This window comes from Kitasatospora purpeofusca, from assembly GCF_000718025.1.
Lineage (GTDB): Bacteria > Actinomycetota > Actinomycetes > Streptomycetales > Streptomycetaceae > Kitasatospora > Kitasatospora purpeofusca.
The window spans coordinates 114,530-229,872 of the sequence record NZ_JODS01000002.1 but is presented as its reverse complement, the minus strand read 5'-3'; the positions used below and the strand labels follow the sequence as shown (position 1 = coordinate 229,872).

Below are 115,343 nucleotides of genomic sequence, written 5' to 3'. Positions count from 1 at the left end.
GCGGCGGCGGCGCTCCCGGCCGAGGGCGGCGACCATGCCCTGCATCCGGGCCAGCGCCCGCAGTCCGCGGCCGGGCGTCCGGAGGCGTTCGCGCAGCGGGCGCGCGACGCCGGTGTGCTCGGAGGCGTGGTTGACCTGGTCGAGGATGGCGCGGCGGATTTCGGCCGGAATGCCCATCATGTCGCAGATCACCCGGAAGGGGAGTTCGGCGGCCACCGCGTTGACGAAGTCCCGGGGACGCTCGTGCTCGACCCGGTCGACGAGTTCGGTGGCGACCCGGCGGATGTCCTCCTCCACCCGGGAGAGCAGGCGCGGGGTGAAGGCGCGGGAGACGATCCGGCGCAGCTGGGCGTGCCGGGGGTCGTCCAGGTTCACCATCGAGTCGCCGAACAGGAGGCGGACCCAGCGGGCGGGTTCGGGGGTGGTGACGCCCGGTCCGCTGAGGAAGACGCCGGGGGTGCGGCTGGCCTCGACCACGTCGGCGTACCGGACCAGGGCGTGGAAGCCCTGGTCGCGGCCGCCCCGGCCCTGGCCGGCGCCGAAGCGGGCGGGGGCGGGGAGGCGGCGCAGTTCGGCGAAGGCGGCGGCCCGGGCCGGGGCGGGCAGTCGCCAGAAGGCCGGATCCGCGAGGTCGACGCCCTCGGGCCGGTCGACGGCGGACCCCGGGCCGCTGTCCGCGGCCCCGGCCCGGGCGTCCGTCCCGGGCCGGCCGTCCGCGGCCGCTCCGGCCGTCGCGCCGCTGGTCGTGGTCGCGCCGGCATCGGATGCGGTGGTGCCCATCCCGGGCCTCCTGTCCCTGTCGGTCCCGTGTGTGCGAGGTCACATTCAGTACGTATCGGAACGAAGCTGTCAAACCGATATGACGGCATGAATAACATCTTCCGGGACCAGTCGGGCGCCGGTCGGCGCTCCGCCCCGTCCCGCACCGTCGGGATCCGGCCACCGCGCGACAACCCTCCCGCACCACCCTCCCCAGCGGCCCCGGAGGCGTCGGTGCCCGAACGGCCTGCCTCCCCGGGGCCCTCCCGAGGTGCCCGGACGTGCCGTCACAGGGGTGGAACCGGCCAATAGCGGAGGGTGCGGTACTGGTCGGCGGAGGCGGGTGCGACGATGAGTGTCATCGTGATGACCGACCGGATCCGCTCGCTGCGCGCCGTGGTCTTCGCCGCGCTCTGCGTGGCGCTGGCCGCCACGGCGCACGTCTCCATGTCCGGTTCCGGGGTTTCGGCCCCCGTCCTCGCCGGCGCGTTCGGTCTCACCCTCGGCCTCACCTGGCTGCTGGCCGGCCGGCGACGCGGGCTCACGGTGATCAGCCTCTGGATGGTGGCGGCGCAGACCGCCCTGCACCTGACCTTCGAACAGGCGGGCTCGCTGTTCTCCGGTGGCGGCGCGAGCCTTGCTCCGCCGACGGACTGGGCCTCGCTGCTGCTGTGCAATCCGGACTCCACACCCACCGGGCTGACGCCGGACGACCTGGCCGTGATGGCCGGGCTCGACCCGGACGTCCCGCCGGCCGGGGTCGAGGCCGCGACCGCCGCGCACCACGCGCACGGCGCGGCGTCGACGTCGGGTCTCCCGTCGGGGTCGGGCACGGGCCTGACCGGCCAGAACATGACCGGTCAGGGTACGGGCGGCCACGGCGCGGTCGGTCACGACATGGCCGCGCACGGCATGTCCACCGGCATGATCGCCGCCCACGTGCTCGCCGCGCTCGCGTGCGCGCTGCTGCTGTGGCGCGGCGAGACGGCGCTGGTGCGGCTGTTCGACCTGCTCGGCGCGCTGGGCACGGTACTGGCCGGGGCACTGCTGGCGCCGCTGCTGGCCCTGTTCGGCCGACCCGCCGACTACCGGCCACCGGGAGCGCCGAGACCCGTCGGCCGTCGGACCCGGCTGCCGCGGCTGGTGCTGCTCTCGCACGCCCTGGTGAGGCGTGGGCCGCCCCGCGCCGCGTTCGCCCGCTGACGCGCCCTCCGCATCCCGGACACCACCGGTGTCCCCCGCGCGGTGGGCAGGTCGCCCCGCGCCGCAGCCGCGCCGCCGGGTACCGCCGCCCGTCCCGGACGACCCCGACCGACCGCGAACCACCGCACCGCCGTGCCGTCGTACCGCACCGCCCCGCCCCGCGCCCTTCGCCGGGTACCGGGACCGGGAACGGGACCGACGGCCACCGACGGAGGCGCAGGACGCCGCCGGCCGGGCGCCCCAGGGGACGGCGCGCCGCCGGTACCGACGGACGCCGCCCGCGCGACCGGGGCCCGGGCCCGTGCGCGCCGACCGTCCCGCCGTTCCGCCGGCCGGGGCTCCGGACGCGCGGCCGCCCACCGATGCCGACGGTTCCGCCCGCAGCGGGACCGCACCCCCGTTCTCCCCTCGGGACTCCTCCATGTCTCACTTCGACGGCGCACCGGTCCGAACCGGCGCCACCGTCCTACCGCGTCCGCCCGCCGTCCCCCTGCCCGGGGCGGCCCTCCTGCTCGGCGGCGACCGCGTCCGCCGCCGGGTCGGCGACCTCGCCCTCGGGCTCCCCGGCACCCGCCGGCTCCACGCCGAGGCGGGTGAGGAGCTCCGCCGTCCACTCCGCCGACGGGTCGCCGCCGGTCCGGTCCGCGAGCAGCGGTCCGCGCAGCCGCTCCGCCCGCTCCAGCCAGTCCCGGCAGACCGCGCAGCGCGCGACGTGCTTGTCCAGTCGACGGTCCGGCACACCGGCCGGCTCACCGTCGAGGCGGGCGGACAGAGCGGTACGGAGTTGCTCGCATCTCATATGACCATCGTCCCGCACCTTCTCCCAGGTGGGACCGTCCGGGTGGGAGGCCGCCGTGGATGACGAGCAGCTGACCGCCCTCGCCCTGGCCGCCCGCGAGGGGCGGTCCGCCGACGTCGAGGCCTTCGTCCGGGCCACCCAGCGGGACGTGTGGCGGTTCGTCGCCCACCTCACCGACGTGCAGTCCGCCGACGACCTCGCCCAGGAGACCTTCCTGCGCGCCCTGCGCAGCCTGCCCGGGTTCGCCGGACGCTCCTCGGCCCGCACCTGGCTGCTGTCGATCGCCCGCCGGACCGTCATCGACCGCTACCGCACCGCCGCCGCCCGCCCGCGCTGCGCGGCGCTGCCCGACTGGCAGGAGGCCGCCGAACGGCAGGGCACCACCCCCGCCGCGGGCTTCGAGGACGGCGTGGCGCTCGACGACCTGCTGGACCGGGTGCCCGCGCAGCGGCGGGAGGCCTTCGTGCTCACCCAGGTGGTCGGGCTGAGCTACGCCGAGGCCGCCGAGGTGGCCGGCTGCCCGGTCGGCACCGTCCGCTCCCGGGTCGCCCGGGCGCGCGAGGAGCTGATCGCCCGCCTGCGGGCCGCCGAGGCCGGCGAGCCGGTCCCGGGCGCGGCCACGGAACTGGCGGCCGCCTGCTGAGGGCGGGTGCGACGAACGCCGGACGGCGGGTGGTGGATCCCGGGATCCACCACCCGCCGTCCGGCGTTCGTGCGACCGGGTCCGGAAGGCCGGCGGCGCGCCAGGAGGACGGACCTCTTCCACCGGGCAGGATCGGCCACGGTGGGCATGATCCGGCCAAGCCTTAAAAATCCCCCACCTGTTCGGAACTGGAGCCGGGGTGTCTCCGACTGCTGTACCGGACGCCGCCGCCGAGGTGGTGTCCGGACAGCACGGGGGAACGGAGGATGACCCATGGCAGCGCACCAGTCGCCCGCCACCAGTACGTCGGGTGACAGCCCGGTCCGGTCGGAGGACCGGTGGAGCCTGGTCTTCGCCGCAGGGCTGATCTCCTTCGTCGCGATGCTCGACATGAACGTGGTCAACCTCGCGCTCACCGACATCGCGGACGCCCTCGACGTGTCTCAGACCACCGCTCAGTGGGCCGTGCTCGGCTACCAGCTCCCCCTGGTGGCCCTGCTGCTGCCCGCCGGACGGTGGCTGGACCAGGTCGGCCTGCGCGCCGCCCTGCTGCTGTCGGTCTCCTGCTTCGCGCTCTGCAGCGCGCTGGCCGCCGTCGCGCCCTGGGCCAGCTGGCTGATCGCCGCCCGGCTCGCCCAAGGGGCCTTCGGTGCCGTGCTGTTCGTCCTGATGCCGGTCCTCGCGGCCACCGCCGTCCGCCCCGAGCTGCGCGGCCGCGCGATGAGCGTGCCCGCCACACTGGGCCCGCTGGGCGCCGTCCTCGGCCCGGTCGTCGGCGGCCTGCTGCTCGACCACGTCGGCTGGCGGGCGATCTTCCTGGTCAAGCTGCCGATCTGCCTGGCCGCCTGGCTGATCGCCCGCAAGGACGCCCCGCGCGGCGGCAAGCAGCTGCGGCTGCCCGACCGCGCCTCGCTCGGCGACGCCGCGCTGATCGGCTCGGCGGTCGCCGCCGTGCTGCTCGGCCTCACCCTGGCCCCGGACGCGCCGCTCTGGCTGCTGCTCACGCTGCCCTCCGTGCCGCTGGTGCTGTTCTGGCTGCGCCGCCCCGGCGGGCGCCCCGTCGCCGGGGTGCTGCGCGCCTCCGGCACCGCCGCCGTCAACGGCTCGGTACTGGCCCTCGCGGCCGGCTTCGCCGCCAACCACTACCTGCTCGCCCAGTACCTGCGCCGCGACGACGGCGAGAGCGCCACCAACACCGCGCTCACCATGCTGGCGTTCCCGCTCGGCATGGTGCTGGCCGGCCGGTTCGGCGGACGGCTCGCGGACCGCTGGGGCGCCCGCCCGACGGCGCTGACCGGCGCCGCCGTGACCGCGCTCGGCCTGCTGCTGCTCGTCCCGGTCGACACCGACTGGTCCACCCTGGACATCGCCTGGCGGCTCGCGGTGGCCGGCGTCGGCATGGGACTCAACGGCGGTCCGGTCCAGGCCCTGGTGATGAGCTCCGCCCCGCCCGACCAGCTCGCCACCGCCGGCTCGGCCGTCCAACTGGCCCGCAGCCTCGGCTTCGCGCTCGGCCCCGCGCTGGGCACCGCCGCCACGCTCTACGGCACCACCGAGGTCGCCGGCATCCGGGCCGGGCTCACCCTGGCCGGCACCGCCGCCGCCCTCGCCGTCGGACTACTGACCCTGCACCACCGCAACAACCGCACCAAGGACGCCGCCGCCGGCGGCAGCACCGGCAGCGGGAGCACCACCGGAACCGACCGGACGATCCGCAGCCGCGTGTGACCCATCGTCGCACCTCCCCCTACGCACGGCAGATCCTTACCGGAGGAACAACCGCAATGACCGACACCGTCCACGACCCGACCGCGGCGGGCGAGACTCCCGACGGGCCGCGCTGCCCGTTCGGGTACGACGAACTTCCCGATCCGGTACCGCTGTTCGGACCGGAGTACAAGAGCGACCCGTACCCGCTGTACCGGCAGATGCGGGCCGCGGGCCCCGTCCACCGGGTGACCTTCCCGAGCGGCGTCGGCGCCTGGCTGGTCACCGGCTACAAGGCGGCCCACGCGGCGCTCAACGACCCCAGGCTCGGCAAGAACCACTCACTGGGCAACGAGGACTGGCGCAAGCTCGCCTCGATCATGCCGGAGCCGCAGCACTCCCAGCTCCAGGTGCACCTGCTGCACCAGGACCCGCCGAAGCACACGACGATGCGCAAGCTCGTCCTGGACGCCTTCGCCCCGCGCCGGGTGGAGTCGCTGCGCCCGCGCATCCAGGAGCTCGCCGACGCCCTGATCGACGAACTCCCGCCGACCGCCCCGGCCGGCGGCACCGACCTGGTCGAGGGCTTCGCGGCCCACTTCCCGTTCCGGGTGCTGGCGGCCGTGATCGGCCTGCCCCAGGAACTCGCGGTGCGCTTCGACCGCGACTGGGGCAAGGTCGTGCAACCGGTCGGCCCGCAGGACCCGGGCCGACCGGCGTACGAGGGCCGACTGCACGGCCTCCAGGGCTACATCGCCGACGTGGTCGCCCACAAGCGCGCCACCTACGACCCCGCCGGGCCCGACGTGGACCTGCTCGGCCGGCTCGTCGCCGCCTGCGACGCCGGCGAGCTGAGCCCCGAGGAGCTCGCCTCCATGGTGTTCCAGCTGCTGGTCGCCGGCCAGGAGCCGGTCACCAACCAGATCACCACCATGCTGATCACCCTGCTGCGCCACCCGGACCAGCTGGACCGGCTGCGCGCGAGCCTCGACCCGGACGAGCCCGTCGCCGAGCCGGGCCTGCTCACCCGGGCGATCGAGGAACTCCTCCGCTACGACGGCGCGTTCGAGCTCACCACCTGGCGGTTCTTCGGAGCCGACAGCGACCTGCACGGCACCACCGTGCCGGCCGGGGACTCGGTGATCGTCTCGCTCGGCGCCGCCAACCGCGACGAGGAGCAGTTCCCGGACACCGACGTCCTGGACTTCGACCGCTCCCCCAACGCCCATCTGGCCTTCGGCCACGGCATCCACTTCTGCCCCGGTGCCGCTCTGGCCCGCGCCGAACTCCAGATCGCCGTCGGCACCCTGCTCACCCGGCTGCCCGGGCTGCGCCCGTCGGTCGCCGACGGCGAGGAGATCGACTCGCTCGCCTGGGTGCCCGCCGTCCTCGCCCGCGGGGTGAACCGGCTCCCGGTCGCCTACGACCGGCGGCACTGACGACCCCCCGAGGACGCAACGACGCGTCTCCCCGCACCACCGCAGCGTCCCGGCGAACACCGCCGGGGCGTGGCTCCGCCTGCCCGAAGCCCGTACACCGTTCCGTGGAGGACAACCATGCCGCCCGCCGGCACCACCGTCACCAGTGACTCCCAGGCCGACAGCAACGAGAGCACCGGCACCGCGTACACCGCCCCGGACCAGCAGACCGTGGCCCGGCTCTCCGCCGAGATCCTCGACCTGCTGCTGCCGCACCGCCGCGCGTCCGATCCGGACGCCGAGGCGATACCCGCCGACTTCCCGCTCCAGCTGGAGCAGTTGGCGGACTTCATCACCGCCGGGGACCAGATCCTGTTCACCCTGCCCGGCTTCCCCTGCAAGTCGCCCAACCTCGCCAAGGTGCTCAGCCACCTGCCCGACGAGGGCGAGCGGCTGTCGCTCACCTTCCTCAACCGGCTCGCCGAGGACATCGGCAAGATCTACGAGCCCGGTGCCAAGATCCTGATCTGCTCCGACGGCCACATCTTCGGCGACCTCATCCACGTCCCGGACGACCACATCGACCAGTACTCCGACGAGCTGTCCGCGCTGATCGAGCGCGAGGGCCTGACCAACCTCGACACCTTCGACCTGCGGGCCGTGCTCGGCGACCTGCCCTTCGACGAGAAGCGCGCCCGGGTGCACGCCAAGTACGCTCCCACCAAGGAGGAGCTGCGCGAGCAGGTGCTGACCGACGAGGAGACCGCCAAGCTCTATCGCGGCATCACCCGCTTCCTCACCGAGGACACCTTCGGCTGGACCGGCACCAAGTCCGCCCTCCAGAAGGACTGCCGCCAGCGCGCCTACGGCGTCATCCAGCGCAGCCGCGCCTGGGGCGACCTGATCGCCGAGCAGCACCCCCGCTCGTTCCGGCTCTCCATCCACCCGCAGAAGGTCGGCGTGCTGAAGTTCGGCATCCGGCTGCTGGAGCACACGGACATGTGGATGACCCCGTGGCACTCCTCGGTGCTGCACCGCCCGGACGGCGAGTGGGAGCTGATCCGCAGCGCGGAGGCGGCGAAGGTCGGCCGGCTGGTCGAGCGCAACGGCCGCCCGAGCCACTACGAGACCTCCTGACGTTCGACGGAGGCCGGGGCGGGGAGACCGGCGGGGACGGTGACTCCGGTGACTTCGGTGACCGGTACCACCGGGGGCGGGGCGATCACGCCTGCCCTCGTACCCGCGGCACCCCCCGCCCCCCTGCCCGACGGCGGCGCGACCGGACCCGGCACCCCCGGGTCCGGCGCGCCGACCGGCGCACGGTGGTCGAACGCGATCAACGGGTCCCCCGTGAGCGGGTGTTCGATCACCGCCGCCCGCACCCCGAACACCTCGGCGAGCAGCTCGGCGGTCAGCACCTCCCGCGGCTCCCCGGAGGCGACCAGCGTGCCCCGGTGCAGCACATGCAGCCGGTCGCACACCGAGGCCGCCGCGTTCAGGTCGTGCAGCGCGACCAGGGTGGTCCGGCGCTGCTCCCGCAGCAGCGCCAGCAGCTCCACCTGGTGCCGGACGTCCAGGTGGTTGGTCGGCTCGTCCAGCACCAGGACGTCCGGCTGCTGCGCCAACGCCCGCGCCAGCAGCACCCGTTGCCGCTCCCCGCCGGAGAGCTGGGCGAACCCCCGGTCCGGCGCGTGCGCCATGCCGACCCGGGTCAGCGCCTCGGCCACCAGCCGGTGGTCCTCGGCGTCGTCCTTGGCGAACGCCCGCTTGTACGGGGTCCGGCCCATCGCGACCACCTCGCGCACGGTCAACTCGAAGTCGCCGCCGCGCTCCTGGGGCAGCGCCCCGATGTGCCGGGCCGACTGCGCCGGACTCAGCTCCGACAACTCCCGCCCGGCCAGCAGCACCCGCCCGGCACTCGGCCGCAGATGCCGGTAGACGGTGCGCAGCAGACTGGACTTGCCGCTGCCGTTGGGACCGACCAGGCCGGCGATCTCGCCCTCCTTGGCGACCAGGTGGACACCGGCCACCACGGTCCGCCCGGCGAGGGAGACACTCAGGTCTTCGACGGCGATTCTCAATTCCGCTCCAGTCGTCGGTCCAGCAGGTAGAGCAGGGTGGGCGCGCCGAGCAGCGCGGTGACCACGCCGATCGGCACCTCCTGGCCGTCGAGCGCGACCCGGGCGATCAGGTCGACGACGACCAGCAGGACGGCGCCGGTGAGGGCCGACAGCGGCAGCAGCCGCCGGTGGTCGCCCCCGACCAGCAGCCGACACACGTGCGGCACCATCAGGCCGACGAAGCCGATCGCACCGGAGACGGCGACCAGCACCCCGGTGAGCACACTGGTGACGGCGAAGATCTCACGGCGCAGCCGGACCACGTCGACCCCGAGGCCGGCCGCCGTCTCGTCGCCCATCAGCATCGCGTTCAGCCCCCGGGCGCGGCCCTGGAGCAGCACCAGCCCCAGGACCACGGCGGCGGCGGGGACGGCGAGCTGTCCCCAGGTCGCGCCGCTGAGGCTGCCCATCAGCCAGAACAGCACGCCCCTGGTCTGCTGCTCGTCGCCGGTCTGGAGCACCAGATAGCTGGTCAGGCCGGTGAGGAACTGGCCGATGCCGATACCCGCCAGCACCAGGCGCAGCGGGGAGAAGCCGCCGCCGCGCCGGGCCAGCAGCCACACCAGGGAGAACGCGGCGAGCGCGCCGAGGAACGCCGCCACCGACACGGTCAGTCCGGCGATCCCGCCGACGGTCAGCGACAGGCCCATGCCGGTGCCGAGCACGATCACGCCCACGGCCCCGAGCGAGGCACCCGAGGAGATGCCGAGCAGGTACGGGTCGGCGAGCGGATTGCGGACCAGGGCCTGCACCGCCGTGCCGACCAGGCCGAGCCCGGCCCCGACCGCCGCCGCCAGCAGCGCGCGCGGGACGCGCAGCTGCCAGACGATGAGGTCGCGGGTGCCGGGCGCCGGGTGCTGCCCGGTGAGCCGCCGGCCGACCACCGACCACACCTCGCCGGGCGGGATGTCCACCGAGCCGAGCGAGACCGCGGCGGTCAGCGCGACCAGCAGCGCGGCGGTGAGCAGCGCGGCGAGCGGCCCGGGGCGCAGCGCCCGGCCCCGCCCCCGGCGCCCGGGCCCGGCGGCGGCCGGGTCGGCGTCGGTGTACGCGTCCGTGCCGGTGTCGGGGACGGCCTCCGTGGCGTCCGTGGTGGTGGCGGCGCGGGCCACGGCCTACTGCCCGTTCTTGACGAGCGTCGGGTGGACGGTCGCGGCGATCTGCCGCACGGTGTCGGCGTTGCGGATCCCGGCGATCGTGGTGACCTCGGAGCCGATCCGCAGGAAGTGCCCCTCCTGCACGGCCTTGAGCCCCTGCGTCGCCGGGAAGCCCTTGAGGAACGCCTCGGCCTCGTCGAAGGCCTTGCGGTTGGCGTCCTCGCTGCCCCGGTTGCGCACGGCGAGCTGGATCCAGTCCGGGTTCTTCGCCACCACGTCCTCCCAGGAGACGGGCCGGAAGTCGGCGTCGCAGTCGGAGAACACGTTGCGCGCGCCGGCCAGGGTGATCACCGCGTTGGCGATCTGCTTGCCGCAGACGGCCATCGGTTGCTTTGTACCGGCGTCGAAGTCGAAGAGGAAGTACCCGGGACGCTGCGCCTCCGGTACGGCCGCGGTGGCGTTCTTGACCTCATTGATCTGCTTGTCCATCGCGGCGACCAGTTCCTCGGCGCGGGCCGCCGTCCCGGTGACCGCGCCCAGCCGGCGCACGTCCTCCGCCACCCCGGTCAGATCGGTGCGCGGGCCGGCCGCGGCCTTCGGACCGCTCGCGCAGGCCGTGGAGAGCAGCAGCACGTGCTGCATGCCGACCGCCTTGAGCTCCTCCTCGGTCGGACCGGCACCCGCGGCGCCCATCATCGGCATCGGCCCGAAGGTGTCCACGTAGAGGTCCGCGCCGGAACCCAGCAGCTTCTCCTTGGGGATCAGGGTGTCACCGAGCACCGGCACCTTGGCGCCCTGCTCGGCCACGGCCGCCGGCAGACTGCCCTTCCCGGGCGGGAAGCCCGTCCCGATGACCCGGTCCCCGGCCCCGAGCTGCAGCAGCATCTCCAGGCCGGCCGCGTCGGTGGTGACGATCCGCCGCGGTGCCCGGGCGACCGTCGTCTCCTTGCCCGCGCAGTCCGCCACCTTCACCGGAAACGCGCCGGCGGCGGACGCCTGTGCGCTCCCGCCGCCGTTCGTGGTGTCGCCGCTCCCGTCACCGCCGCTGGAACAGCCCGTGGCGAACAGGGCGACGGCTGCCGCGATACCGCAGAAGACGCGAGGGCGCATCAGTAACTCTCCTGGTCAATGGTCGTGCTCGGGTTCGTCCTGTGAACCCGGACCAGGTAGTCGGCCGCTGTGCCCTGCCGGTTCCCGGAACTTTGCCCTCCCGGCCACTGGAGGGCGGTTAGGGTTGCGCGGTGAGTTTCCTTTCCACGGGTGGGGCGCCGGGGGGCGGTGCGGCGGGCCGTCCGGCGGTCGACGATCTCGGGCTGGTCGTGCCGCTGTCCGGAGCGGGTGGTGGCGTCGGGCCGGTGCGGCGGGTGGTGTCGCTGGTGCCCTCGCTCACCGAGGCCGTGGCCGCCACCGCGCCCGGACTGCTGGCCGGCGTCACCGACTGGTGCAGCCACCCGGCCGACCTGGCCGTCCACCGGATCGGCGGCACCAAGAACCCCGACCCGGCCCGGATCGCCGCCCTCGCCCCGGACCTCGTGATCGCCAACGACGAGGAGAACCGCAGGCCCGACCTGGACGCGCTGCGGGCGGCCGGACTGCCGGTCTGGGTCACCGACATCCGCACCCTCGACCAGGCGTTCCACTCCCTGGACCGGCTGCTCACCGTCGGCTGCGGTCTGCCCCGCCCCGCCTGGCTGGACGCCGCCGAGGCCGCCTGGGCCGGGGTCCGGCCGCTGCCCGGCCCCGCCCGCCGGGCGGTCGTGCCGATCTGGCGCCGCCCGTGGATGGTGCTGGGCCACGACACCTTCGCCGGCGACCTGCTGCGCCGCCTCGGCCTGACCCTCCCGCACGCCGAGGACCCGGCCCGGCCGGAACGCTACCCCGCCGTCCCGCTGCCGGAGCTGCTCGCCGGCCGCCCCGACCTGGTCGTCCTGCCCGACGAGCCCTACCGGTTCACCGCCGAGGACGGCCCGGAAGCCTTCCCGGGCATCCCGGCCGCGCTGGTGAGCGGACGCCACCTCACCTGGTACGGGCCGTCACTGGTGGAGGCCCCGACGGTCCTGGCGGAGCAGCTGCGCCGGGCCCGGCCCGCCGGGGAGGGGTAGACCGGGACGGGCGGCAACGACGACACGGCCCCGGGGGCGCGGTTCGTGGACCGTGCCTCCGGGGCCGTGGTGGTGTTGCGGGTGCTGCCGTGCGACCTGGGTCAGGCGCGGGCGGCGGTGACGGCGGCGCCCAGCGCCTCCTTGATGCGCGGGCCGAGTCGGGCGAAGCCCAGCTCCTTCATCGCCGCGCGGAGCAGCTCCTCGTCACTCCGTCCGACGCCGTCCGCGTCGATCCAGCGCACGACCGCGAGCAGCTCCTCCGCCGAGTAGGCGGTCACCGGCCGACCCGGCGTGAACTCCGGCTTCGCCGGGAACGCGGCCGCTGCGGTCTCGGTCTCGGTCTCGGTCTCGGTCTCGGTCTCGGTCTCGGCAGCAGGCTCCTCGACGACGGCCGGCGCCTCGGCAACCGGCTCGGCCTCGGCGGCGGGCTCGCTCTCGACGGCCTCGGGCTCGGTGACGACTGCCTCGACGGTCTCGGGCTCGACAGCCTCCGTCTCGGTGACGACTGCCTCGACCTCGACCTCGGCGGGTGCGGGCGCCTCGGACCTCCGCGACCTCCGCGACCTCCGCGACCTCCGCGACCTCCGCGACCTCCGCGACCTCCGCGACCTCCGCGACCTCCGCGACCTCCGCGACCGGAGCCTCGTCCACGGCCTCGACAACCGGCTCGACCGGCTCCTCGGCCACGACCTCGGTGGTGACGGTCGGCTCGGTGACGGCCCGGGCTTCGGCAACCGGCTCGACCTCGGCGGGAGCCTCCGTGACGGGCTCCTCCTCGACCTCGACCGTGGTCTCGGCGACAGCATCGACCTCGGGCTCGACCTCGGCGACCGGCTCGGGGGTCTCCTCCGCCACGATCGGCTCAGCCTCGACCTCGGCCTCGGCCTCCGGCGCGACCTCGACCGCAAGCTCGGGCTCGACAACGAGCGCGGGCTCGACAACGGCCTCGACCTCGGCCACGGGCTCCGGCTCCACCTCGGCCACGACCTCTGCCTCGACCTCGGTGGCGGCGATGGTCTCCGCCTCCGGGGCGGAGGGCTGGACCGGCGGGGCCGGGGTGGTGCCGACCAGGTCGTCGGCGGCGGGCGAAGGGGCCGGGAGGGTGACGACCAGCGGCTGCTCCTCGGCCGGGGCCTCGGCCTCCGGGCTGTCCGCCTCGGTCACGGGCTCGGCGGTGACGGCCTCGGCCTCCGGGGCGTCGGTCTCCACCTCGGCCGCGACCTCAGCCTCAGCCTCAGCCTCAGCCTCAGCCTCGGTCTCGATCTCGGTCTCGGTCTCGGCGGCCACGTCGGCGACCGCCTCGGTCTCCTCCGTACCCGTCACGTCGGCCGCTACGTCAGCCGTCACGTCGACCGCAGTGTCGGCCGCCTCCTCGGCGGCCAGCGACACCAGACCGTCCCGCTGCCCGCCCGCGAGGGCCTGGCGGGCACCGTAGGCGGCCTCGGCGGCGCGGCGGTCCGCGCGGGCGGCGGCCAGCTCGGTGAGGAGCTCGCCGAGGCCGGCGTCCTCCAGGGTGGTGCGCAGGCCGCGCACGGTGGGCAGGCGGTAGAGGGTGCCCTCGTCGGCGGCGAGGCGGTCGACCAGGTCGACGAGGTCCGGGAAGGACAGCCCGTCGAGGTCCTGGCCGGGCAGCAGGCGGGCGAGTTCGCGCACCCCGGTGTTGATGGCCTCGAAGGCCTGCGCCGTGCGGTGGGCGAGGGCGGCGTCGGACGGCGCGGTGGGCAGCGTGCCGGCGGGCGCGAGGGCGGCCCAGGCCCGGCGCTCGACCGCGGCGGAGGCGAGTGCCTCGTGCAGGTCCTGGCCGCGGGGGCGGCCGGTGGTGACGGCGAGGGCCGCGGCCTGCTTGCGCAGCGAGCGGCCGCGCAGCCAGGACAGCTTGACGCCGCGCTCGCGCCGCCAGGTCCGGTCGGCGGTGGCGGCGATCAGGGAGTCGAGGTCGGCGTCGTACGCGGCCGGGGCGAGCACGGTCGAGGTGCGGCGCAGGAGCTGGAGCATCTCGACGAGTACAGCGGTCTTGCCGACGGTGTCCGGCGCGTCGATCTTGACATCGGCGGCGAGCGCGGTGACGTCGTCCCAGACCTGCTGGAGGTCGTGTCCGCGCAGTTCGGCGAGGACGGTGGACGCGGCGCGCGCGTCCTCGGGAGTGGCGACGGTGTCCAGGGCCGCGTGCCAGGGGTGGGTGTCAGAGGTGAGGGTGAAGGCACCGAGTTCGGCGTAGCGGCCGAGTTCCTCGCGGAGGTCGGTGTCGGTGGTGGTCGCGGCGGCCGCGGTGTCCGTGGCGGCCGTGGTGTCCTTGACGTCTGCGGAGCCGGCTGCGTCGGCCGCGTCGGCGTTGCGGGAGTGAAGCACTGTCATGTGAGGTCCGGTTCTGGGCGGCTGCGGCGGGGGCGTGGGCTGGCGGCGAGGGGGCGGCGGTCCGGGTGCGCGGTGCGGCCCCGGCGGGTGGGGCTGAGGGGGCGCGCGGTAGGGCTGCCGGTCGGAGGCCAAGAATACGGGTGCCCGTTCGAGCCATGCACGCACCCACCGCTCCTCGGGGCGGTGTGGCGTGCCACAGCGCCCGGCCGGGCGCCACCGGGGAGGGCCGGTCGGGTGGTCCGCGTCAGCGGTCGTCACCCGGTCATCCCCCGTTCGGGGCACGCCCGGACCGGCCGTCCGGGTCCGTACCGACCGCATCGGCCGTGCCCGGTGCCGGTGGCGGGTGGTGTCCGGCGCGGGCGAGGGCGGCGAGGTCGACCGGCGCGAGGTACTCGGTCAACGGTGTGCGGTGCCACCAGGCGCGGGTCTGCCGCAGTTCGCGCCAATCGGTGAACCGGTAGCGGTGGAGGGTCGCCCGGACGTGGGTCGGCGGGGTGTCCGGGAACGGGTTGTGCCGGAGCAGGCGCAGGGTGTCCCGGTCGTTGACGAGCAGCCGGGCGACGAACGGCAGGAACCACGGCCGGGCGTAGCCGGTGGAGATCGCGGCGAACCACATCAGCCAGTCCAGCCGCAGGTGGTAGGGGGCGTACTGGCGCGGGAGGCGGCGGACGTCGCCGGGTTTGCCCTTGAAGCCGTACTCCTTCCACACGGTGTGCCGGGTGACCACCGGTTCGTCCGTCCCTTCGAGCACGACCTCCTGCCGGGTGCGGCTGACGCTGCCGAACGCGCCGTAGGTGTTGACCAGGTGGAGGCGGTTGAAGGAACGGTTCATGACCTGGCGGGGCGAGACCATGTTGCGGACCGGCCAGTAGCTCAGGACGAGCACGGCGGCGGTGAGCGCCAGGGCCAGGGCCTCGAACCAGACCGGGGCGGCGGGGTAGTCGCGCGGGTGGACGGGCAGGCCGAGGCGGGCCGGGTCGACGGCGGCGAGGGCGAGCGCGACGGTGAGCCAGTTGAGCCAGGCGAAGTTGCCGGAGGCGACCAGCCAGAGCTGGGTGGCGACGACGACGCAGGCGGCGAAGGTCGCCACGGGCTGCGGGAGGAGCAGGCAGACCGGGACGAGGAGTTGGGTCACGTGGTTGGCGGCCGCCTCGACGCGGTGCAGCGGACCGGGCAGGTGGTGGAAGAACCAGCTGAGCGGACCGGGCATCGGCTGGGTCTCGTGGTGGAAGCGCAGGCAGGTCAGGTCGCGCCAGCAGCTGTCGCCGCGCAGTTTGATCAGTCCGGCGCCGAACTCGACCCGGAAGACCAGCCAGCGCAGCAGCCACAGGACGGGGGCGGGCGGGGCGGTGTCGGCGTTACCGAGGAAGGTGGCCAGGAAGCCCGCTTCGAGCAGCAACGATTCCCACCCGAACGAGTACCAGGTCTGCCCGACGTTGACGATCGACAGGTAGAGGACCCACAGCACCGCCCAGCAGAGCATCGACACCCCGAGCGGGACGGCGTCGCCGAGGCCGCCGAGGAGGGCGGCGGAGAGCGCGGCGCCGGTCAGGGCTACGGCGGCGAAGAAGCGGTCGCTGTAGTGGAGGTGGAAGAGTCCGGGCGCCTGCCGGAACGGGACCCGGGCGGTGAAGCGGGGCACCGGGAGCATGCCGCGGCTGCCGATCAGGGCGCGGAACTGCCGGGCGGCGGCGAGGAAGGCGATCAGGTAGAGGGCGGCCAGCAGCCGTTGCACGAGCAGTCTGCTGAGCCAGTACTCGGGGGCGGCGAACCACTGCATGCGGCCCATGCCTACCACCGGCGGCGGCCCCGGGGACGGGTCCGGCGGGGCGGCGGCGGGCGGTTCACCCGGACAGCAGCGCGGCGGGGAGCCTCTCCTCGGGGGTGAGAGGCGCCCCGCCACGGTGGGACGGCTCGCCGCGGTGGGCGGCCGGCGCTGCGGTCCCGCCACGACGCGCGGTCGGGGCGCGTTCGGGACCTGGGAGGGACCTGGTCGGGACGTGGTCGTGCCGTGGGAGAAACGTGGTCGGGCGGTCGGACTGGGTCTGGCTGTCTGGCTGTCTGGCTGTCTGGCTGTCTGGGCCATGGTCGGGGCGCGGTGCCGCCGCGGTGGGCGGCCGGTGCTGCGCCGTACGGAACTCCGGTGGTGCGTACGCGGTCCGGGGGGTGACCCGCACGCGGTCCGGACGGGCCGGGCCGGTGGTGCTCAGCCCGGCAGGACGAGGCCGGTCTCCCCCGCGCCGAGGCCGGGGCGGCCGACCGGGGTGGTGCCGTTCTGCTGGAGGCGGTCCACCAGGAGGGCCGCGAGCGTGCCGAGTTCCTCCTCGGTGCGGGACTGCGCGGTGACGTCCATGCCGACCGTCAGCACGCCGGTGACCTGGCCGGTGCGGGCGGTGCGCAGCGGGGTGCAGGTGAAGCTGAAGATCTGCTGCCCGCGCTGGGCCTCGGGGCGCAGGGACTGGACCCGCACCTCGTTGAGGACGGTGGCGCGGCCGGTGTGGTACGCCTCGGAGACCGCCTGCTGGAGGCCGGCGGCGCCGAGCTGGGGGTAGGCCAGGCCGACGGCGCCGTACGCCGCCGGGGCGCCGAAGGTGTCGGCGTGCTGGGCGTTGGCGTAGCGGATCTCCTGGCCCGGACCGTCGGTGAGCATGATCGGGAACGGCGAGCCGTCGAAGGCCGCGAACATCTCCTGCTGCTGGGCGAGCAGGTTGTCGCGCAGGCGGATCTCGGAGAGCAGGGCCTCGGCGAGGTGCTGGATGTCGCGCAGCCGTTCGCGGCCCCACTGCCGGGGTTCGCGGTCGAGCACGCAGACGGTGCCGATGACGGTGTTGGTGTCGTCGACGAGCGGGGCGCCGAGGTAGGCGCGGACTCCCAGTTCGTCGACGACCGGGTTCCCGGCGAACCGGGGGTAGGCGAGGATGTCGTCGAGCGCGAGGGGGGAACGCTGCGCGACGACGTGGGGGCAGAAGCCGTGACTCAGCGGCATCTCCCGGGTCGGAAGGTCGAAGGCGATGCCGCGATCGGCCCACGAGGAGCCTTCTTCGGCCACCGCGTCGGTGGAGTTTGGCGGGATGTAGAGCCCCCGGAACATCTGGCGCTCGTCGTTGATGAAGTTGACCATCGCGATGGGGGCGCGGGTGATGCTGGCGGCCAGGTGGGCGAAGCGGTCGAAGGCCTCGTCCGCGGTGGGCTCGTTGAGGCCCAGGCTGCGCAGCCTGCGGGCCCTCTCGGACTCGCCGGCGGCACCCGGGAACTGGCCTTGAGTGCTCATCACATCAGTCATGGCGCACATGTAATCAGACATCCGGCGCCTTAGGCGCTCCCGGCCCCTCCCCTTCCTCGCTGCTGATGCTCAGTCAAAGCCGCATGTCGGCGGCGAGGCGGCGGGCGGCCCACCTGCGGGCGGCGAAGGGCCGTCCGACGGGCCGCCGGGCGGGGACGGGCCGGGAACCGCGGGGCAACCGTTGCGGGAAGCGGCAGACAACCGGAACGGGAACCGGCACAAGCCCCAGATCCCAAAAGCGGGACAGGTCACTTCCCCGCCCGACACCGCTTCAATCCCCGGCAGTCCGTGAACGGCCCGAATCACGCCAATCCAAGATCCACTGTAGAGCGCTTACGGCACACATATGACAATGAGCCCTGCCGAAAAACGGCGGTCCCCAAGGGCAGCGTGGGCCACCGCCGGCACATCCGCACGCACCGGCTGCAACTCAGGGGCAACCGGCCGCCACCGTCACTCCCCCACCCCTCGGCGGCCGAAGCGGATCGGCTGCACGGACGGAGGCACATCCACCGAACCACCCGAACCGAGAGGACCTGGTATGGCGATGGACTACTTCACCGACGAGCGACACGAGAGCCTCCGAGCGGAGGTACGCGAGTTCGCGGAGAAGGAAGTACGCCCGCAGGTGGCCAGAATGGAGGCCGAGCGCCAGGTCGAATTCGAGCTCTCGCGGGAGATCGCCCGCCGTGGCTGGATCGGCGTCACCATCCCGCGGGAATTCGGCGGACTGGGACTGGGACACCTGGCCAAAACCGTGATCGTCGAGGAACTGTCGCGTGTCAGCGGCGCGATGGGGGCGATCGCGCAGGCCTCGCAGCTCGGCGTCGCCAAGGTGATCCACTTCGGCAGCGACACCCAGCGCCGCCACTGGCTGCCCCGGTTCGCCAACGGGACGGCGCTGCCCACGATCGCCGTCACCGAGCCGGAGTCCGGCGGCCACGTGCTCGGCATGAGCGGCACCGCCCGGCGCGAGGGCGACGAGTACGTGCTCAACGGCCGCAAGTGGTTCGTGGGCAATTCGCACATCGGTGACGTGCACGGCGTGGTGCTCCGCACCGGCGAGGGCAGCAAGGGGCTGTCCGCGTTCCTGGTGGAGAGCGACCGCCCGGGCTTCCGTACCGGCGAGCTGGGCTCGCAGAGCGGTCTGCACGGCTTCAGCTTCGGCGAACTCGTCTTCGAGGACTGCCGGATCCCGGCCGCCAACCGGCTCGGCCTGGAGAGCCAGGGCCTGGACGTGGCCTACTCGTCCTCGACCCTCTACGGGCGGCTGAACCTGGCGGCGGTCGCGCTCGGCATCCACCGGGCGATCGTCGAGGACACCGCGCGGTTCGCCGAGGAACGCATCATGTACGGCAAGCCGCTGTCCCAACTGCCGAACATCGCGCTCAAGCTGGGCGAGATGCAGTCCCGGCTGATGACCGCCAAGCTCGCCGCGTACCACGCCTCGCACCTGCTGGACCACGGCCGGCCGTGCGACGCCGAACTGATGAACGCCAAGCTGATCAACACCGAGTACGCGCTGGACTCGGCGCGCAACGCGATGGAGATCCACGCCGCCCGCGGCCTGCACGCCGACTTCCACATCGAGCGCTACCTGCGCGACGCCACCCACGTCTACCCGCCGGCCGGCACCTCGGACGTCCAGCGGCTGCGGCTCGGCCAGGTGGCCTCGGGCACCTACGGGAAGCAGTGGTCGGCCGAACTCGGCCATCTGGCCAGCTGGGCGTGGACCGAGCTGGCCGAGCGCGAGGCCGGGGCGGAGGCGCAGGCGCAGGGCGCTTCGGCGGCCGTGCTGCGGATGCCGCTGGCGGGCTGAGCCGGGCAGGACCGGGACCTCCCCACAGGTGCCCTTGACACGTCCCTGACGGCTTTCCGGTGGCCGAACCCCGGCCGCCGGAAAGCCGTCAGGCCCGCCCCGCACCTCACCCGACCTGCCGGAACGACCCCCGGGGCGAACCCCGGACGCCCCCGCCACCGTGTCATCACCCGTTCACATATCGTCAGTTGATGTTGCCCAGATGGCACCTGAGGCTGGTAGCGTGCCTGCAGTCGGCGGCCGTGCAGCTCCCGTCCGGACGGTGACCACACGTCACCACCTCCGGCAACCCTCCGGGCTCCGCCGGCCGTGGCGCCCCGCGACCGCGGTCGGACCGCACACGGACAACCGCCGTTCGGCCCTGCTACAAGGAATCAGATGCCAGGCATATCGGCCCCCCGGACGGGCCACCGCGCCGGCCGGTCCGGCTCCCTCCGCAGCTCGCTCCTCGCCCTCGCGGTGGTCCCCTGCCTCGGCCTCGCCGCCGCCTGGGGCTACGCCGCCTACCTGCTGCGCGACGCCGGGGAGCGCACCGCCCTCTACGGCGGCACCGCGGTGGTCGCCCTCGTCCTGCTCTGGAGCCTGGTCCGCGGCCTGCGTGCCGCGCGCACCCTCCCGGGCCGGCTCGCCGACCTCCACGCCGAGACCCTGGCCCTCGCCCAGCAGGAGATCCCCCAGGTCGTCGGGCGGCTCCAGGCCGGCGAATCGGTCCCGACACCGCCCGCCTGGACCCCGTCCCGGCGGATCGGCGACGAGGTCCAGCAGACCGCCGACGGCCTCGCCGCCGTCCGGCAGGCCGCCGTCGCCGCGATCGTCCACCAGGCCCAGGGCCGCGAGGGGACGAAGAAGGTCTTCCTCAACATCGCCCGGCGCACCCAGATCCTGATCCACCGCCAGATCAGCATGCTGGACGCGCTGGAGCGCGAGCACGAGGAACCCGAGCTGCTGCGCGAACTGTTCGCGGTCGACCACCTCGCCACCCGGATGCGGCGCAACGCCGAGAACCTGGTCATCCTGGGCGGCGCCCTGCCCGCCCGGCGCTGGCGCAACGCCGTCCCCATGGTCAACGTGCTGCGCAGCGCCGTCTCCGAGACCGAGAACTACTCGCGCGTCGTCGTCCAGGGCGTGCCCCGGGCCTCGCTCAGCGGCCAGGCCGTCGCCGACGTGATCCACCTCGTCGCCGAACTGATCGAGAACGGCACCACCTTCTCCCCGCCCTACACCCAGGTGCAGGTCTCCGCGCAGGAAGTGCCCAAGGGCCTGGCGGTGGAGGTCGAGGACCGCGGTCTCGGCATGGCCGAGGACGAGTACGAGCGGCTCAACGACTACCTGGCCAACCCGCCCGAGCTGGACGTCTCCGCGCTCGGCGACGACCTGCGGCTCGGCCTGTTCGTGGTCGCGCGGCTCGCGGCGCGGCACGACATCCAGGTCACCCTGCGGCCCTCGCCGTACGGCGGGACCAGGGCCGTGGTGCTGGTGCCCGCGCTGCTGCTGGAGCAGGCCGGACAGCCGGCCGCCCTCCCCGGTCTGCCGTCCGGTGCCCGGGTCACCCGGACGCCCGTGCCCGACCTGCCGCCCGGCGGCGGGGCGGACGCGGACGCGGAGCTCGGCGAGATCGACCAGGAGCTGTCCGGCGCGCTCGCCGGGGTCCTGGGCGGGCTGCTGGGCACCCCCCGGGCGGACGCCGAGTACCCCGTGGTCGGGTCGTCCGGCGTCGGACAGGCGGGCGTCGGCCCGTCGGCGACCGGGCGGACGGTGGCCGGGCAGACGGTGGCCGGTGGGATCGAGGGCGCCGCGGTGGAGGGGGTCCCGGCTCTCGGCGCGGCTCCCGCACCGGCCCCGGCCTTCGCTCCGGCTCCGGTCCAGGCGCAGGCCCAGACTCCGGTTCAGACTCCGGTCCAGGCGCAGGCTCCGGTGCAGGCTCCCGTCGTGGACCCGGTGCGCTACGGCGACGACCCGGCCGGAGTGCTCGGCGGTACGGCGGACCGGTTCGACGGCAGCGTGGTGATCGGCGAACTGCTCGCGCGCTACCCCCAGGGCGGCGCCCGCGACGAGGACGACCCGACGGTCAACGCCGGCCTGTCGGTGGGCTCGTCGATCCCCGGTCTGCCGGGCGCCGTGGTGGTGGCCCGACCGGCCATGCCCCGGCCGTACGGCGAGCCGGGGGACGAGCCCGGCCCGGACGGGTCCTCGGCAGTGGCCGGGCCCTCGACAGGGACCGGGGCCGGGGAGTCGGCGGCAGGGGTCGGCGAGGGGCCGGCGGCGACCGCGCTCGCGGCGCTCGCAGCCGCGACGGCCGCCTCGGCGGCGGCAGCGGCGCCCACGCACCAGCGCGCCGAGGAGGTCGCGCCGGAGCACGGCCCCGACGGCGAGCTGCGCACCCCGCGCGTGCTGCCGCAGCGGGTCCGCAACGCCAGCCTCGCCGAGCAGCTGCGCGAGGCCAACGCGCCGGGCGCGGGGTTCGGCCACCCCGGCGGGTACGGACGGTCCGGCGCTCCCGCCCCCGCCGCCCAGTACGGCCGCACCGGCCCGGCGGCTCCCGACGGGGCCGACGGCGTCGGCGGGACCGGCTCCTCCGGACCGTCCGCGGACGACCTCTCGCCGCAGCGCTCGCGGGCCACCATGGCCGCCATCCAGCGCGGCACCCGCACCGCCCGTGCGACGACACCCGACGCGGACGCGCCGGCCGGGCCCTCCGCCCCGGCCGCACCTTCCGCAGCTAAGGAACAGCAGTGATGACGCAGTACACCGATACCCAGCGCGACCTCAACTGGCTGCTGGACCAGCTGGTGGCGCGGGTCCCGGAGACCCGGCACGCCATCGTCCTGTCCGAGGACGGCCTGCTGATCGGGCTCTCGCAGGACCTGGACCGGGCCGACGCCGAGCACCTGTCGGCCGTGGCCTCCGGACTGCAGAGCCTCGCCCGGGGCGCCGGCCACCGGTTCAACGGCGGGCGGGTCCGGCAGACCGTGATCGAGATGGACCAGCTGTTCCTGTTCGTCACGACCGCCGGCCAAGGCGCCCGGCTCGCCGTGCTCACCAGCGAGGCGGTCGACGCCGGGCTCATGGCCTACGAGATCAACATGCTGGTGAAGCAGGTCGGCCAGTACCTCACCGCGGCGCCGCGCAGCGACGCCGGCCAGCCGGGCGTGGGTGGCGGTGCGTGACCGTCGACGCCGACGAGGCCTGGTTCTTCGACAAGGACGCGGGCCATCTGGTCCGCCCTTACGCCATCACCAACGGGCGCACCGGACCGGTCCGTGACGGATTCGCGCTGATCACCCTGGTGGTCACCGCCGACCCGCGCACGGACACCAGCCGGTTGACGCCCGAACCGGCCGCGATCCTGGACCTCTGCCGCGAACGCCCGCTGGCGGTGGCCGAGATCGCGGCCACCATGGACCTCCCGGTGAGCGTGGTCAAGGTATTACTGGACGACCTCGCCGAGGCCCGGATGATCCTCACCCGGGCACCCGTCCAGCTCGCCGAGGCACCGGACATCGCGTTGATCCGGGCTGTGATCGAGGGTGTCCGGCGGCTCTGACCGGGTCGGGTCCGATCGGGCCGGGTCCGTTCCGTCGCCGTCCACCCTCCAGTCTCTTTCGACCTTTCGCTCTTCCGCTCAGTTCCCTTCCAGGAGACCAGACGTGACGACCCAGAGCCTGGTGCCGGGCGCGGTCAAGATCCTCGTGGCCGGCGGCTTCGGCGTCGGCAAGACCACCATGGTCGGCTCGGTCAGTGAGATCGAACCGCTCCAGACCGAGGAACGGATGACCCGGGCCAGCATCGGGGTCGACAGCCTCGACGGCGTCCAGGGCAAGTCGACGACCACCGTCGCGATGGACTTCGGCCGGATCACCGTCCGGCAGGACCTGGTGCTCTACCTGTTCGGCACCCCGGGCCAGTTCCGGTTCTGGTTCATGTGGGACGACCTGGCCCTCGGCGCGCTCGGCGCGATCGTGCTGGCCGACACCCGCCGACTGGAGTCCAGCTTCGCCGCCGTCGACTTCTTCGAGCAGCGCGGCATCCCGTTCGCCATCGGTGTCAACTGCTTCCACGGGCGCCGCGACTGCACCCCCGACGACGTCCGGCGCGCGCTCGACCTCGACCCGGGGGTGCCGGTCGTGCTCTGCGACGTCCGGGAGCGCGCTTCCAGCAAGGAACTGCTGCTCGCCCTGCTGGACCGGGTGCACGAGGACGCGCTCAGCTCACGGCGCTGAGTGCTGGGACGGCCGGCCGTCCCAGCGCCCCGGCGGCCCGGCGTCCCGCTCCCTGCTCAGGCGCCGGCCGGGGAGGCGGGAGCCGGCTCCAGGTCGTGCAGCGCGCGCACCAGCGGCGCCAGCTCGGGGACGTCGGCGGCCCCGGTGAGCGTCGCCTCCAAGGTTGCATCGTGCAACGGCCGCGCCACCCGGAGCAGTTCGCGGCCCTGCGGGGTCAGCTCGGTGTAGATGCCGCGCCGGTCGTCCGCGCACAGGTAGCGGCCGAGCAGCCCGCGCTCCTCCAGCCGGCTCACCAGCCGGGTGGTGGCACTGCTGCTCAGCGCCGCCGCGCGGGCCAGCTGCTGCATCCGCATGTGCCAGCCGTCCTGCCGCGACAGCGCCTCCAGCACCGTGTACTCGACCACGGAGAGGCGGTACTCGGCCTGCAGGGCCTTCTCCAGGGCCGAGTCGATCAGCCCGTGCAGCGCGGCCAGCGTGCGCCAGCCGCTGGCGCGGATCTCGGCGGCGTCGTCCTGGATCCCCATGGCTCGCGTCTCCCTGCTCGGGTCATGTGCTCGTACGGTCGTGCTGTGCGGCTGTGCGGCTCGCGCGGCTGTTGCTGTGCTGCGGTGCGGTGCTGCCGGGGTCCTGCCCCGGGCGGCCGGCCCCCTCCGGCAGGCCACCGGCCGTTCGAACGTTCCGCTTCGTTCAAGTATGCCATTTGGCGCGGCATATCTGCTTGTGCAAATAGTTCTGCTTATGGCCGATTACCGGGAGCCTCCTGGGTCCAGGCGGTCGCGCAGAGTGCCGAGGCCAACTCCTCCTCGTACCAGGCCGCCGCCAACCAGGCGGCCGCGAAGGCGTCGTGGTCGTCCGCGACCACTCGGCCGAAGACGTCGCGCGGCTGGTCCACCGCCGCCCCGAGCAGACCCTCCAGCAGCGCTGCGCCGGTGGCCAGCCCCGCCGACCGCAACCGGGCCCGGTCGTCGCGCGCCGCACCGGTCCCCAGTGCCAGCACCGCCCGGCCGCCGGTCACCGCCTGCTCCACCCGGCGGGACAGCAGGTGCACCGGCGTGCTCGGCGGGAGCGACCCCGCCGGCAGGGCCGTGAGCGGCGGGACGGCGTCCAGGGGCGGGAGGGCCAGGTCCGCCGTCTGGAGCCGCTCCAGGCCGAGATTGACCCGGCCCGCGCGATCGGCGGGCAGGGCGAGGGCCGGGGCCGGGGTCTCCGGGGCTCGATCCTCCGGGGCTCGGTCCCCAAGGGGCGGCGTGGACGGGGGCTCGCCGACCGCCAGCAGGCGCAGCTCGGGGCGGGCCGAGCGCTCCAGGCGGCCGATCACCCGCAGCCGCAGGCCGGGGGCGGTCGCCAGCAGCGCGAGGTTGCCCCGGTGGGCCAGCCCCGGGTGGTCGTGCGCGGCACGCAGCGCCACCACCACTCCCCCGCAGTCCGCCAGCAGGCTCGGCTCCCCGCCCGGCCCGTGCGGGACCGCCCCGAGCAGCGTCACGTCCAGGAACAGGAGTTCACCCCCGGCCGGCCGGACCTCCGGGGGCAGTGCGGCCGCGCCGAGCGCCCGCGCCACCTGCGCGGCAGGCGGCTCTGCCCAGAGCCGGGCCGCCGGCTCGGCCGTCCAGGCCGCCCCCGCCGCGCGCACCGCCCGGACCGAGGCGCCCGCCCCGAGCCGCCCGGCCGCCGACCTGGTCGCGCCCTGCACGGCCAGCCCGGCCCGGGTGAACTCGCGGTGGCTGAGCATCGCGTCGCCCAGCCGGACCGCCCGGTTGCCGGCGCCGACCGCCTGCGGCGCCGCCGCGGCGGCGTCGGTGTGCGGCATGATCTCGGCCATCGTGTGCAGGCCGCCGCCCGCGTCGACCGCCCAGGTGAGCACACCCGCGTGAGTGGCCGTCAGCACCGGCTCGGAGAACAGTCCGTACAGCCGCAGCCCGCCCGCCGCCGTGTACACCTGGCGGGCCGTCCCCCGCAGGGCGGCGACATCCGGACCGGCGGTGTCCGCCGCGGCGGCGGCGGACAGGGCCGTACTGAGGCCGAGCAGCTCGCGCAGACCGGCCACCAGGTCGGCGAGCCGGTGGTCCGGTTCGCCCGACCGGGCCGCCCGGATCCGGGTGACCACCGCCACCGCCGCGGCCGCCGGCCGGTGCAGCCCGGCCAGCCGGGCCCGGTGGGCCGCCCGCAACAGCTCCGCCTGGAGCACCGCGCCCGCACCGCCCACGCCCGCCGCGAGGGCGGCGGAGGCCACCCGGTGCAGCAGGTCGACGGCGGCGCGTTCGGCGGCGCCGAGCGTTCCGGCGGCCGGATCGTCGTCGTGCGGCGCGTCGTGCGGCGCGCCGGGGAGAGCGGCCGCCGGGGCGGTGGCCGGGGGCTCGCCCTCGGCCGGGGCCGGTTCCACCTGTTCCGCCGACGGTTCGCCGTCGGCCAGCGGGCAGACCGTGACCGCCGCCGCCCGGTGCACGCACGCCGGCGCCAGCAGGCAGCCGCAGCGCACATCGCCCGACGTGGCCACCACCCCGCCCGGCGCGTGCAGAACGAGCTCCGTCTCCTCGTCCACGGCGATCCGCCACTCCTCGCCGGTCCGTTCCACCGGCCGTTCGGCCAGTTTGGCGGCCGCACCGTCCAGGCGCTTCTGCAGCCGCGCCGACAGTCCGGCCACCACCTCGGCGACCACCTCCGGTCGCACCGCCGGCCACTGCACCCGCGAACCCGTCACGCCCTGCACCGCCTCCGTCATCGGACCTTCTCCCCCACCCAGCGGGCCAGTTCGAGCGGACTGAGCGCCGCCACCGGCATCCCGGCCGCGACCAGCCGGCTCGCGATCGCCTTCGAGTACCGGGCCGTGCCGGTGTCGTCCAGCGCGGCGCAACCCAGCAGATGGCACCCGGAGTCGACCAGCGCCCGGGTCTGCGCCAGCAGCCCGCCGACCGGACCGCCCTCCTCGAAGTCGCTGACCACCGCGATCAGCGTGCGGGACGGCACCGTCACCAGCTCCCGCGCGTACTTCAGCCCGGCGGCGATGTGGGTACCGCCGCCGATCCGGACCTCCAGGAGCAGGCCGAGCGGATCCGTCACCCGGTCGGTCAGGTCGACCACCTCGGTCGAGAAGGCGACGAAGTGCGTGCTCAGCGAGGGCACCCCGGCCAGGATCGACGCGGTCAGCGCCGCCCAGACCGTGGACGACTCCATCGAGCCGGAGACGTCCACGACCAGGATCAACCGCCAGTCGGACGCCTGCTTGGCCCGGGTCCGGAACACCGGGCGCTCCGGCACGATCACCATGCCGCCCGGCTCGGTGCCGGTACCGCTGCCGCTGCTGCTGCCGGTGCCGCTGTCGGCCGAGGGGGCGGCGGGGCGGGCGGTCGCCAGGTTGGCGCGGATGGTGCGGTGCAGGTCCAGGCCGCCGCCGGGGCGCCGGCTCGGACGCGGCACGCTGATCCCGGTGAGGGCGGGGCGCAGCCTGGTCGCCAGCTCCCGGCTCAACTCGTCGACCAGGCGCCGGACCAGCGGCCGCAGCGCGGCCAACCGGGCCTCGGGCAGACCGCCCGCGTGCTCCAGGACGGTGCGCAACAGGTCGACCGACGGCCGCACGGCCCCCGGGTCGATCGCCTCCAGGGCGTCGCCGCGCCCGTGGGCCACGGCCGCCGCCAGCACCTCCTCCCGGATGCCGGGCCCGAACAGGGCGGTCAGCTCCTCGGACCACTCGCGCACGCCCGGGTACGGCGCCTCGCGGCCGCCCCGGTTGCCGCCCGCCCCGCCCCGGCCCTCCAGACCGGGGCCGGAGCCCTCGCCGTGCCCCGTGCCGTAGAGCTCGTCCAGCGCGGACGCGAGCCGCGAGGCACGGCCGCCGGGGCGGCCGCTGCCCGGTCGGCCGAGGAGCAGCCGCCAGCGTTCGGCCGCGCCGAGGGCGTGGGAGCCGGACGGCTCGGGGACGGGCTCGGGGACGGGTGCCTCCTCGGCCGGGGCCTGGTCGGCGGGTGCCGCCTCGGTGGGAGCCGGGAGGCTCGGTGGGAGCAGCCCCCGGCGGGCGAGTGCGGAACGGGCTGCGAGGTCGGCGCGGGACCAGTCGGCGAGCAGCGCGGGCGGCACCTCCTCCGGCAGCGTGTCCAGCCGGGCTCCCAGGCGCTCCTCGACGAGCGTCAGCAGCCGGTCCCGGGCCGCCGGGCTGAGTGTGTCGAACCCACCGCGCAGGGCGGGCAGCCGGTCCAGGAAGGCGTTGTCCGGGAGGGTGGCGATCCGCTCCAGCAGTGGTTCCAGCGCCTCGGGCGCGGTGGCGAACAGGCTCTCGGCGGCCGTCAGCAGTCCGACCAGCGACCGGCCCAGGGCATGCCGGGCGTCGGGGCCGGTGGCGCCGTCGACCCAGGAGGCGGCCCGGTCGCCGAACACCGCCGGGACCTCCTGCCGGAGCAGCACCCGCACCGCACCGGCCGCACCGCGCACCAAGGGGCTCCCCCGGTCGGCGAGTTCGGCCAGCGTGTGGCGCAGCCGCAGACCGCCGGCGAGGTCGGCCCGCCGGGCCAGCTCGACCAGCGCCCTGGCGTCCTCGGCCTCGTCCGATCCGCCGAGCCCCTCCAGCTGCCGCACCGCCGCCACCGTCACCACCTCCGCGGCGGCAGCCACGGCGGCCAGGAACGAGTCCTCCGCCCCGGGGCCGGTGGCGGCCGACGGGTCGGCGGCCACACCGGGGTCGGGGATGCCGGTCACCGGGCCCGGGAGCGGGCGGTGGGTGGCGGTGAGGCGGTCCAGGAGGGCGAGGGCGTCGAGGAGTTCGGGCAGGGTGCCGCTCTCCGGGAGGACGGCCGTCAGCTGGGCGAGGCGGATGCCGGTGAGGGCCGGGAGGCCGCAGGCGTCGGCGTCGGCGAGGCCCCGGAGGACCTCGCGGGCGGTCGGGCCGTCGGCCTGCCGCTCCCGGCGCAGCCGCTCGCGCAGCGCTCCCTCGGCGGCCTGGGCCGGGGTGACGCCCTGAGTCCCGGCGACGGTGAGCATCGCGGCGACGGTCGGGGTCCAGCGGACCCGCCAGCGGGTGGTGAGGGTCTCGGTCCCGCCGGCGCCGGTGGACTCGACCGGTTCGGCGTAGGGGACGCCGCAGGCGGTGAGCCGGTGGAGCAGGAGCTCGCGGCGGCGGTCGAGGGCCGAGCGGAGCGGGTCGAGGCGCAGTTCGCGCGGGTTGGGCTCGGCGGTGTCGCCGGGGCCGGGCAGGCCCAGCTCGGTGAGGAGTCGCTCGACGGCGGGGGCGAGGCCGCTGCGCGGGGCGGCCGGGGTGGGTACGCCGGTGCGGGTGCCGACCAGGACCCGTTCCAGTGCGCGGGCCACCGCCCGGCCCCGGCCGAGCGGTTCGCCCTGGGCGAGGGCGGTCTGCACGGCCTCGACCAACTCGCCCCGGCCGGGGGCCGCCAGACCGCGCAGCCGGGCGAGGTCGCCGGCGAGGCGGACGATCTCGCGGGCGTCGGCCGGGCCGGAGGGGTGGTCCTGGCCGCGCAGGGCCTCGCAGATCCGCACGGCGGTGGTGACCAGTGCCTCGGCCAGCCGGTCCTGGTCCCCGGCGGCGTCGAGCACGGTGTGCTGCCACTCGGGGTCGCGGATGCCGGCCGGGTAGCCGGAGCGGGCGTCGAGCAGCGGGTAGGTGTAGGGGATCAGGGAGACGACGTGGCGGCCCTCCGGCACCCGGTCGGGGGCGAGGCCGGAATCGGGGCCGGGATCGGGCCCGGGTGCCCCGGCGGCGTCCACCCCGGCCGGGAGGAGCGCGGGCGCGTGGAAGGCTCCGACGACGGCGGCCACCCGGCGTCCGCCTTCGGCCGCCTCCCGGATGCACGCCCGCATCCAGGCCTCGCGCCGCAGGTCGTACGGGTCGACACCGGTGCCGTCCGAGGCGTCGCGGCGCAGCGCCCAGCCGACCAGCAGCGCGGCGCGGCGGACGGCCTCCGGGGTGGAGCCGGGGGCGGCGGTCTCGACCAGGCGGTCCCAGAGGTCCTCGTCGTCCTCGCGGCCGGTGAGGCGGTGCCGGAGGGCGTCGGCGACGCCGGGCCGGGGAGTACCAGGGCCGGTGCTGTCCCGGTCGGTGCGGCCGGCGTACCGGTCGCGGACGGCGAGGGGAAGGTCGCAGGCGACCGTCTCGACGCCGTTCCGGCGGGCCCAGCGCAGGGCGGCGAGTTCGGGCGAGAAGTCGGCGAACGGGTAGAAGGCGAGCCCGCCGCCCTCGGCCGCGTCGTCCGAGCGGTCGGCGGCGGGTGCGGCGGCGAGGGCGACCGGGGCCCGGGTGGCCTCGTCCGCGAGCAGGCCGAGCCAGGGCTGGAACTCGGTGGGCAGCTCGACCAGCAGGACATCGGGCCGGGCGGCGTCCAGCAGCGCGGGCACGACGACGCTGAGCGACGGGGCGTGGTGGCGCACCCCGATCAGGAAGGGCCCGGGCGCGTCGAGGCCGGAGGCGGCCAGTCGGGCCGCCTCGGTCGCGACCGTCCCTCGCGGGTCGTCGTGGCCGAGGTCCGCCCCGCCGGGCGGCACCGCGCTGCTCATCTGTTCACCTCTCGGTGGAAGTTCGGGGAGGGGGAAGGGTGGTGCGCGAAGGGGTGTGCGGGGCCGGGGCCGGCCCGCCGCCCTGGTGACGGCGGGCCGGCCGGACGGCCTAGTGCTCCAGGGCGGAGCGCAGCTCCCACAGGGTGCGCCAGGTGGCGGCGCCCTGTTCGGCGCGGCGGCGGACCGGGCCGTCCCAGTAGCCGAGCAGTCGGGCGGCGTCGGCCGGGTCGTCCTTGCGGACGACGCCGATCAGCTGGCCGGGGAGCCGGCCGAGCAGGTCGCCGCCGTCGGGCAGGTACGCGGCGCCGACCCCGATCGCGGTGGCCACCGAGACCGCCTCGGCGGTGCTCATCACGGTGGACGGGCGTTCGACGTCCCAGCCCTCGGTGGAGCGGCCGGTCCGCAGGTCGCGGAAGGCCGTGACCAGGGCCTCCAGCACCGCGTCGTCGACCGCGTAGGCGGCCCCGGCGCGGGCGACGGCGGCGGTGGACTGGCGGCGGACCAGCTCGACCTCGGCCGCCAGGCTGCCGATCGACCCGACCGTCTCGAAGTTGAACCGGCGCTTGAGCGCCGCGGACATCTCACTGACGCCCTTGTCCCGCAGGTTCGCGGTGGCGATCAGGGTGAAGCCGGGGGCGGCGTGCAGCTGGCCGTCCGGGGTGCCGGCCAGCTCGGGGACGGCGATCCGCCGCTCGGAGAGCAGCGAGACCAGGGCGTCCTGGACCTCCGGGAGGCAGCGGGTGACCTCCTCGACCCGGGCGACCGCGCCGGTGGTCATCGCGCTGAGCACCGGGGAGGGCACCAGCGCCTCGCGGCTGGGGCCCTTGGCGAGCAGCAGGGCGTAGTTCCAGCCGTACTTGAGCTGGTCCTCGGTGGTGCCGGCGGTGCCCTGGACGGTGAGCGCGCTGGTGCCGCAGACGGCGGCGGCGAGCAGTTCGGAGAGCATCGACTTGGCGGTGCCGGGCTCGCCGACGAGCAGCAGGCCGCGCTCGCCGGCGAGGGTGACGACGCAGCGCTCGACGAGGGCCCGCTCGCCGACGAACTTCTGCTCGATCGCCAGGCTCTTGCGGCCTGCCTTGAGCTTCTTGCCGCCGCTGCCCATCACGAAGGTGACGACGGCGCGCGGGGTGAGCCGCCAGCCGGGCGGGCGCGGGCCGGAGTCGTGCGCGGCGAGGAACTCCAGTTCGGCGGCGAACCGCTCCTCCGGCGGGACGACCTGCCGGGCCGGGGTGTCGGTGCCGGCGGTGGAGGTACTGGTGGCGGGAGTGGTGGTCATCGGCGGGCCTTCCTGCGCTTGCCGGTCCGGAGCTCTTCGAAGCCCGGGGCGTCCCCGTCGGTGACGCGCTGCCAGGCCCGGGCGAACAGCTCCGGGACGGCGAACCGCGGCAGCACGTCGTGGTGGGTGGGGAGATCGTAGAGGGCGGCCTTCCAGGTCTCGACGGGCAGACCGGGGGCCTTGGCCTCCTGCCAGCCGCCGGGGAGGAAGAGGGTGCGCCCGGCGCGGGCCCGCTTGGCCTCCATGACCAGGCCGGAGGCGAGGAGTTCGGCGCGCGCCTTCTTCAGCCGGGCCGGCTTCCAGCCCGTCCAGCGCGCGACATTGCGGTCGGTCGGGTCCGGCAGCGCGAGCAGCTGGAGGTAGAGGACGGCGGCGTCCTCGCCGAGCTCGTGGGTCTTGGCGACCTCGGCGACCAGCTCGGGCACCGTGAGCAGCGGGTGGTGGGGCCAGACCTCGGCCCCTTCGGCCGGAGCACCCGCAGCACTGGCAGCACCGGCAGCACCGGCGGCGTCGGGGAGCTCCGGCAGGACGACCAGCCGGTCCAGCTCCCCGCCCAGGAGCGCCGTGAGCACCGTCCGCTGACGGGACAGCCAGTAGCTGTCGCCCAGCCCGGCCAGCTGGTCCAGCGCCTGGTCCTGCGCGCCGTCGAGGCCGGCCGGGCGCCACCAGATCTGCTCCGCCTCGTCGTGCGTCGGCGAGAGCACCAGGGCCTCGCCGCAGCGGACCAGCCCGTCCGCGTCGGCGCCGCCCTCGGCGGGCAGGCCGAAGCGGGCGCGCAGCACGGCGGCCAGCGGCTCGCCCTTGCTGTTGCGGCGCAGGTCGTAGGCGAGCAGCAGCCCCGGGTCGGCCAGGCGGGTGTGCAGGGCCCGGACGGCGGGTGCGAGCGAGGCCCGCAGCGGGCTGTTCCAGGGCAGCCGGTAGGCGAGCCAGGCGATCGCGTCGGCGGCCTCGGACAGGGTGCTGTAGTCCGGCAGGGCCAGCGGGTCCTCGGCCTGGAGGACGGGCGTGGCCGCCTCCCCCAGGGGGAGCACCCGTTGGCGGGTGGTGCGGCTCAGCCACGGGGTGGTCGCGAAGTTGAGGATCTCCTCGACCTTCTGGATGGTGGTGCCGCTGACGGTGGACTGCTCCGCCTCGGGCAGGGTGACCAGCCGGCCGAGGCGGGCCGTCCAGTGCGCGGCGCCGGCGGCACTGTCCGGGCCGGTGCTCCAGAGTTCCTCCGGGTCGGCGGGCAGCAGGGCGGACCAGACCTCGCCGAGGGCCTCCCGTTCGCACCCGCGCAGCCAGTCCCGGGCGGCCTTGGCCTCGCCGGACTTGAGGCCGTACTCCTTGAGCGCCTCGGGGGGCAGCGGCGCGCCGTACCAGTGGATCAGCGCCTCGGTGGGGCTGAACAGCAGGGTAGAGCGGACGGCGCCGATGCCGGTGCGCGCGCCGAAGTCGGCGGCGCGATCGGGGCGGTGGGTCATCGCGCCGTGCTCGCGGAGCAGGGCGGTGAAGCGGGCCACCCACGCCGCGTCGACGCTCTCCTCGGTGCCGCGCTCCTCGGCGGTGCCGAAGTGGGCGACCGCGCCGAAGGCCCCGCTCGGGTCGTGGTCGACGGCGATCCAGTGCGCCTTGTCCTCGTGGTGGTGGCTGCAGGCGAGGACGACGACGGTGCGGTCGCCGTGCCGCCAGACCTGGCCGGCCCGCCGCTCGTGCTTGCCCTGCTTGGCGGTGGGGTCGGTCAGCGGCTCGGTGAGGACGATCTCGCGCAGGGTGGCGCCCCGGTCGGCGAGCGGACCGGCGGTGAGCTCGGTGAGCAGCAGCGCGAGCGAGTCGCGCTGCTCGGCGGAGGTGAGCGGGGCGGCCGCCGCGTAGGCGAGGGTGCCGAGGCGGCCGAGGGTCTGCAGCCAGCCCTGGTGGTCGTCGTCGCCGTGCAGCGCGATCCGGTGCGGGGTGCTCCAGCCGTCGCCCTCGGCCGCGGGGGGCTCGGCGAGGACGGCGGTGACGGCCCTGAGGTTGTTGAGGACGCGGTAGTTGGCGCTGCGGTCCCAGGAGCGGCCGAAGCCGCCGACACCGGGCAGCAGCAGGGCGACGGCCTGGCCGAGCTCGTAGTCGGTGCCGTGCTCGGGCCGGTAGGCGCACTCGACGGCACCGGAGCCGCCGACGGTTCGGCCGTCGTCCTCGGGCTGCGGCAGGTAGCGGGCGATCCGGTCGAGCAGGTCGGCGGCGGTGCGGGCGAGGCCGGTGACGCCGGCCAGCAGCAGCCTGTGGGTGATGCCGGGCAGGACGCCGGCGACGGCGTCGACCGGCAGCCGCTCCTCGGCCTTGTCGCTGCTGACGACCGGGCGGCGCACGCCCTGGACGGTGATCCAGCGCTGCCGGGCGGCGGGAACGGGCTCGGCGTCGGCCGGCCAGGCGGCGTCGACGAGCCGGGCGGCCTGCTCGTGGCTGATGCCGCGCAGCTCGGTCGAGCCCTGCTCGTCGCGCGGGCGCAGGACGTGCCAGTGGGAGAGCGGCAGAACGAGGGCGGTGCCGGCGCCGCCGAGGCCGCCGGGGCGGCCGGGTTCGAAGTCGGCGGTGAAGCCGGCCGGGTCGGCGGTGACGGTGCCCTCGGCCGGGGAGTCCGCGGCGGGCAGGGCGAGGGCCAGGTGGCGTCCGCGGCCCTCCTGGAGGACCGGCCGGCCGCCGCCGGGCAGGATGAGCCGACCGAGCGGGTACAGCGATCCGCCGCCGGTGTTGTCCGCGACGAGCGTGGTGCCGTCGGCGGTGACGGTGGTGATCCGCTTGCCGTCCTTCCGGAGCCAGCTGCCGAGGACGGTCCCGTCGGTGCCGAGCGGCGTACCCTCCAGACCGGGCTGGAGCGGCAGCAGCCAGGTGCGGCGGAGGTCGAGGACGCCCGCCGCGGCGCCGGCGGCGATCCGCGGCGGTTCGGAGGCGCGGCCCGCGGTGCCGGTGGCGGCGTCGAGCTCCTCCAGGACGGGTACGCCGGCGCGCCGCTGGGCCGTCCAGTGGCCGGTGCCGTCGCCGAGGACGCGGTCCTCGGCGGGCAGGACGGTGTCGCCGACGTGCAGCGGCCGGTGGCCGCCGGTGCGGCCGCCGCCGGGCAGCGGCAGGGTCGGCGTCTCGATGTCGCCGCCGCCGTAGTAGTGGGCGATCTGCTCGCCGCCGAGCTCGAAGATCTCGGCGGGCCGGCCGGACCAGTAGGCCCGCTGCTTGCCCTCGTGGGCCCAGGCGACCAGGAGTTCGCCGTCGACGAAGCGGAAGCGGGGGCGGTGCCAGGAGTCGAGCTTGTCGGGGATGCGCAGGGTGTGTTCGAACAGGATGCCCTGCGGGCCGGCTACCACGACCTGGTTGCCGCGGGCGAGCACCAGGTGCGGCCAGGCCTCCTCCAGCAGCAGCCCCTCGGGGAGGTTGCGGCCGCTGCCGACGCCGGGGGTGTCCGAGGCCTCGACGCCGAGCCGGACGAGCGCCTCCTCCAGGGCGGGCCAGCCGAGTTCGTCGAGGATCCCGCCGCGCAGGGTGTCGGCGAGCAGCGCGGTCACGTCGAGTGCGGCGATCCGCCGTGCGGCGGCCGGGTTCTCGTCGCGGATGCCGGTGCGGTGGGCGCTCAGCTGGTGCAGGATGCCGCTCGCGCTCTCCAGGCCGCGGGCGGCCGTCAGCTCGTCGGCGCGGGCGTCGGACCACTCGACGAAGAGCTCGCGCAGGACCGGTCGGGCGGCGAGGCGGCGGCTGTCGACGGTGTCCCAGACGGCCGGGACGGCGGCGCGCAGCGCGGGCCGGAAGCGGGGGTCGGCGGCGAGGGCGGCGAGGGTGCGGCCGTCGGTGTCGGAGGCGGCGACCCAGTCCTGGAGGACGAAGGTGTGGCCCTCGGCCGGGTCGGCGACCGGGACGCCCTCGGCGAGCAGCAGGTCGAGCAGTTCCAGCTGGGTGGCGCTGCGGCGCACGCCGGTGAAGAGGTCGACGGGTACGGCCTCGGCGCGCAGCCGGTCGAGCATCCGGTGGGCCAGCGCGACGGTCTCGGTGCTGAGGCCGATGGTGCGCCAGCCCCGGCCGAGGTGGTTGGTCCAGCGCTGGAGCCAGGCGGCGGCCGGCTCGGCGGGAAGATCCGCCGACGCCCCGGCCGCCGGGTCGGCGGGCAGGTCGGTGAGCAGGCGCTCGGCGCCGCTCTCCGCCAGCACGGCGAGCCAGCCGGCGTCCTGGCGGGTGCGGTCGTCGTTGCCCGGCGGGTCGGGCATCAGCTCCAGCAGGCGGGCGCGCACGGCGGCGTCGCCCCGGCCGAGCTCGACGACGGCCTCGTGCCAGCTCTTCCAGAAGGTGCCGGGCGCGCGGTTGACGGCGGGTGAGGCGAGGAGTTCGAGCAGCAGGGCGCGCTCGTGCTCGTCCCGCTCCAGCCCGGCGGCCTTGAGCAGGGTGCGGGCGTCCTCGGCGACCCCGGCGTAGGGGGCCATGCCGGCCGCCGATCGCTCGGTGCACAGCTGGCGGAACCGCTGCCAGGCGGTCAGCGGGTCGAGCCGGCCGCTCAGCTCCTTGACGTACTGGCGCAGCGCCTTGACGGTGAGGGCGCCGGCCAGCGCGAACTCCAGGAAGACGGCGCGCAGCCGCTCCTCGTCGACGGCCAGGTTGTGGGTGCGCTCGGCCTCGCGGGCCCGGCCGAAGAAGGTGCTCGCGTAGGTCTGGTTCTCCTGCTCGAGGAAGATCCGGCCGACCTGCTCGCAGTAGGTGGGCAGGAAGTGCGGGACGGCGCGGCCGAGCCGGCGGCCCAGCTCGTCGAAGCCGTCCTTGGCGTTGCCCGGCTTGGACTTGGCCTGGCGGGCGAGCCGCTCCATCTCCTTGACCAGGGCGAGCGCGTGGTGGCCGTTGGCCGGGTCGTGGACGAGCGCCCAGGCGGGGAAGCCCAGTGCCTCCTGGCGGACCTGGCCGACCTCGACCGGCTCCTCGGCGGGGACGAGCCCGAGGAAGTCGACGGCGAGGTCCTCGGCGGGTCCGAGCGCGCCGGGGACCAGGCGGACGATCCGGCGGCCGTCGAGCGCGGGGTGGGCGTAGGCGCGGGCGGTGAGGACGTCGGCGGCGCTGTCGGGGGTGCCGGCGCCGGGCAGGGTGCCGGGGGCGAGGATCGCCCCGGACTCCAGCAGCCGCTGGTGGCGGTCGGCTCCGCCGAGGGCACCGGTGGCGGTGCGGTCGGGCCCGGTGGTGGTGCTCATGCGGCTTCCTCCCCTTCGATCGTGCGGCCGGCGTACAGTGCGGCGGCCATCCGCATCCCCTCGGACCAGGCGACCGGTCCGACCTCGGCCAGCGGCAGGACCTTGCCGTCCGGGCCGGTCCAGCTGAGCGCGCCGGTCTCGCACTCGTCGTACTCGTAGTAGTCGCCGACCCAGACCCGGGCCTCCAGGGCCCGCCCGTCCTCGACCACGGGCAGCACGGCGTGCCCGCCGCGGACCCGGTGGCCGAGCCTGGCGCAGCGGCCGAGCAGCTCGCGCAGCGCGGCGTAGCGGCCGCCCGCGTAGGTGTCGACCTGGGTGCCGGTGACGCCCGCCGGCCGGTGCCAGACCTCCCGGTACAGCTGCTGGACCTGCTGGGAGACGCCGAGTTCGACGGCGAACTCGCGCAGTTCGTCGAGCTCGTCCAGCAGGACCGGGTGGGGTATCCGCAGCTCGCTGCCGGTGAGCCGGACGGTGTCCCCGTCGAGGTCGACCAGGCCGATGCCGCGCTCGGCGTCGGCCCCGCGCAGGAAGCCGGCCACCTCGCCGTCGGCCCCCGTGACCACGAGGTCGCGCAGGACCTCGCGCCACGCCTCGTCCGCCCAGACGGCGGTGACGACGGCGGCGGGCACCGGCAGCGAGCGCACCATCCACCGCTCGGCGGTCTCCAGGCAGCCGCGCCGGTGGGCGTCCAGCCAGTCGGTGAGCTGCCGGAGTCCGAGCACCACCGGATCGTCGTTCAGCTTCGGCGGGACGGCTTTCAGCTGACGGCCCGCCGCATTGCGGCAGACCACCTTGCCCTCCTCGTCGAAGGCGACGAAATAGCCGCCCGAACCCGTTTCAACCCACGCCACGGCCGCTCTCCTCCCAGCTGGTCGGTCAGTTGGGAGGAACGTAACGGGACACACTGACAACGCGGCGGGCAGGGAGGGGTACTGAACGGTAGGAAGTGGCGGATCCCCGGTCGAACCGCGTTCAAACCGCTCGAACGAGTGGCCGGATACGACTCTCCGTCACCCGCCGTTGACTTCCAGTCGCAGAATCCGGTCGTCGCCCGGCCGCGGCGAGCCCCGGCCGTCGGTGTTGTCGGTGACGAGGAGCAGGGTGCCGTCCCCGTCGGCCGCCACGGTGCGCAGCCGGCCGTACTCGCCCTTGAGGAAGTCCTGCGGGGCGCCGGCCGCCCGGTCGCCGTCCACCGGGACCCGCCAGAGCCGGGTGCCGCGCAGCGCGGCCACCCAAACCGCGCCGCGGGCGAAGGCGATGCCGCTCGGCGAGGCGTCGGCGGTGTGCCACTGGGCGATCGGGTCGGTGAACCCCGCCCGCCCGGCGGCGCCCTCGACGGTGGGCCAGCCGTAGTTGCCGCCGGGGGTGATGAGGTTCAGCTCGTCCCAGGTGTCCTGGCCGAACTCCGAGGCCCAGAGCCGCCCCTGCGGGTCCCAGGCCAGCCCCTGGATGTTGCGGTGGCCGAGCGACCAGACCGGCGAGCCGGGGAACGGGTTGCCGGGCGCGGGGTCGCCGTCGCGGGTCAGCCGGAGGATCTTGCCGCCGAGGGAGTCGCGGTCCTGGGCGAGCGAGCGGTCGTTGGCGTCGCCGGTACCGGCGTAGAGGAAGCCGTCCGGGCCGAACGCGATCCGCCCGCCGTTGTGCCGGGGCCCGTGCGGGATACCGCTGAACAGGAGCGTGGGGGCGCCGAGTCGGGAACCGCTGGGCCGGGAGGGGTCGAGGTCGAACCGGACGATCCGGTTGTCCGAGCCGGTGGAGAAGTACGCGTACACCTGGTGGTCGGTGGCGAAGTCCGGCGAGAGGGCGAGGCCGAGCAGGCCGCCCTCGCCGCCGGAGGTGACACCCGGGACGGTACCGGCCACCGCCTTGCCGCCGTCCTTCGCCGAGACCCGCAGGATCCGGGCGCTGTCGCGTTCGGAGACCAGCAGGTCTCCGCCGGGCAGGACGGCCAGGGCCCAAGGGGACGCGAGGCCGTCGGTGACGGTGCCCCGGACGGACACCGAGGCGGGGGCGGGAGCGGAGGAAGAGGAGGGCGCGGGAGCGTCGGTCGAGGCGGAGGCCGTCGGAGCAACGGGCGTCGGAGCAGGGGTCGTCGGAGCAGGGGGCGTCGACGCGGAGACCGCCGGCGTGGAGACCACCGGGGTGGGCACGGAGGCCGCAGCACCCGCCCCCGAGGACGACCCGCCGGCCGGCTCGGGACCGGCGGCCGAGGAACAGCCCGCCGCGGCGGCCGAGCCGAGGGCGATGGCGACGAGCAGGGCGGCGGTACGGCGGGGCATCGGTGACCCTCCCGGAGGCGGCGCGGGCGCGGCGGCGGCACGGACGTCCGGCGGACGCCCGTCCAGCAGACCACACCGGGCCCGGCGCCCGCCCGGCAACCCGCCGCGCCCCCAGGTCCGTTCGGAGGACCCCCGAGGACCGGACCGGTCAGGCCGCCGCCCGGCTCCCCGCACGCGGGACGATCACCGGCGCGCCGTCCCCGGGGGCCGCGAGCACATCGCTGTCGACGTCGTACAGCGCCCGCACCAGCGGCGCGTCCACCACCTCGCGCGGCGGACCGCAGGCGATCATCTCGCCGCCGCGCATCGCCACCACCAGGTCGGCGTAGCGGGCGGCCGCCGCGAGGTCGTGCAGCACCATGACAACGGTGCGCCCGCCCGCCGCGACCTCCCGCACCAGCTCCAGCACCTCGACCGCGTGGCCGAGGTCGAGGGCGCTGGTCGGCTCGTCGAGCAGGACCACGGGCGCGTCCTGGGCCAGCACCATGGCGAGCCAGCAGCGCTGCCGCTGCCCGCCGGAGAGCCGGTCGAGCCGGCGGTCGGCGAACTCCTCGACACCGGTGGCCCGCAGGGCCTCGGCGGTGAGCCGCTCGTCGTCGGCGGACCACTGCCGGAACAGGCCCTGGTGCGGGTGGCGGCCGTAGCGGACCAGCCCGGCCACGGTGACCGCCTCCGGCGCCTGCGGGCTCTGCGGCAGCAGCGCGACCCGGTGCGCGGCCTGCCGGGGGCGCAGCTTCCAGATGTCCTCGCCGCCGACCAGCACCCGGCCGGAGTCGGGCCGGTGCAGCCGGGCGATCGATCGCAGCAGGGTGGACTTGCCGCAGCCGTTCGGGCCGACGACGGCCACCACCTGCCCGCCGGGCACGGTGAGGTCGACGCCGCCGAGCACCGGGCGTCCGGGGCCGTAGCCGGCCTTGAGGCCCTCGACCGTCAACTCCATGGCGGATTCCTCGGTTTCGCAAAGATGGCGGGTTGGCAACGATGGCGGGACGGCACAGATGCCGGGACAGCAGAGATGCCGGGACAGCGGGGATGGGGCGCAGCGGGCAAGGGACCGCGGTGGGGAAACACCGAACGGCGGGCGCCCGGTGAGGAGGGCGCCCGCCGTCGGCGGGTCACTTGGCGGCGAGCGCCTTGCCGATGTCGCCGATCACGACGTCCGCGGCGAGCGGGCCGCCGCGGGTCGACCAGACCGAACCGTCCACGGTCACGGTGTGGTTGTTCTTCACGGCGCCGAGCTCCTGGTAGGCGGGCTTGGACTGGACGTCCTTCAGCGCGGCCTTGCCGTCGTCGGTGAGGGTGGACAGGAACAGCCAGTCGCCGTCGATCTCGTTGATCTTCTCCAGGCTCAGCGCCGGGGTGTGCGCGTTGCCGTCCTTGTCCTGGGCCTTCGGGCGGGTCAGGCCCATGTCGAGGGCGACGCCGCTGGCGAACTGCTTCTTCTCCATCCAGCTGGGACCGGTCGGGTTCCAGCGGACGATGGAGACGGCCGCGCCCTTGTTGGCGCCCAGCTCGCCGCCGGCCTTGACGGCCTTGGCGTCGTAGTCGGCGATGACCTTGTTGGCCTGCTCCAGCTTGTTGAGGGCGTTTCCGATTCCGCGGAAGGAGAGCTTCCAGTCGTCGGTCGGAGCCATCGTGACCAGGGTGGCGGGGGTGATCTCGCGCAGCTGCTTGAGGACCTGCTGGTCCTGCATGTCGCCGGCCAGGATGAGGTCGGGCTTGGCGGCGATCACCTTGTCCATGACGGGCTGGAGCAGGTTGCCGACCACCGGGATGCCCTGGACCTTGTCCTTCAGGTACGCCGGCGGCTCGTTGAGGCCCTGGCCGTTGGTGATGCCGGCCGGCTTGAGGCCGAGGGCGAGCACCGCGTCGAGGTCCTCCTGGGTGAGGGTGACGATGCGCTTGGGCTCGGCGGGGATCTCGACGGCCGTACCGGTGGCGTCCTTGACGGTCCGCTTGTCACCGGCGGCCGGGGCGGCCGGGCTGCCCGCGGCGGTCGAGGCGCCCGCGGTCGTGGCGGCGGACGGGGAGCCCTTGTCGGAGGACGCCTTGTCGGAGGAGCCCGACGAGCCGCAGCCGACGAGCAGGAGCGTGGCCGCCCCGGTGGCGGCCACCGCCTGGACCGCACGACGGCGGGCGAGGTGCAGCGGGCTCTGGGGGGTGGACATGGATGCCTCCGGGCAAGGGTGTTACGTACGGGCCGTACGGACTGACGGTGCGGAATACGACGGTGCAGCGGTGGTGCGGTGACGCGAACCGGGATGATCCGGACAGATGCCCCCCGACTCGGACGCCCGTCCGACCGCGCTGAGCATTAGGTTAGCCTTACCTTATGACATTGTCGCAAGTGGGTGCCGTCGAAGCGGCCGGCGCGGAGCCCTCCGCCCCCGCACCGCCGACGGCCGACCGGTCCCGCCGCACCGCCTGGATCACCCTCGGCGGCATCCTCGCCGCACTGCTCGCGCTGACGGCGCTCTCGCTGTCCGTCGGCGCCGGCGAGGTGGGCCCCGGCCGCGTGCTGGACTACCTGCTCGACACCGACGGCGCCCGCGCCGACAGCCGCCTCGCCCTGGTCGTCGGCGACCTGCGCCTCCCCCGCACCCTGACCGCGCTGCTGGTCGGCGCCGCACTCGGGGTGGCGGGCGCCCAACTCCAGGCCGTCACCCGCAATCCGCTCGCCGAGACCGGCCTGCTCGGCGTCAACGCCGGCGCCTCGCTCGGCGTCGTCCTCGGCATCGCCGTGCTCGGCGTCCAGACCTCCTACGGCTACCTCGCCTTCGCCTTCGGCGGCGCCGTCCTGGCCAGCGGACTCGTGCTGGCGATCGCCGGCAGCCGGGGCGGCGGCTCCCCCATGCGGCTCGTCCTCGGCGGCTCCGCCGTCGGCGCCACCTTCGGCGGCCTCACCGGCGTACTGATCGTCAACTCCCCCGAGGCGTACGACCGCTACCGGGTCTGGGTGCTCGGCTCGCTGGCCGGCGTGGAGGGCTGGACCACCCTGGGCCAGCTCGCCCCGGTGCTCGGGGTCGGCTTCGTGGTCGCCCTGCTCACCACCCGGCCGCTGTCCGCGCTCGCGCTCGGCGACGACCTCGCCCGCGGCCTCGGCCACCGCCCCGGCGCCACCCGCGCCGCCGTCGCGCTCGCCGTCACCCTGCTCACCGCCTCCGCCGTCGCCCTGGCCGGGCCGATCTCCTTCCTCGGCCTGCTCGCCGGCTTCCTGGCGCGGGCCGCGGCCGGCCCCCGGGTCGGCCGGCTCACCCTGCTCGCCGGGCTCGTCGGCGCCGCCGTGCTGACCGGGGCGGACGTGCTCGCCCGGGTGGTCGCCCGGCCCTTCGAGGCCCCCGTGTCGGTCATCGTCGCACTGGTCGGCGCGCCCACGCTGATCGCCATCGTGCGGTCCAGGAAGAACGCCGCGCTCGGACTGACCGACACCGCCCCCACCGAGTCCTCCGGCCGCAGCGGCCACCCGGAGGAGAAGCCGCCCAGGCCGGACGTGGTGATCCGGCGCGGCGCGCTGTCCGTCCTGCTCCCGCGGCGCTCGGCACTGGCCGCGCTCGGCCTCGCCGCCGCGCTGCTCGCCGCCGTGGTGGTGTCCGCGCACGCCGGTCAGAGCGAACTCGACCTCGGCTCCACCTTCCGGGCCGTCTTCGGCTACGGCGACCGCCTCGACGTCCTGCTGGTGCAGAAGTTCCGGCTCGGCCGGATCGTCGCCGGCCTGGCCGCCGGCGCCGCGCTCGGCCTGGCCGGCTGCCTCACCCAGACGCTGGCCCGCAACCGGCTCGCCACCCCCGAACTGCTCGGCGTCAACGACGGCGCCACCGCCGCCGTACTGATCTCCGTCACCGCCACCGGCGCGTTCGGCGCCTGGTGGGCCGGGCCGATCGGCGCGCTGGTCGCCGTCGCCGTGGTCACCGCCGTCTCCGGCGGCCTCGGCGCCCGCGGCTACCGGGTGCTCGTGGTCGGCCTCGCCATGTCGGCGCTCGCCTCCGCGATCATCCAGGTCGCGATGGCCCGGCGCTCGCTCAGCTCCGCCTCCTCGCTGTACGTCTGGACCTCCGGCAGCCTCAACGGCCGGGACTACGAGGTCGCCACCCCCGTGCTGATCGGCCTCGCCGTCCTGGTGCCGGTCGCACTGGTGGTGGCCCGCCGGCTGGCGGTGCTGCGCTTCGACGACAATGTGGCCTCCTCGCTCGGCGTCGACCCCGGCCGGGTCCGGCTCGCCTGCCTGCTGCTGGCGGTGGCACTCGCCGGACTCGCCGTCGGGATCTGCGGACCGGTCGGCTTCGTCGCGCTGGCCGCCCCCGTCGTGGCCGGCCGGCTGGCCGGGCCGTCCCGCGTCCCGGTGCTCGGCTCGGCCCTGGTCGGCGCGGTGCTGATCGTGCTCGCCGACACCCTCGGCCGGGTCCTGATCTCCGGCGTCGAGATCCCGGTCGGCATCGTCACCACCGTGCTCGGCGGCCCGTTCCTGCTCTGGGTGTTGCTCGGCCGCAAGGGCAACCCCGCCTGATCATCGAGGAGTTCTCACAGTGCAGAACGAACAGCCCTGCCCGGCAACAGCGAATGAGCAGCCCGGCACCGCGGCGCAGCACGGACAGCCCGGCCCCGACGACGCGTTCTGGGCCCGGGTGGCCGCCGAGGGCGCCCCGCTGGTCGACCCCGACCCCGAGGACCCGGCCTACCGGCAGGTGACCTTCGTGCTGCGCGACGAGCCGGGCGAGGCGCCGTACGACGGCGTGCTCGCGCTCGTCCACACCGTCACCGACAAGGACCGGCACGCCGGCGACCTCACCCCGCACCTGATGGAGCGCCGGGCCGGCGGCTGGTCGCGCACCTACCGGCTGCGCGCCGACCACCGGGCGTCCTACCAGCTGTACCCGGTGCGCGGGACCGTCCCCGGTACCCATCGGGCGGACTGGCTGAAGGTCCTGGACGACGCCCGTCCCGACCCGCTCGACCGGGGCCCCCGGCTGCCCGGCCGCGACGGACGCCACCCCTCCTCGGTGCTCGCCCTGCCCGAGGCGCTTCCCCAGCCGTACGCCGAACGCCGCCCGGAGGTCCCGCGCGGGCGCACCGTGCGCGCCGAGGCGGCCGGGCGGACGATCGACGTCCACCTGCCCGCCGGGCACCGCGCGGACGGCGGCCCCTACCCGGTGCTGGTCCTGCTGGACGGCGACGTGTGGGGCGGACAGCTGTCGGTCGGCGACACCCTGGACAACCTGACGGCCGAGGGGCTGATCCCGCCGACCGTCGCGCTGCTCGTCCACACCCCGCCCCGGACCCGGCCCGACGACCTCAGCTGCAACCCGGACTTCGTCGACCTGCTGGCCGACCGGGTGCTGCCCTGGGCCGGCGCCGAGTACCGGGCCACCGCCGACCCGGCCCGCACCGTGATCGCCGGCCAGAGCGCGGGCGGGCTGACCGCCGCCTTCGCCGCCTTCCACCGGCCGGCCCGGTTCGGCAACGCGCTCTCCCAGTCCGGCTCCTTCTGGTGGCCGGACCCCACCGAGCACAACGACGGCAGCGAGTGGCTGACCCGCCGGTTCGCCGCCGCCGAGCGGCGCGACGCCCGCTTCTGGGTGGAGGCCGGCCTCCAGGAGTGGCTGCTGCTCCCGCAGAACCGCAACCTGCGCGACGTGCTGCTCGACCGGGGCTACGACCTCGCCTACCGCGAGTTCAACGGCGGGCACGACTACGCCTGCTGGCGCGGTGGCCTCGCCGACGGCCTGGTCCACCTGCTGGGGCAGCGCGGCTGACACCCGAACACCCAGGGGTGGTGGGTGCGGCGGCCGCACCCACCACCCCCGCGCTCAGAGCTCGACCTCCGCTAGGGCCCCGGTCGCGACGTCGAACACGAAGCCGCGCACGGACCGGGTGTGCGGGATGAACGGGCTGGTCCGGATCCGCGCGGCCGACTGCCGGACGTCGGTCTCCAGGTCGGAGAACGCCTCCGCCGCCCACGGCGGCTTGACCCCGGTCTCCTTCCGGATGTCCTCGCGGAAGGCGTCGTCGCCGAAGGTGAGCATCCCGCAGTCGGTGTGGTGGACGAGGATGATCTCCTCGGTCCCGAGCAGTCGTTGGCTGATCGCCAGCGAACGGATGGCGTCGTCCGTGGCGACGCCGCCGGCGTTGCGGATCACGTGCGAGTCGCCCTCGTTGAGGCCGAGCGCGCCGTAGACGTTCAGCCTGGCGTCCATGCAGGCCAGCACGGCCGTGCGCCGGGCCGGCGGGAGCGGCAGCGGACCCTCGAAGGCCGCGGCGTAGTCGGAGTTGTTGCGCAGGTAGTGGTCGGTGGCGGTGTCGGTCATGGCGGACGGACGTCCCTTCGGTGCGGTCGGATCGTGGTCGTCCGGGGACGCGGGGACGCCTGGCGGTGCGCAGGGGTCGGCCGGTACGCCCGGGACGGCGCCGCGCGGGCGCGGACCGGCCTGCCCGGAGGCGGCGGACCGAACGCGGCGGCGGAGAACGACGGCCGTCCGGCGCGGCGCCGTCCGGTACGGCGGCGCGGCCCGACGGGCCGGGGATCGATCGATCGATCAGAAGGTGACCGGACAGCCGGTGGAGTGGATGCGGCCGAAGTCGATGTGACGACGGCGGACGAGCACGGTCATGCGGGCACCGTACCGCCCACCGCACCCACCCGCCGGGCGAATCCGGCATTCTCCACCGCCTCGGGTGACCGCGCGCGTTGTCCGGGACGGGCGGCCGCCCGGTGTGCCGGGGAAACCCCGGAGGGGACGCCGTCGAGGCCAGTACCGTGTCACATGTGACGCACTCGATTCTGTCCGGCGGCCGCGGGTGATCCGCGCGTTCCGGCCCGACACCGACTACCCCGCGCTGGCGGAGCTGCTCTCCGCCGACGGGGCCGGGCCGCCCGTCACCGCCGCCGAACTGCGCGGCCGGGACGCGGCGTTGCCCAACCTGGACCGGCTGGCCACCGACCGGCGGGGGCGGCTCACCGGGCACGGCCGGGTCCGGCTGGTCCAGCCCGGGCCCACCGGGGACCTGCTCGGCTACGCCACCGCCTGGCGCGCCCCCTGGACGCCGCCCGGCGACCTCGCCTCGCTCGTCGTCAGCGCCCCGGGGCGCGCCCCGGCCTGGCTGCTGCCGCTCTACGACGGGCTGGAGCGCTGGGGCCGTGAGGCCGGAGCCGGGCGGCTGCTCGGCGAACTCCCGGACGGGCACGACGGGTCGGCGACGGCGGGGCGGGACCCGACCGCCGACCTGACCGGGCTGCTGCTCGGCCGCGGCTACCGGGTGGACGCCCATGTCCGGTCGGCGAGCGCCCCGTTGGGCCCGCACCTGCCCGCCCCGCAGCCGCCGCCCGGCCTGTACCTGGACACCCTCGCCACCACCCTCGCGCCCGAGCCCGAGCAGCAGCTCCACCACCTCTACCGCGAGACGCTCCGCGACAACCCCGGATTCGCCGACGCCCTGCCGGAGTTCGACGACTGGCGGGCCGAGGTCCTGGCCGGTCCCGGCGGCCGCCCCGACTGGGTGTTCACGGCCGAGTGCACCGGGCGGATCGTCGGCGCCACCGTGGTGCACGGGACGGACGACCCGACGGCCTGCCACGTCCACTACACGGCGGTGCTGCGGGCCTGGCGCGGACGCGGGCTCGCCCGGGCGCTCAAGCTGCACGCGGCGCGGCACCTGCTCGGGCACGGGGTGCGGACCGCGCACACCGAGGTCGAGGCCGGCAACGTGCCGATGGTCGCGGTGAACGCCGCCCTCGGGTACCGGTGGGGCGCCGGGCACCGGCGGCTGGTCAAGGAGCTCTGAACCCGGGCGCGAACGGCCGGAAACGGCCGGAAACGGCCGCAGGACGGCACCCCGGGCGGGGTGCCGTCCTGCGAGTGCCACGAGGTGCTCAGTCCATCGGCGGCGGCCCCGGGGCCTCCTTCGGCAGCCGGGCCGCGACCAGGGCGCCGAGCGCGACCGCGCCCGCCGTGGCCAGCAGCGCGACCCGGTAGGGCCCGGGTTCGGCGCTGTGCGTGCCGTCCTCGGCCAGCGCGCCGATCAGGGCCGCGGCGCCGGCGATGCCGAACGCGCCGCCCAGCGTGCGGACGATGGTGAACAGACCCATCGCCCGGCCCATCGCGGGCCCCGGCACGTCCGCGAAGCCCGCGATCTGCACCGTCAGCACGGCGGTGCCCAGGATCAGGCCGACGCCGAACATCAGGGCCCGGACGGCCCAGGCGTTCTCGCCCACACCCGGCAGGGCGAGGGCGGCCAGCACCAGGGCCGCGAGCAGCAGGGCCGGCAGCGCGAGCCGGCGCGGGCCGAGCCTCGGCAGCAGCCGGTCGACCACCTGGGAGGCGGCCATCAGGCCGATCGCCTCCGGGAACACGCTCAGGCCCGCGTCCAGCGCCGAGGCGCCGAGCGCCGCCTGGTGGAGCAGCGGGAACGCGAACAGCGCGCCCATCAGCCCGGCGGCGGTCAGCAGGGCCAGCCAGCTCGCCGCGCCGAAGGTCCGGTCGGCGAGCAGCCGCAGGTCCACCAGCGGCTCCTCGGCCCGCAGCTGGTGCCGGACGGCGAGGACGAGCAGCACCGCGCCGAGGACCCCGGACAGGCCCACCGCCGGGGAGGTCCAGCCGTGCGCGGGGCCGAAGCCGAGCGCGTAGGTGAGCAGGCCCAGGCCCGGGGTGGCGAGCAGGAAGCCGGTGGTGTCGAAGCGCCCGGCCGGCGGCTCCTCCTGGTCGCGCAGGGCGAACACGCCGGTCAGCACGGCCGCCACGCCGATCGGCACATTGACCAGGAACAGCCAGTGCCAGGACAGGTGCTCGGTCAGGAAGCCGCCGAGCGGCGGGCCGAGCGCGGGCATCAGGGCGGTCGGCACGATCAGCACCTTGCCGAGGCCGGCCCGCTCGTGCGGCTCGAAGGCCCGGAACAGCAGGGTCATGCCGACCGGAGTGAGCAGGCCGCCGGCCACGCCCTGGGCGGCCCGGGCGGCGGTGAGCGCGCCGAGGCCGGGGGCGGCCGCGCACAGGGCGCTGGCCAGGGTGAACACCGCGAGCGAGCCGAGGAAGACCCGCCGGACCCCGAACCGGTCGCCGAGCCAGCCGGCCGCCGGGAGGCCGACGGCGAGGCCGACCAGGAAGGCGGTCTCCACCGCGTTGGCGGCGGAGACCGGGCGGCCGAAGTCGCCGGCGATGGTGAACAGGGCCGGGTTGACGATCGTCGAGTCCAGGCCGTTCATGCACATCGCGGCCGTGTACACGAGCACCACGGCGAGGCGCCCCGCGAACAGGGGGCGGGCCGGGGCGCCGCCCCCGGCCCCGGCGGGGGTGCCGGGACCGGGGGCGGGCTTGGCGTCCGTGTCCGTCATCGGGCCGGGCTCAGCTCGGTCCAGTGCGCGGTGATCCAGTCCAGCGCGGCGGCGCGCTCGCACGGCCCGTGGGCGACGGTCCAGCCGGCCGGGACGGCGGCGAAGTCCGGCCAGAGCGAGTGCTGGCCCTGGTCGTTGACGAGCGCGAGGAACTCGCCGTCGCCGTCGAAGGGGTTGGCGGGGGCGTCACTCATGGGGTGGGTTCTCCTGATGCTTTCGGAGCGGGTTGCGGGTTCGGACCGGGCCGTCGGTTCGGACGGCGCCGGGTTCAGCGGCCGGCGTCGAGGGCGGTGAGGTGCTCGGCGACGACGCCCGCGATGTGCGCGATCGGCTCCGGCAGCGTCATGTCCTTGTGCGAGCAGGCGACATCGGTGTTGTCGATCCGCCCGGCCACGTACGGGGTCCACAGCTCGGGCACCAGGGTGTCGTCGATGGTGTCGACGACGGCGCGGAAGAACAGCACGTCGCCGGTGAGGCGGCGGTGGTCGTACTCGCGCACCAGCTGGTTGATGTGCAGGTAGATCCGGTTCAGCGCCTCGACGGTGGCGTCGTCGAGACCGGCCAGCGGGCTGCCCTCGCGGCGCAGCACCTCGGTGACGTGGGCGAGTTCCAGCGGGCGGCCGTCGAGGTCCTCGGGGCCGAAGCCGCCCATGGTGAGCAGCGCCTCCAGGGCCTCGGCCTGGTCCGGCACCGGCAGGTCGCGGAAGCCCTCGGCCGGGTAGGCGTCGAGGACGGCCAGCAGTTCGACGACGCAGCCGAGTTCCTCCAGCCGGGCGGCCATGGCGTGGGCGATGATGCCGCCGGTGGACCAGCCGAGCAGCCGGTAGGGGCCCTCGGGCTGGACCTCGCGGAGCCGGTCGACGTAGTGCGCGGCGAGGTCCTCCATGGTGGCGGGCAGCGGCTCGCCGGCGGTGGCGGCGCCGACGCCCTGGGCCTGGAGGCCGTAGATCGGCACGTCCGCCGGGATGTTGCGGATCAGTCCGGTGTAGCACCAGCTGAGGCCGCCGGCCGGGTGGACGGCGAAGAGCGGGTTGCGGCGGCCGGGGGCGACGGGCCGCAGCGGCAGCAGGACGTCGAGCGCGTCGGCGCCGGGGGTGTCCGCGGACAGCGCGGTGTCGAGCGCGGCGACGGTCGGCGCCTGGAACAGGGTGCCGATGCCGACCTCCAGGCCGAGCACGGCCCGGATCCGCCCGGCGAGCCGGACGACCAACAGGGAGTGGCCGCCGAGGGCGAAGAAGTCGTCCTCGACGCCGACCGCCGGCACTCCCAGGACCTCGGCGAACAGTTCGCAGAGCTGCTGTTCGCGCGGGTTGCGGGGCGGGCGGCCGGCCCCGGCGGCGGGGGCGTCGGGGGCGGGCAGGGCGCGCCGGTCGAGCTTGCCGTTGGCGGTGAGCGGCAGCCGGTCGAGCAGGACGACGGCGGACGGCACCATGTGGACGGGCAGGTCGGCGGCGGTGCGGGTGCGCAGTTCCTCGCCGGTGACCGGGTCGGCGCCGGGCGCGAGGACGGCGTAGCCGACCAGCCGCTTGTCGCCGGGCACGTCCTCGCGGACGGTCACGGCGGCGTCGGCGACCGCCGGGTGAGCGGCCAGGACGGCCTCGATCTCGCCGAGTTCGATCCGGAAGCCGCGGATCTTCACCTGCTGGTCGGCCCGGCCGAAGTACTCCAGGACGCCGTCGGCGCGGCGGCGGGCGAGGTCGCCGGAGCGGTACATCCGGGTGCCGCGCTCGCCGAACAGTTCGGCGTAGGGGTCGGCGACGAAGCGCTCGGAGCTGAGGGCCGGGCGGCCGAGGTAGCCCCGGGCCAGGCCGGCGCCGGCCACGTACATCTCGCCGGTGACGCCGGGCGGGACGGGCTGCAGGTACTGGTCGAGCACGTAGATCCGCAGGTCGGGGATGTTGACGCCGATGGTGCTGCTGCTGCCGGCGGCGGCGCTCGCCCGGTCCAGGGCGATGTAGGAGACGTGCACGGTGGTCTCGGTGATGCCGTACATGTTGACCAGGGTGGGCGCGTCGTCGGCGTGCCGCTCGTACCAGTCGTCGAGGCGGCCGAGTTCGAGTGCCTCGCCGCCGAACACCACGTAGCGCAGGGCGAGTTCGGTGCCGGGCCGTTCCCGGTCGGCGGCGCTGAGCTGGTAGAAGGCGGACGGCGTCTGGTTGAGGACGGTCACCCGCTCGCGGGCGAGCAGGTCGAGGAAGGCTGCCGGGTCGCGGCTGACCAGGTGCGGGACGACGACGAGCCGGCCGCCGTGGAGCAGGGCGCCCCAGAGCTCCCAGACCGAGAAGTCGAAGGCGTAGGAGTGGAACAGCGTCCACACGTCCTCGGCGCCGAAGCCGAACCAGTGGTCGGTGGCGGAGAACAGCCGGACCACGTTGTGGTGGGTGACCGGTACGCCCTTGGGGCGGCCGGTGGAGCCGGAGGTGTAGATGACGTAGGCGGTGTCCTCGGCGGTGAGCGGCCGGGTGCGCTCGTGCTGGGCCAGCGGGACGGCCGGGTGGGTGTCCGCCTCGCCGCCGTCGACCAGGATCTGCGGCACCCGGTGCTCGGGCATCCGGGGCGCGGTCGCGGTGTCGGTGAGCAGCGCGGCGGGCGCGGCGTCGGCGAGCATGTAGGCGAGCCGGTCGGCCGGGTACTCGGGGTCGAGCGGCAGGTAGGCGGCGCCGGACTTGGCGACCGCGAGCAGGGCGGTGACCAGGTCGAGGGAGCGCGGCAGGGCGAGGGCGACGATGGTGCCGGGGCCGATGCCGCGGGCGGCCAGCAGCCGGGCCAGCCGGTCGGCGCGGGCGGCGAGTTCGGTGTAGCCGAGGGTCTCGCCGTCGCAGCTGACGGCGGTGGCCTCCGGGTCGGCGAGGGCGGCGGCCTCGAACAGCTCGGGCAGGGTGGCGCCGGGCTCCGAGCGGACGGGGGTGCCGTTCCACTCGACCAGGGCGCGGTGGTGCTCCTCGGCGCCGATCAGCGGGAGCCGGCCGATCGTGGTGTCGGGCGCGGTGGCGGCGGCGGTGAGCAGTCGGGCCAGGCGCTCGGCGAGGGCGCGCACGGTGGCCTCGTCGAAGAGGTCGGTGCGGTACTCCAGGAAGCCGGCTATGCCGCCCTCGCGCAGTTCGCCCGCGTTGAGGGTGAGGTCGAACTTGGCGGTGCCGGAGGGGATCGCGGCGACGGTGGCGGTGAGGCCGCCGCCGAGCGCGAAGGCCCGGTCGGGGACGGACTGCCAGGCCAGCATGACCTGGAACAGCGGGTGCCGGGCGAGCGAGCGGCGCGGGTTGAGCTCCTCGACCAGGCGGTCGAAGGGCAGGTCGGCGTGGTCGTGGGCGCCGAGGACGGCGGTGCGGGTGCGGCCGAGCAGTTCGCGGAAGGTCGGGTCGCCGGACGTGTCGGTGCGCAGGACGACGGAGTTGACGAAGTAGCCGACCAGGGCGGCGGTCTCGTCGGAGTCGCGGCCGGCGACGGGGGTGCCGACGGGGATGTCGGTGCCGCAGCCGTGCCGGGTGAGCAGCGCGGCCAGGCCGGCCTGGACGGCGGTGAAGACGCTGGTGCCGGTGGTGCGGGCGAGCGCGGCCAGCGCGGTGTGGGCGTCGGCGTCGAGGCGGAACGGCACGGTGGCGCCCCGGTGGGAGGCGACGGCGGGCCGGGGGCGGTCGGTGGGCAGATCGAGCTGGTCGGGCAGGCCGGCCAGGGTCTTGCGCCAGTGGTCGAGCTGGCGGACGGCGAGGGCGCTGGGCGCCTCTCCGGTGCCGAGGAGCTTCGCCTGCCAGTCCACGTGGTCGGCGAACTGCACGGTCAGCGGCGGCAGTTCGGGGGCGCGCCCGGCGAGGCGGGCGGTGTGGGCGGCGGCCAGGTCGCGGGCCAGCGGGGTGGTGGAGGCGCCGTCGCCGGCGATGTGGTGGAGCAGCAGCAGGAGGGTGTGGGTGCCGTCCTGGTGGGCGAACAGGCTGGCCCGCAGCGGCGGTTCGGTGCCGAGGTCGAAGGCGTGGCGGACGGCGTCGGTGATCTCGCCGGTGCCGGTGTGGAGTTCGACCGGGGCGGGCGGCAGGATCCGCTGGTAGGGCTCGCCGTCGGCGGACTCGCCGTAGACGGTGCGCAGGGTCTCGTGGCGGGCGACGAGGTCGCCGACGGCGAGCGCGAGGGCGTCGCGGTCCAGCGGGCCGGTGAGGGTGAGGGCGAGCGGGATGTTGTAGGTGGGGCTGGGGCCCTCCAGCCGGTAGTGGAACCAGAGGCCGCGCTGGGCCGGGGAGAGCGGCAGCCGCTCAGCGCGCTCGACCGGCACCAGGGCGGGGCGGGGTTCGGGGGCGGAGCGCTCGCGCAGCAGGGCGGCGAGGGCGGCCGGGGTGGGGTGGCGGAAGACGTCGGCGAAGCCGACGGCCACGCCGAGGGCCTCGCGCAGCCGGGCGGCGAGGCGGCCGGCCAGCAGCGAGTGGCCTCCGAGGTCGAAGAACCCGGCGTCGCGGGAGAGCGGTCCGGCCAGGTCGAGGAGGTCGGCGAACAGCCCGCAGATGATCTCCTCCTGCGGGGTGGCGGGCGCGGCGCCCGCCTCGGCCGCGTCGGACTCGGGCTCGGGCAGGGCGCGGTGGTCGAGCTTGTCGTTGCCGGTGCGCGGCAGGTCGTCGAGCACGAGCACGGCGGCGGGCACCATGTGCTCGGGCAGCCGGGCGGCGAGGCCCGAGCGCAGCGCGGCCGGGTCGAGCACGGCGCCGGCGGCGGGCACGGCGTAGCCGAGCAGCCGCTTGCCGCTGGGGCCGGTGCGGGCGATCACCACGGCCCGGTCGACGCCGGGGAGTTCGCCGAGCACGGCGGCGATCTCGCCGGGCTCGATCCGGAAGCCGCGGATCTTCACCTGGTCGTCGGCGCGGCCGAGGAACTCCAGCGTTCCCTCGGGGCGGCGGCGAACGAGGTCGCCGGTGCGGTACATCCGGCTGCCGGGCGGGCCGAAGGGGTCGGCGAGGAAGCGTTCGGCGGTGAGGTCGGGGCGGCCGAGGTAGCCGAGGGCGAGGCAGGCGCCGGCCACGTAGAGCTCGCCGGCGGCGCCGTCGGGGGCGGGGCGCAGCGAGCCGTCGAGCACGTAGGCGCGCGAGCCGCGGACGACCTTGCCGACCGGGGCGCCGTCCGGACCGGGGGTCCAGGTGTAGGCGTCGACGGTGGTCTCGGTGGGGCCGTAGAGGTTGACGGGGCGCAGGCCGTCGACGGCGGTGAGGCGGCGCCAGAGCGGCTCGGGGGTGGCCTCGCCGCCGACCGCGACCACGGCGGGGCGGTGGGCGTCCTCGGCGAGCAGGCCCTCGGCGATCAGCACGTCCAGGTAGGACGGGGTGACGTCGAGGTAGTCGATCCGCTCGGCGCGGACGTGGCCGACGAGGGCGGCCGGGTCGCGGTAGGTCCCGTCGTCGAGCAGGTGGAGCTCGTGGCCGTGGAGCATCCACAGCACCGGGTCCCAGGAGGCGTCGAAGGCGAAGGAGGCGCTGTGGGCGATCCGCAGCCGCTGGCGGCCGGTGCGGGCGAGGGCGGGGGTGATGTGGTCCTCGTCGTGGCCGGCGGCGAGGTTGGCGAGCGAGGCGTGGGTGACCACGACGCCCTTGGGGCGGCCGGTGGAGCCGGAGGTGTGCAGCAGGTAGGCGGTGTGCGCCGGGTCGGGGGCGGGCAGCGGTCCGGCGGGCAGCGCGGCGAGTTCGGCGCGGACGGCGGGGTCGTCGAGGGCGACGGCGGGGCGGTCGGCGGCGCCGGGGAGCGCGGCGAGGGCCTCGGCGGTGCCGACGGCGCACACCGGGCGGGTGTCGTCGAGGATGTCGGCGGTCCGCCGGCGGGGGTGGGTGAGGTCCAGGGAGAGGCAGGCGCCGCCGGCCTTGAGCACGGCGAACATCGCGACCAGGGTGTCGGCGCCGCGCGGCATGGCGAGGGCGACGGGGGTGCCGGCGCGGACGCCGAGGTCGGTGAGGCGGTGCGCGAGGCGGCTGCTGGCGGCGTCGAGCTCGGCGAAGGTGAGGGTGGTGCCGCCGCTGCGCAGGGCGACCGCGTCCGGGGTGCGGGCGGCCTGTCCGGCGAGCAGTTCGGGCACGGTGCGGGTGGCGGGCGGCTCGGTGCGGCCGGCGGTGGCGCGGCGCAGCGCGTCCTGGTCGAGCAGGTCGATCCGGGCGATCGGGGTGTGCGGGGCGTCGAGCAGCAGGGTGGCGAGGCCGTCGAGGTAGCGCAGCAGGCCGTCGCGGTGGGCGGCGAGGGCGTCGGCGCCGTACTGGTCGGGGTGGGCCTCCAGGCCGATCCGCAGGGCGCCGTCGGGGCCGGGCGAGACGGCGAGGGCGAGGTCGTCGACGGGGCCGGCGGCGAGGTTGCGGACGGTGCCGGGCAGGCCGGCGAGGTCGAGGTCGCGCTCGAAGGCCTTGATGTTGACCATCGGTCCGAACAGGGCGCGGCGGGTGCCGGTGAGTCCGAGGTCGCGGCGCAGGTCCTCCAGCGGGTAGCGCTGGTGGCGGCGGACGTCGCGGACCTCCAGGACGACCCGGCGCAGCAGTTCGGCGGCGGTGTCGCGGGGGTGGACGGCGAGGCGCAGCGGCAGCACGTTGGCGGTGGCGACGGGGGTGCGCAGCGCGGCGGGCCCGCGGCGGTTGGCGAGCGGCAGGCCGAGCACGACGTCCTCGGTGCCGGCGAGGCGGTGCAGGTAGCCGGCGGTGGCGGCGACGACGAGTTCGGCCCAGGTGGCGCGGGCGGCCTTGGCGGCGGCCTCCAGCCGGGGCAGGGTGCCGGCGGGGAGGGAGGTGGCCAGCCGGGGCAGTCCGGCGGGGCCGGCGGGGGTGCCCCCGGGGAGGGTGGCGGGGGCGTCGGCTCCGGCCAGGCGGTCGCGCCAGTAGGCGCGGTCGGCGGCGTGCTCGGGGCCGGCGCGGTAGGCGGCCTCCTCGGCGGCGACCTCGGCGGGGGTGGCGAAGGTGCGGTCGGTGGGGCGGGTGCCGGCGGTGAGCGAGGTGTAGAGCTCGGCGACCCGGCCGGTGAGCAGGGTGAGCGCGTAGGCGTCGACGGCGAGGTGGTGGACGCGCTGGTACCACCAGTGGCGGTCCTCGGCGAGGCGGATCAGGGCCTGGGTGAAGAGCGGGCCCTCGGTGAGGTCGACGGGGCGGGCCAGGTCGGCGCGCATCCAGGCTTCGGCGGCGGCCTCCGGGTCGGCCTCGGCGCGCAGGTCGAGGTGGTGCAGGGTCCAGGGACGGCCGGGGGTGAGCCGCTGACGGGGCGCCGGGTCGGTGTCCTCGCCGCTGTCGGGTCCGTCGGCGGCGGCGGAGTCCGGGGTGACGACGACGGCGGAGAGCGCGTCGGCCTCGTCGACGGTGCGGCGCAGGGCGCTCTCGAACAGTCCGGCGTCGAGCGGGCCGGTGATCTCGACGGCGTCGCCGGTGTTGTAGACCGGGCTGTCGGGGTCGAGCGCCTGGGCGTACCAGATCGCCGCCTGGGTGGCGAGCAGCGGTACGTCGGCTGCGGCGGGGACGGCGACGGGGTCGGACGCGGCCTGGTGGCGACGCATGGTTCTGAAAGCTCCTCGGGTCCGGCGGACGGCACGCCAATTACCTGGTTAGGTTAGCCTAAGCTATCTGCATATTGTCTGGTCAACAGCCTGCCGCTGGGCAGGCCCTGACAGCCCCGGAGGCGCCGATGTCCCCCTTGAACGCGAGCGTGCCCGCGCCCGGTCCGGCGGTCGCCGCCGGACCGGCCGACCCCACGTCGAAGGAGGCCGTGCGCGAGCGCGTCCTCGCCCACCGGGACGAGCTGCTGGCGCTCAGCCGCCGCATCCACGCCCACCCGGAGGTCGCGTTCGAGGAGCACCGGGCCGCCGAGTGGTGCGCCGAACTGCTGCGCGGGCACGGCTACTCCGTCGAACCCGGCACCGGCGGCCTGCCCACCGCGTTCAGCGCGAGCACCGGCAGCGGACCGGTCACCGTCGCGATCGTCTGCGAGTACGACGCCCTGCCCGGCCTCGGCCACGCCTGCGGCCACAACCTCATCGCCGCCGCCGGTCTCGGCGCCGCGCTCGGCCTCGCCCCCCACGCCGACCGGCTCGGACTCACCGTCCGAGTGATCGGCGCACCGGCCGAGGAGCGCGGCGCCGGAAAGGCGCTGCTGCTGGACGCCGGCGCCTTCGACGGCGTGGACGCCGCGATGATGGTCCACCCCTGCCCGGTGGAGGTCGCCGACTTCCACTCCTTCGCGCTCGGCACCCTGTCCGTCCGCTTCACCGGGCGCGCCGCCCACCCCAGCCTCAACCCGCACGAGGGCCGCAACGCCGCCGACGCCCTCACCGTCGCCCAGGTCGCGCTCGGGCTGCTGCGGCAGCAACTGCCGCCGCAGTGGCGGGTGCACGGCATCACCACGGCCGCCGGCACGGCGCCCAACCTCATCCCCGACAGCGCCACCGCCGAGTACGAGATCCGGACCTCCGCCGCCGAGGACCTCGCGGCGCTGCGCGAGCGGGTCGAGGACTGCTTCCGGGCCGGCGCGCTGGCCACCGGGTGCGAGGTCGAGCTGACCCGGCCGGAGCCGGACTACCTGGACTTCCGCAGCGACACCGGACTGCTCGCGCTGTGGCGGGCCAACGCGGCGGCGGCGGGCCGCCCGGAGCCGGTCGAGAGCGGGCCGTTCGCCTGCACCGACATGGGCAACGTCTCGCACGCCGTCCCCTCCATCCACCCGGTCCTGGACATCACCGGCGGCTCCTGCGGCCCGCACGAGGCCGCGTTCGTCGAGGCCGCCGTCTCGCCGGAGGCGGACCGGGCGATCCTGGAGGGCGCGGTCGCGCTGGCGTGGACGGCGGCCGACTTCGCGGCGGCGCCGCGGCGGTGACGCGCGGCCGAGGACGGGCGGCGGCCGACGGACTCGGAGGTCCGTCGGCCGCTGTCCGTCGGGTCCGTCAGCCGCGCTCCGGGACCAGGTGCACCGGCCCCGGCTCGGGCAGCAGCTCGCCGAGCACCGCCGGCGCCGCACGCAGCGCGGTCACCCCGGCCTCCCGGACCAGCTCCCCGACCTCGCCCGGCCGGTCCGGGTCGGCCAGCACCAGCGCCGCCCCGGTCCGCAGCGGCCACAGGAACTCCCACAGCGGCAGCCCCAGTTGCAGCACCCGGTCGCCCGGGCCCAGCCCGTACGCGGACTGCAGCTCACGCACCCGGCGGTCCACCTCGGCATGGGTGGTCCACACCCCGGCCGGACGCCCGCCCGGCCCGTACGCCCGGCACAGCGGATGCTGCGGGGTCAGCGCCCGCGGCGGGTCGGTGTCCGCCCGCCCGGCCAGCTCGGCGGGGCTCGGCCGCTCCGCGTCCGGCACCCCCTCCCCCAGCACGCACACCGGCGCCGCGTCGGCCAGCAGCCAGGACAGCCGCCCCGGGGCGTCGTCCGGGTCCAGCGCCAGGTACGCCGCACCCGACTTGGCCACCGCCAGCAGCGCCGGCACCAGGTCGGCCGGGCGGGTCAGCGCGAGGCCGACGACCGTGCCGGGGCGGGCGCCCCGGTCCGCCAGGCAGCGGGCCATCCGGTTGGCTGCGGCGTTCAACTCGCCGTAGCCCACCGGCGCCGCGCCGGCCGGCAGCAGGGCCGGGGCGTCCGGCGTCCGCGCCGCCTGGGCCTCGATCGGCCCGACCACCGTGGTGGCCGGCCACCGCTCCGTCCGCGGCGGCCTCGCCACCGCCGTGCCGGACTCCATCAGGACGCGCCCAGCAGTTCGGCCCAGGCCTCGACGGCCGGACGCTCGGCCAGCTGGAGGAACGCCACCTCGGCGCCCTCGGCCCGCCAGCGCTCGGCCAGCGCCATCAGCCGCACCGAGTCCAGGCCCCAGTCGGCCAGGTTCTCGTCCAGCGGGATGTCCGCCGGGTCCTCGCCGAGCAGGTCGGCGACCTCGGCCCGGATTCGCTCCACGGTGAAGGCCATGGCTGTCACTTCCCTTCCAGGACGGCGTCGGTACCGGTGACGACGCCGCAGCGCCCGGCCACCCAGCTGAGCGCGGCACGGTGCTCGTCCGCGCCGAAGTCGGCGACCGCGTCGGCCACCACGAAGGCCCGGATGTCCCGCATCCAGGCGTCGCAGGCGGTCGCCTGCACCCCGATGTGCGCGTACACGCCGGTGATCACCAGCTCGTCGCGGCCCTGCTCGCGCAGCAGCTCGTCCAGGTCGGTCCGGACGAAGGCGCTGTACTTCCACTTGGTGAGCAGCCGGTCGCCCTCGGCCGGGGCGACCTCGTCCACGATCGCCGCCGCCCGCGGGTCGTCCGGGATCCCCGGGCCCCAGAAGTCCTGCTGCAGACCGCGCTGTTCGGCGCTCTGCCCGCCCGGCTGCGCCGAGTAGACGACGGGCACGCCGTGCTCGGCGGCCCAGGCGCGCAGCCGGTTGATGTTGGCGAGCAGCTCGGTGACCGGGGAGGCCGAGGTGTCGAAGGCGCCCATGAAGTGGTTCTGCAGGTCGTGCACCAGCAGCACGGCGCGGGACGGGTCGACCGTCCAGTCGACCCGGTTGGCCGGCAGCTCGGCGGCGGCGGGCATCGGATAGGAGGGGATGCGGGGCAGGCCCACGGCGGTGCGTCCTTAACGTTCGGGAGACTGGGAGGTCGGGAGGCGGGGACTCGGGGGTCGGGGCTCAGGAGGAGGTGAGGGAGGCCGCGATGGCGGCGCGCAGGTCCTTCTTGCTGACCTTGCCGATGCCGGTGGCGGGAAAGGCGTCGACGAACTCGACCCGGTCCGGCACCTTGAAGTCGGCCAGCCCGCGCTGCCGCACGAAGCGCTTCAGCTCCACGGACTTCGGCGGCTGCGCGCGGTGCTCCTCGCGCAGGACGACGTAGGCGCAGGTGCGCTCGCCGAGGTACGGGTCGGGCATCGAGACCACCGCCGCGTCGTGCACGGCCGGGTGGGCCAGCAGGTGGTTCTCGATCTCCTCGGCGGCGACCTTCTCGCCGCCCCGGTTGATCTGGTCCTTGGCCCGGCCCTCGACCACCAGGTGGCCGGTGCCGGTGCGGCGGACGAGGTCACCGGTGCGGTAGAAGCCGTCCGCGGTGAAGGAGGCGGCGTTGTGCTCGGGCGCGTTCCAGTAGCCGCGGATGGTGTACGGGCCGCGGGTGAGCAGGTGGCCGGTGGTGCCGTCGGGCAGGTCGCGGTCCTCGTCGTCGACCACCCGCACCTCGTCGTCCGGGGAGATCGGCCGGCCCTGGGTGGTGACGATCACCTCCTCCGGGTCGTCCAGCCGGGTGTAGTTGACCAGTCCCTCGGCCATCCCGAACACCTGCTGGAGGGTGCAGCCCAGCACCGGGCGCACCCGCCGGGCCGCCTCCTCGCTGAACTTGGCGCCGCCGACGAGCAGCACCTCCAGGCTCTCCAGACCGGCACTGCCCCCGGCCTCGCGGATCCGCTCGGCGGAGTCCAGCCAGAGCAGGGCCAGCGGCGGCACCAGGCCGGTGATGGTCACGCCCTCGCGCTCGATCAGCGGGAACGCCGTCTCCGGGCTCGGCTGCGGGCAGAGCACCACCCGGCCGCCCGCGTACAGCGTGCCGAGCGAACCCGGCGAGCTGAGCGGGAAGTTGTGCGCGGCGGGCAGGACCACGAGGTAGACGCTGTTCTCGTCCTGGCCGCAGAGCTCGACCGAGCCGCGCAGCGAGTAGATGTAGTCGTCGTGGGTGCGCGGGATGAGCTTGGGCACCCCGGTGCTGCCCCCGGACAGCTGGAGGAAGGCGACGTCCCCGGGCTGCGGCTCCTCACCGGGCGCGCCGGCCGCATCGGCCGGGTCGACCGGGACCTCGGCCAGCGGAGTGTGCTCCCCGGCGTCCCCGCCCACCACCAGGACGTGCCGCAGCGAGGGCGTCTCAGCCTTCACCCGGCTCGCCAGTTCACGGTGGTCGAAGCCGCCCTCGACGGCCGGGACCACGTAGCCGACCGCGCCGGTGAAGGCGCAGAAGTAGGAGATCTCGGTGTAGCGGTGCGCGGGCAGCGCGAAGACCGGCAGCGCGCCGACCCGGAACAGCCCGAAGACCAGCTCGAAGAACTCGGCGGTGTTGGGGAGCTGGACCACCACCCGGTCGCCCCGGCGGATGCCCCGGGCGCGCAGTCCGGCGGCCATCCGGTCGGCCCGCAGGTCGAGTTCGGCGTACGTCCAGCGGCGGGTGGGGTCCTCGCCGCTGCCGCCGGTCGGGTCGACGATCGCGATCCGGTCGGGGTGGGCGGCCGCGCGCTCGCGCAGCATCGAGCCGAAGGTCTCGCCGCGCCAGTGGCCGTCGGCCCGGTAGCGGGCGGCGAACTCGTCCGGGTACGGGGCGAATCCGGCCAGCACCTCGGCCATCGGGTGGTGCGGATCGGTCACGGCGGAGGCTCCCGGGGCGGTCGGGCCGGTCACGGCGGAGGCTCCCGGGGCGGTCGGGTCGGTCACTGCGGAGGCTCCCGGAGTGGTCGGGCCGGTCACTGCGGCACCCCGGCGGCGTCCAGGAAGGTGCGGAACTTGGCGCTGGTCTCGGCGAGTTCGGACTCCGGCCGGGACTCGGCGACCACACCGGCACCGGCGAACACCCGCAGCGTGCGCTCGTCGGCCTCGGCGCAGCGCAGGGTGACCACCCACTCGCCGTCGCCGTCCGCGTCGCCCCAGCCGACCATGCCCGTGTACAGGCCGCGGTCGAAGGGCTCAATGCCGCGGATCGCCTCGCGGGCGAGCGGGGTCGGGCTGCCGCAGACCGCCGGGGTCGGGTGCATGGCGACGGCCAGCTCCAGGGCGGAGACGGCCGGGTCGATCAGCTCGCCGGTGATGGTGGTGGCCAGGTGCCACATCGCGGCGGTGCGCACCAGGGTGGGGCGCTCCGGCACGACCAGGTCGCGGCAGTACGGCGCGAGCGCGGCATGGATCGCGTCCACGACGAAGGCGTGCTCCTGGAGGTCCTTGGGCGACTCCAGCAGCGCGGCGGCGCGGCGGACGTCCTCGCCGAGGTCGGCGCTGCGCGGCACCGAGCCGGCCAGCGGGTTGGCGACGACGGCCGTGCCGCTGCGCGAGAGCAGCAGTTCGGGGCTGGCGCCGATGAGGGTGCGGCCGCCGCCGGCCGGAACGGCGAAGGTGTAGCCGCCGGGGTCGCGGCGGCCGAGGCGCTGGAGGATCGCGGGCAGGTCGAGCGGGCGGTCGGCGTGCAGCTCCAGGGTCCGGGAGAGCACGACCTTGCTCAGCTCGCCGTCGGCCCGGAGCAGTTCCACGGCCTCGGCGACGCCGGCGCCGTACGCCTCGGGCGCGGGCACCGGGCGGACGTCCCAGTCGATCCGGTCGGCGGCCGGGGCGGGCAGCGCGATCAGCGGGTCGTCGCGCAGCGCGCCGCAGGTGCGGAGCGTCGCGGGGACGGCGAGCTCGGCCCGGCTGTCGTGGTCGAACGCCACCGCGCCCACCACCAGCGGGCGTTCGACGCCGTCCCGGCGGGCCCGGGCGAGGGTCTCGGCGACCCGGTCGACCAGCGGGCGCCCGTCCTGGGGCACCCGGGCGTGCACGCCCTCGGCGAGCAGCGTGCGGGTCGGGGAGGCGAAGAACGCCTCGTCGGCCGCGGCCCGATACCGGCCCAGCAGCCCGCTGGCCGCGCCGATGACGGTGTGGTCCGTCCCGGCGGGGGCGTGGTGCACCGTGGTCACCTGGAATCTCCCAGTCTGCGAGTGGTCGCCGGACGCTGCTCGTCGCGGCGGTCGGCGGTGGTCTGGTCCGGGGCCCGCCCCGGTGGGGGCGCGGTCCCGGTGGGGCGCCGGGCCCCGGTGCTGCTCGCCCCGGGGGCCCGGCCCCGCTGTGGGTGTCGGGGGCCGCGACGGACCGGGGCGGGGCCGTCGCGGAGTCGTGCTGGAGGGCGGGCCGGGTCCGGCCCGGGGCCCGCGCCGGGGCGTCAGGCCCGCAGGGTGGCGCCGCCGTCGACGTAGAGGTCGTGCATGGTGATGTGGCGGGCCCGGTCGGAGACCAGGAACGTCACCGCCTCGGCGATGTCGGCGGGTCGGGCGATCCGGCCGAGCGGGATGCCGACCCGGTAGCTGGTCGGGTCGCCGTCGATGACGCGCCGTTCGGCGGCCGCCGCGTCGTCCTGCCAGAGGCCGCGCTGCATCTCGGTGTCGGTGGAGCCGGGCGAGACGATGTTGCAGCGCACCCCGGAGCGGCCGAGTTCCAGACCCAGGCACCGGGTGTACATGGTGGCGGCCGCCTTGGAGGCCGCGTAGGCGGCCATCCCGGTGCGCGGGACGCCGGCCGCGTTGGAGCCGACGGTGACGATGGCGCCGCCGCCGCGCTCGGCCATCCGTCGGCCGAGCGCCCGGGTGGTGTGGAAGACTCCGGTGGTGTTGACCGCGAAGCTGTCCGCCCAGTCCTGGTCGGTGAGCTCCACCGCGGGGGCGACACGCAGGATTCCCGCGACGTTCACCAGGATGCCGATCGGGCCGAGTTGGCCTTCCATCAGCTCGACGGTGGATTCGACCGCCGCCGCGTCGGAGACGTCCAGCAGGTAGGGGTGGACGGGTCCGCCGGAGGCCGCACCACCGGGGGCGGTCCCGGCCGGACGGACCGACAGCTCGTCGGCGAGCTCGGCGAGCGGACCGGGATTGCGGTCGACCGCCGCGACGACGGCACCGGCGGCCACCAGCGCGCGCGTCACCGCCGCGCCTATCCCCTGTCCGGCGCCGGTGACCATCGCGACGGCGCCCGCGAGTTCGGACTGCTGCACTGAAAATCCCCTCCGACCAGCAACATTAGGCAAGCCTAACCTAACACAATTGTTCGGACTCTCCGAGGGGTCCCGCCGGTACGGACCGACCCTGCGGGGTCGTCAAGTGCGTTCGGCCGGAAGCGGGAAGCGCATCCGTCGACCGGGAGCCGGCCGGCGAGCGAATGTAGACGCAACGTTGCGTCCGGTGTAGCGTCGGGGCATTGAATCGAGACGCAACGTTGCGTCCATGTTCAGCTCCGAGGCGCGGGCCCCGACCGAAGGCCCCGACGCGCCCTCCTCCCACACCGTCACCCCCGAGGAGCACCCATGCCCTCCGCCCCGCCCCGGCGACCCGGCGGCCCGATCGCCCCGGCCGCCGTCGCCCTCGCGTTCTGGGTCACCATGGCCGGAACCACCGTCCCGACCCCGCTCTACCCGCTCTACCAGCACGCCTTCGGCTTCTCGACCTTCACCGTCACGGTGGTCTTCGCCGTCTACGCGCTCGGCGTCGTCGCCGGTCTGCTGACCCTCGGCCGGCTCTCCGACCGGATCGGCCGACGCCCCGTCGTGCTGGCCGCCCTGCTGCTGGCCGCGGCGGCCGCCACCCTGTTCGAACTCGCCGACTCGCTGCCCTGGCTGCTCGCCGCCCGGGTCCTCTCCGGCCTCGGCGCCGCCCTCGTCACCGGCGCCGCCACGGCCGCCCTGCTCGACCTCGCCCCGCCGGAGCGCCGGCTGCGCGCCCAGACCGTCGCGCTCGCCGCCAACATGGGCGGGCTGGCCAGCGGCACCCTGCTCGCCGGCGCCCTCGCCGAATGGGCCGACGCACCGCTGCGCCTGCCCTGGACGGTGACGCTCGTCCTCACCGGCGCCGCCCTGCTCGGACTGCTCGCCGTCCCCGAGACGGTGCCCGCCGAGGTTCGCCGCGCGGGCCGGACCGGCGGCTCCGCCCTTGGGGCCCGCGCCCGGTTCCGGATACCGCACGTCCCACCCGGCATCCGACCCGCGTTCCTGCGCGCCGCCCTCACCGGCGGCGCCGGATTCGCCGTCACCGGCGTGCTGACCGCCGTCAGCGGACTCTTCCTGGCCACCGTGCTCGGCCTGCACAACCACGCGCTCACCGGACTCGTGGTCGCCCTGGCCTTCCTCTCCACCGCCGTCGGACAGTTGCTCGTCCGCGTCCTGCCACCGGCCCGCGCCCTGCCGCTGGCCTGCGCCGGACTCGTCCTGGCCGCCGCGCTGGTGGCCGGCGCCCTGCTCGGCGGGACGCTGCCGCCGCTGCTGCTCGGCGCCTGCGTCAACGGCCTCGCCACCGGCACCGCGATCGGCACCGGACTCGGCACCGTCAACGGCGGCGTGGAGCCGCGCCGGCGCGGCGAGGCGGTGTCGGCGTTCTTCGCCGTGCTGTTCACGATGCTCTCGGTGCCGGTGATCGGGGTCGGCGTGCTCGTCCGGGCGACCGGGCTGCGCACCGCCGGGGTCACCTTCAGCGCGGCGGTCGCCGTACTGGCCCTCGCCGTCGCCGCCGGGCTGGTCCGCCGACCCCGGCACGGGGCATCGCCGGTGCCGGGGCCGGTGGCGGTGGCGGTGGCGGTGGCGACAGCGACGGCTGAACCGGCACCGGCCGCCCCGGCCGGGCAGGCGTGAGAGGATGGCCGCCACCGTCGTCAACAGCCAGCAGCCGCCCCCGGACAAGGACCACACCGCCATCGCCGCCCAGCCCCGCCCCGCCACCGGAAGCCGGTCCGGCGCGAGCCGCGCCACCGGTGACCGTGCCGTCGGCGGTCGTGCCGCCGGCGCCGCGCGCGCGGCCCGGGCGAGCGGGAGCGCGACGAAGAGCGACGCGGTCAAGGGCGAGGGGGCGACCACCGGCGGAAGCGGCCGGCGCAGCGAGGCCGCGCGGCTGGCGGTCCTGAACGCCACCGACGACCTCCTGGTCGAGGTGGGCTTCGAGGGCCTGACCATCGAGGGCATCGCGGCCGCCGCCGGGGTCGCCAAGCAGACCATCTACCGCTGGTGGAAGTCGAAGGTGGACATCCTCTTCGACAACCTCGTCCTGGACGCCGCCACCGGTCTCGCCTGGCCCGCAGAGTCCCCCGCCGACCCGGCCGACCTGCGCGCCTACATCCACCGGTTCGCGGACTTCCTCGGCGCCGCACCGGCCGGCAAGGTGCTGCAGGCGCTCCTGGGGCATGCCCAACTGGACGCCCGTACCGCCGAGTTGCTGCACGACGGCTTTCTGGACGCGCTGCGCGCCCGGGACGTCGAGCACACCCGCGCCTGCCTCGGGCGCACCGCCGACGGGAACGCCTCCGACGAGGCCGCCGTACTGCTGGACGCCCTGCTCGCCCCGCTCTACCACCGCGCCCTGGTGCTGCGCCGCCCGCTCGACCCCGCGTTCGTCGACGCGCTGCTCGACCAGCACCTGCCGGGCTGAGCCCCGCCCCTTCCCGCTCCACCCCTTCTTCCCGCTTCTCCCTTCCGCGCCGCACCGCGCCACCCGTGTCGATCTCCCCGGGCCCGCGCCGGCGCCACCCTCTTCCCTGGAGTCTCCGTGTTCCGTCGCCCCCGGCCGACCCACGACGTACGGGTCACCGCCGTCACCCCGCTCACCCCCGCCCTGCTCCGGCTCACCCTGGCCGGACCGACCCTGGACACCCTCGCTGTCGAACACGCCACCCAGTGGGTGAAGTTGGCAACCCCCGACGGGCACTCCCGGGCCTACACGATCCGGCACCACCGCCCCGCCGAGCGCGAGACGGACATCGACGTCGTGCTGCACGGCAACGGCCCGCTGTCCCGCTGGGCCGCGACCGCGCGCCCGGGCGACCCGGCCCGGATCGCCGGCCCGCGCGGCCGCCGGCCGTCCTTCGAGGGCGCCGGGCACGTCCTGCTCGCCGCCGACGAGAGCGCCCTTCCCGCCGCGCTCACCGTCCTGGAGGAGCTCCCGCCGACCGTACCGGTGACGCTCTTCGCCGAGGTCGGCGATGCCGCCGGGGCCACCCTGCCGCTGCCCGCCCGGGCCGGTCTGACCACCCACTGGCTGGTCCGCCCCCAGGGCCGTGCCAAGGGCCGGACCCTCACGGACACCCTGCTCGCGACCGACGTCCCGCCCGGCACCACGGCCTGGCTGGCCGGGGAGTCGCAGGCCGTGGCGACCGTCCGCCGCCATTTGCTCACCGACTGGGCGCTGCCCCGCGAACGCGTCCACGGCAAGGGCTACTGGAAGCTCGGCGAGGCGAACCACAAGGACTGACCGACCCCCAGTTCACATCCTGGCAGGTCTACTTGCTGCTCAGACTCGTTCCGCCGGCCGAGAGGCGGTGCGGGCCCAGGAAGTAGGACAGGGCCGCCAGCGAGGCGCCGTCCGCCACCTCGCCCGAGGTCAGCAGTCCGACCACCTGGCGCTCGGTCAGCCACTCCACCCGGCTCGCCTCGGACCGGTCGACCGGCCCGCCGGTCGGCGTCGCCCCGGTGGCGTGGAAGGCGTGGAAGTGCATGGTCGAGATCCCGGACATCGCGTCGAACTCCGTCAACGGCTCGACCGACCCCGGCCGCCAGCCGGTCTCCTCCTCGACCTCGCGCGCGGCCGCCGCAGCGGGCTTCTCGCCGGGTTCGACCCAGCCCGCGGGCAGTTCCCAGGCCCAGCGACCGGTGATGAACCGGTGGCGGTGGAGCATGAGGAAGCGGCCCTCGGCGTCGGTCACCACGGCGACGGCGCACTCCTTGGGCATCCGCAGCACATGGTGGTCGACCCGGCCGACGCCGGGGATGTCGACATCGTCCAGCCAGAGTTCCACCCACGGCGAGCCGTACACCTGGCGCCGCCCGTGCACCGTCCACTCGGTCACTGCCGCTCCCTCACTGCCGCGCTCCCACCACTGCTCCGTCGACGCTCAGCGCGAGGCGGTCGGGGCGGGCGCGGCACTCCGCGCGGCCGGGGCAGCGGGCGCGGACGTGCGCGCGGACGGGGAGGACGGCGAGCCGGACGCGGGCCCGGCGGCGGCCCCCGGGACGGGGGCGAGGCCGGTGCAGCCCCGGAGCCCGTCCCGCCGCTTGAGCGCGGCGGTCGCGGCGGCGCCGGTCTGCGGCACCGGCACGCCCTTGTCGTCGATGGTCGCCGGCGCGAACGCCTCGCCGAGCACCTTGCCGTTCGGGCCCAGGGTCAGGGTGGTGACGCCGGTCTCGTTGGAGTTGGCGTAGTTGGAGGTGCCGTACCAGAGGAAGTTGCCGAAGCCGTACCCGATGTAGGTGGAGCCGAGCATGCCCGAGCCGACCATGGTGTGCGCGTGCGTGCCGACCACGGCGGTGGCTCCCGCGGTCGCGAGCTTCTTGGCGATGGCGGTCTGGGCGGGGGTCGGACAGGCCTTGCCCTCGTCCCCCCAGTGCAGGTAGACCAGCACCACCGGTGCCTGCTTCTTCGCCTCCTCGACCGCCTTGACGACCGCGGCCTGGTCCAGCGCCGAGGCGATGCCGGGCTTGGTCGCCCCGGCGCGCCACTTCTGGTTGGTGAGGTCCTCGACCTGGCTGGCGGCGACCACCGCCACCTTCACCCCACGCACGGTGGTGACGTACGGGGCGTACGCCTCCTGGGAGTTGCGGCCGAAACCGACGATCGGGAGCGGCGAGGCGGCCTTGGCCGCGAGGGTGTCCGCGAGACCGTCGGCGCCGAAGTCGACGGCGTGGTTGTTGGCGAGCGAGACGACGTCGACGCCGGAGTCCTTGAGCGCCGTGAGCGCCTTCGGGGAGGTGCGGAAGGTGTAGGTCTTGGCCTCGGGCGCGCCGCGATCGGTGATCGCGGTCTCCAGGTTCAGGACGGAGAGGTCGGCGGCGGCGAGGCTCTTGGAGATCGGTCCGAGCGCCGTCTCGGGCGGCTGCACGGAGAGCCGCTCCTCGGTGCGGCCCTCGAAGTGGACGTCCCCGGCGAACGCCACCGTGATGCTGCCGTCCGGGCGGGGCGCCGCACTGTCGGAGGCGGCCTGGTCCCCGGCGGCGCCGGAACCGGCGGCGTCCGGCGAGGCCTTCGCGGCAGCGGCGGCGTCGGCGGCAGCCTTGGCGGAGCGGGAGGCCTTGACGGCGGCCGGGTCGGGGTCGTCCGGTCCGCAGGCGGCCACGGGTATCAGCCCCAGCAGCAGTGCGACGGCGGCCGCGGCACGGCGCATGTCTGTTCCCCCAAGGGTCGATCCGGAAGCGGTCAGCCTACGCCACTCCCCCGCGCCGCCTCCGCGCCACCGCCACAATCCGCGCCGGGCCGCCGGGTGGCGCGCGGAGTGGCAGCGTGGAGGTAGGGAGGCACGGCGGAAGCCGGGCGGAGGCCGCCAGGACGGAGGTGCGACGCGGGCTCGGCGGAGGCAGCGGGCGAGGCTCGGGGACCGGACGGCAGGTGGTGGGTCATGACTGACAACGGGACGGGCAGTGGGGCTGGGAACGGGAGCGCGGACACCGGGCGGCGGATCGTGGTCGGGATCGACGGTTCGGCGCCGTCCAGGGCCGCGCTGCGCTGGGCGGTCGGGCAGGCGGCGCTGACCGGGGCGACGGTGCACGCGGTGGCCGCGTGGGAGCCGCCCTCGCTGCACGGGTGGCTGGTGCCGCTGCCGGACGACGACTTCGAGCGGACGGCCATGCGCACCCTGACCGCCGAGGTGGACGAGGTGGTCGGCCGGGACCGGCCGGTGCCGGTGACGGAGACCCTGCTGCTCGGGCATCCGGCCGAGGTACTGCTGGAGCTGGCGGAGGGCGCGGAGCTGCTGGTGCTGGGCAGTCGCGGGCGCGGGACCTTCGCCCGGACACTGCTGGGGTCGGTGAGCACCCGGTGCGCGGCGCACGGGTCGTGCCCGGTGGTGATCGTCCGCGCGGACGGGACCACCGCCGCGCCGTCCCCGCGCCTCGCCGCCGGTGCCGGCGAGGAGCAGCCCGCCGTCCGCACCACCAAGGACTGGCAGCTGAGCCTGCACCTGGTGGAGGAGCGGGACACCACCCGGGTGCACGCCGTGCTGGACGCCGACGGCGCGGTGCTGCACAGCGACGCGTACGCCCGCCGCAATCCGCTCGACGATCCGGCGCCCGCGGTGGGCGACGAGTTCGCGGTCGGCCGGGCGCTGATCGACCTCGGCCACCAGTTGCTCCGGGCGGGCACCCGGCACGCCACCGGGTCCGCCGAGGAGTGACATGCTGGCTGCCGGGGGACGACGGTCCACGAACGCCCCTGACGGCCGACGGCCGAAGATCGACGACTGACGACTGACGACTGACAGACCTCGGATGACGGACAACAGATGACAGATTCTGTCGGCCCACCCCCGGGCGACGATCGGGCCCCCGCCGCCGCCCCGGACCTCACCCCGGAGCGCGCCCCCGCATTCACCCCCGACTTCACCCCCGCCGAGCGCGCCCGGGGCCGGGCGCTGCGCCGCGCCCAGCTGCCCTGGGCGCTCGGCGCGCGGGCCACCGGCCTGGCGCTGACCCTCGCCCTCGGCCTGACGCCGGCCGGCGCCGGGCTGGTGTCCACCGTCGGCGGCTGGTTCGGCGGCTCCCGGACGGCGGAGGTGCTCGCCGGGACGGCCGCCCTGGTGCTGGTCGGCCGGGCGGCGCAGCTGCCGTTCGGGGCGGGCTCGCGGTCGGTCCGCGCCCGGTTCGGCCTGGTCACCCAGGGCTGGGCCGGCTGGGCGGTGGACGCGCTGCGCGGACTCGCCCTCACCCTGGCGCTCGCCCTGCCGGTGGTCCTCGGTCTGTACGCGCTCACCGGCCGCTCGCCGGAGCGCTGGTGGCTCCTGGCGGCGGGCGCGGCCGCGCTGCTGACGGCCGCGCTCTCCTTCCTCTACCCGCTGCTCGTCGAGCCGGTGTTCAACCGCTTCACGCCGATGGCCCCGGGCCCGCAGCGCGAGGCGCTGCTCGGCCTGGCCGCGCGGGACGGCGTCCGGGTGCGGGACGTCCTGGTCGCGGACGCCTCGCGCCGGACCACGGCGCTGAACGCGTACGTCTCGGGGCTGGGGGCGACGCGGCGGATCGTCGCCTACGACACGCTGCTGACCACCGCCGATCCGCGCGAGGTGGAGCTGGTGGTGGCGCACGAGCTGGGGCACGTCAAGCACCGGGACGTCCTGACCGGGACGGTGCTGGGCGCGGTCGGCGCGGCCGTCGTGGTGGTGCTGCTGGGCCTGGCGTCCGGCTGGGACGTGCTGCTGTCGGCGGCCGGCGCGGCGGACGCGGCCGATCCCCGGTCGCTGCCGCTGCTGGCGGCGGGCGCGGCGCTGCTGGGCGCGCTGTCCGGCCCGGTGCAGTGCGCGGTGAGCCGCCGGGTGGAGGCCAGGGCGGACCGGCACGCGCTCGAGCTCACGGGGGACGCGGAGCAGTTCGTGGCGATGCAGCGCAGACTCGCGGTGACCAATGTGTCCGACGTCGACCCGCCGCGGGTGCTTGAGCTACTGTTCGCGACTCATCCGAGCGCCACCCGCCGGATCGCGGCGGCGCGCGCCTGGCAGGCGGGCCGGGCCGGTGCGGCAGGCCGTCCGCCGGGGGCTTCGGACGCGACCGAAGCTGTTGTATAGTGCAACTAATTTCCGCACCGCGGATTTCCCGAACCCCCGGAGGACAGTCCCCGTGCCCGACCGCGAGACGTCGATCGCGACCATCCAGCGCGAACTGACCGCCTTCGCCCGCCGCGCCCGGCACAAGGCCTCCCAGCTGCACCCCGACCTCTCCCTGGTCACCTACAGCATCCTGGACCTCATCACCGAGCGCGGCGGCTGCCGGGCCGCCGATGTCGCCGCGCACTTCATGCTCGACAAGTCCACGGTGAGCCGCCAGGTCACCGCACTGGAGAAGCTCGGGCTGCTGCGCCGCGAGACCGACCCGGAGGACCAGCGCGGCCAGATCCTGCTGGCCACCGAGGCCGGACTCACCCTGCTGCGCGAGGCCAACGAGCAGCGGCGGCTCTCCTTCTCGGCCCGGTTCACCAACTGGTCGGACGAGGACGTCGCCCGGTTCGCCGACTACCTGGCCCGTTACGGCTCCGAGGACTGACCCGGCCCGACCGCGCCGCCCGGCCGCCCCGTCCGACCGCACCTCCCGGCCGCACCGCCGCGCACCCCCGGCACCCGCTCGGGGTGCGGTGGACCACCCGGACGGTGTACAGAGGAGAGGTGCCACTCCGGCAGCCTCCCGACGACCGGCGTTCCCACGAGCGCCGCCGGTCCTGGCCGCCCGACCGCCGGGCGCTGACGGCCGTACCGCTCGCCCTGATCGTGGTGATCACGGTGGTGGACGTGCTCGCCCCGCCGGACATCCACCTCGGCCCGCTACTGATCGTCGCCCCCGCGCTCACCGCGTCGCTGGCCGGTGCGCGTGCCACCACCGTGGTGGCCCTGCTCTCGCTCGCCGCGCTCACCGTCATCGGCATCCTGCGCGACGGCCTCACCACGGGCAACCACGAGACCCAGCTCGGCGCCCTGCTCGCCGTGTCGGCGCTGATCGTCGCCCTGCGGGTGCTGCGCGACCGGCACGAACGCGAGCTGGCACAGGTCCGCTCCGTCTCCGAGGCCGCCCAGCGGGTCCTGCTGCGCCCGCTGCCCGACCGGACCGGGCCGCTGCACCTCGCCTCCTTCTACCTGGCCGCCGAGGCCGAGGCCCAGGTCGGCGGCGACCTCTACGCGGCGGCCCGCACCGCCACCGGCACCCGGCTGCTGGTCGGCGACGTCCGGGGCAAGGGGCTGGCCTCGCTCGGCGACGCGGCGCTGCTGCTGGGCGCCTTCCGGGCGGCCGCGCACCTGTACCCGGACCTGCCCGGCCTGGTCGGCCACCTGGACGGCAGCATCGCCTGGGACCTCGCCCAGCTCGCCGAGCAGCAGCGCGCGCAGCGCGAGGACGGCCTCGGCGACCGGCCGCGCCTGCGCGCGTTCCGCCGCGCCGGACCGGCCGGCACCGGGGCTCCGCCGGGCACCGGGCCGCCGGACGGCGGACCGGCCGACACCCCGACGGACGACAGCGGCGAGTCCTTCATCACCGCCGTGGTCCTGGACGTCCCGGACGACGGCGCGGTGGTCCGCCTGGTCGACTGCGGCCACCCCCCGCCGCTGCTCCTGCACGGCGACCGGGTCACCGCGCTGGAGCCCCGCCGCACCTCGCCGCCGCTGGGCCTCGGCGAACTGGTCGCGGCGCCGTACGTGGTGGAGGACTTCCCGTTCCTGCCCGGCGACCGGCTGCTGATCTACACCGACGGCGTGATCGAGGCCCGCGACGCCGAGCGGCGGTTCTACCCGCTGTCCGAGCGGGTCGCCGCACGGACCGCCGCCCACCCCTCCGAATCCCCGGCCGCCCTGCTGCTGCACCTGCGCCGCGACCTGCTGGCCCACGCCGGCGGACGTCTCGACGACGACGCGGCGATGGTCGTCGTCGAGCGCCTCGGGCGCTCGCCGGGCCCGGAACCGGCCCGGTGAGTGCCCACCCCGGCCGGTTCCTCGGCGTCCTCGGCGTCCTCAGCCTCCTCGGCGTCCTCAGCCGACGGTGAGAACGATCTTGCCCCGGACATGGCCGCGCTCGCTCTCGCGCTGCGCCTCGGCCACCTCCGCCAGCGGGAGCACCCGGTGCAGCGGGAGGTTCAGGCCGCCCTCGGCGGCGAGCGCGAGCGCACCCTCCAGCGCCGGGCGGAGGTAGTCGGTCGGCTCGTCGCCGGCGGTGAAGCGGACCCCGTGCGACGCGGCGCTCCAGTCGGCGATGGTCAGCACGTGCTCCGCGCCGCCCGCCAGCTCGATCGACAGCGGCAGCACACCCGCGCCGACCAGGTCCAGCACCCGGTCAACGCCCTCGGGCGCGGCGGCGCGGACCCGCTCGGCCAGCCCCTCCCCGTAGACGACCGGCACGGCGCCCAGCTCGCGCAGGTACGGGTGGTTGGCCTCGCTCGCGGTGCCGATCACCCGGATCCCGCGGGACCGGGCGAACTGCAGCACCAGCGTGCCGACACCGCCGGCCGCCCCGTGCACCAGCAGCGTCCGGCCGGGCTCGATGCCCAGCAGGTCGAGCGAACGCCAGGCGGTCTCGGCGGCCACCGGGAGCGCCGCCGCCACCGTCCAGTCCACCCCGGCCGGCTTGCGGACCAGCTGGTCCGCCGCCGCCAGCGCGTACTCCGCGTACCCGCCGCCGCGGACCTGGCCGAACACCTCGTCGCCGGGCTGCCACTCGGTGACGTCCGCGCCGACGGCCTCCACGACGCCCGCGATCTCGTAGCCGAGCACGGCCGGGAGGGTGACCGGGAAGACCTCGGTGAGCGCGCCGGAGCGGACCTTGTGGTCGAGCGGGTTGACGCCGGCCGCACGCACGGCCACCCGGACCTGGCCCGGGCCCGGCGCGGGCACCTCGACCTCGATCGGCCGCAGGACGTCCGCGGCGCCGTACTCGGTGATGCCGACGGCCTTCGTCGCGAGGGCAGTGGTGTCGGGGGTGCTGCTCATGGAGGATCTCCACCGTTCTTCCGGATCTGGGGGGACGCCGGGGCCGGGAGCCGCCGCCGTCCTGGTGACGGGCTCCAGCCTGGTACGGCGGGCCCGGTCGACCGGCCGGCTGTTCGGACAGTTCCACCTGGCCGTTCGGACGGGCGGGTGCGGGCGCTCGCGGACTAGGCTGGACCGCATGGTCGAACACAGCGGTGCGAACGACGACGGGGCGGCGTCCGGGAGCGGGCACGGGGCCGCGTGGTCCTGGGACGACGCCGAGGGAGTGCTGGCCCTCGCCGCCGAGCTGCTGCGCGAACCCCGGGTGACGATCCTGCCCAAGCTCTCCGAGGTGCTCGCCGGACTCGTCCCGCACCTCGCGGTGGCGCAGCTCAGCGGCGTCTGCACCTACTCGCCCGCCAACGCCGTCGGTCCCGAGGAGCTGTCCGCCCGGATCACCGGCAGCGAGCTGGGCCAACTCGCCCAGGAGGTCACGCCCGGCCGCCCCTGGCAGGGCGAGGCCGTGCTCGGCGGGCGCCCGCGCCCGGCGGTCGCGGTGGCCTCGGCCCCGCCCGGGAGCAACGGCGCCCTGCTGGTGCTGGTCCGCGCGGCCGCGACCGGACCGGGCGTCCCGCGCGGACGGACCGGTGGGCGGGCCGACGGCCGCGCGAAGGGGCCGCGGGAGCCGCTGGAACTGCTGGAGCTGCTGCCCGAGCGCTCGCTCGGCCTGCTCCAGCTGCTGTGGGAGCTGCTGACCACCCACTCCCACCACCGCGCCGTCGACGCCGCGCCCGCGCAGGCCGCCGCCTCCCGCGCCTCGGCCAGTGCCCGGGCCCGGGCGATCGCCGAACTCAGCGGCGCCCACGCCTCCGCGCTGTCCGCGATCCTCGGGCCGCTGCGCTCCGCCGGACTGGACGACGCCACCGCCCGGCGCAACGCCACCGAGCTGGCCGTGACCGCGCTGCTCGACCTGCGCAGCGCCGGCGAGCTCGACCGCGAGCTGAGCGAGGAGCCGGCCGCCACCGCCTTCGCCCGACTCGCCGACGTGGTGCGGCCGTTGCTGCGGCACAGCCCGGTCCGGCTGGACCTGCTGGCGCCGACCGAGGGGGACCGCTCGGTGCCCACCGACACCGCGCACACCGCCCGCACCGCCGTCCGCTCCGCCGTGCTCGCGATGCTGGAGCAGGACGGCCTGACCCGGCTGCACGTGAGCTGGCAGTTCGTGGCGGACGGTCTGCGGGCCGTGGTCCGGGACGACGGCCCGGGCCTGCTGACCGCCGACGCGCTGGCCGTCCACCGCACGGCCGACCGGATCGCCGCGCTGGCGGGCCGGTTGACGGTCGAGGCGGTCCCGGGCTGGGGCACCGCGGTGACGGTCGACCTGCCGCTGCATGCCCCGGCCGGGCCGATCGGCGCGGCCCGGCCGCTGGAGGGCCTGCAGCCACGGGAGTTGGAGGTCCTGGACCAGCTGGCCCTGGGCCGCCGCAACCGGGAGATCGCCGCCGCCCTGCACATCAGCGAGTCGACGGTGAAGTTCCATGTGGCGAACATCCTGGCCAAGTTGGAGGTGGGCTCCCGGGGCGAGGCCGCCGCCCTCGCCCACCGGGCCGGCCTGCCGGCCACCCCGGCCGCGTGCACGCCGACCACCCTGCACGCCGCCTCCTGAGCCGCCCCCGCCCCCCGCCCGGCCCCCGACCGGGCCCGGGAGCGTCCGGGGAACTCCGCCGCGCGGTACGGTCGGGCGCGTACCGCAGCCGTCGACACAGGAGCCGCGATGGGACCGGACCATGTCTCCGAGGGGTTCTGGGAGGTCCTGGAATCGACCCGACCGCGCCTGTCCGCCCTGGAGGCGTGGCTCGGGTCCCAGCCGCGGGAGGCACTGGAGGCGTTCGCGCTCGCCTACGAGTCCGCGGCGGAGTCGCTGGCCGACTTCTCCGAAGGCGTGAGCGTGGACGGGGAGGTCTGGTCCGAGGACAGCACCGAGGACCTGTGCCTGTGGGTGGTCGGGCAGGGCCGCGGGCTGTGGAGCTCGGTGGTCGTGGGTGACCTGCCACTGGAGGAGGCCGCCCGGATGTACCTGGGGCGTGCTCCGCTGCTTCCGGACGTCGTGACGCCCTGGGACGGGGAGGTCTCGGACCCCGGGCACCGGGGCTACCAGTCTCCCGGGGCCATCGTGCACGGCGTCTACCGGACGCGGTTCGCCGAGGACCTCCATGAACGGCTCGGGGGCAGGTGATCGGGGGCAGGTGATCGGGGGCAGGTGATCGGGGACATCTGAGGGGATTGCCCGGGCCGGGCGCCCCGGCCGGGCGGAACCCTCAGTAGTAGCGGCGCAGTTCGGGCCAGAGCGCGGACCACGGCCGGTGCGGTCCCGGGCAGACCAGGACCGGTGCGTGCTGCTCCTCGTTGCGCACACCGTGGCCGTTGTCGACCCGGGCGACCTGGCGGCAGTCGGTGAAGTACCGCTCCACGTCCGGGAATCCCTCCGGGTGGACGAGCAGGACCGGACCGTCCCGGGTGTCCGGCGGCGGCCCCCAGTCGGCGAGGCTCATGTGGCCCGAGTACGGCGCCGGGAGGCCGAACGCCGGGCCGTAGTGGGCGAGCGCGCCCGCCTCTCCGTAGTTGACGGCGAACACCACGGCCCGGTCGCGGAGTTCGGGCGGGACGGTGCGCCAGCCCGCGGCGGCGGCCGCGGCGAGTTCGGGCCAACCGATCTGTTCGCCCTGCTCCTGGTAGATCCAGCCGACGGCCGGGGTCAGCCGGGCCGGGAGGAGGGGCAGGGTGATGACCAGGTTCACCGCCGCGCCCAGGGCCAGCGCGCCCGCGAACGACCGGATCCGGCGCGGTCCGGCCGCCGTCAGCCGCCGGGCGACCGGTTCGCAGCCGGCCGCCGTCAGCACCAGCAGCGCGGGCAGCGCGTAGTACGGCTTGCCGCCGCTCGCCAGCACCAGCAGGCACAGCAGCGGGTGGACGACCGCGAAGGGCTTCGCCCAGGCGAGTTCGGCGTCCCGGCGCAGCCGCCGGAATCCGGCCAGCCAGACGGGCACCAGGACGGGCGACAGGTAGAGGAACTGCATCGGCACGAGGAGCAGCCGGTTCTCCGCGCCGTCCTGCCCGCTGATGCCGCCGGCGACGGTCAGTTCGGGCCAGCCGTGCGCGGCCTGCCACCACAGGTTCGGCAGCGCGACCGCCGCGGCGACGGCCAGGCCCGCCACCGGCCACCACCCGCGCAGCACCCCGCGCGGCCCGACCAGCAGCACGGCGGGCACGAGCGCGGCGGCCAGCAGCAGGACGAGGTCCTTGTTCAGCAGCGCAACCCCGGTGGCCGCGCCGACGGCGAGCCACCAGCGGCCGTCCCCGGTGCGCAGCAGCCGCAGGGCGAGCAGGCAGACCAGGAGCCAGGCGCACAGGTCGAAGGTGGCGGTGTTGAGCAGGTGCCCGACCGCGAGCACGAACGCCGAGCAGGCCGCGGCACCGGCGGCGAGCAGCTGCGCGGCCCGTCCGCCGCCCAACTCCCGTGCCAGCAGGGCCACCAGGACGACGGTGGCAGCGCAGAGCAGGGCCGGCAGGACCCGCAGGCCGATCGGCCCGTCGCCCGGTCCGCCGCCGAACAGCGCCGTGGACACCCGCCCGAGCAGCGGGGTGAGCGGCGGTTGGTCGACATATCCCCAGGCGGGGTGGCGACCGGCGTTCAGGAAGTACAACTCGTCGCGGTGGAAGCCGTACCGGCCCGCCACCGCGATCTGCAGCGTGGCGACCCCGGCCGCGACGGCGGCGACCGGCCCCCGGGCGAACGGCTTCGGCGCGAACAACCCCCGTGTGTTCACGAGGGGAGTGTGACAGTCCCGCGGCGGCGCGGGAAGTCGTCGCGGCCGACTTCCGGTACCGGTCCGGCACCGCTCCGGCACCGGGGGCGCCGGGGTCGGCTCAGGACTCCTTCGGGCGGGTGCGGGCGCGCAGGTGGAGGCGTTCGCCCTGCTTGCCGAAGAGGCTCAGGACCTCCACGTCGCCCGTCCCGGTGGAGCCGAACCAGTGCGGGTTCTGGCAGTCGAACTCGGCCGCCTCGCCGGGTGCGAGGACGACGTCGTGCTCGCCGAGCAGCAGCCGGAGGCGGCCGGAGAGCACGTAGAGCCACTCGTGGCCGGTGTGGGTGGCGAGGGTGGGGGTGTGGTGGGCGGCCGGGATCAGGATCTTGAACGCGCGGGGCTCGGTGCGGTGGCGGGAGAGCGGCACGAAGGTCCGCCCGTCGGCCCGGCCCGGGTGCTGGTGCACCCTCGGGTCCTGGACGCGCGGGGCGGCGACGATCTCGTCCAGCGGGACGGCGAGCGCGGCGGCGATGGGCAGCAGGAGTTCGAGGCTCGGTTTGCGCTGCTCGGACTCCAGCCGGGAGAGCGTGCTCTTGGAGATGCCGGTGGCCTGGCTCAGGTCGGCCAGGGACAGGTCCTTGCGCTCGCGCAGCCGGCGCAGCCGGGGGCCGATCTGGCGCAGGGTGGCCGCGATGGCCGGGGCCGAGGCGGCGGCGGCGCCGGCGGGGTCGTCGGCGGCGGAGGCGTGGTCGGGGGCGGGGTCGGAGGCGTGGTCGGGGGCGTGGTCGGGGGCGGCGGCGGATTCCTGGTCCATACGGACGATCGAACCAGGGCGTCCCGGTTCCGGCAACGCGGTGTCCCGCCGGGGCGGGCGGCCCGGTGCTCCCGGGTGCCCACCCCGGCGGGACGCCGGGCGCGCGTCGTCAGCCGACGAGCAGCTGGCTGCGCAGGTCGCGCAGGTCCCGCTTGTCCAGGCCCAGGCCGGACTTGAGGTAGGCGTCGAAGGAGCCGAACTTCCGCTGCACCTCGTCGAACCCGGCGGCCAGGTACTCGGACCGGACGTCCAGCAGCGGCTTGTAGATCGCCTGGTAGGCCGGCGGCAGCTGGGCGAGGGTGGCCGCGATCTCGGCGGCGCGGTAGGTGTTGCTGGCGAGGTAGTCGGCCTCGACGGTCCCGCGCGGCACGCCGAGCGCGGTGAGCAGGGCGGCGGAGGCCCAACCGGTGCGGTCCTTGCCGGCGGTGCAGTGGAAGAGCACGTTCTCGTCGTTCCGCTCGACCAGGGCGTTGAGCACCGAGTGGTAGGCGGTGCGGGCGCTGTCGGCGGAGATCATGGTGCGCTCGGCGTCGACCATGGCCTGGACGGCGGCCTGCGGGCTGGTGACGTTGAACGCGCCGGTGTCGGCGACGCCCAGCACATTGGCGTTCACGGCGGTGGCACCGGCCGGGATGCGGTCGGGGGCGGTCTTCTGCTCCCCGGGGGTGCGCAGGTCGAAGACGGTGCGGACGCCGAGGCGGCGGAGCTTGGCGAGGTCCTGGTCCGTCAGCTTGGAGAGGTCGCCGGAGCGGTAGACGACGCCCATCCGCACCCACTGGCCGTCGGCGGTGCGGTAGCCGCCCGCGTCACGGAAGTTCGGCGCGGAGGCGAGGTGCAGCGAGCGGTCGGCGACGACCAGCGGCGCGCCCCGGTCCGGGACCAGCTCGAAGAACCAGCGGTCGGCGGCGGCCAGGCCCGTGACCGTGACCGTGGCGGAGCCCGCGCCCTTGGCGACGGCCCTGCGGTGGCGGATGTCGTCCGCGTCGGTGCCGGCGTAGACGGTGACGTTGCGGGCGCCCGGGGCGGCCCACGTCAGGGTGAAGCTGCCGTCGGCCTGCTGGGTGACGGTGGCCACGGTGAAGGGGATCGCGTGCCGGGCGACGGCCGGGGCAGAGGCCGAGGTGTCGGCGGAGGCGGAACCGGCGGCCGGGGCGGCGACGGCCAGCGCCGGGGTGCCGAGGACGAGGGCACCGGTCAGCGCCACGGCCGCGGTCAGCCGGGTGTGGGAGATGGTCATGGCCCGGCACGCTAGGCAGCGCGGAGTGTCACCCCGTGGCCGCCGGATGGCGTGATGGCAACAACTTGTTGAACGTCCTGGTGAACAGCCCTGCGAGCCTCGCACGAGCCCGGTCGCCGCGGCCGGCCGCCGCGCTGTGATCGAGGTCACCGCGCGACCGGCGGCACCGATCGCCGACCGGCTGTCACATCCGGCGGCACTGCGTCGTCTCCCTCGCGACAACGACGGTCGGGGCCCGGGGGTCCGGACGGTCGGACGCGAACGAGCACGGAGGACGGGGACATGGCACGGCGGATCACCATCATCGGCGGCGGCTTCGGCGGTCTGACGGCGGCAGTCTCGGCGGCGGAGGCCGGCGTCGAGGTGACCTTGCACGAGGCGCACCGGACACTGGGCGGCCGGGCCCGCACCGCCCCGGCGCCGTACCGGACCAACGAAGGCCCGCACGCCTTCTACCGGCGCGGCCCGCACTGGGCCTGGCTGCGGCGGCGCGGGCTGGTCGGACCGCTCGCGAGGGTCCCGCTGACCGCGCTGCCGCGGATGCGGTACCTGCTCGACGGCCGGCTGCGGGCGCTGCCGCCGCTCGCGGTCTCCCGGCTCGCGGCCCGCCGGGACGCGCCCGTCGGCCGGACCTTCCTGGGCTGGGCGACCGAGGTGGCGGGCGAGCGGACCGCGCGGGCGGCCGCCAACTTCGCGGCCGTCGCGACCTTCCACCACGCGCCCGGCCTGCTGTCGGCGGCGTTCACCCAGGAGCGGCTGCACCGGGCCGCGAGCCTGCCGCCGGAGGCCGTCTACCCGGTGGGCGGCTGGCAGTCGGTGATCGACCGGACGGCGGCCCGGGCGCAGGAGCTGGGCGTGCGGATCGAGACGGGTTCGCGACTGGAGGCGCTGCCGACCACCGGCGACCCGGTGATCGTCGCGACCTCCCTGGAGTCGGCGCGCCGGCTGCTCGGCGACCCGGACCTGCGGGGCGAGAGCGGCCGGACGCTGCTGCTCGACGTGGCGCTGCGGTCGCGGCGCGGCGACGCCTTCTTCGTCTCGGACCTCGACGGCACCGGCTGGGTGGAGCGGTTCACCACCCAGGACGCCGGCCTGGCGCCGACCGGCGAACAGCTGGTCCAGGCTCAGCTGCTGCTCGCCCCGGACGAGTCGAGGGAGTCCGGCCTGGCCCGGGCCGAGCACCTGCTGGACCTGGGCTTCAAGGGCTGGTCCGACCGCGTGCGGTGGCGCCGCACCGCCGTGGCCACCGGCCGCACCGGCGCCGTGGACCGCCCCGGGACCACCTGGCGCGACCGTCCCGCCGTCGACCGGGGCGACGGCGTCCACCTGGTCGGCGACCAGGTCGCCGCACCGGGCGTGCTGAGCGAGGTCTCCTTCAGCAGCGCCCTCGAAGCCGTCTCCCTCGCCCTCGGCCACCACCCCGCCCGGCAGTTCACCCACTGAGGCACCTCCCCGCACCGGAGGTCGGACCCGCCGACTTCCGGTGCGGGACCCCCGGAGCCCGCCCCGCTACCCCGCGGCCGTGCCGGTGCGCAGCACGGCCTGGTCGCCGTGCGGGCCGAAGAGGTGGAGGATCTCGACCGCCTCGGTGCCCGCGGGGCCGAACCAGTGGGGTTCGGCGGTGTCGAACTCGGCGGCGTCGCCCGGGTGGAGGGTGAGGTCGCGGTCGCCGACGAGGAGGCGGAGCTCGCCCGCGAGGACGTAGAGCCACTCGTAGCCGACGTGGCTGACGAGCCGGGGTTCGCGCGGGGCCAGGACCTGCTTGAAGACCTGCACCCGGCCCGGGTACTGGGTGAGCGGGACGAGGACGCTGCCGGGGTCCCGGTGGCGGGGCCGGAGGTGGAGGCGGGGGTCGCCGGTCGCGGGGGCGGCGATCAGGTGGTCCAGGGCGACGCGGTGGGCGCGGGCGAGCGGAATGAGCAGGTCGAGGGTGGGGCGGCGGTGGCCGGACTCCAGCCGGGAGAGGGTGCTCACCGAGATCCCGGTGATCGCGGCCAGCGCGTCCAGGGTGAGGCCCCGGCCGAGCCGCAGCGCGCGCAGCCGGGGCCCGATGGCGGCAACGATCCCCTGGACGTCGTCGGTCGCGACGGGCGTGGTGTCCGCCTCGACCGGGCGGTCGGGCCCGGCGGGGCGGTCCGGCTCGACGGGGTCGGCGTGGTCGCTGGATCCGGCGGAATCGGCGGAATCGGCGGAATCGGCGGAATCGGCGGAATCGGAGGGGGCGGCGTCCATGGGGCGATTCTGCCCCGTCCGCCGTTTTGCGGTTTCTGCAAGGACCCTGGGCCGCCGCCCGCCGCCGGTCCGAACATGGCGGTCACCAGCACGACCCGTACCCGTGTTCCGACCGGAAGGCGCCCCATGACCACCTCCCCCGAAACCGCGACCGCGACCACCGCGGCCGCCGCGGCCCCCGCCCCTCCCCCGCTGAGCGCGCGCCGGCGGTGGACCGTGCTCGCGGTCTGCGCGCTGAGCCTGTTCCTGGTCGGCCTGGACACCACGATCGTCAACGTCGGCCTGCCCGCGATCGGGCACGGGCTGGGCGTCGGCACCCGCGACCTGGAATGGATCGTGGACGCCTACACCGTGGTCCTGGCCAGCCTGCTGATCTCGGCCGGGGCGCTCGCGGACCGGTTCGGACGCCGCCGGGTCTTCCAGTGCGGGCTGGTCGTCTTCGGCCTCGCCTCGCTGGTGTGCGCGCTCGCGCCCTCGGCCGGCGCGCTGGTCGCGGCGCGCGCCCTCCAGGGGGTGGGCGCGTCGATGCTCAGCCCGGTGGCGCTGGCGATCGTGGTGAACGCGATGCCCGACCCCCGGGAGCGGGCCCGGGCGATCGGGGTCTGGGCGTCGGTGTTCGGACTGAGCATGGCGGCCGGGCCGGTCACCGGCGGCGCGCTGGTCGCGGCCCTCGGCTGGCGCTCGGTGTTCTGGGTGAACGTGCCGGTGGTGCTGGTGGCCGTGCTGCTGAGCGCCCGCTTCGTGCCGGAGTCCCGCGCGCCCCGGGCCCGCCGCCCGGACCTGCCCGGCCAGCTCCTGCTGACCCTCGCGGTGTGCGCGACGGTGGCCGTGCTGATCGAGGGTCCGCGGATCGGGTGGGGCTCGCCCTGGGCGCTCGCCGGGTACGCGGCGGCCGCGGCGGCGACCGCCGGGTTCGTGCTCGCCGAACGCGGCCGGGAGGAACCGCTGATGGACCTCGCGCTGTTCCGGCGGCCGGCGTTCAGTACGGCCGCGCTGGGCGCGGTGGCGGTGTTCGTCGCACTGACGGTGACCCTGCTGCTCACCACCTTCCAGCTCCAGCACGCCCGGGGGTGGACGCCGCTGGCCGCCGGGCTGGCCTCGCTGCCGATGGCGCTGGGCGCCACCGTGTGCGCGCCGCTGTCCGGCCTGCTGGTGGGCCGGGGCGGGCCGCGGCGGCCGCTGCTGCTCGCGGCCTGGTCCACCACGGCCGGCGGGGCGCTGCTGCTGGTCCGGGCGTTCCTGGTCGACGACGCCCCGCACGGCGCGGGCGGCCTGTCCGGCGCGGCGGACCTGCCCGGCCTGCTGCTCGCCCTGCTGCTGCTCGGTGTCGGCTTCGGCTTCGCCAACGCGCCGATCACCAACACCGCCGTGGGCGGGCTCCCGGCGGACCGCGCGGGGGTGGCCGGGGCCATCACCTCCACGGCCCGCCAGCTCGGTTCGGCGGTGGGCATCGCGATCGCCGGCGGACTGGTCGCGGGTGCGGCCCCGGACGGCCTCACCGCCGCCTCCCGGACCGGCTGGGTGGTGGTCACGGCCTGCGGCCTGTTCCTGCTCGTGGTCGCCCGCGCCGCCCGCCGCCGCTGAGCACCGCAGCAGGGAACCGCGGCGGCGAACGGGTGCCCGGGGCGGGCGCGGAAAACCCTTCGCGCCCCGTCCGGGGCCCGTGTTACGGTCGATCGTCGAGCCCGGCCCACCGGCCGTTCGAGCTCGCGCGAAGTCCGCTACGGAGACAGGGAAGGTGAATTGTGGTCGCGGTGACAGCCGCTGCGCACGTGCTGCGCGGCACCCGGACTGTTCTCACCTCCCGGGTCCCGGTCTGACGCCCTTCGCTCTCCGGGGCCCCTTCTCCAAGGGACTCCCATGTCTTCTTCCGCTTCCTCGCCCGCTTCCTCCTGGCACACCCGGGTCGAGCAGCCCCGCGACCTCCCGGCCGTCCACGAGCTGACGGTCGCCGCCTTCGGGCGGCCGTCCGAGGCCGATCTCGTCGAGGCCCTGCGCGCCGACGAGGCGTGGATCGACGGTCTGTCGATCGTCGCCGCCGCCGGGGCCGGGGCCGACCCGGTCGGCCATGTGCTGCTCACCCGCGCCTTCATCGGCGACACCCCGGCACTCGCGATGGCTCCGGTCTCCGTGCACCCCGACCACCAGCGCTCCGGCGCCGGCTCCGCCCTCGTGCGCGCCGGACTCGACGCCGCCCGCGCCCGGGGCGAGCGGTTCGTGATCCTGCTCGGGCACCCGTCGTACTACCCGAGGTTCGGCTTCGGCCGGGCCTCGGAGCACGGCATCACGCTCACCGTCGACGCGCCGGACGAGGCGTGGATGGCCCTGAGCCTGGACCCGGCCCGCCACCCGCTGCCGTCCGGCACGGCACGCTGGGCCGCCGCCTTCGGCATCGCGTAGCACCTTCCCGACGGGCCCGGGGGCAACCCCGGGTCCGCTACGCCGGCGGCACCACCGTCAACGGGGTGCCGCCGGTCAGCTCCAGCAGTTCCCCGTACGTCATCGGCACCACGGTGTGCGGGTGCCCGGCGGCCGCCCACAGCAGGGCGTGGCCCGCGAGGGCGGTGTCCACCACCGTACGCAGCGGCGCGGGGTGGCCGACCGGGGCGACTCCCCCGATGGCCTGGCCGGTGGCCTCCCGGACCTGCGCGGCGCTCGCCCGGGTGATCGGGCCGGTGCCCAGTTCACGGGCGAGATGGCCGGTGTCGACGCGGTGGGCGCCGCTGGTCATCACGAGCAGCGGCGCGCCGTCGCACATGAACACCAGGCTGTTGGCGATGGCGCCGACCTCGCAGCCCAGGGCCGTGGCGGCCTCGGCGGCGGTGCGGGCGGAGTCCGGCAGGACGCGGACCTCGCCGGGCAGTCCGGCCCCGGCGAGTGCGTCGGCCACCGCCCGGCTGCGGGCGGGCAGGCTGTCGTCGGTCATGGCACCATCCTGCCCCACCCCTCCGGACGCCGAGCGGCGAGGCCGCGGATCCGGACGCGATCCCCCGGACGCGAACCCCCGGACGTGATCCCCCGGACGTGATCCCCTGGACGCGAACCCCTGCCGCGAGCCCCGGACATGATCCCCGGGGCGCGAACCCCGGACGTGAACCTCCGCCGGGGGCCCTCCCGTTCTTCCTCCGACGGCCGCTCCCCCGCAACGGGGCGGGCGGAGCCGGCGGACACCGTCCGACCAGCTCCGGAAGGGTGTCGGAACACCACCGGGAGACCCGGTGCGGGCATGAACCGCGTGCTACCGCGATGTTAAGGACTTGTGTGTGCACTGTCCGAAGATCGAACGGGCTTTCACTCCTAACACACCGTATGACTAGTATCGCTTCGTCATAAAGCCCGTGCCCCGGACGGTCCGACCCTCGCAGGCAGACCGGCCAGTCCCAAGGAGTCAGCTCTGCGCGCGCGTGCGAATCGGCGGCCCCCGACGCCGAAGGCCCCCCGCAGGCGTCGACCGCGCCTGTCGCTGCGGACGGCACTGCTCGTCCTGGCCCTCGTCCCCAGCATCGCCCTGGCCGCCCTCTGGGCGGTCACCAGCGGCGTGACCTTCTTCGACTTCCAGCGTCTGGCCGCCCAGGGCCTGCTGGCACAGAAGGCGGGACAGCCGTCCAACATCGTCTACTACAACCTCCAGGAGGAGCGCCGGCTCAGCGCCGAGGCGCTCTCCCGGCCCGGCAGCGTCGCCGACCAGCTGAAGCGCCAGCGCCAGCTGACCGACGAGGCCGTGGAGAAGTTCCAGACCCTGTCCGGCGAGACCGCCGACAGCGCGCCCGCCGAGGTGCGCACGGCCGTCGCCGAGGCCCGGCGCGCGATGGAGAAGCTGGGCGACCAGCGGGCCCTCGTCGACAAGGGCACCGCCGACCAGCAGGGCGTCTACGCGTACTACACCGACCTGATCGCGGTCGACCTGCGGCTGTTCACCGCGCTCAGCCATGTCGACACCGGTGAGGTCACCTGGATCTCCAAGACCCTGGTCAACTCCTTCTGGGCCAAGGAGATGCTGGCCCGCGAGGACGCGATCCTGGCCCGGGGCTGGCCGTCCGGCAAGCTCAGCGCCTCCGACTACCAGCTCGTGCAGCAGTCGATCGGCGCCCAGGAGCACCTGTTCACCGTCCAGGTCGTGCCCTATGTGCCGGCCGACGAGCGGGCCGCCTGGTCCGAGCTGATGAGCGGTCCGGCCTGGCAGGCCAAGGCCGCCGTCGAGCAGGCGCTCACCCGCCCGGCCGTCGCCGACGCCACCGGCACCGTCCGGCTCCCGCAGCTCCAGGACCAGTGGCGGCAGGCCGTCGACCAGGTCAACCCGCAGCTGGTGAAGGTCATCGAGACCCGTACCGAGGGCGTGGTCGAGGTCGGCAAGGGCTCGATCCTCTCGCTGCTCACCCGGGTCGCGCTGACCTCCGTGATCGGTCTGCTCGCGGTGATCGTCGTGGTCCTCGCCAGCTGGCGGCTGACCCGCTCGCTGCGCCGCCGGATCAACGACCTGCACGCCCAGGCCCAGGACATGGAGCACACCCTGCCCGAGGTGGTGGAGCGGCTGTCGCGCGGCGAGCAGGTGGACGTCGAGGCGGAGAGCCGGGCGATCACCGCCGGGGCGCACGCCCGCGGCGGCGACGAGCTGGCGCAGCTCGGCCAGGCCATGAACCTCGCCCGCACCTCCGCGCTGGGGGCCGCCGTCCGGCAGGCCGAGCAGCACCGGGGCTTCGAGCGGCTGCTCCAGCGGATCGCCCGCCGCACCCAGCTGCTGATCGGTCAGCAGCTGCGCAAGCTGGACGCCCTGGAGCGGCGGCACGAGGACCCGGAGGTGCTGGAGGGCCTGTTCGACCTCGACCACCTGACCGCCCGCCTGCGCCGCTACGAGGAGAACCTGGTCATCATGGCCGGCGGCCAGCCGCAGCGGAAGTGGCGCAAGCCGGTGCCGCTGCTGGACGTGCTGCGCGCCGCGCAGGGCGAGGTCCAGGAGTACCGCCGGATCGTGCTGGACGTCGAGGGCCACCCGTGGCTCTCCGAGCGCGCGGTCGGCCCGATCGCGCACGTGGTCGCCGAGCTGATGGAGAACGCGGCGAGCTTCTCCAAGCCGCCGACGCCGGTCGACGTCCGGGCGGCCGTGGTCGGCCGCGGGCTCGCGATCGAGATCGAGGACCGCGGCCTGGGCATGGAACCCGAGCAGTACGACACGGCCAACGCCCTGATGGCCGCCGCGCTCGCGGACGAGCCGCCCCGGACGGACATGCTGGCGCGCGGCGACGACATCCGCCTCGGCTTCCACGTGGTGGCCCGGCTGGCGTCGGCGATCGGCCTGCAGATCGAGTTCCGCCCGTCGGCGTTCGGCGGGACCAGGGTGGTCGTGCTCGTCCCCGGCGAGCTGATCCTCGACGGCGACTCCGGCCTGCCGGACCACGCGGCGGTCAAGCCGATCCCGCTCGCCCGGCGGCAGCGGCCGGCGGACCGGGCCCAGGCGGCCGTGCCGCTCGCCTCGGTGACCGAGATGCCTTCCCCGGCGTCCCCGGCCCCGGCCACGACGGAGACCGTGCCGGCGGCGGACACCACGACCTCCTCGGCGGTCGTCGCGGTGGACGAGGAGGAGGAGCGCGCGGCCCACGCGGACGCCGCCCCGCACCCCGACCGGCCCGGCGGCGACTGGTTCTCCCCCGGCAGCGCCCCCGTCGTCACCCCCGGCGCGGCCTCCGGTGCCCAGGCGCCCTCCCAGGCCCAGGCGTTCGGGTACGTCGAGTACGTGCCCCCGTCGGACGACGAACTCCTCGGCGCCCCGGTCCGGATCGACTTCGGGAAGCCGGACGACTTCGGGACCCAGGACGGCTTCCCGGAGCACGGCGCCTTCCCCGGGCAGGACGCCTTCGGCGCCCGCGACCTCTTCGGCGGGCCCGACTCGGACGCCTACGGCGGACCCGACGCCTTCGACGGCCGCGACGGCGCCTTCCCCGGCATCGGGGCGGACGGCTACCTGCACCCGTCGGCCGAGCACGGCCAGCCGGTCGAGCACGGTTCGCCGGCCCCCGCCGACGGCGGCCACGGCTACGACGGGCAGCCCTACGACGCCTCCCCCCGCTCCGCCGGGGACGCCCCTCCCGCCTACCCGGACATCGCCTACGCGACGGTGATGCCCGCCGAGGCGCCGTACGCCGACGAGCAGTACCGGCCCGCCGACCACTACCGGCTGGCGGAGCGGCGGCAGCACGACGGGCAGCCGGCGCACCCGCTCCCCGGGTCCGCCGTCGCACCGGCCGACCCCCCGGCCGACGCCCCGGGCGCCCCGACCGGCGGTCTCCAGCCGCCGCTGCCCCAGCGGGTGCGCCAGGCCAGCCTGGCCGCCGAGCTGCGCGTCCCGCCGCCGCCCCGCACCCCGTACCCCGGGGCCGGGACGGGCACCGGCTTCGGACCCGGCTTCGGCAACGCGACCGGCGGGGCACCCTGGTCCGGCCCCGCCGAGGGCCCGTTCCAGCGCCCGCCGCGCCGCTCCGGTGCCACCGTCGGCGCCTTCCAGCGCCAGTCCCGGGCCGCCCGCGGCCTCGGCGCCGCGGAGGACCTGCCGCCCGCCGACGGCCCCGCGGTCGGCGCCCTGCCGCCGGGGCGCGGCACCACTCCCCCGTCCGGCCCGGCCTCCCCCACGGCCCCCGGAACCCCGACTCCCGCGCCGGGTCCCTCCCCCTGGGCCCTCCCGGCCGCGGACCCCCGAACCACGAGGACGGAAGAGCAGTCATGAACCGCACCATCGCCACCCACCAGGACCTCGACTGGCTGCTGGACGGACTCGTCGAGACGGTCCCCGGGACGAGAAGCGCCGTGCTGCTGTCCGACGACGGCCTGGTGGTCAGCCACTCCCGCACCATCGAGCGGTCCGACGCCGAGCGGCTGGCCGCCGTGGCCACCGGCCAGCAGAGCCTCGCCCGCGGCATCGGCCAGCTCTTCGACGGCGGCCCGGTCCACCAGGTGATCGTCGAGCTGGCCGAGGTCTGGCTGTTCGTCATCGCCGCCGCGCAGGGCACCCACCTGGCCGTGGTCGCCGACCAGGAGGTGGACGCCGAGGTGATGTCGGTGGCCATGCACCAGCTCGTCCAGCAGGTCGGCCAGAAGCTCACCACGCCGGTCCGCAGCGAGTTCGACGCCTTCGCCGCCAGGAACCGGGGGTGAGTCCCCGTTGAGGCCGCACTGGAGCGAGCTGCCCGAAGAGGACGAGGACGACGACTACGGCGCGGGCACGATGGTGCGCCCCTACACCATCACCCGCGGCCGGACGGCGCCGGAACGCGACGACCTCACCCTGATCACGCTGATGACCACGGTGGAGGAGCTCGCGGACCAGGCGCTCGCCACCCGGTCGTCCGGCCCGCGCGGGCTCCAGCCGGAGCACCGGCTGATCCTCGAACAGTGCCGCCGGCCGGCCGCGGTGGCCGAGGTGGCCGCCGGGCTCAACCTGCCGGTCTCGGTCACCAAGATCCTCCTGGGCGATCTGATCGCCCAGGGAATGCTGTTGGCCCGGGCCCCGATCTCGGTGGCCCGGGCCGCCGGGGACGGCGGTCTGGACCTCGGGCTGCTGACGGCCGTACGTGAAGGACTCCGGAGGCTCTGAACCATGGCACCATCCGCACCTCGCCCCTCCTCTTCCTCCTCGCTCCCCTCCCGCGCCCCCGCCCCCGTCGTCCCCGCGGCCGTCAAGATCCTCATCGCCGGCGGCTTCGGGGTCGGCAAGACCACCCTGGTCGGCGCGGTGAGCGAGGTCGCGCCGCTGCGCACCGAGGAGTACCTGACCCGCGCCAGCGAGGGCGTCGACGACCTGTCCGGAGTGGACAACAAGGAGACCACCACGGTCGCCCTGGACTTCGGGCGGATCACCGTCAACCCGGAGCTGGTGGTCTACCTGTTCGGCACGCCCGGACAGGAGCGCTTCTGGTTCATGTGGAACGACCTGGTGAACGGCGCGCTCGGCGGCGTCGTGATCGCCGACACCCGCCGGCTGGACACCAGCTTCGCCTCGATCGACTTCTTCGAGAGCCGGGGCATCCCGTTCGTGGTCGCGATCAACTGCTTCCACGGCCACAACACCCGTACGGCGGACGAGATCCGGGCCGCCCTCGACCTCGACCCGCAGGTCCCGATGCTGATCGGCGACGTGCGGGTGCGGACGTTCGGGCGGGACCTGCTGCTCGCGCTGGTCGACCACCTCATGGAGCTGTCGGCCGGCGCGCCGGTCCGCTGAAACGTTTCCCCACCTCTCCCCACCACACTTTGGAGCAACCCCGTCATGACCCCACCCCTGCGCGTCCTCGTCCACGGCGGCGGCATAGGCGGCCTGACCGCGGCCACCGCCCTCGCCCGCCGCGGCCACCGGGTCGACGTCGTCGAGCTGCGCGACGCCCTGGAGGCCCTGGGCGTCGGCATCATCCAGCCGTCCAACGCGCTGCACGTGATGCGCGAGATCGGCGTGCTGGAGCAGTGCCTGGCGGCCGGGTTCGAGTGGGAGGTGCTCACCATCTGCGACCCGACCGGCGGCATCCTCGCCAAGATCCCGCAGCCGCGGATGGACGGCGCGCCGTCCAACAACGGCATCCCCCGCCCCGCGCTGGCCCAGGTGCTGGGCGAGGCCGCCACCGCCGCCGGGGCGACCCTGCGGTTCGGCACCACGATCACCGAACTCGCCGACGAGGGCGAGGAGGTGGCGGTCACCCTGAGCGACGGCAGCAGCGAGCGCTACGACCTGGTGGTCGGCTTCGACGGCATCGGCTCGCCGCTGCGCAAGCGGCTCTACGGCGAGAAGTACGCGCCCGAGTACACCGGCTTCGCCAACTGGCGGGTCACCCTGCCGCGTTCGCCCGAGGTGCGGGGCGTGGTGATGTCCACCGGCAACCTGAAGGCCAAGGCGCTGCTCACCCCGATCAGCGAGGACCTGATGTACCTGGGCTCGGTGTTCGCCGAGGCCGAGGACTTCCGGCCGGACCCGGAGCACGCCCACGAGCAGCTGCGCGAGCGGCTGGCCGGCTTCGGCGGGCCGATCGCCGAGGCGCTGGCGCAGGTGACCGACCCGGCCGCGGTGGTCTACTCGCGGATCTCGCAGGTCACCGTCGAGGAGCCGTGGCACGTCGGCCGGGTGGTCCTGGCCGGCGACGCCGCGCACGCCTCCACCCCGCACCTGGCCCAGGGCGCGGCGATGGCCGTCGAGGACGCGCTCGTGCTCGCCCAGAGCCTGGACGCGGCGGAGACGGTGCCCGCCGCGCTGGCCGCCTGGGAGGAGCGCCGCCGGCCGCGCGCCATGTGGGTGCAGGCGCTGTCCCGGGCGATCCTCAAGCAGGAGACCGGCACGCCGACCACGCCGGAGGAGGACGAGCTGCTGAAGGTCGGCATCCCGGGCGCGGCGCACTTCCTGGTGAAGCCGTACTGAGGCCGCACTGAGGCCGTACTGACGGACCGGCAGTTGCCGGTCGGCGGTCGCCCCCTTCCGGGTGCCGGCCGCCGACCGGTCAGCCGGTCAGCCGGTCAGCCGGTGATCGTGTGCCGGCGGGCCCAGACCGCCGCCGAGACCCGGGCGACCAGCCGGGCCGCCGGATCGTCCTCCGCGCCGTCCGCGCCGGAGGCCAGCGGGCCGGTGTAGCAGACGGCCAGCAGGTAGGGCGGGCAGTCCTCGGGCCGCACCAGCCCCACGCAGTGCCGGGCGCCGGGGATCCAGCCGTTCTTGAACGCGACCGCCGTCCCCGGCGGCAGCCCGGCCGCGAGGTCGACCCGGAACGCGTTGCGCTCCAGCAGTGCGAGCAACTCCGGCTCCCCGGACAGGGACTGGAGCAGCCGGACCAGGTCGCGGGCCGTCACCCGGTTGTGCAGGCCCGCGTCCCGCGCCGGGTAGTCCTCGATCCCGCGCGGACTGGCGCTCCGGGTGGCGCCCGCTCTCCGCCAGACCTCCGCGACGGCCTCGTGACCGGCCCGGGCGAGGCAGAGGTTGGTGGCGAGGTTGGACGAGTGGGTGATCATCCGCTCGGCAAGCAGGCCCAGCGGCGCGGTGCCGCCGAGGAGTTCCCACGGGACGGGGTCGCTGTCCCACTCGGGGTCGTTGGCGAACTCCCCGCCCGCCCGCGAGGCGAAGGAGTTCACCACCGGCACGGCCTCGTCGAGGTCGGCCCCGGCGCGGTGCAGGGCGGCCAGGACGGCGATCTTCATCGTGCTCGCGGCGTCGTGCGGCTCGTCCCCGCCGCGCTCGAACACCGGTTCCCCGCCCCAGGGGGCGACCACTACCGACAGCATGACCGCCACCGTGCCCGCCACCGCCCGTCCCGAAACCGAACCCGCCCGGCCGGGCCGACCGGGCCGGCGTGCACCGGGGCGTCAACCGCGATCGGTGCTCGCGGCGGGACGGTGTCCGCGCGCGTGCCGGTGGCCGGGCGGCCACGGCGGGCGGGGCTTCGCGGGTGCCAGCCGGACGGCCGGGAGCCGGGCGGTGTCCAACGGCGCCACCGTCGCGGCCCCCGGCCCGGTCCCGGCGGCGAGCGCGGCGAGGTAGTGGGCCCGGGGCTGCGGGGCGGCGCCCAGGGAGCGCACGTGCGGGGAGTCCCACTGGGCGTCCAGCAGCCGGCCCCCGGCGGCGGCGAAGCGGGCGGCGAGGTCGGCGACCGCGACCCGGGCGGCGTCCGGGCGGCGGTGGAACATCGAGTCCAGGCTGAGCACCGGCCCCGCCGCGATCCCGAACACCCCTCCGACCAGTTCCCCCGCCTCCCACACCTCGACGCTGTGGGCCGCGCCCAGCCGGTGCAGGGCGGTGAGCGCCTCCCGCAGGTCCCGGGTGAGCCACGGGGGTTCGCGGCCCTCGGCGCAGGCCGCGAGCACCTGCTCGAAGGCGGCGTCGGCGGTGGTCGACCAGTCCAGCCGGTTGCGCAGCAGGCGGGAGAGCTTGCTGCCGAGCCGCACACCGTCGGGGGCGAGGAGGGGGCGGGGGTCGGGCGACCACCAGGCGAGCGCGTACGGGTCGGTGTGCTCGGACCCCGGCAGCAGGGCGATCCGGCCGGTCTCCACCGCCTCCTCGTAGCGGGCCTCGTTGAAGGCGCTCGCGTAGGCGTCGGCGGCCGGGAGCGGGAACAGCCCGTGCCGGTAGGCGGCGAGCAGGGTGCCGGGCGCGAGGTCGCCGCCGAACGCCGCCGGTCCGTCGGCGGGGGCCCGGGCGACGTCCACCGCCGCGAAGAGCTCCTCGGGAGCGGTGGCGGTCATCGCACCGCCCCGAGCGGCGAGGTGCCGAGCGGCGGGGAGAGGAAGCCCTCCGCCGTCAGCCGGTCGAGGTAGAAGTCCAGCAGGCCGCCGTCGACGGCGGGCAGCACCACGCCGCTGCCGGCCAGGGCGTGTTCGGTGTTGGCCCGGTCGAAGCGCGGGAAGGTGGGCCGGAAGTACATCTCGCTGATGGACAGTTCGGTGCCGGGCACGCGGTCGACGAAGAGCGGCACGAACGGTGTCATCGGGTGGGTGGGGTGCCCGGCGGCGAACCGGACCAGGCCCTGCACCCACTGCTCGTACGGGACTTCGTCGACCGGGTGGCCCCGGGCGCGCAGCCGTTCGGCGAGTTCGGGCAGGCCGGCCGGGGTCGGCGAGGTCAGGTGGTAGACCTCGCCGACGGCGGGTGCGTGGGTGACGATGTGGCAGATCGCGCGGCTGAACCGGTCGGCCGGGACGAAGTCGAGCGGCAGCCGGACGTCCGGGCAACTCCCGCTCTCTGCCATGTACTTGATCAGTGCGCACATCTCGGTGCCGGTGTTCATCACGCCGGTGCGGAGGTCGCCGGTGACGTCGTTGGTGCGCAGCACGGTGACCGGCAGCCCGGCCTCGGCGGCGTGGTGCAGGAGCTGTTCGGCGACCCACTTGCTCTCGACGTAGCCGACGGCGAGCCGGTCGGCGTGGTCGAGCGGGGTCCGTTCGGTGACCTCGGCGACGCCGGCCGCGCCGAAGCCCGCCACCACGGCGAGGGTGGACAGGTAGTGGACGGGGATGCCGCGCGAGTGCCCGGCCAGGCGGACGATCTCGCGGGTGCCGTCGACGTTGGCGCCGCGCAGCTGGTGGTAGGGGTAGATGAAGTTGACCAGGCCGCCGAGGTGGTGGATGGCGTCCAGGGTGTTGGCGAGGTGCTCGAAGCGCTGCTGGGTGAGGCCGAGCAGGGGTTCGGCGAGGTCGCCGACGAGCGGGACGACGCGGCGGTCGGCGAGGTCCTGGCGGAGGAAGCGCTGCTGGGCGGCGCGGAGGCGTTCCAGGGCGTGCTCCTCGTCGGGGGCGCGGACCAGGCAGTGGATGCGGGCGTCGGTGGTGTGCAGCAGGGCGTCGAGCAGGTGGGCGCCGCAGAAGCCGGTGGCGCCGGTGAGGAGGATCTCAGTGGGTTCGGCGCGGGACGGCGCGGGGCTCCAGGACTGCCGGACGGGGGTGTCCAGGCGGGCTTCGGCGGCCCAGTCGACGGCGGCCTCGCCACTGGCGTCGATCAGGCTGCCGTCGACGTGGTCGTTGCCGCCGTCGCGCTCGCCGTCGCTGCCGTCGCGGGTGCTGCTGTCGCGGGCGCTGCCGTCGGGGCCCGGGGCCCGGGCGGAGCCGTCGGGCCGGGCCTGGCCGCCGGTGCGGGCGGCGAGGGTGTCGGCGGCGAAGGCCCGCAGGGTGGCGTCGCGCAGCAGCGAGCGGGTGAGGAAGCGGATCCGGGTGACGTCGATGCCGAACATGATCCGGGCGCGGGCGAGCATCTCCATGGCGAGCAGGGAGTTGCCGCCGAGGTCGAAGAAGTCGTCCTCGGGTCCGACCTCCTCGACGCCGAGCAGTTCGGACCACAGCTGGGCGACGCCCGCCTCGAAGGCCGAGACGGTGCCCCCGACCGGGGCCGAGCCGTTCGGGGACGCGGGGCCGGCCCCGGCACCCGCCCCGACCCCGGCACCAGCCCCGGGCCCGCGTGCGGCTCCGGCCCGGCGGGCGGCGATCGGGTCGGCGCCGTCCTGGCCGTCCCGCCGCTGCAGCTGCGGCCGGGCGTCGGGCAGCCGGCGGCGGTCGATCTTGCCGGCCGGGGTGAGCGGCATGCTGTCGAGGAGCACGAAGTCCGCCGGGACCATGAAGTCCGGCAGCCGTTCGGCCAGGTAGGCGCGGATCCGTCCGCGCCGGGCGTGCGGTCCGGACGCGGCGCGTTCGGTGAGCGTGTAATAGGCGATCAGGACGCGGCTGCCGTCGGCGCTGCCGTCGGCGGCGACCCGGGCCTGCCGGACGTCGGGGTGGGCGGCGAGCACGGATTCGACCTCGGCGGGGTCGACCCGGTGGCCGCGGACCTTCAGCTGGTCGTCGAAGCGGCCGAGGATCTCCAGGTTGCCGTCGGCCCGCCAGCGGCCGGCGTCGCCGGTGCGGTACATGCGCTCTCCGGGCTCGGGCGCGTACGGGTCCGGCAGGAACGTTTCGGCGGTCAGCCCGGGTGCCCGCCAGTAGCCGCGGGCCAGGCCGGGGCCGCCGAGGTGGATCTCGCCCTTCTCGCCGGGCGGCACGGGGCTGAGCCGGGCGTCCAGCAGGTGCAGCCGCACCCCGGGCAGCGGCCGCCCGATCGGGACCGGCGCGGCGGACGGGTGGCCGGGGCCGGCGTGCTGCGCCCCGGCCCCCAGCACCTCCGGCGTGAGTTCGCAGAGGGTGGACGTGACGGCCGCCTCGGTCACCCCGTAGGCGTTGACCAGCCGGACCCCCGGCAGCCGCTCCAGGCAGGCCCGGCAGTCGTCGGCGTGCACGGTGTCGCCGCCCACGATGATCAGCCGCAGGCCCTCCGGCGCGGGCCCGCCGGGCGGGAACAGGCCGAGCAGGTGGTGCCAGTACGCGGGCGTGAGGTCCGCGACGGTCAGCCGCAGCTCGCGCATCCGGTGGGCCAGCTCGGTGGGCGCCCAGGTGCGGGCGCCGCCGAGCACCAGGGTGGCCCCCGCGGTCAGGGTCGCGAAGACCTGCTCCAGCGAGGTGTCGAAGCCGAGTGCGGCCAATTGGAGGACACGGTCGCGCGGAGTGAGCCCGTAGGCGTGGACCACCCGGCCGAGGGTGAAGACCAGCGCGCGATGGGTGACCGGCACGCCCTTGGGCGTGCCGGTGGTCCCCGAGGTGTAGATCAGATAGGCGAGGTCGTCCGGCCCGGCCGGGTCCCCGCCCGGCTCGATGCCTTCGCCGTCCAGCTCGATGCCTTCGCCCCCACCGCCGTCCGGCGTCACCGTCCGCGCCCCCGGGAAGGGCCGCCCGTCCGCCGAGACGACCACCTCCGCGCCGCAGTCCTCGACCAGCCGGGCCAGCCGCCGGCGCGGGTGGGCCGGGTCCAGCGGCAGGAAGGCGCCGCCCGCCTTGAGCACACCGAGCAGGGCGGTCACCAGGTCCGCGCCGCGTTCCAGGCAGACCGGGACGACCCGCTCCGGGCCGACGCCCAGGCCGCGCAGCACGCCCGCCAGCCGGTCGCTGCGGGTGTCCAGGTCACGGTAGGTGAGCGTCTCCTCGTCGGTGACCACCGCGACGGCGTCCGGGGCCTGCGCCGCCCGGGCCCGGACCAGTCCGTGCACGGTGTCCGCGAGGCCCGCGGCGCCACTGCCGGCGGCAACACGCCCGACGGCGCTCCCGACGGGGCTCCCGGGGTCGCCGGGGTCGCCGGGAGCCAGGCCGAGCCCCGGGGGACGCCACTCGCGCTCGACGTACGCACGGCACTCCGCACGCCCGGCGGGCCCGAAGACCGTCCGCCAACCGCTCGGAACCGTGAAGTCCCCGGGCCAGATCGTATACTGACCGTCCTCGTTGACCAGCACGGCGTGACGTCCGGAGCCCACTCCGGCACGTACTCCCCGTGCGCTGTCCGCTGCTTCATCCACCGGCTTGACCTCGTGCTGTAGCGGCAGAATGCTGGGAGGTGCGACATTTCCGACTATACGCACTCAAGGCCCATTTCGAACGTTCGGCCGGACCACCCCGGTCCGGCCCGGACGCTCGCGAGCCCCTGCCCGGAAATCCCACCACCCGTCACCGCGGGAGGACGGGGTGATGTCGCGGAGGAGGTAGCTCGTTGACACGTCGGCGCCAACGCCTGATGGCCTGTTACCTGGCGTGGATGGTGCTGTTCACCGGCATCTACTACGCCAATCCCTCCCAGCGGATCATCTGGTGGACGGGCATCGGCCTGGGCGGCGTCACCGCCATCGTGGTCGGCGTCCGCCTCAACCGCCCCACGCACGCCAGTTACTGGTACCTGCTCGCGCTCGCCAACCTCAGCTTCACGGCGGGCGAGGTGGTCCAGGTCATCCAGATGCAGTTCCTGCACCTGGGCAGCCCGTTCCCGTCCATCGCCGACGGCTTCTACCTCGCCGAGTACCTGCTGTACGCGGCAGGCGTGTTGGGCTTCATCCGCTGGCGGACCGCGCATCAGGACCGGGCCAGTCTGCTGGACGCGCTGATCCTCACCATGGGCCTGGCGCTGCTGGTCTGGATCTACCTGATCCTCCCCTACGCGCGGAACCCCGAGCTCGACTGGTTCCAGAAGGCCGTCTCGATCGCCTACCCGCTGGGCGACGTCGTGGTGCTGGCCCTGTTGCTCCGTCTGGTCGTGCCGCGCGGCGGTGTCAGCCGCTCCCTCCAACTGCTCGCCGTCGGCACCGTCGGCCTCCTGGTCGCCGACATCGCCTACGGGCTGATCGTGCTGCACGGCAACTGGCACATCGGCACCCCCGTGGACTTCGGCTGGGCCGCCTTCTACACCGCCTGGGGCGCGGCCGCCCTGCACCCGTCCATGGTCGAGCTGACCAGACCCATCCCCAGCCAGCAGCCGGACCTCGGCCCCGGCCGGCTGGCCCTGCTCACCGCCGCCTCACTGATCGCGCCGACCATCCTGATGATCGAGGCCGCCGCGGGCAACACCAGCAACGCCGGGGTGATCGGCGCCTTCTCCGCCCTCATCTACCTGCTGGTGCTCGCCCGGCTGGCGGTCGTGGTGCGCGCCCGCCGCCAGGCCGTCGCCCGGGAACGCGCGCTGCGACTCGCCGGCTCCGCCCTCACCTCGGCCGTCACCGTCGAGGAGGTCGCCGACGCCGTCCAGGCCGCCGCCTCCACCCTGATGCCGACCGAGCCCGGCCATGTCGCGCTGCTCGCCGTCACCGAGGGCGGCGTCCTGCACGTACGGCACGCCGAACGCGGCGCCGGCCGCCACCTGCTCGGCGCCGAGCACGAATCCGACGAGGTGCTCGCCCTCGCCGCCTACCGGGAGACCAGGCTGCTGTCCGTCGAGGACATCGGCAACGACCTCGCCACCCGGCTGAACGGCATGCCGAGCGCCCTGCTCTGCCCGCTCACCCTGGCCGAGCGCCCGTCCGGGGACCCGCTGATCGGCGCCCTCATCGTCACCGGCACCGAGCAGGAGCTGACCAGCCTCTGGGGCTCGCTGGAGATCCTGGCCGGCCAGGCCGCGTTCGCGGTCGAGCGCGTCATGCTGAGCCAGGAGATCACCCGACGCGACAGCGAGGCCTACTTCCGCACCCTGGTGCAGAGCGCCAGCGACGTCATCCTGATCCTCAACGGCGACGACTCCGTCCGCTACGCCTCGGGCTCCTCCGCCGAACGCGTCCTCGGCTACCACAGCCTCTCCGGCACCCTGATCACCGACCTCGTCCCGACCGAGGACAGCCGGTCGGTCGGCAAGGCGCTGGCCCGGATGCGCAGCCGGGACGCCGGCCTCCCCGCCTCGCGCCCCGGCCGTTCCGGGCTGGACGCCCAGCGCGACCACTGGCGGCTGCTGCGCGCCGACGGCACCCCGATCGAGGTCGAGGTGCACGCCAACGACCTGCGGGCCGATCCGACGGTGGGCGGGCTGGTGCTCACCCTGCGCGACGTCACCGAGCAGCGGCAGATGGAGCGCGAGCTCACCCACCGGGCCTTCCACGACTCGCTGACCGGACTGGCCAACCGGGTGCTGTTCCTGGACCGGGTCGGCCACGCGCTCTCCCGGGGCGAGCGCAGCGGCGCCGTCACCGGGGTGCTCTTCATCGACCTGGACGACTTCAAGATGGTCAACGACACCCAGGGGCACGCGGTCGGCGACGAGCTGCTGATCGCCGTCTCGCTGCGGGTGTCGACGGCGCTGCGCACCTCGGACACGGCGGCGCGCCTGGGCGGCGACGAGTTCGCGGTGCTGGTGGAGGACGCGCTGGCGCCGGCCGACGTCGGGGCGCTCGCGGACGGCGTGCTGGCGGCGTTCGCCGAGCCGTTCCGGCTGAGCGCGGGCGCGGTGCGGGTGTCGGCCAGCATCGGGGTGGCGACGACGGAGGACAGCGTGGACGCCACCGAGCTGCTGAGCCACGCGGACCTGGCCCTGTACTCGGCGAAGTCGGCGGGCAAGCGGCAGTGGTGCCACTACCAGCCCTCGTTGCAGGCGGGCCTGGTGGCGCGGCACGAGCTGAACGAGAACCTGGACACGGCGATCGCCGAATCCGCGTTCCGGCTGTACTACCAGCCGATCGTCGACCTGGCCACGGGGGCACTGGTGGCCTTCGAGGCACTGGTGCGCTGGCCGCACGACCGGCGCGGCATGGTGCTGCCGGACGAGTTCATCGCCCTCGCCGAGGAGAGCGGCCAGATCGTGCCGCTCGGCGCCTGGGTGCTGGAGCGCGCCGCCCAGGAGACGGCCGCCTGGCACGCCGCCAGCTCCGCCGCCCGCGCCGCCGTCGGCCTGCCGCCGCTGCGGGTCAACGTCAACGTCTCGGCCCGCCAGTTCCGCGACCCGGGCTTCGTGGACGTGGTGCGCGGCGCGATCCGCTCCTCCGGGATCCCGCCGCAGTCGCTGGTCCTGGAGCTCACCGAGTCCGTCCTGATGCGCCGGGACGACCGCGTCCACACCGATATGCGCACCCTGGGCGACCTCGGCGTCGGCATCGCCATCGACGACTTCGGCACCGGCTACTCCTCGCTCTCCTACCTGCGGGAGTTCCCGATCTCGATCCTGAAGATCGACAAGTCCTTCATCGACGGCCTCAGCCTCTCCCAGCAGCAGTACGCCCTGGTGGAGGGCATCGCCAGGATCGCCGACACCCTGGGCGTGCAGGTCATCGCCGAGGGCATCGAGCACCCCGACCAGCGCGACCTGCTCGCCGCCATGGGCTGCCCCCTCGGCCAGGGCTACCTCTTCGCCCGCCCCCTCACCCCCGACCAGGCCCGCGCCTTCATCGAACAGCACACCGCCCCGCTCAACGAACCGGCCGGGCCCGGTGCTCCTACCGACTAGGCAGCGGACCGTCCCGTCCCGGCGGCTCCGCCGTCCCCCGGCCGGTCTCCGTGCGGGGAGAACACGAAGGAGGAGGCGTCCCCGTCGAGGTCGATGGTGAGCCCCGCGTCCAATGCCCGCGCCAGCCGTCGGAGCAGCGGGAGCGTGGGCAGCGAGTCCCCGCCCTCGATCGTCGAGATCTGCGGCTGCGTCATGCCCGCGCGACGGGCCAGCTCCGTCTGCGACAGCCCGAGTTCGGCCCGCCGGTCGTAGACCGCCTGACCGAGCGCGAACGCGTACCCGGCCTCCACGTAGGCCGCCGACTCCTCGACCGTCTCACCCAGGAGCTTCCTGGCCCGCCGGGTCCTCCACTCGCTGTGGTTCACGGCTCCTCCTCCATACAAAAATCTGTATACCGCAGGCGGCGTCAGGAACGCCGGAAGGCGCCGGCGTGGGCCGCTGCGAGGGCGGCGGCGGCGGCGCGGTCGGCGGTGGCCTCGTCGAGGGGGTCGGGGGTGGTGAGCATGCGGTAGTAGAGGGGGGCGGAGACGGCGCGGACGACCTCGGCGGGGTCGGTGTCGGGCGGGAGTTCGCCGCGGTCGACGGCCTCGGTGACGCACGGGGCCCACTCGTCCACCCGGGCGCGGTAGAAGCGGTGCAGGGCCTCGGCGGCGTCCCGGTCGCAGGTGGCGGCGACGAGGACGGCGCGGAACAGGGCGCCCTGCCGGGGGTCGGCGAGGGTGCGGGCGACCAGGCGGGCGTTGGCGCGGAGGTCCTCGGCGAGGGAGCCGGTGCGGGCGCGCGGGAGGGACTGCTCGGCCATGTCGGTCAGCAGGTCGGCGAGCAGGGCGCCGACCGAGCCCCAGCGCCGGTAGACGGTGGTGCGGCCGACCTCGGCGCGGCGGGCGACGTCGCCGAGGTCGAGCCCGGCGAAGCCGACCTCGACCAGGGCGTCCTCGGCGGCCGTGAGGACGGCGGTCCGGACGCGGGCGGTCCGGCCGCCGGGGCGCTGCATGCTGCCCGATGCTGTCATTAACGGGATTCCTGTTCCATTAGCGAGCGCGACGGTGCTAGGGTCGAGCCATCTTAACGGCACAGAAGTCCCGTTAGCGAAGGGAAGACCTCTCATGGAGTACCGCCGCCTCGGCGCGTCCGGCCTCACCGTCCCCGCGCTCTCCCTCGGCACCGGCACCTTCGGCGGCCGCGGCCCGCTGTTCGGCGCCTGGGGCACCACCGACGAGACCGAGGCCCGCCGCCTGCTGGACATCGCCATCGACGCCGGCGTCACCCTGTTCGACACCGCCGATGTCTACTCCGACGGCGCCTCCGAGGAGGTCCTCGGCCGGGCGATCAAGGGCCGCCGCGACCAGGTGCTGATCTCCACCAAGGCCGGCCTGCCCACCGGCGACGGCCCCAACGACGCCGGCACCTCCCGCGCCCGCCTCACCACCGCCGTCGAAGCCGCCCTGCGCCGCCTCGGCACCGACCACCTCGACCTCTTCCAACTGCACGCCTTCGATGCCGCCACCCCCGTCGAGGAGGTGCTCGGCGCCCTGGACGAGCTGGTCCGGGCCGGCAAGGTCCGCTACACCGGCGTGTCCAACTTCTCCGGCTGGCAGCTCATGAAGTCGCTCGCCGCCGCCGACCGCGACGCCCGCCCCCGCTACGTCGCCCACCAGGTCTACTACTCCCTCGTCGGCCGCGACTACGAGTGGGAGCTGATGCCGCTCGGCCAGGACCAGGGCGTCGGCGCGCTGGTGTGGAGCCCGCTCGGCTGGGGCCGCCTCACCGGCAGGATCCGCCGCGGCACCCCGGTCCCGGCCGGCAGCCGCCTCCACGACACCGCCGACTACGGCCCGCCGGTGGCGGACGAGCTGCTGTACGACGTGGTCGACGCGCTGGACGCGATCGCTGCCGAGACCGGGCGCACCGTCCCCCAGGTGGCGATCAACTGGCTGCTGCGCCGCCCCACCGTCTCGTCCGTGATCATCGGCGCCCGCAACGAGGAACAGCTGCGCCAGAACCTCGGCGCGGTCGGCTGGGAGCTGACCGCGGAGCAGGTCGCCCGGCTGGACGCGGCGAGCCTGCGCACCGCGCCGTACCCCTACTTCCCGTACCGCCGCCAGGAGGCCTTCGCCCGGCTGAACCCGCCGCTCGCGGGGTGAGGCGGCGGGAGCGGGGCCGCGGCGGTCAGAGCGGCAGCGGGAGGACGTTGACGGCCTGCGGCCCCTTCGGCCCCTGCACGAGCTGGTACTCAACGAGCTGCCCCTCGGTCAGGGTCCGGTACCCGACCCCGATGATGTCCGAGTAGTGGACGAAGACATCCTGCCCCCCGTCGGCCGGCGTGATGAAGCCGAACCCCTTGGCATCGCTGAACCACTTGACGGTGCCCAGGTTGACCACGGCCCGGTGCTCCGCCGCGGCCCCGACGGCGGTGTCCGCCCGCGCCGGGGCGGACGCCGCCGCCGTCAGGGCCGCGAGGGCCAGCAGCGGAACACACAGCACGGCCGCCAGGCGCCGGCGCTCGGGGGACGGGAAGGACATCGGGCACCTCCAGGAAGGGAGCCGGCGGACGCCGCCTCCCCACCGACCGTCGGGCCGCCGACCCTCCCCCGCAACCGGAACTCCTGCACCCGGCGGCACCGGCGACCGGCAGTCCGGCCGACACCGGGCGGCACCGGCACAGGCACCCGGCGCCCGGCGGCCCCACCGCCGCCCGGTAATCCGTTTGTCATCGCGGGCCGGAAGAAGGCAAGGTCACGGGCATGATCGAACTGCAGGAGCTGACCCCCGAGGACTGGCCGCTCTTCCGCGAGCTGCGCCTCGCCGCACTGGCCGAGGCGCCGTACGCCTTCGGCTCCACCCTGGCCGCCTGGCAGGGCGAGGGCGACCGGGAGGAGCGCTGGCGCGCCCGGCTGGAGATCCCCGGCGCCCTGGACCTCGTCGCCCTCCTGGACGGCGAGCCCGCCGCGATGGCCACCGGGGTACCGGAGGGCGGGCATGCGGAGCTGATCTCGATGTGGGTCGGCCCGAAGGCGCGCGGCCGGGGCGTCGGCGCCCGGCTGATCGCCGAGATCGAGGGGTGGGCGGCCCGGCAGGGCTTCGCCGCCCTGCGGCTCGCCGTGATGCCGCACAACGCCCACGCCATCGCCCTGTACGAGCGCCTCGGCTTCACCGACACCGGCGAGCCGGGCGACCTGCTCCCGGACGGCGTCTCCCGCGAGCTGGTGCTGGCGAAGCCGCTGTCCGAGCCGCCGTCCCCCTGAGCACCTGCGACACCGGTCCCACACCTCCATCAACTCCCTTGTGTTTCACCGGAGTTCACACGTCCGTTCCGGCCAGAGGAGGTCCGGTTCGGGCCAGCTCCCGGCAATCGCGGCACCCGGACGGCGGGACGGTGCCTACGGTCGACAGGTCCGTAGGCAACCGTTCCGCCGCCGGCCCGCGCACGCAGGCGCGGGCATACCCACCGTGTGAAACGCCGAGCCAGGGAGTCCGTACTGTGCCGTCCTTGCTGCACTACGAGATCGTCGCGGATCCGACATCGCTCCAAGCCTCGCTCCCGAACGAGCCCTCCGTGGGGACGGTCTACCTGATCGTCTCCAACACCCACCAGGCCCAGGTCGAGTGGGACTTCATCGACGTGGCCCTGCCGCTGCTCACCCAGTCCTCGAACCTGACCGACACCCCCGCAACGGTCACCGCCACCATCGAGCGGACGTACAACAACCCCTGGGACGACCCGCTGGAGTTCGCCTGGGACGCCGCCAACGACTGCTTCCGGGCCCGGCTCTCCCAGGCGCAGCCGTCCACCCGGCAGTTCGCGCTGCTTGACGCCCACGGCGCGCTGGTGCTGAAGCTGGAGAACATCCCGGTCGCCGAGGGCGCCGGCCTGAGCCTGCTGGAGATCCGCGAGCGGGCCGGCGGCGGGGACGACAACATCGCCATGCGGCAGGACCACTACACCACCTACCTCGGGCTGGCGAAGCAGACCCCGCGCGTCCCGCGCAACTTCCGCCCGGACAAGTCGCTGCTGGACGTCGACGCGGGCGAGCAGCTGGTGCTCCGCTGGGACGGCCCCAACAGCCTGGACTACGCGATCCTCGACCAGACCGGCGCCGAGGTCCGCAGCGAGCCCGCGGTGGCGGGCGCCGCCCCGGCCCACCAGGAGTACTCCTGGACCACCGCCGCCCCCAAGCGCGGCACCACCTACACCCTGGTCGCGAAGGCGGCCGGCGGCGGGCAGCAGCGCGGCTACTTCCTCACCACCACCGTGCACGCGGTGATCCCCGAGTTCGCGAGCGGGACCCGCACCCCGTGGGTGGAGGGCGTCGCGAACAAGGGCCGGCTGGTGCTCGCCGCGGACGGCGCGGAGGTCCGCAACCCCGCCGGGGGCCTGGGCCGGATCACGGCCGACAAGGCCGACGTGGACAACGTGACCACCCGGGTGGTGCAGGGCCGCACCGACAGCGCCGGCTGGATCAGCTTCCCCGACCAGGGCGTCAACATCTACCACGGCCACGACAGCACCCCCGGTGTACTCACCGCCGGCCGCGTCGACGCGGAGGGCGTCAACACCAAGTGGGCCGGCAGCCGGGACGCCGGCAGCGGCTGGATCGAGTTCACCCAGCCCGGCGCCACCCTCCACAAGGACGGCAACCAGGACCTCGGCGCCACCGTCCACGCCGACAAGGCCGACGTCGACGGCATCAACACCAAGTGGGTCCAGGGCCGCAGCACTTCGGACGGCTGGATCGAATTCCCCGCCGAGGGCGTCCGCGTGCTGCGCGACGGCGGCCACGACCTCGGCACACCGTCCACGCCGACAAGGCCGACGTCGACGGCATCAACACCAAGTGGGTCCAGGGCCGCAGCACTTCGGACGGCTGGATCGAATTCCCCGCCGAGGGCCTGCGGGTGCTGCGCGACGGCGGCCACGACCTCGGCACCGTGACCGCGGGCAAGGCCGAGCTCAACGAGCTGAACACCGGCCTGGCCCTGGTCTCCGGCGAGGCGCGGGTGCGGGGCATGCTCTCCGTCGGCGGCGGGATGAAGCTGAGCCACGACGGTACGCGGATGTTCGTCACCCTGCCGGACCGGATCATCTACTCCGCGATCAACGAGTTCAAGCAGTGGGTGGGCATGGAGCGGGGCCTGACGGTCTCCTTCCAGACCGGCAGCTTCTCGGCCACCAAGGAGGGCGGGATCCTGACCCACGGCTGCGACGTCCAGTTCCAGCAGGGGACGGTGTCCATCTCCAAGGGCAACCCGCCGCAGGTGCGGTTCCTCTGACGCCCTTCGCCGTTGTTCCACCGTCCCCGGACCGGGGCGGTGGAACAACGGCGAAACATCGTTCCCCTCATCGAGTGAAACGCGCTCCGGGCCGCACCCCGCGGGCCCGACGGCCTGCGACTCTTCTCCTCGGCATCGAATTCCGATGTACACGATCCTTCCGGAGACGAGTCATGCAGAGCCCCTCCCCCGCCTCCCGTTCCTCCCGCCACGCCTGGATCGCCGCGCTCGCCGCCGCCGCGCTGCTCGGCCTCACCTCCCCCACCGGCCACGCCACTTCGCCGGAGGAGGCCATCGAGACGGGTGTGTCCTACTACCTGATCGCCTCGAACCACGGGAACCGCGGCGTGACGTTCGAGGTGAACAACAGCAACGACTGGGCCCTGCTGACGAACGACGCGGACAGCAACGGCACCGCCGTCGTCCTGGAGTCGAAGGACTCGGGCTACACGATCCGGTCCACCAGCTCCAACTGGCCCGGCTACGACACCTGGTGCTCGGTGGACAAGGGCATCAAGCTGGGCAAGGCCGACGGCTGCGCGACGGCGTGGAAGATCGTCCCCGGCGAGGACGGCTTCAAGCTGGAGGACCAGTCCCGTCGCACCGTCGCCCACAAGACCTCCGGGAAGTCCTGGCTGGGGCCGGCCACCGAGATCTACAGCGGCCACGCCTACACCGGCTTCAAGCTCGTCAAGGCGGCCTGAGAGCACCTGCCCCCGCCCCGGCCGGAGCGCTACCCAGAAACCTGGGATACCGCCGCACCGGCCGGGGGCGCGGCCAGTGCATGGCCTCGTACAACATCAACTACTGGGTCGGCGGCATGCCGTTCGCCCTCACCCAGCTGAAGATCTGCCTCAGCGCGCAGACCAGCCTCGCGCACGGTGCGCAGATCTTCTTCCCCGGCGACGTGAACTACTTCCCGGCCGACGGCGTCCTCGTCCCGTCCTTCCCCGTCACCCCCTGATCCCCCGCCGATCCGCTCGGCGAACTCAGTTGCGGGAGTCAGGCAGTTGGTGATCGGCGTGCGAGAGGCTCGCAGCCCGCACTCGGCCGCCACTCGCAGTTGCAGCGGCTCGGACCCGGTCTCGGTGGCCCGGCCCGGTGGGGGGAGCCACCGGGCCGGGAGCGCCGCCAGCAGGCCGCCGAAGCCGCGCCGGGCTTCGGCGGCCGCCACCACCCGTGCCTCCGAGGGGAGTTCGGGAGGGAAGTCGGACGGGGTCGGGCGGCGGCAGTAAACGGATCGGACCGCGGCGAGGTCCAGCACGCGGTGGCCGGTGGCGACCGTCCCGTCTGGCATTTCTCACTCCGAGCCGTGCCGCTCCCACCAGGTGTCGAAGGGCTCAGCATGGCTCAGGTCCACGTCCCTGAGCGCAATCCACCTCTCAGGGACGGACTCCATCTCGGCGCCGGTGAAGACGCCGCCCTCGGCATACGTCATCGAGACGGTGGACGAAGGTGTGCAGGAAGTCGGGCGGGCCGACTTCCTGCACCGAGTTGCTCACCTTCTGAGCCGGAGCCCTCCAGGCCCTGTTGAGCGGCCCGCTCGAAGCAATCGAGCGGGCCGCGTCACGTCGGGAGCCCACCGGGGCGGACGGCCGCCCAGGCGTGCCTTCAGGAGGCAGCGCTCCGAGCCGGGCACTGCCAGTCGGCCGCGTCAATCGGATGCCCCGCCTCGTCAGCGAGGTGGAAGCAATGGCCATAGGCCCACACCGTGACCGAATCAGGTCGATGCACGACCTGGAAGGGTTCGTCCCCACGCAAGGTCCCGGACCAGGAACCGCCGGCCGCTGGTGAGTGGGTGACAACGACGCAGGTCTGCTGTCGCTGGATCCGGTAGGTGTCCGCCCAGGGCTCCACGGTCAGCTCCAGTGGCGCTCACCCTCGTTCGTCACCAGCAACCGTGCGGTTCCCCCGGCGAACATCTCCAGCACCTCTTCCTGCCACTGCGGGTGATCTTGAAGGCGAGCACCGTCCACGGGTGCACCGGCCCGATCCTCACACACGGGATCGGCGTCGCCGGTGCCGCATCAGCCGATGCCGGTGGCAGTCGAGGCCAGGGAGAGGAGGAGGGCGCCGAGGGCGCCGGTGGCGGCGAAGCGGCGGCCGCCGGACCGGAGGTGGTGGACGGTCGCGGCGGCGAAGGCGAGGCCGCCGGCGAGGAACCACGGGCCCCACAGGTAGAGGTACCAGCGGGTGAGGCCGGCCAGGTAGGGGTCCACGGTGGCGGCGCCGGTCCCGACGAGGATGCCGTGGACGACGAAGAGACCGCCGTGCCAGATGAGGAGGACGGCCGCGCCGCCGCCGCAGAACACCAGGGAGCGGTCGGCCACCCGGCCCCGGAGGCGGGTCAGGCCGATACCGATCGCCGCCCCGAGGAGCTTGAGGAAGCCCGTCACCCACAGGACGGCCAGGAACCACGGCACCCGGTCCTGGGCGAGCCGCACCAGCTCGGGCGCCACCGTCGACCGCGCGCCGAAGGTGCTCCCCATCGCCCACAGGAAGCTGGGCACCGCGAACAGCACCCCCCACACCGCGACGACGTACCCCCAGCGCGTGCCCGTACCGCTCTTGATCGACATGACTCCACCGTGGCAGTACGACAGCGGAGGGACCTCGTCCGAGCGGACGAGGCCCCTCCCCCGCGAGAGCCAAACCGCTCCGCGCTGCGCAGGAAGTCGGGCGGCCCGACTTCCTGCGCAGGGCCGACGGGCGCCTACGAGCCGCCGGCGCGCAGGGCGGCCGTGAACCAGCCGAAGACCGGGGCCAGGCTCGGCGGAACGGGCCAGCCGTTGACGACGGACAGCAGGTGCCAGTAGCGCTCCGCCCGCGGGTCGCCGGCGATCTCCAGGCGGGCCAGCAGCCAGTGGCGCAGCTCCGCGTCGTCGGCGCGGTCGAAGGTCTGCGCGTAGCGGGCGGTGAGCGTGTCGACGACGGTTGCGGCCTCGGGCGAGGCGGGAGCGAGGCCGGCGTCGAGTGCGCGGCCGACGGCGTCGCGGACGGCCTCGGTGAGGTCGTGGTGGAGGCCGGTGCGGTCGCCGTCGGCGCGTTCGGCGGCCTGGTACTCGGCCATGCGGCGGACGGCGGCGCGGAAGTCGGGGTCCCGGGTGAGTTCGGCGAGCTCGACCCAGGCGTGGACCTGCTCGGGTTCGGGGTCGTCGGGGAGTTCGGGTACGGCCGAGCGGAGCAGGTCGACGAACTCGGCGTTGGCGTCCAGGCCGCCGAAGGTGTCGTCGACGAAGTCGGTGATCAGGCGGCGGCGTTCGTCGTCGGAGAGCTTTGCGAGCTTGTGCATGAGGTCCATTTCCTCGGGAGTGGAGTCGCGTTTGGCCACCGCGCGCAGCACCGCGCGGCGCAGGCGGAGGACGCGGATCTGCACGTCCAGGGCGTCGGCGTGCGCGGCCGCGACCTCGGGCACCGAGACCTCCCGGTCCAGCACCTGCCGGACGGCGGCAAGGTCGAGGCCGAGGTCGCGCAGGGTGCGCACCAGGTCGAGGCGCGCGAGCGCGTCGAGGTCGTAGAGCCGGTAGCCGGCCGGGCTGCGGTCGGTCGGCGGCACGATCCCGGAGTCCGACCAGAACCGGATGGTCTTGACCGTCAGCCCGGTGCGCCGGGCCAGGTCGCCGATCGTGAAGAGCATGTCCCCGCCCGTGTCCCCGTCCATGGCCCCGCCCGTGTCCCCGTCCATGCCCCTACTCTGGCGTCTCCCCCTGCGGGAGACTCAAGGCCGCCGAGGCCGTCCCGTGACCGCGCACCCGTTCGCCGCCCGCGCCATGCGCAATGCTCGCAAATGCCGCAGACTTCCCGAAGATGCCCGCGGCATTCCCGAGCCCGTCAGGCGCTGCGCCACCCGTCCGGGGCTGCGCCGGCTCCCTGACTGCTGCTGGTCGGACGATCGGAGCGATGCATGAGTCACCTGCCCTCCTTCGAGGACACCACCGACTTCGAGAATGCCGACCGGGGCTTCCTGGGGGCGCTGGTGCCCGCGGTCATCAGGGCCGCGGACGGGCGGGTGGTGTGGGACAACGACGCCTACGACTACCTCAAGGGCGCGTGCCCGGACACGGTCAGCCCGAGCCTGTGGCGGCAGGCGCAGTTGTGCGCGAAGCAGGGCCTGTACGAGGTGGCGGAGGGGATCTACCAGGTCCGGGGGCTGGACCTGTCGAACATGACGCTGGTGGAGGGCGAGCGGGGGGTGATCGTGATCGATCCGCTGATCTCCACCGAGTGCGCCGCCGCCGCGCTCGCGCTCTACCGCGAGCACCGCGGGGAGCGGCCGGTGACCGGTCTGGTCTACACCCATTCGCACGGGGACCACTTCGGCGGTGCGCGCGGGGTGCTGCCCGAGGGGAGCGAGCAGGGCGTGCCGGTGATCGCGCCGATCGGGTTCCTGGAGCACGCGGTCAGCGAGAACGTCTACGCGGGCAACGCGATGACGCGGCGGGCGATGTTCATGTACGGCGACCGGCTGCCCAAGTCGCCGGAGGGGCAGGTCAGCGCCGGGCTGGGGATGACGACCTCGACCGGCACGGTCTCGCTGATCCCGCCGACCGTGGACGTCACCCGCACCGGGCAGGAGGAGACGGTGGACGGGGTGCGGATCGTCTTCCAGCTCACCCCGGGCACCGAGGCTCCGGCGGAGATGAACTTCTCCTTCCCGCAGCGGCGCGCGCTGTGCCTGGCGGAGAACGCCACCCACAACATGCACAACATCCTGACCCTGCGGGGGGCGGTGGTCCGCGATTCGCGGATCTGGTCGCGGTACCTGGACGAGGCCGTCGAGTTCTTCGGCGACAGCTACGACGTCGCGTTCGCGTCGCACCACTGGCCGACGTGGGGCCGGGAGAACGTGGTGGAGCTGCTGACCCAGCAGCGCGACCTGTACGCCTACATGCACGACCAGACGCTGCGGATGCTCAACTCCGGCCTGACCGGTCCGGAGCTGGCCGAGGAGATGCAGCTGCCGCCCGCGCTGGAGCAGGCGTGGCACGCGCGCGGCTACTACGGCTCCCTCAGCCACAACACCAAGGCCGTCTACCAGCGCTACCTGGGCTGGTTCGACGGCAACCCCGCCCACCTGTGGGAGCATCCCCCGGTGGAACTGGCGACGCGCTACGTCGAGTTGGCCGGCGGCCCGGAGACCGCCCTGGCCAAGGCCCGCGCCTACGCCACCGACGGTGACCTGCGCTTCGCGGCCACCCTGTTGAACCACCTGGTCTTCGCCGATCCCCGGAACGACACCGCGAAGGAGGAGTTGGCCGGGGTGTACGAGCGGCTGGGGCACGGCTGCGAGAACGGCCCCTGGCGCAACTTCTACCTCATGGCCGCGCTGGAACTGCGCCAGGGCCCCGGCACCGTCGAACTGGACACCAGCACCGGGATGGCGATGGCGCTGACCACCGAGATGCTGCTCGACTCGGTCGCGGTGCGCATCGACGGGCCCAGGGCGTGGAACGACTCCCTGACCGTCGACCTCGCCCTGACCGACGAGGGCAACCGCCACCGGCTCACCCTGCGCAACGGGGCCCTGACCCACCGCGCCACCCCGCTCGGCACCGCCCCTGCGGTCCCGTCGGACCTCACCCTGACCCTCACCAAGCCGCAGCTCCTCGGGCTGCTGGCCGGCCAGGGCCCGGACGGCGTCCGGAGCGAGGGCGACCCGGCCGTCCTCGGCCGCCTGTTCTCCTACGTCTCCGAGCCCGACAAGTCCTTCGCCGTCGTCACTCCCTGACGGGACGACGGTGACCGGCTCGGCAGGACGAGCACGCAAGCCCACCGCCCGGGTGCACAGGCTCACGGCCGGGGCGCGCAGGCTCACGACCCGGCCACGGTGGGGACGGCCGACCGGTGCCGATGTGACGGCGGGCATGGTGACCGGCCTGTTCAGCATCCCCGAGGGGATGGCGTACGCGTCCATCGCCGGCTTCAACCCGGTCGCGGGCCTGTACGCGGGCATAGTGCCCCCGATCCTCGGGTCCCTGGCCGCGCCCACGGTCCTCATGGTCACCACCCTCACCAGCGCCATCGCCCTGACCGGACAGAGCGTCGTCTCCGACGCCGGCCTGGACCCGCACGCGGGCGGCACCGTCGCCGCGCTCACCGTCCTGGTGGGCGTGGTCATGCTGCTCATGGGCGCGCTGCGGCTGGGCGTCGTGCTCAGCTTCGTCTCCAACGCGGTGATGACCGGGTTCTCCACCGGTATCGCCCTGCAGATCGTCACCGGCGTCCTGGGCGACGCGAGCGGCTACAAGCCGCCCGGCCACAACAAGCTGCTGCAACTGTGGAACTGGCTCACGGGCATCGGGAACTGGAAGCTCGCCCCCACCCTGGTCGCCGCCACCACCATCGCGGTATGGGCGCTGGCACGCACGGTCCGACGGCTCGAACCGGTGGCCCTGCTGGTCGCGATGGTGCTCGTCAGCGTCGCGGTCGCGCTCCTGGGCACGGACGTGGAACTGGTGCGCGACATCGCCCGCATCCCCGCCGCGCTGCCCGGGCTGTCCCTGCCCGACTGGAGTGCGATGCCGCACCTGCTCGGCGGCGCCCTCTCGGTCGCCCTGGTCGCTCTGGCCCAGGCCGCGGGGGTGTCTCCCTCGATGCCCAACCCGGACGGCAGCCGCTCCGATGTCAACGGTGACTTCGCCGCCCAGGGCCTGGCCAACCTCGGCGGCGGTCTCTTCCAGGCCCTGCCCTCCGGCGGCTCGCTCTCCCGCACCGGCGTCGCCGCCGGCGCGGGCGCCCGAACCCGCTGGGCCGGAGTGATCTCCGGGGTGTTCCTGGCCCTGGTCGTCCTGGTGGCGGGCAAGCTGGCCGAGCGGATCCCGATGCCGGTGATCGGCGGCCTGATCCTGGTCGTCGGCGGCGAACTGATCTGGGGCAAGCGCGCCGATGTCGCGCTGGTCCTGCGCACTTCCAAACTCTCCACCGCCGCCATGGCCGTCACCTTCGCCGCCACCACGCAGCTCCCGCTCCAGCAGGCCATCGTCATCGGAGCCGTGCTGTCGCTGCTGCTCTACTGCGTCCAGGCCGCCCGCCAGTCCGGGTTCGTCGCCCTGGAACGCGACCACGAAGGCGCCTGGGCCACAACCGGCGACCCTCCTCCGGCAGTGCTGCCCCCCGGTCGCGTCACCGTCCTGGTCTACGAGGGAACCAGTCTGTTCGCCGAACTCCCCCGCTTGGAGACCCAGTTGCCTCGCGTCGACGGCGCCCGCGGCGCCGTCCTGATCCTGGTGATGCGCACAGCCCCGGACGTCCCGTCCTCCGCGATGCTCAAGCTGATCCGCCGCTACGCGAACAGCTTGCACGCCCAAGGCGGACGCCTCGTCCTCGCCGGTGTCCAACCGGCCTTCGCCGCCCTCCTCGCCCGCACCGGAATCACCGCACAACTCGGCGACAGCGCCGTCGTCCCCGCCGAACCCGCCCTTCTGGCGCCCCTCGACCGCGCGGCGGAGGAGGCACGGCAGTGGATCGCCACGCGGTGAAGGGGCCGCGTTCGTCTCGGCGATCCGGTGGTGGCCTGCAGAGCCGGTAGTGGGCGCGGCCGTCAGCCCCGGCGGCTCGCGGCGTTGCGGACGCGGCGGGTGCGGCCACGCTCGGCGAGGAGGCCGAACGCGGCGGGAGAGGTGACGAGCGGGGATGTGGTGACCGTGCGCTGGAACCAGTCGGACGCGGTCAGCAACTCCTCCTCGGCCCAGGGCCCGTCCAGGGCGAGGGACCGGAGCAGGGTCCACTCCCGCAGGCGCCGGACGAGGAACGCGCGGTCGCCGACGACCGTCGCCATCATGGCTGCCCAGGCCGGGAACCCGGGGCCGGTCAGCTGCTCGGCGGCCCGGCGTTCGAGATGCTGGTTCACCGCCGCTTCGGCCATGGACTGGTCCTCGTCGCGAAGGACGGCGGCCAGCAGGTTGGCCTCGTCAGTCTCCGCCACGCTGCCCAGCGCCCGCAGGTACTCGGCATACCGCCGGTGCTCGGGCGGTTCGTCGTCGTCGATGTGCGAGCCATTCATTCGGCAATCACATCATTTGACTCACTCCAGCGGGGGTGCGGAACTCCGTACGACCGTCCGCGGGTCGTCGAGCCAGAAGCTGTGCGACCCGTCGGGGGCCACGGTCAGCCCGAAGCGGTCCGGTCCGGGCTCGTCGTTGGCCAGCCACCAGGCGTGGGCCTCGGCCACCTCGGCCCACAGCCGCCGGGGGCCGTGCTGCCACACCGTGCACCCCTTCGTTCCGTCGCCCGCCCAGTCCACGGCCGCCCACGACTTCGCGTCCGTGGTGGCGAGCCAGAGCCGGCGAGCTACGCCGTCCACGTCCGGATCGTTGTCCCACGCCTGCCACACGTCGGCGAGGCGCATGCCGATGCCGAACGCCAGGTCCCCCCGGTCCTCGGCGATCTCGAACGCGGGCAGATCGGTATGCGACTCGTCGGGCACGTGCTCGTCCCGGACCACGTCCCGGTAGAGCCGGACCCCGGATCGCTGCCTCCGGTTGAGCATGAACGCACTGTGCGGGCTGAACCGCCCCGAAGCGTCGCCGTCCGTGCCGACCGTCAGCAACAGCAGGCCCCACCCTGTCCACGGGCTGTCCCACGGCAGCAGAACCGACCCACCCGCTACGGTCTGCGAGATCAGTTCCGACGGCACGGAGCGAAACGCACAGGTCGCGATCACTCGATCGTACGGAGCACCCGGGGCCCACCCACGGCTGCCGTCACCGCACACCACCACGGGCGACAACCCGAGCTCGTGCAGGGCGCTGCGGGCGCTCGCGGTCACGTCGGGGTCGACTTCGACGCTGGTCACCAGGCCCGGGCCGAGTCGGTGCGACATGAGCGCCGCGTTCCACCCGGGGCCGGTGCCGATCTCCAGCACCCGCATGCCGTTCCGCAGGTCGAGCATGTGGAGCGTGCGGAAGACGATTCCCGGATCGGACAGCGACGACGTCGGAACCGGGTCGTCCTCGCTCTCCCGGCCGTCGTTGATCTGCGTGACCACCGGGGCTTCCGCGTACGCGGAAGCCCACCAACCGTCCTTCTTGTGCTTGTTGTCGGCCTTGCCGCTCTGGTGGTCCGCGTTCGTCTTGGAGTCACCGGGATCCTTCTTCCCCCCGTGCTTCCCCTGCCCGCCGTCGTTGGCGCCCGATCCGCCACCGCTGCTTCCGCCCTTGCCGGTTCCCCAAGCCATAGTCAGCCCTTCTACGTAGATCGTTAGTTGGCGTTCTCGGTGCACCGCTTGGTCTCCGGAGCCGTCGGGCCGGGAGGACGTTCGGTCGGGGTGCTCATGATGAGGTTGCCTTGCGCAGTGGCCACTGCTTCCACTCCTCTCCACCGAGTTGACACCAAGATCTGCCAGGCACCTGGGACGGTGGAACCTCACTCAAGGGACACTTCAGTACGTCCCTCGTGCGATAGAACGTCCCTGGCGAAGGATCAGGATGCGAGGCGGGACAAGCGAGATGCCGAACGAGCGACTGAAAGACGCCATGGCCACGGGTGGTTGGACGTGCTCAGCTTTGGCGGAGAAAGTCGGCGTGGACACCAAGTCGGTTGAGCGGTGGGCAAGTCAGAACCGAACGCCTCGGCTGGGTGCAGCTCGCTTGGCCGCGGAAGCCCTCGGATCAGACATGCTTGCACTGTGGCCGAGCCTTCGGCAGCCGCGCACCGCACGCGCGATAAGCCCCGAACTGGTTGCCCTGTACGAGCAGCGAGCGGACCTTCCAGGCTCGGCGTTTGTGGACCTGCTAGGAAAGGCCACGAAAAACATTGACGTACTGGTCTACGCCGCCGTATTCCTTCACGAGGCGTATCCCCGGCTCAACGAGCTGCTTCGTGAGCGTGCCACCGAAGGATGTGTGGTTCGGATCGCTCTCGGCGACGCCGAGAGCGAGAACGTCAGGCAACGCGGGGAGGAGGAGAAGTTCGGCGATGGCATCGAGTCCCGCTGCAGGCTCGCCCTCATGCACTACCGCCCACTACTCGGCACGCCGGGCATCGAGATCCGCACCCATGGGACCACGCTCTACAACAGCCTCTACCGGGCAGACGACCAGATGCTGGTGAATGCGCACGTGTGGGGGGTCAACGCCTTCGGAGCCCCGGTTTGGCACCTGAGGAGGGCTGGCACAGGGACGCTGTTCGGCACCTATGCTGCGAGCTTCGAGGCAGTGTGGAACGCTGCCCAACCGGTCGAGAGGAGTTGATCACATGGCACGCACGGAGTTCTACGACGATCCCGACGCGCCGGTGCCCAATCGGATGGTGGTTGCGGCGTCAGCCGTGGTGACCGACGGGCAGGGGCGGATCCTGCTGCAACGGCGGGTCGACAACGGGATGTACGCGTTGCCGGGCGGTGCGATGGATCTCGGGGAGTCGCTGCCGGGGGCGGCGGTCCGGGAGGTCCGTGAGGAGACCGGGCTCGATGTGGAGGTCACCGGGATCGTGGGCACGTACACCGATCCGCGGCATGTGATCGCCTACTCGGACGGCGAGGTGCGGCAGCAGTTCAACATCTGCTTCACCGCGCGCATCACGGGTGGGGAGCTCCGGATCTCCGGCGAGTCGACCGATCTCCGGTTCGTGGCACCGGAGGACATCGGCGACCTGCCGATGCACCACACCCAGCAGCTCCGTCTCCGGC

The 115,343-nt window shown here is 75.0% G+C and carries 90 protein-coding genes and 2 pseudogenes (2 of these 92 running past the window's edge); 44 read left to right on the top strand and 48 right to left on the bottom strand.

Annotated features, from left to right (window positions below):
• Nucleotides 1-780: the 5' portion of a cytochrome P450 gene (locus IF01_RS0104075; protein WP_078879643.1), read on the bottom strand. 594 nt of this gene lie to the left of the window's left edge; the window shows 780 of its 1,374 coding nt (coding positions 1-780); its start codon is at nt 778-780; its stop codon lies off the left edge, out of view.
• Nucleotides 781-1,110: 330 nt separating this feature from the next.
• Between IF01_RS0104075 and IF01_RS0104070 the strand changes: the two genes are divergently transcribed.
• Nucleotides 1,111-1,962, top strand: a complete 852-nt coding sequence (locus IF01_RS0104070) for a hypothetical protein (RefSeq protein WP_030391851.1) — start codon at nt 1,111-1,113, stop codon at nt 1,960-1,962.
• A 466-nt stretch (nt 1,963-2,428) separates the two neighbouring features.
• Here IF01_RS0104070 and IF01_RS0104065 read toward each other — a convergent pair whose 3' ends face one another.
• The gene (locus IF01_RS0104065; RefSeq protein WP_030391850.1) at nt 2,429-2,761 is read right to left on the bottom strand and encodes a zf-HC2 domain-containing protein; all 333 of its coding nucleotides are present in this window, start codon (nt 2,759-2,761) and stop codon (nt 2,429-2,431) included.
• A gap of 55 nt (nt 2,762-2,816) precedes the next feature.
• Between IF01_RS0104065 and IF01_RS0104060 the strand changes: the two genes are divergently transcribed.
• From IF01_RS0104060 to IF01_RS0104045, 4 genes are all read left to right on the top strand, one after another.
• The gene (locus tag IF01_RS0104060; RefSeq protein WP_051754896.1) at nt 2,817-3,404 is read left to right on the top strand and encodes a sigma-70 family RNA polymerase sigma factor; all 588 of its coding nucleotides are present in this window, start codon (nt 2,817-2,819) and stop codon (nt 3,402-3,404) included.
• A gap of 273 nt (nt 3,405-3,677) precedes the next feature.
• Nucleotides 3,678-5,132 (top strand): MFS transporter, encoded by a 1,455-nt coding sequence (locus IF01_RS0104055; RefSeq protein WP_051754895.1) that lies wholly within the window; start codon nt 3,678-3,680, stop codon nt 5,130-5,132.
• A gap of 56 nt (nt 5,133-5,188) precedes the next feature.
• Nucleotides 5,189-6,550 carry a cytochrome P450 family protein gene (locus tag IF01_RS0104050; protein ID WP_078879642.1) on the top strand — a complete coding sequence of 454 codons (1,362 nt, stop codon included), beginning with the start codon at nt 5,189-5,191 and terminating at the stop codon, nt 6,548-6,550.
• A gap of 117 nt (nt 6,551-6,667) precedes the next feature.
• Nucleotides 6,668-7,666, top strand: a complete 999-nt coding sequence (locus IF01_RS0104045) for an L-tyrosine/L-tryptophan isonitrile synthase family protein (protein WP_078879641.1) — start codon at nt 6,668-6,670, stop codon at nt 7,664-7,666.
• On the opposite strand, the gene IF01_RS0104040 is transcribed toward IF01_RS0104045, so the two are convergent.
• The 3 genes from IF01_RS0104040 to IF01_RS0104030 all read right to left on the bottom strand — a co-directional run bounded on the left by IF01_RS0104040 (nt 7,651) and on the right by IF01_RS0104030 (nt 10,856).
• A complete protein-coding gene (locus IF01_RS0104040) occupies nt 7,651-8,610 on the bottom strand; it encodes an ABC transporter ATP-binding protein (protein ID WP_078879640.1) in 960 nt (319 codons plus the stop codon). The genes IF01_RS0104045 and IF01_RS0104040 overlap by 16 nt on opposite strands.
• Nucleotides 8,607-9,641: a FecCD family ABC transporter permease gene (locus IF01_RS0104035; RefSeq protein WP_037778995.1), complete on the bottom strand. Its 1,035-nt coding sequence runs from the start codon at nt 9,639-9,641 to the stop codon at nt 8,607-8,609. Before IF01_RS0104035 ends, IF01_RS0104040 begins: the two co-directional genes overlap by 4 nt.
• 123 nt (nt 9,642-9,764) lie before the next feature.
• A complete protein-coding gene (locus IF01_RS0104030; protein ID WP_030391843.1) occupies nt 9,765-10,856 on the bottom strand; it encodes an ABC transporter substrate-binding protein in 1,092 nt (363 codons plus the stop codon).
• Nucleotides 10,857-11,071: 215 nt separating this feature from the next.
• On the opposite strand from IF01_RS0104030, the gene IF01_RS0104025 reads away from it, so the two are divergent.
• Nucleotides 11,072-11,848: a helical backbone metal receptor gene (locus IF01_RS0104025; protein ID WP_375340970.1), complete on the top strand. Its 777-nt coding sequence runs from the start codon at nt 11,072-11,074 to the stop codon at nt 11,846-11,848.
• Nucleotides 11,849-11,949: 101 nt separating this feature from the next.
• On the opposite strand, the gene IF01_RS48075 is transcribed toward IF01_RS0104025, so the two are convergent.
• From IF01_RS48075 to IF01_RS44910, 4 genes are all read right to left on the bottom strand, one after another.
• Nucleotides 11,950-12,090 carry a hypothetical protein gene (locus IF01_RS48075; protein WP_157855155.1) on the bottom strand — a complete coding sequence of 47 codons (141 nt, stop codon included), beginning with the start codon at nt 12,088-12,090 and terminating at the stop codon, nt 11,950-11,952.
• Nucleotides 12,053-14,203, bottom strand: a complete 2,151-nt coding sequence (locus tag IF01_RS48070; protein WP_030391841.1) for a hypothetical protein — start codon at nt 14,201-14,203, stop codon at nt 12,053-12,055. Before IF01_RS48070 ends, IF01_RS48075 begins: the two co-directional genes overlap by 38 nt.
• A gap of 262 nt (nt 14,204-14,465) precedes the next feature.
• Nucleotides 14,466-15,983 carry a lipase maturation factor family protein gene (locus IF01_RS0104010; protein ID WP_078879700.1) on the bottom strand — a complete coding sequence of 506 codons (1,518 nt, stop codon included), beginning with the start codon at nt 15,981-15,983 and terminating at the stop codon, nt 14,466-14,468.
• A gap of 426 nt (nt 15,984-16,409) precedes the next feature.
• On the bottom strand, nt 16,410-17,474 hold the full coding sequence (locus tag IF01_RS44910) for a GAF domain-containing protein (protein ID WP_063764127.1): 1,065 nt from the start codon (nt 17,472-17,474) through the stop codon (nt 16,410-16,412).
• Nucleotides 17,475-18,033: 559 nt separating this feature from the next.
• On the opposite strand from IF01_RS44910, the gene IF01_RS0104000 reads away from it, so the two are divergent.
• From IF01_RS0104000 to IF01_RS0103980, 5 genes are all read left to right on the top strand, one after another.
• Nucleotides 18,034-19,305 carry an acyl-CoA dehydrogenase family protein gene (locus IF01_RS0104000; protein WP_078879699.1) on the top strand — a complete coding sequence of 424 codons (1,272 nt, stop codon included), beginning with the start codon at nt 18,034-18,036 and terminating at the stop codon, nt 19,303-19,305.
• A gap of 378 nt (nt 19,306-19,683) precedes the next feature.
• A complete protein-coding gene (locus IF01_RS43515) occupies nt 19,684-22,041 on the top strand; it encodes an ATP-binding protein (RefSeq protein WP_051754894.1) in 2,358 nt (785 codons plus the stop codon).
• Nucleotides 22,041-22,472: a roadblock/LC7 domain-containing protein gene (locus tag IF01_RS0103990; protein WP_030391836.1), complete on the top strand. Its 432-nt coding sequence runs from the start codon at nt 22,041-22,043 to the stop codon at nt 22,470-22,472. The genes IF01_RS43515 and IF01_RS0103990 overlap by 1 nt, the downstream gene beginning before the upstream one ends.
• Nucleotides 22,469-22,849, top strand: coding sequence for a DUF742 domain-containing protein (locus IF01_RS0103985; protein WP_030391835.1), 381 nt, complete (start codon nt 22,469-22,471; stop codon nt 22,847-22,849). The genes IF01_RS0103990 and IF01_RS0103985 overlap by 4 nt, the downstream gene beginning before the upstream one ends.
• A gap of 103 nt (nt 22,850-22,952) precedes the next feature.
• Entirely contained in the window at nt 22,953-23,525 is a 573-nt protein-coding gene (locus IF01_RS0103980; protein WP_030391834.1) for a GTP-binding protein, read from the top strand.
• Between the two features lie 56 nt (nt 23,526-23,581).
• Here IF01_RS0103980 and IF01_RS0103975 read toward each other — a convergent pair whose 3' ends face one another.
• The 9 genes from IF01_RS0103975 to IF01_RS0103935 form a co-directional block, all read right to left on the bottom strand.
• On the bottom strand, nt 23,582-24,049 hold the full coding sequence (locus IF01_RS0103975) for a MarR family winged helix-turn-helix transcriptional regulator (RefSeq protein WP_030391833.1): 468 nt from the start codon (nt 24,047-24,049) through the stop codon (nt 23,582-23,584).
• 212 nt (nt 24,050-24,261) lie between these two features.
• Nucleotides 24,262-26,244, bottom strand: coding sequence for a hypothetical protein (locus IF01_RS0103970; RefSeq protein WP_030391832.1), 1,983 nt, complete (start codon nt 26,242-26,244; stop codon nt 24,262-24,264).
• Entirely contained in the window at nt 26,241-30,020 is a 3,780-nt protein-coding gene (locus tag IF01_RS0103965) for a DUF5682 family protein (protein ID WP_078879638.1), read from the bottom strand. The genes IF01_RS0103970 and IF01_RS0103965 overlap by 4 nt, the downstream gene beginning before the upstream one ends.
• A gap of 109 nt (nt 30,021-30,129) precedes the next feature.
• A complete protein-coding gene (locus IF01_RS0103960; RefSeq protein ID WP_030391830.1) occupies nt 30,130-31,296 on the bottom strand; it encodes an ATP-binding protein in 1,167 nt (388 codons plus the stop codon).
• Nucleotides 31,293-36,476 (bottom strand): hypothetical protein, encoded by a 5,184-nt coding sequence (locus IF01_RS0103955; RefSeq protein WP_051754893.1) that lies wholly within the window; start codon nt 36,474-36,476, stop codon nt 31,293-31,295. Before IF01_RS0103955 ends, IF01_RS0103960 begins: the two co-directional genes overlap by 4 nt.
• Nucleotides 36,473-37,327, bottom strand: coding sequence for a DUF4132 domain-containing protein (locus IF01_RS0103950; RefSeq protein ID WP_030391828.1), 855 nt, complete (start codon nt 37,325-37,327; stop codon nt 36,473-36,475). Before IF01_RS0103950 ends, IF01_RS0103955 begins: the two co-directional genes overlap by 4 nt.
• A 159-nt stretch (nt 37,328-37,486) precedes the next feature.
• Nucleotides 37,487-38,755: a PQQ-dependent sugar dehydrogenase gene (locus IF01_RS0103945; protein ID WP_030391827.1), complete on the bottom strand. Its 1,269-nt coding sequence runs from the start codon at nt 38,753-38,755 to the stop codon at nt 37,487-37,489.
• Between the two features lie 148 nt (nt 38,756-38,903).
• Complete coding sequence (locus IF01_RS0103940; RefSeq protein ID WP_030391826.1) at nt 38,904-39,695, bottom strand: ABC transporter ATP-binding protein; 792 nt, start codon at nt 39,693-39,695, stop codon at nt 38,904-38,906.
• Between the two features lie 175 nt (nt 39,696-39,870).
• Nucleotides 39,871-40,923 (bottom strand): ABC transporter substrate-binding protein, encoded by a 1,053-nt coding sequence (locus IF01_RS0103935; RefSeq protein WP_030391825.1) that lies wholly within the window; start codon nt 40,921-40,923, stop codon nt 39,871-39,873.
• Nucleotides 40,924-41,087: 164 nt separating this feature from the next.
• Here IF01_RS0103935 and fhuB point away from each other — a divergent pair, with 164 nt between their 5' ends.
• A complete protein-coding gene (fhuB, locus tag IF01_RS0103930; RefSeq protein ID WP_030391824.1) occupies nt 41,088-43,259 on the top strand; it encodes a Fe(3+)-hydroxamate ABC transporter permease FhuB in 2,172 nt (723 codons plus the stop codon).
• A gap of 19 nt (nt 43,260-43,278) precedes the next feature.
• Complete coding sequence (gene fes / locus IF01_RS0103925; RefSeq protein ID WP_051754892.1) at nt 43,279-44,505, top strand: enterochelin esterase; 1,227 nt, start codon at nt 43,279-43,281, stop codon at nt 44,503-44,505.
• A 54-nt stretch (nt 44,506-44,559) separates the two neighbouring features.
• Here fes and IF01_RS0103920 read toward each other — a convergent pair whose 3' ends face one another.
• Nucleotides 44,560-45,057: a beta-class carbonic anhydrase gene (locus IF01_RS0103920; protein ID WP_030391822.1), complete on the bottom strand. Its 498-nt coding sequence runs from the start codon at nt 45,055-45,057 to the stop codon at nt 44,560-44,562.
• Nucleotides 45,058-45,547: 490 nt separating this feature from the next.
• Between IF01_RS0103920 and IF01_RS49200 the strand changes: the two genes are divergently transcribed.
• On the top strand, nt 45,548-46,531 hold the full coding sequence (locus IF01_RS49200) for a GNAT family N-acetyltransferase (RefSeq protein WP_030391821.1): 984 nt from the start codon (nt 45,548-45,550) through the stop codon (nt 46,529-46,531).
• Between the two features lie 88 nt (nt 46,532-46,619).
• On the opposite strand, the gene IF01_RS0103910 is transcribed toward IF01_RS49200, so the two are convergent.
• The 3 genes from IF01_RS0103910 to IF01_RS0103900 all read right to left on the bottom strand — a co-directional run bounded on the left by IF01_RS0103910 (nt 46,620) and on the right by IF01_RS0103900 (nt 55,569).
• On the bottom strand, nt 46,620-48,077 hold the full coding sequence (locus IF01_RS0103910; RefSeq protein WP_078879637.1) for a DHA2 family efflux MFS transporter permease subunit: 1,458 nt from the start codon (nt 48,075-48,077) through the stop codon (nt 46,620-46,622).
• On the bottom strand, nt 48,074-48,271 hold the full coding sequence (locus IF01_RS0103905; RefSeq protein WP_030391819.1) for an MbtH family protein: 198 nt from the start codon (nt 48,269-48,271) through the stop codon (nt 48,074-48,076). Before IF01_RS0103905 ends, IF01_RS0103910 begins: the two co-directional genes overlap by 4 nt.
• Before the next feature lie 74 nt (nt 48,272-48,345).
• Nucleotides 48,346-55,569, bottom strand: a complete 7,224-nt coding sequence (locus IF01_RS0103900; protein WP_051754891.1) for a non-ribosomal peptide synthetase — start codon at nt 55,567-55,569, stop codon at nt 48,346-48,348.
• A gap of 128 nt (nt 55,570-55,697) precedes the next feature.
• Between IF01_RS0103900 and IF01_RS0103895 the strand changes: the two genes are divergently transcribed.
• A complete protein-coding gene (locus tag IF01_RS0103895) occupies nt 55,698-56,882 on the top strand; it encodes an amidohydrolase (RefSeq protein ID WP_037778886.1) in 1,185 nt (394 codons plus the stop codon).
• A 67-nt stretch (nt 56,883-56,949) separates the two neighbouring features.
• On the opposite strand, the gene IF01_RS0103890 is transcribed toward IF01_RS0103895, so the two are convergent.
• From IF01_RS0103890 to IF01_RS0103865, 6 genes are all read right to left on the bottom strand, one after another.
• Nucleotides 56,950-57,735: an AMP-binding protein gene (locus tag IF01_RS0103890; protein WP_030391816.1), complete on the bottom strand. Its 786-nt coding sequence runs from the start codon at nt 57,733-57,735 to the stop codon at nt 56,950-56,952.
• Nucleotides 57,735-57,959 carry a phosphopantetheine-binding protein gene (locus tag IF01_RS0103885; protein ID WP_030391815.1) on the bottom strand — a complete coding sequence of 75 codons (225 nt, stop codon included), beginning with the start codon at nt 57,957-57,959 and terminating at the stop codon, nt 57,735-57,737. The genes IF01_RS0103890 and IF01_RS0103885 overlap by 1 nt, the downstream gene beginning before the upstream one ends.
• A gap of 5 nt (nt 57,960-57,964) precedes the next feature.
• On the bottom strand, nt 57,965-58,597 hold the full coding sequence (locus IF01_RS0103880; protein ID WP_030391814.1) for an isochorismatase family protein: 633 nt from the start codon (nt 58,595-58,597) through the stop codon (nt 57,965-57,967).
• A gap of 64 nt (nt 58,598-58,661) precedes the next feature.
• Nucleotides 58,662-60,350 (bottom strand): (2,3-dihydroxybenzoyl)adenylate synthase, encoded by a 1,689-nt coding sequence (locus IF01_RS0103875; protein ID WP_030391813.1) that lies wholly within the window; start codon nt 60,348-60,350, stop codon nt 58,662-58,664.
• 116 nt (nt 60,351-60,466) lie between these two features.
• The gene (gene dhbC / locus IF01_RS0103870; RefSeq protein ID WP_030391812.1) at nt 60,467-61,666 is read right to left on the bottom strand and encodes an isochorismate synthase DhbC; all 1,200 of its coding nucleotides are present in this window, start codon (nt 61,664-61,666) and stop codon (nt 60,467-60,469) included.
• A 242-nt stretch (nt 61,667-61,908) separates the two neighbouring features.
• Nucleotides 61,909-62,766, bottom strand: coding sequence for a 2,3-dihydro-2,3-dihydroxybenzoate dehydrogenase (locus IF01_RS0103865; RefSeq protein ID WP_030391811.1), 858 nt, complete (start codon nt 62,764-62,766; stop codon nt 61,909-61,911).
• Nucleotides 62,767-63,042: 276 nt separating this feature from the next.
• Between IF01_RS0103865 and IF01_RS0103860 the strand changes: the two genes are divergently transcribed.
• From IF01_RS0103860 to IF01_RS41260, 3 genes are all read left to right on the top strand, one after another.
• Nucleotides 63,043-64,359, top strand: a complete 1,317-nt coding sequence (locus IF01_RS0103860; RefSeq protein ID WP_063764126.1) for an MFS transporter — start codon at nt 63,043-63,045, stop codon at nt 64,357-64,359.
• A 4-nt stretch (nt 64,360-64,363) separates the two neighbouring features.
• Entirely contained in the window at nt 64,364-65,149 is a 786-nt protein-coding gene (locus tag IF01_RS0103855) for a TetR/AcrR family transcriptional regulator (RefSeq protein WP_078879636.1), read from the top strand.
• A gap of 117 nt (nt 65,150-65,266) precedes the next feature.
• The gene (locus tag IF01_RS41260) at nt 65,267-65,968 is read left to right on the top strand and encodes a siderophore-interacting protein (RefSeq protein ID WP_051740154.1); all 702 of its coding nucleotides are present in this window, start codon (nt 65,267-65,269) and stop codon (nt 65,966-65,968) included.
• A gap of 28 nt (nt 65,969-65,996) precedes the next feature.
• Here IF01_RS41260 and IF01_RS0103845 read toward each other — a convergent pair whose 3' ends face one another.
• Nucleotides 65,997-66,563: an NUDIX hydrolase gene (locus tag IF01_RS0103845; RefSeq protein ID WP_051754890.1), complete on the bottom strand. Its 567-nt coding sequence runs from the start codon at nt 66,561-66,563 to the stop codon at nt 65,997-65,999.
• A 45-nt stretch (nt 66,564-66,608) separates the two neighbouring features.
• Nucleotides 66,609-67,874, bottom strand: a complete 1,266-nt coding sequence (locus IF01_RS0103840) for a CapA family protein (RefSeq protein WP_063764125.1) — start codon at nt 67,872-67,874, stop codon at nt 66,609-66,611.
• Nucleotides 67,875-68,105: 231 nt separating this feature from the next.
• On the opposite strand from IF01_RS0103840, the pseudogene IF01_RS51525 reads away from it, so the two are divergent.
• From IF01_RS51525 to IF01_RS0103820, 5 genes and pseudogenes are all read left to right on the top strand, one after another.
• Nucleotides 68,106-68,567, top strand: a pseudogene (locus IF01_RS51525) (universal stress protein); the annotation flags it as partial.
• Nucleotides 68,550-68,879, top strand: a complete 330-nt coding sequence (locus tag IF01_RS51520) for a dsRBD fold-containing protein (protein WP_244215438.1) — start codon at nt 68,550-68,552, stop codon at nt 68,877-68,879. The pseudogene IF01_RS51525 and the gene IF01_RS51520, both read left to right, overlap by 18 nt.
• A 108-nt stretch (nt 68,880-68,987) precedes the next feature.
• A complete protein-coding gene (locus IF01_RS0103830) occupies nt 68,988-70,259 on the top strand; it encodes a M48 family metalloprotease (RefSeq protein WP_078879634.1) in 1,272 nt (423 codons plus the stop codon).
• 52 nt (nt 70,260-70,311) lie between these two features.
• Complete coding sequence (locus IF01_RS0103825) at nt 70,312-70,734, top strand: MarR family winged helix-turn-helix transcriptional regulator (RefSeq protein WP_030391803.1); 423 nt, start codon at nt 70,312-70,314, stop codon at nt 70,732-70,734.
• A 119-nt stretch (nt 70,735-70,853) separates the two neighbouring features.
• Entirely contained in the window at nt 70,854-72,146 is a 1,293-nt protein-coding gene (locus IF01_RS0103820) for a PP2C family protein-serine/threonine phosphatase (RefSeq protein ID WP_037778885.1), read from the top strand.
• 57 nt (nt 72,147-72,203) lie between these two features.
• On the opposite strand, the gene IF01_RS0103815 is transcribed toward IF01_RS0103820, so the two are convergent.
• Complete coding sequence (locus IF01_RS0103815) at nt 72,204-73,157, bottom strand: NADP-dependent oxidoreductase (RefSeq protein WP_051754889.1); 954 nt, start codon at nt 73,155-73,157, stop codon at nt 72,204-72,206.
• A 178-nt stretch (nt 73,158-73,335) separates the two neighbouring features.
• Here IF01_RS0103815 and IF01_RS50845 point away from each other — a divergent pair, with 178 nt between their 5' ends.
• Nucleotides 73,336-74,802, top strand: a complete 1,467-nt coding sequence (locus tag IF01_RS50845; protein ID WP_078879633.1) for a helix-turn-helix transcriptional regulator — start codon at nt 73,336-73,338, stop codon at nt 74,800-74,802.
• A 108-nt stretch (nt 74,803-74,910) separates the two neighbouring features.
• Nucleotides 74,911-75,372 (top strand): hypothetical protein, encoded by a 462-nt coding sequence (locus IF01_RS0103805; protein WP_030391799.1) that lies wholly within the window; start codon nt 74,911-74,913, stop codon nt 75,370-75,372.
• Nucleotides 75,373-75,454: 82 nt separating this feature from the next.
• Here the strand turns inward: IF01_RS0103805 and IF01_RS0103800 are convergent, their stop codons facing one another.
• The 3 genes from IF01_RS0103800 to IF01_RS0103790 all read right to left on the bottom strand — a co-directional run bounded on the left by IF01_RS0103800 (nt 75,455) and on the right by IF01_RS0103790 (nt 78,993).
• On the bottom strand, nt 75,455-76,963 hold the full coding sequence (locus IF01_RS0103800; RefSeq protein ID WP_030391798.1) for a glycosyltransferase family 39 protein: 1,509 nt from the start codon (nt 76,961-76,963) through the stop codon (nt 75,455-75,457).
• A gap of 100 nt (nt 76,964-77,063) precedes the next feature.
• Complete coding sequence (locus IF01_RS0103795) at nt 77,064-77,756, bottom strand: helix-turn-helix domain-containing protein (protein ID WP_078879632.1); 693 nt, start codon at nt 77,754-77,756, stop codon at nt 77,064-77,066.
• Nucleotides 77,757-77,865: 109 nt separating this feature from the next.
• Nucleotides 77,866-78,993 carry a tyrosine-protein phosphatase gene (locus IF01_RS0103790; RefSeq protein ID WP_030391796.1) on the bottom strand — a complete coding sequence of 376 codons (1,128 nt, stop codon included), beginning with the start codon at nt 78,991-78,993 and terminating at the stop codon, nt 77,866-77,868.
• Between the two features lie 282 nt (nt 78,994-79,275).
• Here IF01_RS0103790 and IF01_RS0103785 point away from each other — a divergent pair, with 282 nt between their 5' ends.
• Nucleotides 79,276-80,436, top strand: coding sequence for an NAD(P)-binding protein (locus IF01_RS0103785; protein ID WP_030391795.1), 1,161 nt, complete (start codon nt 79,276-79,278; stop codon nt 80,434-80,436).
• Between the two features lie 66 nt (nt 80,437-80,502).
• Here IF01_RS0103785 and IF01_RS0103780 read toward each other — a convergent pair whose 3' ends face one another.
• A complete protein-coding gene (locus IF01_RS0103780) occupies nt 80,503-81,225 on the bottom strand; it encodes a helix-turn-helix domain-containing protein (RefSeq protein WP_078879631.1) in 723 nt (240 codons plus the stop codon).
• 126 nt (nt 81,226-81,351) lie between these two features.
• Between IF01_RS0103780 and IF01_RS0103775 the strand changes: the two genes are divergently transcribed.
• Entirely contained in the window at nt 81,352-82,809 is a 1,458-nt protein-coding gene (locus IF01_RS0103775; protein ID WP_078879630.1) for an MFS transporter, read from the top strand.
• Between the two features lie 276 nt (nt 82,810-83,085).
• Nucleotides 83,086-83,625: a GNAT family N-acetyltransferase gene (locus IF01_RS0103770; RefSeq protein ID WP_030391792.1), complete on the top strand. Its 540-nt coding sequence runs from the start codon at nt 83,086-83,088 to the stop codon at nt 83,623-83,625.
• 37 nt (nt 83,626-83,662) lie between these two features.
• On the opposite strand, the gene IF01_RS0103765 is transcribed toward IF01_RS0103770, so the two are convergent.
• Nucleotides 83,663-84,151 carry a YbaK/EbsC family protein gene (locus tag IF01_RS0103765; protein ID WP_030391791.1) on the bottom strand — a complete coding sequence of 163 codons (489 nt, stop codon included), beginning with the start codon at nt 84,149-84,151 and terminating at the stop codon, nt 83,663-83,665.
• A gap of 612 nt (nt 84,152-84,763) precedes the next feature.
• On the opposite strand from IF01_RS0103765, the gene IF01_RS49640 reads away from it, so the two are divergent.
• From IF01_RS49640 to IF01_RS0103740, 5 genes are read left to right on the top strand one after another with little or no spacing between them, the layout of a single operon-like run.
• The gene (locus IF01_RS49640) at nt 84,764-87,943 is read left to right on the top strand and encodes a sensor histidine kinase (RefSeq protein ID WP_051754887.1); all 3,180 of its coding nucleotides are present in this window, start codon (nt 84,764-84,766) and stop codon (nt 87,941-87,943) included.
• On the top strand, nt 87,940-88,371 hold the full coding sequence (locus IF01_RS0103755; RefSeq protein WP_030391789.1) for a roadblock/LC7 domain-containing protein: 432 nt from the start codon (nt 87,940-87,942) through the stop codon (nt 88,369-88,371). Before IF01_RS49640 ends, IF01_RS0103755 begins: the two co-directional genes overlap by 4 nt.
• 7 nt (nt 88,372-88,378) lie before the next feature.
• Entirely contained in the window at nt 88,379-88,810 is a 432-nt protein-coding gene (locus tag IF01_RS0103750; RefSeq protein ID WP_369826039.1) for a DUF742 domain-containing protein, read from the top strand.
• 3 nt (nt 88,811-88,813) lie between these two features.
• Nucleotides 88,814-89,437: a GTP-binding protein gene (locus tag IF01_RS0103745; protein WP_078879629.1), complete on the top strand. Its 624-nt coding sequence runs from the start codon at nt 88,814-88,816 to the stop codon at nt 89,435-89,437.
• Nucleotides 89,438-89,482: 45 nt separating this feature from the next.
• Entirely contained in the window at nt 89,483-90,616 is a 1,134-nt protein-coding gene (locus IF01_RS0103740; protein WP_030391786.1) for an FAD-dependent monooxygenase, read from the top strand.
• 95 nt (nt 90,617-90,711) lie between these two features.
• On the opposite strand, the gene IF01_RS0103735 is transcribed toward IF01_RS0103740, so the two are convergent.
• The 4 genes and pseudogenes from IF01_RS0103735 to IF01_RS51515 all read right to left on the bottom strand — a co-directional run.
• Complete coding sequence (locus tag IF01_RS0103735) at nt 90,712-91,470, bottom strand: serine hydrolase (protein ID WP_030391785.1); 759 nt, start codon at nt 91,468-91,470, stop codon at nt 90,712-90,714.
• Nucleotides 91,471-91,551: 81 nt separating this feature from the next.
• On the bottom strand, nt 91,552-92,427 hold the full coding sequence (locus IF01_RS0103730; protein WP_063764123.1) for a leucyl/phenylalanyl-tRNA--protein transferase: 876 nt from the start codon (nt 92,425-92,427) through the stop codon (nt 91,552-91,554).
• Nucleotides 92,424-95,747 (bottom strand): non-ribosomal peptide synthetase, encoded by a 3,324-nt coding sequence (locus IF01_RS50840; protein WP_279617248.1) that lies wholly within the window; start codon nt 95,745-95,747, stop codon nt 92,424-92,426. The genes IF01_RS0103730 and IF01_RS50840 overlap by 4 nt, the downstream gene beginning before the upstream one ends.
• Nucleotides 95,748-95,870: 123 nt before the next feature.
• Nucleotides 95,871-95,987: pseudogene (locus IF01_RS51515) on the bottom strand (MbtH family NRPS accessory protein); the annotation flags it as partial.
• A gap of 254 nt (nt 95,988-96,241) precedes the next feature.
• On the opposite strand from IF01_RS51515, the gene IF01_RS49615 reads away from it, so the two are divergent.
• Nucleotides 96,242-99,445 carry a putative bifunctional diguanylate cyclase/phosphodiesterase gene (locus tag IF01_RS49615; RefSeq protein ID WP_157855154.1) on the top strand — a complete coding sequence of 1,068 codons (3,204 nt, stop codon included), beginning with the start codon at nt 96,242-96,244 and terminating at the stop codon, nt 99,443-99,445.
• Here the strand turns inward: IF01_RS49615 and IF01_RS0103715 are convergent.
• A complete protein-coding gene (locus tag IF01_RS0103715; protein ID WP_030391781.1) occupies nt 99,442-99,810 on the bottom strand; it encodes a helix-turn-helix domain-containing protein in 369 nt (122 codons plus the stop codon). The genes IF01_RS49615 and IF01_RS0103715 overlap by 4 nt on opposite strands.
• Before the next feature lie 41 nt (nt 99,811-99,851).
• On the bottom strand, nt 99,852-100,457 hold the full coding sequence (locus IF01_RS0103710; RefSeq protein ID WP_030391780.1) for a TetR/AcrR family transcriptional regulator: 606 nt from the start codon (nt 100,455-100,457) through the stop codon (nt 99,852-99,854).
• A gap of 94 nt (nt 100,458-100,551) precedes the next feature.
• Here IF01_RS0103710 and IF01_RS0103705 point away from each other — a divergent pair, with 94 nt between their 5' ends.
• A complete protein-coding gene (locus IF01_RS0103705) occupies nt 100,552-101,589 on the top strand; it encodes an aldo/keto reductase (protein WP_030391779.1) in 1,038 nt (345 codons plus the stop codon).
• 25 nt (nt 101,590-101,614) lie between these two features.
• Here IF01_RS0103705 and IF01_RS51775 read toward each other — a convergent pair whose 3' ends face one another.
• The gene (locus tag IF01_RS51775; RefSeq protein ID WP_078879627.1) at nt 101,615-101,968 is read right to left on the bottom strand and encodes a cold-shock protein; all 354 of its coding nucleotides are present in this window, start codon (nt 101,966-101,968) and stop codon (nt 101,615-101,617) included.
• A 221-nt stretch (nt 101,969-102,189) separates the two neighbouring features.
• On the opposite strand from IF01_RS51775, the gene IF01_RS0103695 reads away from it, so the two are divergent.
• The 5 genes from IF01_RS0103695 (at nt 102,190) to IF01_RS0103675 (ending at nt 105,680) form a co-directional block, all read left to right on the top strand.
• Entirely contained in the window at nt 102,190-102,690 is a 501-nt protein-coding gene (locus tag IF01_RS0103695) for a GNAT family N-acetyltransferase (protein ID WP_030391777.1), read from the top strand.
• Nucleotides 102,691-102,926: 236 nt separating this feature from the next.
• Nucleotides 102,927-104,378 carry a hypothetical protein gene (locus IF01_RS0103690; RefSeq protein ID WP_030391776.1) on the top strand — a complete coding sequence of 484 codons (1,452 nt, stop codon included), beginning with the start codon at nt 102,927-102,929 and terminating at the stop codon, nt 104,376-104,378.
• Complete coding sequence (locus tag IF01_RS0103685) at nt 104,342-104,716, top strand: hypothetical protein (protein WP_030391775.1); 375 nt, start codon at nt 104,342-104,344, stop codon at nt 104,714-104,716. Before IF01_RS0103690 ends, IF01_RS0103685 begins: the two co-directional genes overlap by 37 nt.
• A gap of 173 nt (nt 104,717-104,889) precedes the next feature.
• The gene (locus IF01_RS0103680; protein WP_030391774.1) at nt 104,890-105,420 is read left to right on the top strand and encodes a hypothetical protein; all 531 of its coding nucleotides are present in this window, start codon (nt 104,890-104,892) and stop codon (nt 105,418-105,420) included.
• Between the two features lie 80 nt (nt 105,421-105,500).
• The gene (locus tag IF01_RS0103675) at nt 105,501-105,680 is read left to right on the top strand and encodes a hypothetical protein (RefSeq protein ID WP_030391773.1); all 180 of its coding nucleotides are present in this window, start codon (nt 105,501-105,503) and stop codon (nt 105,678-105,680) included.
• A 336-nt stretch (nt 105,681-106,016) separates the two neighbouring features.
• Here the strand turns inward: IF01_RS0103675 and IF01_RS48065 are convergent, their stop codons facing one another.
• The 3 genes from IF01_RS48065 to IF01_RS0103655 all read right to left on the bottom strand — a co-directional run bounded on the left by IF01_RS48065 (nt 106,017) and on the right by IF01_RS0103655 (nt 108,377).
• Complete coding sequence (locus tag IF01_RS48065) at nt 106,017-106,154, bottom strand: hypothetical protein (protein ID WP_157855153.1); 138 nt, start codon at nt 106,152-106,154, stop codon at nt 106,017-106,019.
• Between the two features lie 589 nt (nt 106,155-106,743).
• Nucleotides 106,744-107,295 carry a DUF3995 domain-containing protein gene (locus tag IF01_RS0103660; RefSeq protein ID WP_030391772.1) on the bottom strand — a complete coding sequence of 184 codons (552 nt, stop codon included), beginning with the start codon at nt 107,293-107,295 and terminating at the stop codon, nt 106,744-106,746.
• A gap of 134 nt (nt 107,296-107,429) precedes the next feature.
• Entirely contained in the window at nt 107,430-108,377 is a 948-nt protein-coding gene (locus IF01_RS0103655; RefSeq protein WP_030391771.1) for a MerR family transcriptional regulator, read from the bottom strand.
• Between the two features lie 243 nt (nt 108,378-108,620).
• On the opposite strand from IF01_RS0103655, the gene IF01_RS0103650 reads away from it, so the two are divergent.
• Both IF01_RS0103650 and IF01_RS0103645 read left to right on the top strand, forming a co-directional pair.
• Entirely contained in the window at nt 108,621-110,444 is a 1,824-nt protein-coding gene (locus tag IF01_RS0103650) for an alkyl/aryl-sulfatase (RefSeq protein WP_030391770.1), read from the top strand.
• 52 nt (nt 110,445-110,496) lie between these two features.
• Nucleotides 110,497-112,194, top strand: a complete 1,698-nt coding sequence (locus tag IF01_RS0103645; RefSeq protein WP_051754884.1) for a SulP family inorganic anion transporter — start codon at nt 110,497-110,499, stop codon at nt 112,192-112,194.
• Between the two features lie 62 nt (nt 112,195-112,256).
• On the opposite strand, the gene IF01_RS0103640 is transcribed toward IF01_RS0103645, so the two are convergent.
• Together IF01_RS0103640 and IF01_RS0103635 are read right to left on the bottom strand one after the other, a co-directional pair.
• Nucleotides 112,257-112,718: a hypothetical protein gene (locus tag IF01_RS0103640; RefSeq protein WP_030391768.1), complete on the bottom strand. Its 462-nt coding sequence runs from the start codon at nt 112,716-112,718 to the stop codon at nt 112,257-112,259.
• A gap of 21 nt (nt 112,719-112,739) precedes the next feature.
• On the bottom strand, nt 112,740-113,936 hold the full coding sequence (locus IF01_RS0103635) for a methyltransferase domain-containing protein (RefSeq protein ID WP_244215416.1): 1,197 nt from the start codon (nt 113,934-113,936) through the stop codon (nt 112,740-112,742).
• Between the two features lie 226 nt (nt 113,937-114,162).
• Here IF01_RS0103635 and IF01_RS0103630 point away from each other — a divergent pair, with 226 nt between their 5' ends.
• Together IF01_RS0103630 and IF01_RS0103625 are read left to right on the top strand one after the other, a co-directional pair.
• Nucleotides 114,163-114,906 (top strand): helix-turn-helix domain-containing protein, encoded by a 744-nt coding sequence (locus tag IF01_RS0103630; protein ID WP_030391766.1) that lies wholly within the window; start codon nt 114,163-114,165, stop codon nt 114,904-114,906.
• A gap of 4 nt (nt 114,907-114,910) precedes the next feature.
• Nucleotides 114,911-115,343: the 5' portion of an NUDIX domain-containing protein gene (locus IF01_RS0103625; RefSeq protein WP_030391765.1), read on the top strand. It continues 38 nt past the right edge of the window; the window shows 433 of its 471 coding nt (coding positions 1-433); the start codon lies at nt 114,911-114,913; its stop codon lies beyond the right edge, outside the window.

Coding starts and splice junctions, on each gene's coding strand:
- IF01_RS0104070 (WP_030391851.1), top strand. CDS start 1,111: ATGAGTGTCATCGTGATGACCGACCGGATCCGCTCGCTGCGCGCCGTG.
- IF01_RS0104065 (WP_030391850.1), bottom strand. CDS start 2,761: ATGAGATGCGAGCAACTCCGTACCGCTCTGTCCGCCCGCCTCGACGGT.
- IF01_RS0104055 (WP_051754895.1), top strand. CDS start 3,678: ATGGCAGCGCACCAGTCGCCCGCCACCAGTACGTCGGGTGACAGCCCG.
- IF01_RS0104050 (WP_078879642.1), top strand. CDS start 5,189: ATGACCGACACCGTCCACGACCCGACCGCGGCGGGCGAGACTCCCGAC.
- IF01_RS0104045 (WP_078879641.1), top strand. CDS start 6,668: ATGCCGCCCGCCGGCACCACCGTCACCAGTGACTCCCAGGCCGACAGC.
- IF01_RS0104030 (WP_030391843.1), bottom strand. CDS start 10,856: ATGCGCCCTCGCGTCTTCTGCGGTATCGCGGCAGCCGTCGCCCTGTTC.
- IF01_RS48070 (WP_030391841.1), bottom strand. CDS start 14,203: ATGACAGTGCTTCACTCCCGCAACGCCGACGCGGCCGACGCAGCCGGC.
- IF01_RS0104010 (WP_078879700.1), bottom strand. CDS start 15,983: ATGCAGTGGTTCGCCGCCCCCGAGTACTGGCTCAGCAGACTGCTCGTG.
- IF01_RS44910 (WP_063764127.1), bottom strand. CDS start 17,474: ATGAGCACTCAAGGCCAGTTCCCGGGTGCCGCCGGCGAGTCCGAGAGG.
- IF01_RS0104000 (WP_078879699.1), top strand. CDS start 18,034: ATGGACTACTTCACCGACGAGCGACACGAGAGCCTCCGAGCGGAGGTA.
- IF01_RS43515 (WP_051754894.1), top strand. CDS start 19,684: ATGCCAGGCATATCGGCCCCCCGGACGGGCCACCGCGCCGGCCGGTCC.
- IF01_RS0103990 (WP_030391836.1), top strand. CDS start 22,041: ATGACGCAGTACACCGATACCCAGCGCGACCTCAACTGGCTGCTGGAC.
- IF01_RS0103975 (WP_030391833.1), bottom strand. CDS start 24,049: ATGGGGATCCAGGACGACGCCGCCGAGATCCGCGCCAGCGGCTGGCGC.
- IF01_RS0103970 (WP_030391832.1), bottom strand. CDS start 26,244: ATGACGGAGGCGGTGCAGGGCGTGACGGGTTCGCGGGTGCAGTGGCCG.
- IF01_RS0103965 (WP_078879638.1), bottom strand. CDS start 30,020: ATGAGCAGCGCGGTGCCGCCCGGCGGGGCGGACCTCGGCCACGACGAC.
- IF01_RS0103960 (WP_030391830.1), bottom strand. CDS start 31,296: ATGACCACCACTCCCGCCACCAGTACCTCCACCGCCGGCACCGACACC.
- IF01_RS0103955 (WP_051754893.1), bottom strand. CDS start 36,476: ATGAGCACCACCACCGGGCCCGACCGCACCGCCACCGGTGCCCTCGGC.
- IF01_RS0103945 (WP_030391827.1), bottom strand. CDS start 38,755: ATGCCCCGCCGTACCGCCGCCCTGCTCGTCGCCATCGCCCTCGGCTCG.
- IF01_RS0103940 (WP_030391826.1), bottom strand. CDS start 39,695: ATGGAGTTGACGGTCGAGGGCCTCAAGGCCGGCTACGGCCCCGGACGC.
- IF01_RS0103935 (WP_030391825.1), bottom strand. CDS start 40,923: ATGTCCACCCCCCAGAGCCCGCTGCACCTCGCCCGCCGTCGTGCGGTC.
- fhuB (WP_030391824.1), top strand. CDS start 41,088: ATGACATTGTCGCAAGTGGGTGCCGTCGAAGCGGCCGGCGCGGAGCCC.
- IF01_RS0103920 (WP_030391822.1), bottom strand. CDS start 45,057: ATGACCGACACCGCCACCGACCACTACCTGCGCAACAACTCCGACTAC.
- IF01_RS0103910 (WP_078879637.1), bottom strand. CDS start 48,077: ATGACGGACACGGACGCCAAGCCCGCCCCCGGTCCCGGCACCCCCGCC.
- IF01_RS0103905 (WP_030391819.1), bottom strand. CDS start 48,271: ATGAGTGACGCCCCCGCCAACCCCTTCGACGGCGACGGCGAGTTCCTC.
- IF01_RS0103900 (WP_051754891.1), bottom strand. CDS start 55,569: ATGCGTCGCCACCAGGCCGCGTCCGACCCCGTCGCCGTCCCCGCCGCA.
- IF01_RS0103895 (WP_037778886.1), top strand. CDS start 55,698: ATGTCCCCCTTGAACGCGAGCGTGCCCGCGCCCGGTCCGGCGGTCGCC.
- IF01_RS0103890 (WP_030391816.1), bottom strand. CDS start 57,735: ATGGAGTCCGGCACGGCGGTGGCGAGGCCGCCGCGGACGGAGCGGTGG.
- IF01_RS0103885 (WP_030391815.1), bottom strand. CDS start 57,959: ATGGCCTTCACCGTGGAGCGAATCCGGGCCGAGGTCGCCGACCTGCTC.
- IF01_RS0103875 (WP_030391813.1), bottom strand. CDS start 60,350: ATGGCCGAGGTGCTGGCCGGATTCGCCCCGTACCCGGACGAGTTCGCC.
- IF01_RS0103860 (WP_063764126.1), top strand. CDS start 63,043: ATGCCCTCCGCCCCGCCCCGGCGACCCGGCGGCCCGATCGCCCCGGCC.
- IF01_RS0103855 (WP_078879636.1), top strand. CDS start 64,364: ATGGCCGCCACCGTCGTCAACAGCCAGCAGCCGCCCCCGGACAAGGAC.
- IF01_RS0103840 (WP_063764125.1), bottom strand. CDS start 67,874: ATGCGCCGTGCCGCGGCCGCCGTCGCACTGCTGCTGGGGCTGATACCC.
- IF01_RS0103830 (WP_078879634.1), top strand. CDS start 68,988: ATGACAGATTCTGTCGGCCCACCCCCGGGCGACGATCGGGCCCCCGCC.
- IF01_RS0103815 (WP_051754889.1), bottom strand. CDS start 73,157: ATGAGCAGCACCCCCGACACCACTGCCCTCGCGACGAAGGCCGTCGGC.
- IF01_RS50845 (WP_078879633.1), top strand. CDS start 73,336: ATGGTCGAACACAGCGGTGCGAACGACGACGGGGCGGCGTCCGGGAGC.
- IF01_RS0103805 (WP_030391799.1), top strand. CDS start 74,911: ATGGGACCGGACCATGTCTCCGAGGGGTTCTGGGAGGTCCTGGAATCG.
- IF01_RS0103795 (WP_078879632.1), bottom strand. CDS start 77,756: ATGGACCAGGAATCCGCCGCCGCCCCCGACCACGCCCCCGACCACGCC.
- IF01_RS0103790 (WP_030391796.1), bottom strand. CDS start 78,993: ATGACCATCTCCCACACCCGGCTGACCGCGGCCGTGGCGCTGACCGGT.
- IF01_RS0103785 (WP_030391795.1), top strand. CDS start 79,276: ATGGCACGGCGGATCACCATCATCGGCGGCGGCTTCGGCGGTCTGACG.
- IF01_RS0103780 (WP_078879631.1), bottom strand. CDS start 81,225: ATGGACGCCGCCCCCTCCGATTCCGCCGATTCCGCCGATTCCGCCGAT.
- IF01_RS0103775 (WP_078879630.1), top strand. CDS start 81,352: ATGACCACCTCCCCCGAAACCGCGACCGCGACCACCGCGGCCGCCGCG.
- IF01_RS0103770 (WP_030391792.1), top strand. CDS start 83,086: ATGTCTTCTTCCGCTTCCTCGCCCGCTTCCTCCTGGCACACCCGGGTC.
- IF01_RS0103765 (WP_030391791.1), bottom strand. CDS start 84,151: ATGACCGACGACAGCCTGCCCGCCCGCAGCCGGGCGGTGGCCGACGCA.
- IF01_RS0103755 (WP_030391789.1), top strand. CDS start 87,940: ATGAACCGCACCATCGCCACCCACCAGGACCTCGACTGGCTGCTGGAC.
- IF01_RS0103745 (WP_078879629.1), top strand. CDS start 88,814: ATGGCACCATCCGCACCTCGCCCCTCCTCTTCCTCCTCGCTCCCCTCC.
- IF01_RS0103740 (WP_030391786.1), top strand. CDS start 89,483: ATGACCCCACCCCTGCGCGTCCTCGTCCACGGCGGCGGCATAGGCGGC.
- IF01_RS0103735 (WP_030391785.1), bottom strand. CDS start 91,470: ATGCTGTCGGTAGTGGTCGCCCCCTGGGGCGGGGAACCGGTGTTCGAG.
- IF01_RS0103730 (WP_063764123.1), bottom strand. CDS start 92,427: ATGACCGCCACCGCTCCCGAGGAGCTCTTCGCGGCGGTGGACGTCGCC.
- IF01_RS0103710 (WP_030391780.1), bottom strand. CDS start 100,457: ATGACAGCATCGGGCAGCATGCAGCGCCCCGGCGGCCGGACCGCCCGC.
- IF01_RS0103705 (WP_030391779.1), top strand. CDS start 100,552: ATGGAGTACCGCCGCCTCGGCGCGTCCGGCCTCACCGTCCCCGCGCTC.
- IF01_RS51775 (WP_078879627.1), bottom strand. CDS start 101,968: ATGTCCTTCCCGTCCCCCGAGCGCCGGCGCCTGGCGGCCGTGCTGTGT.
- IF01_RS0103695 (WP_030391777.1), top strand. CDS start 102,190: ATGATCGAACTGCAGGAGCTGACCCCCGAGGACTGGCCGCTCTTCCGC.
- IF01_RS0103680 (WP_030391774.1), top strand. CDS start 104,890: ATGCAGAGCCCCTCCCCCGCCTCCCGTTCCTCCCGCCACGCCTGGATC.
- IF01_RS0103675 (WP_030391773.1), top strand. CDS start 105,501: ATGGCCTCGTACAACATCAACTACTGGGTCGGCGGCATGCCGTTCGCC.
- IF01_RS48065 (WP_157855153.1), bottom strand. CDS start 106,154: ATGACGTATGCCGAGGGCGGCGTCTTCACCGGCGCCGAGATGGAGTCC.
- IF01_RS0103660 (WP_030391772.1), bottom strand. CDS start 107,295: ATGTCGATCAAGAGCGGTACGGGCACGCGCTGGGGGTACGTCGTCGCG.
- IF01_RS0103655 (WP_030391771.1), bottom strand. CDS start 108,377: ATGGACGGGGACACGGGCGGGGACATGCTCTTCACGATCGGCGACCTG.
- IF01_RS0103650 (WP_030391770.1), top strand. CDS start 108,621: ATGAGTCACCTGCCCTCCTTCGAGGACACCACCGACTTCGAGAATGCC.
- IF01_RS0103640 (WP_030391768.1), bottom strand. CDS start 112,718: ATGAATGGCTCGCACATCGACGACGACGAACCGCCCGAGCACCGGCGG.
- IF01_RS0103630 (WP_030391766.1), top strand. CDS start 114,163: ATGCCGAACGAGCGACTGAAAGACGCCATGGCCACGGGTGGTTGGACG.